We start from the raw sequence: 96,891 nt of genomic DNA on the forward strand, positions 1-96,891 counted from the left end.
TACCGCAGCGACGACGCGGGCGCGCACTGGACCGACATCGGCGAGGGACTGCCGTCGACGTTCGGTTTCGCGGTGGCCGCCCATCCGCACCGCGCCGACACCGCGTACGTCTTCCCGATCAACGCCGATGCCGACCGGGTGCCCGCCGACCACCGCTGCCGGGTCTTCCGCACGGCGGACGCGGGCAAGAGCTGGGAGCCGCTGTCGGCCGGACTGCCGGCGGAGGACCACTACGGCACGGTGCTCCGGGACGCCCTGTGGACGGACGACGCGGACCCGGCGGGCGTGTATTTCGGCAACCGCAACGGCGAGGTGTACGCCTCGGCGGACGACGGCGACAACTGGCAGCAGCTGGCCTCTCATCTGCCGGACGTGCTGTGCGTGCGGGCCGTGGCCGTCGGATGAGGTCAACTCCCGCAAGGAAAGGAGGTTCCGGTCATCCGGGCCGACGGTTCGGTCAACCTCGGTCGGACTGTGGCCACCGCTTGATCGTCACCCTGTGTACGGCAGTAGGGTGACGCCCGTGGCACCACGACCTTTGCATGAAATCGTCGAAGCGGGCTGGGCGAAGGCCCTGGAACCCGTCGCCGGACGGATCGCCGAGATGGGCGACTTCCTGCGCACGGAGATCTCCGCCGGACGCACCTACCTGCCGGCCGGAGCGAACGTTCTGCGGGCCTTCCAGCAGCCGTTCGACGACGTACGCGTCCTGATCGTCGGCCAGGACCCGTACCCGACACCGGGACACGCGGTGGGGCTGTCGTTCTCCGTCGCGCCCGAGGTCCGTCCGCTGCCGCCCAGTCTGATCAACATCTTCCGGGAGCTGAACACCGATCTGGGCCTGCCGCAGCCGTCCAACGGTGATCTGACGCCATGGACGCAGCAGGGTGTGCTGCTGCTCAACAGGGCACTCACCACGGCCCCGCGCAGCCCGGGGGCGCATCGCGGCAAGGGCTGGGAGGAGGTCACCGAGCAGGCCATCCGCGCGCTGGCCGGGCGCGGCAAGCCGCTGGTGTCCATCCTGTGGGGCCGCGACGCCCGTAATCTGCGGCCGCTCCTGGGCGCTCTGCCGTCGGTGGAGTCCTCGCATCCCTCGCCCATGTCGGCCGACCGCGGCTTCTTCGGCTCGCGCCCGTTCAGCCGGGCCAATGACTTCCTGATCCAGCAGGGGGGACAACCGGTGGACTGGCGCCTGCCGTGACCGCCGCCGCGGCGGACGGATCCGGCTTCCTGGCCGTCGACTCGGGGGGCTCCGGCCTCCGTGCCGTGGTCGGCGTCGCCGGCCGGGGGCCGTCGGCCCAGCGGGAGTCCGGGGAGCCGGTGTGCACCGGTGCGCGGGGGATCGATCCCGGCCATCTGCTGGAGCAGCTGCTGCCCATGGTCCGTGGCCTGGTCGCCGAGACCGGGGTGAGCGGGCTGGACACGGCTGTCGTGGGCGCCGCGGGGTTCGCCACCCTGGGCGAGGCATTGCGCGCCGAACTGCCGGGTGCGCTGGCCCGGGAGCTCGGCGTGCGGACCGTCGCGCTCGCCGCCGACGCCGTCACGGCCTATGTCGGCGCTCTGGGACCGCGCCCGGGTGCCGTGGTCGCCGGCGGTACGGGTCTGGTGGCGATCGGCACCGACCTGACGTGCTGGCGGCGGGCGGACGGCTGGGGGCATCTGCTGGGCGACTGCGGGAGCGGGGCCTGGATCGGGCGGGCCGGCCTGGAGGCGGCGCTGCGCGCCCACGACGGGCGGGACGGCGGCTCCGTACGGCTGCTGACCTGCGCCGAGGAGCAGTTCGGCCCCGTGACGGGCCTGCCGGGCCTGCTCTACCCGCGTTCCGACCGGCCCGCCGTCCTCGCCTCCTTCGCGCCCCGGGTGGCCGACTGTGCGGACGGGGACCCGGTCGCGGCCGGCATCCTGCGTGCGGCGGCCCGGCACATGGCCGAGTCCGCCGCCGCGGTGTGCCCTGCGGCGGGTGAGCCCCGCATCGCTCTCACCGGTGGCCTGTTCAAGATGGGTGACCCGCTGCTCGTACCCCTCGCGGAGGAGTTGGCGAGACGGCTGCCGCAGGCGCTGCGGGTCCCGGCCGAGGGGGACCCGTTGCACGGCGCCGTGCGGGTCGCGACCGACCTTGCGGCGGGTCGGCTCACTCTGCCGAGTGAAGAGACGATGTTGTACATCGTGACCGGAAAAGGTGATTGATCCGCTTGGTGGCGCAACTGTCCATCACGTGCCCCGATCACTTCTGATTCGCGCGTAACTCATCAGACAAAACCGGACGGATACCGCTCACCTGCACCCTCCCCGAACAGAGGAGCCCAGGAAGCCACTAACATGCGGCTCCATGAGCTCCCCCACTGGGCCCGTGTCCGGCCTGCCAGTACGAATGCCGCGACCCCGCCAGCCCGGACGGCACCGCCGCCCCGAACCGCTGGTGGCTCCCGAGGGCGCGCCCGCGCTCGTCCTCGCGGTGCCCGGTACGCCGAGCGCCGCCACGCGCAGCCTTGCCGAGGAGGTCGTGAGCATCGCCCGCTCCGAGCTGCCCGGTCTGGATGCCCGGATCGGCTACCTGGACGGGGACGATGCCGAGTTCCCCACCCTCCGGTCCGTCCTGACGCACGCCGCCGAGGAGCGCACCGCCCGCTACGAGCAGGCCGTCGCCGCCGGTGTCGAGGTCAAGGAGCCCGACGGCCCGGTCGCCGTCGTCGTCCCGCTGCTGGCCGGTCCGGACAGCGCGCTGCTGCGCCGGGTGCGCCAGGCCGTCATGGACAGCCGGATCGCCGCCGACCTGACCGATGTCCTCGGCCCGCACCCGCTGCTCGCCGAGGCGCTGCACGTGCGGCTGTCCGAGGCGGGCCTCGCCCGCGCCGACCGCGCCCGTCTGTTCACGGTGGCGACCGCCGCCGACGGCATCATCCTCGCGTCCGTGGGCGGCGACGAGGCCGTGCAGGCGGCCGGGATCACCGGCATGCTGCTCGCCGCGCGGCTCGCCGTGCCGGTGATGGCGGCGGCCCTGGACCAGGACGGTGCGATCACCTCCGTCGCCGAGCAGCTGCGGTCCTCGGGCTCGCAGCAGCTGGCGCTGGCGCCGTACCTGATCGGCCCCGAGATAGACCCGGGCCTGCTGGAGGCGGCCGCCGCCGAGGCCGGCTGCGCGACCGCCGAGGCGCTGGGCGCGTACCCGGCGATCGGCAAGCTCGCCCTGGCCAAGTACACGACGGCGCTGGGCATCGCCCCGCAGCAGCCGCAGGGCACTCCGGTCCGCTGACGCCGCACGGCACCTGTAGGACACAGGGCCCGCTCCCGGGACGGGGCGGGCCCTTCGTCTTGTGCGGCGAGGCGGGCGGGGCCGGCGAGGCCGGGCGGCGGGCTCAGCCGAAGACCACGCAGGAGGCCGCGGGTACCGCCACCGAGCCGTCGTAGCGCGGCATGCCGGTCAGCGGATCGATGGCGAACCAGGTCACCTCCCCGGAGCGCTCGTTGGCCGCGTAGAGGAAACCGCCGGACTGGGCGAGGGCACGGGGCCAGTGGCCGCCGCAGGGGACGGTGCCGGTCAGTCGCAGCCCCTCCCCGTCGACCGCGAACACGGACAGGACGTCCTCGCCGCGGGTCGCGGTCCACACGAAGCGTCCGTCGGGCGAGACGACGATGCCGGAGGGGTAGGCGTCGCCGGCCGGAGCTCCGGGCAGCACCGGGGTCTCGGTCAGCGGCTTCAGGGAGCCCTGTTCCGCGTCCCAGCGGCAGACGGTGACAGTCGGGGTGAGTTCGTTGACGACGTAGGCGTATCCGCCGCCGGGATGGAAGGCCAGGTGGCGGGGGCCGGAGCCGGGGCGCAGGGCGAACTCGCGGTGCACCGCCAGGGTGCCGCCGTGCAGGGTGCAGACCCGGACCGAGTCGGTGCCGAGGTCGACGCTGACCGCCCAGCGGCCGCTGGGGTCCGGCTGCACCTGGTGGGCGTGCGGCCCGCGCTGGCGTCGCTCGTGCGGACCCGAGCCGGTGTGCTGGAGCAGCCCGGAGGCGGCATGGGCGAGGGTGCCGTCGGGGCGGACGGGGACGGCGCTGATGCTGCCGGAACCGTAGTTGGCGGTCAGGACGTGGCCGTCGAAGCGGCTGAGGTGGGTGGGCCCGCTGCCGCCGACCGGGACCGGCGGCCCGGCGAGGCGTGGTTTGTCGTCGTGGACGTGGTAGGCGGCCACCGCTCCGTCGGCGGTCTCACTGACCGCGTACAGGGTGCGCCCGCCGGGCGCGAGCGCGAGGTACGACGGGTCGGGCACACCGTCGACGCTCTCCAGGAGGGCCAGGGCGCCGCTGTGCGGGTGGACCGCCGCGGTGACGACCCCGGGCCCGCCCGCCGCCGTGAACGACCCGATGAACGCCCTTTGCCGCCTGCCGCCGTCTGCCACCGCTGTCCCCTCTCGGTACGAGCCAGTACGAGCCGGTACGGGGCCGACGGTAGCAGTTTGCGGTCTAGACCAAGGCCTTCGGGTCGGCGCGTCTCAGGCGCCGACCAGGGGTGACCCCGCCGGGGTGCGCAGGGGCTCGGCGAGTTCGGCGAGGGCACGTTCCACACCGTGCAGGTGGGCGAGGGCGGGTTCCGCGGGCGGTTCGGCGGGGCAGGTGATGTGCTCCGAGCCCCTGGTGAGCGCCTCGACGGCCGCTTCGACGCGCCAGCAGGCGGCGGCCAGCCGGGCGTCGTGGGAGGCCTCCGGGTCGGCGGCGACGGCGACCAGGCCGCGGATCTCCCGGGCGCAGTCGTCCAGCAGGGTGAGGACCCGGCGGGCGCGGCGCTTGCGGCCGAGCATCGGGTTGAGCGGGTGCACGAGCGGCGCGACCGAGAGCCGTACCCGGCCGAGCAGCTGCTCCAGTTCGGCCACCCGTGGCGCGGGGTCCGCGGTGGGCGAGCCGGCGAGCCGGGCCGCGGCCTGCGCGGTGCACAGGTGCACGCAGCGCAGGGCGCGCTGGATCCAGGCGTCGGTGGTGAGGTGGGTGGTGACGGGCAGCACGAACAGCACGGCGAGCACGGCACCGAGGGCGCCGACGCCGGTCTCCGCGAGGCGCAGGACGAGCAGGCCGGGGCTCAGGACGCCGAGGAGGCCGTAGAGCAGTTCGGCGAGCAGCGTCACCCAGAGCATCATCCAGGTGTAGGACACGGCGGCCGAATAGAAGATGCCGAAGACGGCCACGGCGACGAGGACCGCGGTGGGGGCCGGGGCGCCGTGCACCGGGACGGCGATCAGCAGGCCGAGGCCGATGCCGATGACCGTGCCGAGCACCCGGCGGAAGCCCCGGACCAGCGTCTCGCCGCGCGAGGCGGTGTTCACGAAGATCCACCAGGTGGCACCGACGGCCCAGTACCAGCGCTGTCCGGACACCAGGTGGCCCACGATCAGCGCGAAGCCGGCGCCCGCGGTCGCCTGGACGGCCTGCCGGGTGGTCACCCGGGCCAGGCCGGTGCCGGCGGTCGGGGCGGGCGCGGCCACCGGGGGCAGACGGCGCTCGTAGCACCACAGCCCGAAGCGCACCGCCGCCGCGGCGAGGACGGACAGCAGGACGGCGGCGTACAGCTCCGGCAGCTGTCCCGCGGTGGCGTGCAGGAACTGGGCGATGAAGAAGGTCATGAAGGCGAACACGCCGAGGCTGTGCCCGCGCGGACCCCAGCGGCGCGCGTACACACCCGCGCCGACGACGGCGAGGAAGGCGAGGTCCCGCGCCACGGGGTGGTCGTGCAGCTCGGCCGCCGCGGCGAGCACCGGCAGGCCCACGACGGGCAGCAGCGCGGTGGTGACGGCCTGCCCGCGGACGGTGGCGTCGGCGACCGTGAACAGTGCGAGCAGCGCGGCGAGCCCGCCCGTGACGGCGCCCGCGAGGGAGTGTCCGGCCAGGCCGCAGACGACCACCGCCAGTCCGATGCCGAGCACGGCCCGCGCGGCGAAACGCAGCCGCAGCCGCCCCGGGTCCGGAGCCACGAACACCCTCTTCAGCACTGCTTTCCCGCCCCCTGTGGACACTGGCATGGAAAAGGCGCCGCGGGATCCGCAGCGCCATCGACGCCTCCATGACAGCATCAACAGGGTCACTGGCTCAAGTCTCTTCCGCATCACTGAACCATTGGCACAACCGAGGTCGGTCGAGGACGTCCGGCGACGGGCCAACGGACCAGACCGGACGGCTCACCCGCGCTGCTGTGAGCTGTGCCATTGGTACTGTCGTTGGTGATCATCGAAGGGACGAGGAGGCCGACACGCCATGGCCGTGGACGAGCTCGACACCCGCATCCTGCGACTGCTGCTGGAGCAGCCGCGTACCAGCGTGCGCGAGTACGCCCGCATCCTCGGCATCGCCCGCGGCACCCTGCAGGCCCGGCTGGACCGCCTGGAGCGGGAGGGCGTGATCACCGGCACGGGTCCCGCGCTGTCCCCCGCGGCGCTGGGCCACCCGGTGCTGGCCTTCGTGCACATCGAGGTCACCCAGGGCCACCTCGACGACGTCGGGGACGCGCTGGCCGCCGTACCGGAGATCGTCGAGGCCTTCTCGATCACGGGCGGCGGGGATCTGCTGACCCGGGTCGTGGCGCGGGACAACGCCCACCTCGAGGACGTGATCCAGAAGCTGATCAGCCTGCCCGGCGTGGTGCGCACCCGGACGGAAGTGGCGCTGCGCGAGCGCGTCGCACACCGGCTGCTGCCCCTGGTGGAGTCGGTCGGCCGGACGGCCGCGCGCACCTGACGCCAGGCATCCTGGACGCCATGAGCAGGTTCGGCCGACTCGGCACTGTCGCGGTCATCTTCGATCTCGACGGAACGCTGGTGGACAGCGAGCCCAACTACTACGAAGCGAGCCGGGAGACCCTCGCCGAGTACGGCGTACGCGGCTACACGTGGGCGGACCACGAGAGCTACGTCGGGGTCGGCACCCTGGAGACGGTGATCGTCTGGAAGCAGCGATACCGCCTCACCGCCCCGGTCGACGAACTGCTCGCCGCGACGAACCGCCGCTATCTGAAGCTCGCCCGCACCCGCACCCGCGTGTATCCGGAGATGCGCGCGTTCGTGGAGCTGCTGGCGGCCGAGGGCGTCCCGACGGCCGTGGCCTCGGGCTCCTCCCCCGAGGCCATCGAGGCGGTGCTGGCGGGCACGGGCCTGGACGCCCGGCTGCGCACAGTCGTCTCGGCCGACGAGGTGCCTCGCGGCAAGCCCGCGCCCGACATCTTCCTGGAGGCGGCGCGGCGCCTCGGGGCGGCCCCCGCGAACTGCGTGGCCCTGGAGGACGCGGCACCGGGCGCGGCGGCCGCGCACGCGGCGGGGATGCGCTGCATCGCGATCCCGTACGTGGCCGCACAGGCCGACGCCCCGGAGTTCGCCACCGCGGGGCTGCTCCTGCGGGGCGGCCAGGCGGAGTTCACGGCGCAGTCGGCATACGCGTGGCTCCTGGGCACGGGCGAGTCCTGACGGACAGCGTGCCGTAGGTCCGTGTACGGGGGGCGTCGAGTCCGTGAACGGGGGCGTCGCCCGGTCGGCGCAGTCCGAGTAGGAACTGTTCTTCGGATGTGTCACGGCCCTCTCGGCCAGCAGCCGCATCAGCCGCGCGGCCCGCGGGCGGCCCGCGGCGGCGTAGGGCGGTCGTGGCACGACGAGCGCGGGGCGGTGCCGGTTTCTACGGTGATCGCAGGAATCCACGACGCGGTGGACCGCTCCGGGCGGAGGCCCCATGACCACAGTGCAGGCCGGCTCCACGGAGCCGGTCACCGACGAGCGACGCTGGAAGGCGCTCGCGGTCTGTCTGACGGCGGGCTTCATGACCCTGCTCGACACGTCGATCGTGAACGTGGCGCTGCCCTCGATGGAGCAACGGCTGCACGCGGCGCAGGCCGACCTGTCGTGGGTGGTCTCCGGCTACGCCCTGAGCTACGGCCTGTTCCTCGTGCCCGCGGGCCGGCTGGGCGACCTGCGGGGCCGCAGGGAGACCTTCATCGTCGGGGTCGCCCTGTTCACGCTGGCCTCGGCGGCCTGCGGGCTGGCGCCGACCGCCGGGTGGCTGGTGCTGTTCCGGCTGCTCCAGGGGGTGGCGGGAGGCATGATCGCGCCCCAGGGGTCGGGGCTGATCCAGCAGATGTTCCAGGGCGCCGAGCGTGCCCGGGCGTTCGGCATGTTCGGCAGTGTCGTCGCCGTCTCCACCGCGGTCGGCCCGCTGGCGGGAGGGCTGCTGATCGAGGCGTCCGGCAGCTGGCGCTGGGTGTTCTTCGTCAATCTGCCGATCGGCGTGGCCGTGTTCGCCGCGGCGCTGCGCCTGCTGCCCGAGTCCCCTCCGAAGGGCTCTGGGGAGGGGTTCGACGTACCGGGCGTGCTGCTGCTCGGCGCCGGTGCGCTGGCGATGATGCTGCCCCTGGTGCAGGAGCAGGCGTGGCCCGGGCGGCGCAAGTGGGTGCTGGTCCCCGTGGCCATGGCGCTGCTGGTGGCGTTCTGGGTGTGGGAGCGGCGGCAGGGGCGGCTGGGGCGGGGGCCGCTGGTGGACCTGCGGCTGTTCAACCGGCGTTCGTTCACCTGCGGGTCGCTGCTGAGCCTGGTGTACTTCGCCGGCTTCACCTCGGTCTTCTTCGTGTACACGCTGTTCCTGCAGAACACCCTGGACTACAGCGCGCTGGCGGCCGGGCTGGCCGCGATGCCGTTCGCGGCCGGCTCGGCGGTCGCCGCGCTGGCCGGAGGACGGCTGGTCGTCCGGTACGGCCGCAGGCTGGTGGTCTGGGGGCTGTGCGCCGTGGTGCTCGGCCTGCTGGGGACCATGGCGGCCGTGTGGCTGGTGCCGGGTGTGGGCGTGGGATGGGCCGCGGCCCTGCCCCTGCTCGTCGCCGGGGTCGGCTCGGGCCTGACCACCTCCCCCAACACCGCCCTCACCCTCGCCCGCGTCCCGGTGCGCCGGGCCGGCGCGGCCGGAGGGGTGCTGCAGATGGGGCAGCGGGTCGGGTCGGCGGCCGGCATCGCCGCCGTGGGCGCTGTGTACTTCGCGCACCTCGCCAACCACGGCCGGGCTTCCGGAGCACTGCAGCTGGGCGTGCTGACGGCCCTCCTGTTCGTCCTGGCCGGCCTGGCCCTGGCCGTCGCCGACCTGGGCGACCGCGCCCCGCAGTCCTGACCGCGGCGTCTCCTGGGCAGAGCCGGAACCCCGGCCCTACGACCGTTTCCGGGGCCTGCCCCGCTTGGTGCCCTGCGAGCCGCCGGAGCGGCCTCGTGGGTTGCGTGCCGCCGACTTGCCCGCGGCGGGCTTCTTCTCGGGGCGCTTGCCCTTCTCCTGCGCCGGGGGCTGGGCGCGGCCGCGGGTGCTGTTGACCGTCCGCCCGCGGACGATGCCGATGAAGTCCTCGACCAGGTCGGTGGTGGCCTCCTCCGGCCAGGACAGCGCGATGCTCGACCGGGGGGCGTCCACGACCGTGCGGTAGGTGAGGTCCCTGCGGTGGTGCAGACGCGCCAGGGACTGGGGGACGACCAGAAGGCCCACGCCGGCCGCGACCAGCTCGATGGCGTCGGCCGTGGTGGCCGGGCGTTCGAAGGCGGGCTCCCCGGGCGGGCTGTCCCAGTCGAAGACGTCGTCGAGGGGGTGGAAGAGGACCTCGTCGGCGAGGTCGTCCAGGGTGACCTCCTCGGCCGCCGTGATCAGGTGGTCCTTGGGGACCACGACCACCGTCGCCTCGGTGTAGAGGGGGATCGCGCTGAAGAACGTACGGTCGACCGGCAGCCGTACGAACCCGGCGTCGGCCCCGCCGTCGCGCAGCACGTCGGACGCCTCGGCGGCCGTCACCTGGAGAAGGGTGAGGGGGATGTCGGGCAGGCGCTCGGTCCAGATCCGTACCCACTTGGCGGGCGTCACGCCGGGGACGTACGCGAGCCGGAACGACGGTGTTTCCTCCGAGCCTGTCACCAGGCCAGGTTACCGGCCGTGGTCGGACCTCCCGTACCCGGCCGATACCCTTGACCTCATGAGTTCGCAGCAGACCGGCCAGACGATGAAGCCCGCCACGGCGGCGAAGAAGCTGGGTGTGTACCTCCCCGCCACCCCCGCCGAGTTCCAGGAGGGTGTCGTCTCGCGCGCCGAGCTGAACGAGCTCCAGGCCGATCCGCCCCAGTGGCTGCGCGAACTGCGCGCCAACGGCCCCCACCCCCGCCCCGTGGTGGCGGCGAAGCTCGGGGTCTCCATCTCGGGCCTGGCGCGCGCCGGGGTCACCGAGGCCCTCACCACCGAGCAGATCGAGGCGCTGAAGCAGGAACGGCCCGAGTGGCTGGAGAAGGAGCGCGCCACCCAGGCCGAGGTCCGCAAGGAATCGGTGCGCGTCAAGAGCCTGAAGCGGGACAAGGAGCAGAGCGCCGAGCGGGACTGAGGCCCCGCCCGGGCGCGGCCCGCTCACCCGCCCGACGGCACCTTCAGCCGGTCCCAGCTGACCTTGCCGGGGATGCCGTCCGCGTCCTTGCCCTTGAAGCCCAGCTTGTGCTGCCAGGCGGCGTACGACTTGCGGTCGGCCTCGGTCCACTCGGGGCTCGGCCCGCTCTCGTAGTGGCCGCAGCCCTCGGCGACGAGTCGGCGGCCCATGGCCGTGATGACCGGCGACCTCTGCCCGATGTGGAAGAAGCCGCTGCCCGGAAACGGCGCGTGCGCCGGCTTCGGCGCGGGCTTCGGGTCGGTCGGGCCGCCCGGGTCCTTCCCGCCGCCCCTGCCGGCCAGCCGTTCGGCGATGCGCGCCCGCATGCTGTCCATCGTGAAGCCGCGCGGGTCCTGCTTGCCCGGCTGCCACTCCTTGTGCCCGATGACGGAGCGCTCGGACCAGCCGTAGTGGCGGCAGATGGCGGCCGAGACCTTCTCGATGGCCTCCTTCTGCGCCTCGGGCCAGGGGTCCCTGCCGTCGCCGAGGTTGATGCACTCGAAGCCGTAGAAGTGCCGGTTGCCGTCGACATCGGCCTCGTTGTCGTGGGGCAGTCTCGTCTCGTTGACGACGGCGCGCAGGACGTCGCTGTCGCCGAGGCCCGCGTGGTTGGCGCGGCCGTTGCCGACGAGGTGGACATGGCCCTGCTTGTCGATCACACCGTGGCACAGCGGGCCGGGCAGGCCGGAGTAGCCGTTGTAGCAGATACCGACGGAGGCGGACGTGCCGGAGGTGACGGTGTGGTGGATCATGACACCGTTCACCGGTCCCCAGGGGCCCTTGCTGTTGCGGTTGTGCTGACGCCAGTTGCGCACCTCGTGGACGGTGACGCCCTCGGCACGCAGGATCTCCACCAGCTTGGACGCGCTCATCGGCTGGGCCATCAGCGGTCTCCTTCCACGGCGGCCTCGGCCGCCGCTGTGGTCTGTGAGCGGCCGCCGGAGGGATCGGCCTCCGCGGCCTGTTCCTCGCTCGCGGCCTGTGCCTCGGCGGCGAGCGTCGCCTCGTCGGCCGCCGGAATGCCGACGGCGAGCGGTCCGAAGGCCAGGCGCAGGTCGACGGTGCCGCCCTCGCCCCTGACCAGGGCCAGCGGCGCGAAGTGCCGGGCGATCCCGGCGGGCGCCGTCAGCAGGGGGCGGCGGGCCGGGTCGGTGGGCCACTCGACGCTGCCGGTGGCGGTGCGGGCGGGGATCAACCAGTGGTCGCCGGTGCGGTAGCCGCCGCCCTTGGCGAAGTACACCTCGACACCGTCCTCCAGGGGCAGCCACTCCCCCTCGGTGACAGGCACCGCGCCGCCCTTCAGGGCAGCGGTACGGCCCTTGCGGCGCGGCCCCTCGCGGTGGTCCCAGCGGCGCAGGAACGGATGCAGATGCGGCAGCCGTCCCACGCCCGGGTCCGGCTCGCCGGAGAGGCGGACGCGCCGGCCCGGCAGGTCCAGTTCCTCGACCCGCAGCAGGGGCAGCGCTTCGAGGCGGGAGGCGTAGGCGGTGTCGGTGAACTCGACGAGGTCGCCGACGTCCAGGTCCAGCTTGTCGTCGAGGCCGAGGGTGGCCAACTGCACCCAGGTGCCGTCGAGTTCGTCGACCGGGAAGACCACCGAGCCGTTCTCCCGGGACCACTTGAAGGTGGCGTCCTTCGCCTCGCCGCCCGCGTGCACCTCCACCCGGTACAGCTGGTTCTCGGGTCCGCGGTAGCGGGCGTCGGGCCGGACCAGGCACGGGTCCTCGTCGGCGTGCTCGGGCCGCTCGCTGCGGGCGGCGAGCCGCGCCGAGGGGGCGGCCTGGCCCTGTGCCCAGCGGTCGAAGGCGGCGCGCACCACCTCCTTGGCCGGTTCGGCGTCCTCGATCTCCAGCTCGGCCAGGGACAGCGGCAGGACCTGCCAGACGACCTTGGCGCGGACGGCGGTGTCGGGCAGGGCGGCGCCGAGGGCGACCTCGCGCAGCGCCGGGTCCTCGGCCGCACAGACGGCGCGCTCCCACACCTTGAGGTAGACCAGGAACGGTGTCTGGGCGGGCGAGGGCAGCCGGTCGCCGGGCTTCTCGGGGTCGCGGAAGCCGTCGGGCTGGTTCCAGTAGTCCCAGTAGGTCGCCGCGGCCGGCTCCGGTTCCCCGGCGTCCTCGTCGGGCACGGGCGTGCCCGGTGCCGGGCGGTCCGCGTCGCACAGGATGCCGTCCACGTAGTAGCGGCCGCCGTGGATGTACAGGGTGTCGATGTCGTGCTTGCCGCCCACGTACTCGATGCGGAAGCCGGTCGCGTCGCGCGGTCCGCCGTACCGGCCGATCAGGTCCGCGGTGAGGGTGCGGGCCTGGTGGAGCTGGATCGCGGTCTGCTCGTTGAGGTCGGCGTCGAGCTGGACGCGGCCCTGCTGGGCGACGACCGCCGAGTAGTGCCGCTCCGGACGGAACGTGGCGCGGGAGAGGTCAGCGTGCATGGAAGGGGTCCCCCTGGTTCGGGATGTCTCGGATCAGGCGTAGGAGGTGCGGCTCGGCTCACGTCACGAAGAAGATCCCGGCGTCGGTGCCCGCGGGCGTGTACTCGGCGAGCCGGGCGCGCAGACCGTCCTCGCGCTGCGGCCGGTACAGGTCGTGGAAGGCGCCGAGCTCGGCGCCGTCGTCCGCGCCGCGCCGGATCTCCTCGGCGCACCGGTCCGCCAACTGCCCGTACCAGGGCGTCCCATAGCGTTCGGAGGCGAACAAGGGCCGTACCCGCGCGGCCTGTTCGGGCCCGGCGAGGTCCGGCTGGCAGCGGTAGCGGCGCGGGGTGCGCGAGCCGGGCGGGACGTACGAGTACCGCAGGCAGCCGATGCCGCGCCGGGCCACGTGCAGCCTGCCGGTGAGCACCGAGTTCTCGGCGATCCGTACGGCGTGCGTGTGGATCTCGCCGATCACGGTCGTCCGGTGCAGATGGAGCACGGCGTGGGCGTGGCGGCAGTCCGGGGCGGAGAGGGCCTCGCGGTCGTGGCCGGTGGCGTCCAGGACGCTGTCGCGCAGATGGATGTCGAGGGGGTCCTCCGAGACCTCGTCGCCGATGACCTCGATGGTGCCGAGGATGCTGTGCTCGATCTGGAGGCAGGCGGTGGTGCGTTCCAGGACGATGCTGGGCTCGTCGGGCGAGTGCGGTTCGCACTCGGGCTCCAGCGACCAGCCCGGCACCAGCGTGGAGTGCCGGACCACGACGGCGCCCATCGGACCGGTGACGTTGATGCCGCGTCCGGCGACCAGAAGCCCGTCGAGGACGAGGCGGGGCCGCTCGTGCGGGGCACAGTCGTCGGACACCGCACGGATGTTGAGGGCGTCGGGGCGGTTGCTGTACCAGTCGAGCAGCCGGATCACCGGCCGGGTGCCCTCGGCCGCCCGCAGTTCCAGCCGGTCGCCCGGATCGAGGTCGAAGTCCAGCTGCTCCTGGTAGGCGCCGCTGTGGGTGATCTCGATGATGCCGGTGCGGTCCGGGCTGCGCTCGTCCTGCCAGGCCCGGTAGGCGTCCATGATCCTGCGGTACGGCTGTTCCGGGCCGACGCGGTAGAAGTCGGCGTCGGGCCGGGGCTCGCGGTCCGCCCGCTCGTACTCGCCGCCGCCCAGGTCGGCGACGGACGCGTGGTGGTAGTCCACCCACACGCCCTGCCGGGGCGCCGACCGCGACCCGAACGCGATCCGGCCCAGCTCCGGGTCGACGGCGATCTGGCCGCGCTTGGGCCGGTAGCGCCAGTCGGAGAGGTCCGCGACCACGATGTCGGACGGCGGTACGGGCCGGTCCTCGCCGTCGCGCCGGATGACGAGGCTCTTGCCGGGGCCGTAGTAGTCGGCGAGCCGGTCGTGCAGCAGGCGGCGGGTGATGAACGCCGGGACGTTGTCGATGGCGGCGGCGGGGGTCCCCCCGCTCGAGCGAAGTCGAGAGTGGGGGAGGGCCGGCGAGGGTTCCGGGACCGGCTTGGTGACCAGGGGGGTGTCGTTGCCGAGGATGGAGAAGGTGTAGAGGTTGCGGGCGCGGTCGATGCAGTAGGCCGGGGACGAGGTGAGGGAGTGGGACTTCAGCCGCCAGACGAAGAGCCCGACCCCGGCGGGAGTCCAACCGCCCTGCCTCCGGGACGAGTCGGCACGGCGTACGTCGACGGTCCTGGCCGCCTCGTCGAACGGGCCGCCCGCGAGGGCCAGTCCCCCACCGTCCCGCAGGTCGAGGAGGCGGCCGCGGTCCCCTCGCCGGCCGGTGCCGTACAGCTTCACCGGCTGGGTGTGGGCCACGTGCCGGGACAGCTCGACCGCGCGGGCGGGCCACTCGGCCACCTGCTCGGCGAGTTCCTCCAGCAGATGCAGGGTGCCCTTGCGGCGGCGGTGGGCGACGGTGGCGGCCACGTCCGCGCGCGGGGCGATGGCCTCGGCCAGGGCGTCCCGACCGCCGCCGTGCAGACCGGTGCTGAGGACGCGTTCGTAGCCCGGCAGGGTGCGATAGCCGACGAGGTCGCCGAGGTACGGCAGCACCCAGGGGGCCGCGGTCTCCACGAACAGATCCTCGTAGCCCTGCTGGACACCGTCGCGGACCCGGTCGAGCTGCTCGGCGATCACGGCGAGCAGGGCGCGCAGCGGCTCGCCCTCCTCCGCGTCGCGCAGCCGGTACCAGCGGGGCAGCAGCTCGGCGAGCCCGTCGGGCTCCCGGGGCGTCACCGGGGCCGGCGTCTCCAACTGGACATCCGCCGAATGCGCGGCCATCACTTGACCTCCGTGAGAATCAGGGTGTCCGCGGCCCGTGCCGACAGCAGAGCGAGCTGGGCGGGGCGGATGCCGCGGAAGACGAACACCGTCCGGCCCTTCGCCAAGGGCCGGGTGTCGGTGATGTCGGGGTTGAGGCGCAGGAGTTCGGCGAGGGGGATGCCGTAGCGGGCGCAGACGGACGACAGGGTCTCGCCGTGCTCGTCGCGGACGGTGTGGGTCCGCTCCTCGTACGTCGCCGGGTGCGCCGGTACCGACGGCCCGGGTGTGCCGGGTCCGGCGAGCAGCGCGGTGAGCTCCTCCGGGCCGGCGGAGGCGGGGACTCCGGTGAAGACGTCGACGTCCACGTGGTCGACGCCGGGCACGGAGTGCGCCGTTGCCAGCAGCTCGGAGAGCCGGGCGGGCTGCCCCAGCTCCCGGCCCTCGTAGCCGAGTCGCCGCAACAGGGCCTGGCGCAGCCGCGGTTCGACGATCTCCCAGGAGTGGTCCGGGGCGACCTTCACCTTGGCGGCGACCAGCAGCAGAACGAGTTCGCGTACGTCCACGCGGACCGGGAGGTTCGGGTCTCCGTACTCCGTCAGCGCCCCGCGCAGGGCGCGCAGCACGTCGGAGTCGTCGGCGATCGGGACGTCGTCGGTGCCCGCGACCGTCACGTGCAGCACGCGCCGGCGTCCGTCGAACAGCTCGCGGGCCGCGGCCCGTCCGATGCCCGCCCGTGAGCGGGCGAAGTCCTCGTAGTCCACCGGGGAGACCAGCCGGTCCAGGGCGGAGACGGCGAGCGGGACGGTACGGCGGGTGAGGCCCGGCCCGTCCGCGTCCGCGCCGCCCGTGGCCGGACGGGGGTTGGTGACCGCGGTGACACCGAGCGGCCGGGTGAGGGGCTGGGTGATCCGGTCGGCCGGGACGTTGGCGGCCCGGCCGGTGCCGAAGCGGTAGCGGGCGCGGACGTTCTCGTGGCCGCTGGGCAGCCGGGCGCCGTGCACGCCGTCGCCGAAGGTCACGGTGGTCCGGCCGTCGGACGCGGTGCCCGTGATGTACACCCGCTCGGTCGGACCGCGCCCGGCGAGGCTGTCCGCCTCGTGCCACAACACCCCGTCGACGCGGACCTCCAGGACGGGGGTTGCGCCGAGCGAAGCGAGATGGGGGTCCCCCCGGCCGAAGGCTGGGGGAGGGTTGTCGGCGGCGAGCCAGGTCAGCGGGGACTGCCAGAGCGCGAAGGTCTGGTTGACGCGGTCGGAGTCCCCGCTGCCGATGGCCTCCTCGCGGCTCTCGCCGTGGGTGGCCTCGACGACGTTGCCGAGGATCCGGACACTCGCGCGGCGGTACCGGTGCACGAGGTCGGCGGTGAGGGTCAGCCGGGTGTGGACGTGGTCGCCGGGCAGCCGTGGATCGACGGCCGGGTCGGCGGCGGCGAGCGTGACCACCTCGGTGGCCGTGACACCGGTCGCGCCCGGGATGTCGGCACGCTCACCGCTCACGACGAGGGTGCGGCCGGGGCGCAACCCGTCGTACAGCTCGGCGAGTTCGATCTCGTTGCCGTGCACGTCCTCGCCGAGCGGCTCGTCGGCGGGGCGGAGCGGCTCGCCCGCCGCGTGCACCGTGGTGTCGCGGATGTGGGAGAGCAGGACGTCGAACTCGTCCAGCCAGGGGTCGGCGAGGGTGAGTTCGGTGCCGCGGCCGGTGATGCCGTAGTTGGAGTACGCCGCGGTGCGCGCCGCCACGACCTGGGTGGTGACGAAGGCCAGCTTGGCGTCGCCGGGTACGGCGGCTCCCTTGGCCGGGCGCTGGACGGCCACCCAGCTGCCGACCGTGATGCCGTCGTGCACGCTGTCCAGCTGGAGGACACGGCGGTTGACCGGCTCCGGCTTGCTCGCGATGACGATCTCGACGTTGGGCTCGGTGCTGCCCACGGTGTACCTGAGGGTCACCTCGTACGCGCCGTGGGTGACCTGCACGGGCACCCCGGGGCGCAGGGTGAACTCCTGCGGCGTGCCGTTGTGGATGCCCACGTGGACCGTGCCGTCGTCGTCCGGCCGGGACACGAACAGGATGCGTTCGGGCAGGCCGGAGTGAAGGCGGGCGGTGACGCCGGGCTCCTCGGCGACGGCCGGGCGGCGGTTGAGCCAGCTCAGCTCGCGGTCCTGGGCGGCGCGGGTCGACAGGTCGACCTGGCCGGGGCCGAGCGGGAAGGTGAGCTGCTGGGTGACGGGCAGGTTCTCCGCGCGCTGGTCGGAGCTGCTGCCCTCGACGTACTGGAACTCCGCCCGGACCGGCACCTTGCCCGCGGTGTCGTACACCACGCGCATGCTCGCCAGCACCGCGCCCGTCAGCGGCCAGTCGGCGGTGCGGATGACCCGGCCGTTCGCGTCCTGGACGGGCTTGAGCGGGGCGGTGGCACCGAACGGGGCCGCGGTGACGCGCATCGCGAGCAGCTCCCGCAGCAACTGCGGGGTGCCCGGGGCGGCGGCCGTGCGCCAGGCCGGGTAGAGGCTGCCGAGCCCCGGGTCGAGGGCGGCGAGGAGACGGGCGGTGTCGGTGCCGGGACGGTGGGGGCGGCCGCCTCCCCGGGGTGCGGGGGCGCCGGCGCGCAGGGCAGGAAGAATCCTGCTCAGGGTCTGGAGGGCGGCGTGGCGGGGGTCGCGGGCCGTTCCCTGCCGCGCGTCGGCGCCGCGCGCCCCGGACGAGGCGTCGGAAGCGGCGGCATCGGCGGGCTGCGCGGGCGCCAACTCCCCTGCCCGCTCGGCGAGTTCCGCCAGCACCGCCTCCAACTGCTCGAACCACGCCGCCACGTCCTCGTACGGCTCGGCGAGCACCTGGGCCTCGCCCAGGCGGGCGACGGGGTCCGCGAGGCGGCCCGCGAGGCCGCCCGGGGTCTTGACGCCGTCCAGGTCGGCCCGCAGGGGGGCGAGGACCTGGTCGTCGAAGTCCTCGATCAGCCGGCTGACCGGACGCGGGTTGGGGACCTCGGGGGTGGGGGGCTCGTCGCCCGGCTCGCCCGGGTCCACCGGTTCCGCGGTCCAGCGCCGTACCTCGTCGACCAGCTCCTTCAGCGTGGGCGGGGCCGACTTGGGCAGGGAGATCGCGGTGATCTCTTCCTCGCGGTCGATCCGGGCGTTCGCCACGGGCAGCAACTTGCGCTCCCCGCCCGCCTGTTCGCCGAAGACGAAGAGCAACTGGTCGCCGGTCTGCAGGGAGTTCGCCGTTCCCTCGACGAACAGCTGCGAGCGGCGGTCGAGGTCGTCGGGGGTGATCAGGGAGGGACGGCGGCGCCGCACCTTCAGCTCGTTCCAGTCCCAGCGGGCGGTGAGGTCCCGGCCGGTCTCGAAGGTCAGGGACTGCTCGTCGGCGGAGGCGGGCACGCTGTGGCTGCGCGCCCCGCGCGGGATCAGCACCGGCATGGCCTCGGCGCGCGGATCGCGTTCGAGGGTGTAGGCGAGATGGGTTCCGGCCGCCACGCCGGGGCGCGGGCGGTGGCCGACGAGCCGGCCGAGGAGCACCAGCGAGCGGTGCTCGTTGGCGGTGCGGAGGTAGGCCTCGTCGGCGATCCGCTCGGAGTGGAAGGTGAGCAGGTCCCCGAGGACGGCGGTGGCGTCGAGCAGGCCGATCGCCGGGTCGTCGGGGGTGCGCACGGTCAGCCCGTCGAGGGCCGGGTAGGCGGGTGAGGCGAGCCGGTCGAGGAGCGCGGCGAGGAAGGAGCCGTACTCGCCGACGCGGTAGTCGAGGGCGGTGCGGCCGGGCGGGTTGTGGAGCGGGGCGGGGGCGAGGCGTTCGTCGTGCCCGCCGCACGCGCCGCCGCAGGAGCACACGGCGGTCATCGGTCACCTCCCAGGGAAATCGCGAGCCGCCCGTTCTCCGGTCGGTCCGGGTCGTTGTCGCAGGTGGCGATCTCCAGCGGGCCGAGCCGCAGCACGCCGTCCTCCCTTTCTCCTCGGTCTTCGTCGAACAGCCGCCGCAGCCGCGTGACCTGGACGCTCTCCACACCGGGGACGGCCGCGGCGACGGCGACCAGGCGGCTGAGCCGGACCGGCTCGCCGAAGGTCAGCGCGTCCGGGTGGAAGAAGCCCAGGCGTCCGCCCGGCAGCCGACCGTTGCCGAGCACGCGGTACAGCTCGGCCAGGATCTGCCCGTGCTGGTGGCCGGGCCGGGCGCACACGGTCAGCGCGATGTCGAGCGGCACCAGCCGGGCGGGGCCGACCACCAGGTCGTGGCCGATGCGCCGGTACGACTCCAGGGCCTGGGCCACCGAGGCGAGCAGCCGCTCGGTCGGGGCGCCGGTGCCGAGCGCGTCCACGGCGATGTGCGCCTCCTGGACGCTGCCGGTCCAGCGGAGCTCCGCGGCGGCCCGCTGCACCCCGGGAAGGGCGGAGGCGAGGGCGGCGTAGTCCTCGGCGGTGACCGCGCGCAGCCGGGTGCGGCGCAGGTCGAGCGGGGCCGACTGGCGTACCTGGTCGACGGGTTCGGGCTCGGTGCCGCCGGTGGCGGGCAGCGGGTTGCGGACGGTGGCGGCGGGCGCTTCGCAGTCGCCCTCGACGACCAGATGGTTGATGGCCTCCGCGCCGACGTTGCCCGCGCTGCCGCCTCCGAGCCGGTAGCGCACGGACAGCCTGGCCCCGGGCGTCGGCCGCGCGCCGTGGCGTCCGTCGCCGAAGCGCAGGGCGAGGCGGCCGTCGTCCTCCGTCTCGCCGACGAAGTGCCGGTCGCGGGGCGCGCTGCCGAGCAGGTCGCGGCGCGGCTCCCAGAGGGCGCCGGTGTCGTGCAGCCGTACGGCGGGCAGGGCGCGGCGTGGATCCTGGGCGAGGGCGCCGGTCGCGGAGCCGCGCAGCACCCTCTCGTCGGGGTGGAGTCCGGCCGCGTACGCCGGGCCCCAACTGTGGGCGATCTCCCAGGCGATGTGCCCGTCGAGGACCGTGCCCGCGCGCGCCCGCGCGGCGAGGATCTCGACGCGGCGCAGCTTGGCGTCGAGCAACTGGTCGCTGCGGTGCAGGAGTTCACGCAGCGCGCGGACCGGATGGCGGCGGAGCTCCAGCCGCTCCAGCACCTTCAGGCCGTAGATCACCGCGAGTTCGTCGATCTCCTGCTCCCCGAGTCCGTCGCGGTCGCGGGCGCTGCGCCACAGTTCGACGAGCCGCTGCCGGACCCGGCCCGGGATGGCGGCGATCCGCTCCGCCTGCCCGGCGGCGACCGTGGCCGGGTCGGGGAACGGCACGGCCTGGGTGACGGGCGCGCGGCCGAGGACCGGGCGGAAGCGGGGTGCGATGCCCGGGTACACGGACTGCGCGAGCAGGGTCCGCAGCGCGGCGGCCTGCGCGTAGGCCGTACCGGGCACGACCCTTCCCCAGCCTCCGGCCGGGGGTGCCCCCATCTCGCTTCGCCCGTGCCGCTGCCCGGCCCGTTCCAGGCCGATTCCGGCGCGCATGGTGGCGCTCTCCCCCACGACCTCGAACAGCTCGTGGACGTCGTCGGGGGCCAGGGCCTCGCCGCGCTCCGCCCGGTCCGTGAGGGAGTGGATGAGCCGGGCGGGCGCGTTGCCCTCCGTACGGTCGGGGCAGCCGAAGTCCGGCGGGTCGCAGGGGGCCACGACGGCGGGTACCGGCGGCACGGTGACCGTCTCGTGGAGTCCGGAACGGCCGTGGTCCACGAGGACGGCGTTGCCGCGGGCCAGGGTCACGTCCTCGACGGGCAGGCAGTCGCGTCCGCCGCGGGTGGTGAGGCAGAGCGGGAAGCGCAGGGCGTCCTCGGCGGCCCAGGTGACCTCCAGGACGGGCTGGTCCTCGATGCGGTCCAGTCCGGGTGTGACGGAGGTCAGGCGCACGGCCTGGCGGTGGGTGGGGTCGGCGTCGCCGGGGGTGCCGGTGCGCGGGCCCTTCACCTCCTCCAGGACCAGGACGTCGCCCGGCTGGAGGTCCAGTCGGCGGTCCCGGCAGGTCTCCTGGTCCACCCACTCGTCGCGCAGGGTGGCCGCGGTGGCGCCCTGCGGCAGTGCGCACACCTCGCCGCCCCAGTTCCACAGCCGGATGGCGTTGTGCGCGACCCTGAGCTCCAGCGGGTCGGCGCTGACGACCGGTTCGAAGACCTCCACCGAGCCGCGTTCGTCCAGGTCGCCGAGGTCGTTCTCGTCGATGACGGTGCCGGGCTCGGGAAGGTCGTGCGGATCGAGGCGGCGCACGTCGACGGAGGCGAAGCGGAAGGTGCCGGGCGCCAGGGTGTGGTCGGCGGCGGTCTGCACGGTGACGTACGCGCGGGCGTTGCAGCCGTCGTGCATCGCGTAGTCGATGAGCCGGACGTGCCGGCGCACGGAGACCCGGCGGCGCGCGGTGTCGAGGTAGGCCTCGGTGGCGACCGCGTCCTGCTGGTAGCTGATCTGGTCGCCGGTGTGGGCGAGCAGCTCCACGAGGGTCACGCCCAGGTCGGCGGGGTTGCGCTCGACCCAGTCGGGGGTGGTGAGCGCGAGCCGGTCCAGCAGCAGCTTGCGGATGGTGTCGTAGTCGCGGGCCGTGTAGTCGACGACCGGGGTGGCCGGGAAGGCGGACTCCGGCTCGTGGTCGTCCGTGCAGTCGAAGGGGGTCGGGCAGTCGGGCCGGAAGGCGAACTCCGCGCTGTGGTAGCGCTGGTCGAAGCCGCGGAACGGCTCGGTGCCGGGCCGCCCGTACGGGTCGGGTTCCACCAGCGACAGCCGGTAGCGGGAGGTGTCGCCGGCCCGGTCGAGGGTGACGTAGAGCCGGTCGTCGAGCTCCGGGTCCTCCTCGCGCTCGACGCTGACGTCGACCGCGGTGATGCCGGTGATCCGGCGCCCGCCGTCGATGCGCACGTTCTCGGGCCCCAGGCCGTGCGGAGCCTTGCCCAGGAAGGTGACCGTGAGCAGCAGCCCGTCGTCGCTCACCTCGACGGCGTCGACGCCGTTGAGCTGGGCGGCGCGCACCTTGGCGCGCCGGGTGGTGACCGCGCTCATGCCGCCCTCCCCTCGAAGACGTCCTCGCGGACGGCGCCGGTGGCGCGTACGACGTAGGACAGATGCACGCGTACGACGTCGTCGCCGCCCTCGATGTCGAGGGCCACGACCTCGACGAGGTCGCCGAGCCAGCGCTGCAGCGAGGCCTGGACGGAGAGTTCGAGGGTGCTGATCAGCTCGGGGCTGTTGGGGGCGAAGACCAGGTCGAGCAGTCCGCAGCCGAAGTCGGGGCGCATCACGCGCTCGCCGGGGCTGGTGAACAGCAGTTGCTCGATCAGGTCGTGGACGTGCTCGGCGGGGCCGGCGTGCGCGGTGCGGCCCCGGCGGTCGGCGTGGAAGGGAAACGCGATGTCGGTACGCGGGCGGGTTCGTTGACTCATCGGCCTCATCGGACGGTGACCTTTCGCTGCGCGGCCTGGACGACGGGCGGCCCCTGCGGGACGAAGGCCGCGGTGAAGCACTGGGCCGCGGAGGTGTCGAGCAGCACGGCCGCGCCGTCGGCCGTGACGCCGACGTCGTCGGCGGTCCAGCGGACCGAGACGCACGGCGAGGGCACCCTGTCGACGATGTGCGGGCAGCCGGTGACGACATAGGCGTGGGCGGCCGTGGCGACGGCCGCGCCCGCGATGCGTGTGCCGCCGGTGGGTGTGGTGGCGGGCATGACGCGGCCGCCGTGCGGGCAGCCGATCACGGCGCCCGCGTCCAGCAGACTTCCGGACAACTTCTTCCCCCGTTGTCTATCGCTTGGAGTGCACGGTCAACTGGCCCTGGTTGATGGTCACTTCGCCGCCGCGCAGGATGACCTCGGCGCCCCCGCCGCTGGCGATGACCACGGCCTCTTTGGTGATACGGATGTAGGCGCCGCCCTGTGCCTGCAGGAGGATCCCCTGCTCGGCGCCGGCGGTGTCGCTCATGACGATCTTGTGGGCTTGCAGTGTCTGGACGACCACGGGCTTGCTCGGCGCGTGCGCCTGGAGCTCACGGCGCGCGTCGGGCGGCAGCTCGCCGGCGTCGCCGTACCAGCACCCGGTCCACACGGGGAAGCTGGGATCCCCCTGTTCGAACTCCACCCACACACCCGCACCGGGCGGCGGCACCACGAACTGGCCCGCCTCGGGCCCGGTGAACGGCAGGCAGGGCAGCGCCCAGGTGGACGCCTCGTCGCCGAGGACGTCCGGGACCTCGACGGTAATGCGGCCGATCCGCAGCGGGTCGTCATTGCTCACGACCCGGCCGCGGAACTTGCCGAGGTAGCGATTGCTGGGTGCCGCCATGCTGAACTGCTCCTGATGAGTGGGTCGTTGGTCGTCTTAGGGCCGGACGTAGTCGCTGCGCGCTTCCAGTCCCTCGCGCGAGAGGGTGAAGTTCTGCTGGAACGAGCCCGGGCGCAGGTTGTGGGTGACGGACTTGACGTAGTAGTCGCCGTCGTACGCCCGTCCGGCGCCGCGCACGCCGACGAGCCGGCGCGGCTGGAGGATGTAGCCGTGCCGGTTGACGTCGAGGGAGCCGGAGCCCGAGACGACGTCGGCGGAGACCGCGGCCCTGGCGAGGAGTTCGGCCTCGGCCTGCTCGCGCTGCTGTTTGGCGGTGCCGGACAGCGTCTTGCGCTTGAGGGCCGGGGTGGGCCGCCTGCCCAGGGGCGGCCGCAGGGGACTGATGGGCGGCTGCGGCAGCAGGGTGGCCTGCCGGGTCCCCGGGTCCTGCCAGCGCGCCTGCGGCTCCTCCCGCGCGGTGCCGTCGTAGGCGAACGTCAGCTGGTCCACGGTGGAGTTGGCGTCCATGTTGACGTTGAGGGCGTGCTGCCTGAGGCCCAGCCGGACTTCCGGTCCCCAACGAGCCGAGGACTGGCCGGGGTTGGGGCCCGGCTCCAGATAGAAGGTGTAGCCGTTGGCACGCGCCAGCTCGGTGACGTACTGCAGGTCGGTGCCGGTCTGGTAGTGGACACGCAGGTCCTGGTGCGGTGGCTGGGCCACCTTCTCGGTGTAGACGTCGGGACGGACGCCGTAGTCGGAGTAGCGGCGCAGGATGGCGAGGACGCGCTCGGAGGGCGGCAGATTGGGGTAGCGGGCGGTGCGCTCCTCCAGGTCCATCAGCAGCGTGAGGTCCTCGCCGGTGACGGTGAGTGTGGAGTGGCCGGGGCGGTTGCTGGCGCCGACCTCCTGACGCACGATCAGCCCGTCGAAGAGCACCTCGGGGGTGCCGCGAACGCTGACGGTGACGATGATGCGCGTCTTCGGGTCGAAGTACCCCTCGGGCAGCAACCGCTGGTTGACCATCCCGTTCTTGGTGAGGTCGAAGGCGAGCTGGAAGCCGCTGCGTTCACCGGCGGTGGCGGTGATCTGGGCGGACAGCAGCGCCTCGGCGACCTCGACGGGGACCGGTCGGGCCAGCGTCGGCCCCATGAGGAGCTGGATGTGAACGGGGCCCTGCCCCACGGGCTGTTCAGACACGCCGCTCTCCGCGCGGGAAGCCGCCGGCGAGCGGAATGCCGATGACGCGTCCGGCCTCCTCGGTCAACTCCCGTGGATCGAGGACAGGATTGGCGTCGGCGATCCGCCACCACTGCCCGGGGTCGCCGAGGAAGCGCTGCCCGAGCAGATCGGGCCGCTCCCCCGCCCCGACGACGTGCGGCTCGGTCTCCTCGTCGAGCGGAGGGAGCAACCGGCGCTTGGCGTACCGGACTTCGGTGCCGTCGGCCATTCGGTGCACGCCGATCTCGGCGTCGTGGTAACGGCTGGTGCGCGGATAGGGATGGGCGCCCGGTATCGCGTCCAGGGCGCTCTCGTACGGCTCGATGTCGGCCATGACTTCGGGTCAGCCCCTTCCGGTCACGAGATCGCTGCCCCCGAGCCCGAGGGCACCCAGGCTGCCGCCCCGCGCGGCGGCGGCGAGCCGCTCCTTCTGCGCGAGGTGGGCCATGTACAGGTCGGCACCGCGGTGCCCTGCGGGCAGGTCGCTGACGGTGAGGATCTTCATACCGATGCTGAGCGAGGCCCGTATCGGATTGAGGTTCACGTCGAAGGCGGACTCATTGATCGTCACCTCGGTCAGCCGCACGGGCATCACCCGCTTGCTCCCCCAGGTGAACAGCGTCAGCGGCATCTCGATCGGGCTGATCTCGATGGTCCCCTGCTGCGTCAGCTTGCTCGCGGCCCGCAGTTGCGCGGTGGTCGGCTGCACGAGCATTTCGAGGGTGGCGAGTTGCGGGTGGATTCCGTCGGGCGCGGCGATCTCCAGCTGATCGGTGGCGTCGATCTCGGCGGTGAACTTCCAGGTCTCCTGGGCGGGCCCTTTGAGACGCAGGGCCTCGTTCCGGTCCCCGCTACCGGTACCACCAGCACCACCGTCACCGCTGTCCCCGGCGGACTGGGGCGCGATGCTGCGCTCCAGGGTGTCGGGGTTGAACTGAAGGACGATGATCCGCTGGGGGGTGCCGGTGTCGGGGGCCACCACGACTATGCCGGAGCGGATGGGTTTGGGGATGTCGGCGTAGCGGGTCATGCCCTGTCTCCACCTTCTTTGCCCAGGCGCTCCGCAAGTCGCCTCGCGAAAGGCGTGTAGTCATGGTCAGGGAAGATTTCCGGGAACACCTGCAGCATGTTGTGGATGTTCTCTGCGGCACCCTGGAAGTCGATATCGTCGAACGCGACCTCTGTGAAGAGGTATTGCCATCCGTAGGCCCCTTTGGTGACGAGCAAGGCGTCCAGGTATTCCGGGTATCCGATGTCCATGCGGAAGATCCCCCGTGTGGCGTGGTAGTACCAGACCTCGGGAACCGTCACCCCCGGCGGGACACGCAAGGCGGCAAGGGTGCCACCACCCCCTCTGGGGTGTTCGTCGAAAGGTCGCAGTTCGGTGTAGAGCCGACTCTCCTGCTCGGACGGCTCGTCGACGGCAGGTTCCACGCCTGGCACAAGCATTGCCGCGGCAATGTGCCGCAGGGAAAATTCTCCGGTCAGGTACAGGCCGGGCCGTTCGACGGCCCAGTGACTGGACAGTCCTGCGAACCGTAGATAACTGCGACGCAGCGAGGAATCCAGGAGGACTCCCCTCTCCTCGGCGATCAGTTCGAAGGCCTCGTCGGCATCGCCGATGTACTCGTCGACGCGCCCCCTCTCTTCGAAAAGGACGTCCACACCAGGGGCGTCGTTCAGTTCATCGAGGAGGGCCAGGAAACGCCCCTCCTGGTCGGTCAGTTCGGGCACATGATTCTCCGGGGTCAGTTGTAGCGAAGTTCGTTCTGGCGGTTTTCCAGTTTTTGCAGGTCGTCTTTGAAGCTGGTGAGCTGACCCGCGGGTAGGGACCTCTTGTATTTCGTCATACTCAGTCCGAGGTCCACGAAGTCGCGATAGGGCGCCCGCAGAACGACTGCCTTCGCGAACACCGGAGTCACACCAAACTTTCGGACGATCCGCGCCGGACTTCGGCCGTTGATGTTGAATTTCGCATAGCGGCCCGGCTTCTCGATGTTGTCGCGCTCGTAGGACATCTTGGTCGGTTTTCTGACCCACGTCCTGTTCTTGACCTCGTAGCCACCCCACCTCATTCCGATGAACTTCGGGTAGGGGTAGTCCGGGTTGGCCCGGTCATCCGAATGGAACGCGACGTCGACCTTGTACCAGATCATGTCCTCGTTCTTGTCGACCACGACGGCGCGGTGAGCCGGAAGTTCCAGCCGGAACGCGAACTTGGTGTTCACTTCCGAACCGGGCGCCGGCACCAGGTTGGACCCCTTTGCGGGGCCCTCGAGCCGTTCGGTGAGGAGGTGCATTCGCACCCAGGTGTTGTCGGTGCTCGGCAGCGTGTCCCAGCCGAGAGGGTTGCCCGAACGAGCCTGGGTGGAGATCTCGCCTCGCTTGATGTTCTTGTTGATGCCTGTGACCTCGAAGCCACGACCCCGGATCCCATCCTGGAACTTCGGCATGATGGTCTCCAGCAACGGCGGCTTGTCGTCGGGGAACTCGCGCTGTTCCAGGAGGTACGCAAGCCGCTCCATCTGGGTGTGCAGCCGGTTGCGCACGGACATGACCCGCTGGTACTCAGCGCGCGTCACGGTCGGAGGGAGCAGCTTCTGTGTCTCGGTCACATGCAGCAAAGCGCCTTCCGCCTGGATCCGGATCGCTTCTTGGGTTCGGCCTCGCGGCGTGTCCTGGATCGGTTTGATGTCCTTCGCCCAGGCCGCCAGATAGGAGCGGATCGCAGCCGGATTGCTGCGCACCATCAGTTCGGCGCCACGCCCACGGCCTCGGTACAGCAGGGTGTGCAGTTCACCCTGCTGGTCGTGGAACCGGACCTTGGGCATCTCGTAGCCGCGTGTCTGGTCCTGCTGCTTGTCCCGGTTCCGCCGGTCCCGCTCGCGCTTCTGCCGCCCGAGCAGCCGGTCCTTCATCCGCTGCCACTTCTCCCGCAGCCGCTTCGCCAGGTTGCGGAGCCTGTTGCGCAGGTCTCGGGCCTTGCCGAGCAGGGCGCGGGAGGCGCGGCGGACCTTGGCGAGGGCCTTGCTGACGGCGTTTTTGACACGCTGGAGCGGGCGGCGGCGGTTCGGGGTCTTCGTGTGGTCCTTGTGGTCCCGGTCCTTGCCGGTGCGGTCGCGCTTGGGGTCGCGGTCCGGTTTGCGGAGGTCGGGGCGGTGCTTGTCGCCCGGCCGGCCGGTGTCGGGGTGCTTCCCGTCCGGGTGCTTGGTTCCGGGCCTGGACTTGTCCGGGGTCTTGTCGCCGGGTCGGCGGCCGTCGGGGCGGCGAGTGGAGGGGCGTTCGGGGCCGCGGTCCCCGGGGCGGGTGGGTGACGGTCGGGACGGGGACTTCGCGTCGTGGGCCGCATCCTTCACGCCCCGGTTGGCGGAGTTGACGTAGCGGCCGTCCCTGCGGCGGTCCTCGTCGTCCCGCTTCTCCTTGGGCTTCGAGGACGGCGGTTCGGGCTTCCGGCCGGGTGTGGGCGCAGGGTCGGGACGGTTCGGCTTGGGAGCGGCCGTCCGCGCGGCCGGGTCGTCCTTCCGGGGCTGCTGGGCGTCCTTCTTCGGGGCATGCTCGCCACCGGACCCCGACTTCCCGCCACCCCCGGGTCGGCCCTTGCCGAACAGCTTCCCGGCGCGCTCCCTGAGCGTGCGGGCCACCTTGCCGAGGTACTTGCCGATGCCGGCGACCAGCCACTGGTAGATCAGTTCCAGCAGGGCCACGACACCGGAGGCCACCGCCTTGGCGAACGGCAACGCGCCCTGGCCGCTCTTGACGGACTTCAGGAAGTTCATGAACAGGCCGAACGCCCGCAGGACCGAACTCAGCGCCTCGTACGCCGTCTTGAGCGCGTCGATGACGGCCATCACCCAGCCGGCACCAGGGATCAGCTTCGCGACCACCTTGGTCACGATCAGCTCGCCGATGATCATGGGGAGTTGGGGGACGACCTCGTCCCAGGCCATCTTGGCCATCTCCTCCTTGGAGACGCCCCCGCTGATCAGCCGGTTGAACATCTCCATCGGGATGCCGATGAGCTGCTGGATCTTCTGGTTGAACCACTCCCGGACGGCGGCCTTGATCTCCGTGAACAGGTGTTCCTTGGCGCCGACGACCGCGGCGTCCTTGGCCTTGCCCAGCCAGCCCCCCGGGTCGGACAGGATGTCCGTCGCGATGGCCGCCCATTCGCCCAGGCTGTTCAGGATCGCCGAGCCCAGCTCCATGGCCTTGACCGTGACCGTCTCCGCGAGGTTCACGGCGGCCAGCAGTCCCTGTTCCATGAGGTCGAGGCCGGCCAGCAGCATGCCGCCGAACGCGTCGATCAGGGTGCCGGCGATCTTCTTGAGCTTGTCCGCGGCCTCGTTGACCTTCCGGACGGCGGCGTCGCGCAGTCCGTTGATGGTCCGACGCCACTTGGCCTGCATCGCCGGATAGTCCTTGAGCAGGTCGTCACCGAGCCGGATCAGCTCGTCCGCGAAGGCGTTGATCTGGTCGATGACCCACTTGCGGGCGTCGTCGATGAACTTGAAGACCTGCTTCTTGAAGTCGTCGATGACGCCCTTGACGTAGTTGCGGGCCTTCTCGAAGACGTCCTTGATGGCCTGCTTGAGCTTCTTGAACTGGTCCTTGATCCAGTTCAGGCCCTTCTCGAACCAGTTCCCGGAGTCCTTCTTCCCGTCGTCCCGCTTCTGCTGAACGTCCTTCTCGGACCCCGTGCGCTGGTCGTCGATCTTCTTCTGGTCGTCCTTGGTCCGCTGATCGACGTCCTGATCGGTCTTGTCCTGCTTGTCCTTGATGTCCTTGCGGACCTTGGTGAACTTCTTGCTCTTCTTGCCGTCGACCTCGCTGAGCTTGTCGTCCTGCTCCTTGCGCCAGCTGTCCCGGGAGCCGGCGATGTCGGAACGGCCCTGGCCGCGGGCGTCCGCCTGGTCCTTGGCGTTGGCGTCCACCTCGCGCCGTACGTCCCGCTCGTACTGGCTGCGGTCCTGCCGGGCCTTGTCGTCCTTCTCCTTGCGCGCGGTGGTCATCTTCTGCCGCGCCTGCCCGAAGGCCTGCTTGATCTGGGGGCCCTGCTCGTGCTCGGCGACGGCCGAGACCGCCTCGGGGGGCAGGCCGGCGCCGGGACTGCCGGGCGGCCCGCCGTCGGCGCCGGGCTGCGCCTTGCCGCCGCCGAGTTTCGCGGTGAGGGTCTCCTTGGGCACGTCCGGGTAGATCTGGTCCTCGCCCATCGGGCGGGCCGCGTCGTCGCGGCCGGACTCGTGCAGTTCGGCGCTCTTGTCGTCGAGCAGCCGGCTCTGCTTGTCCGTGCGCTCCGGGTCGGAGTCGTCCTTCAGCGGCAGCTTGGGCGCGTCACCGACCTTGGCGCCCTGAAGTCCCTTGTCGGTGGTGGGCAGATCGTTGATCGAGTCGGTGAGCTTGTGGAGCGGCAGCAGATGGGACAGCAGCTTCCGTGCGAGCGCGCCGCCGATCGCGATGGTGATGTCCCACCAGCCCGGCTCCTTCATGTTCGCGCCGGGCAACTCGCCTTCGGGGGTCTTCTCCCCCTGGATCTGAGGGGTGTTGCCCTGCGCCGCCTGCGTCTCGCGGACCTGCTCCGAGGTGTAGGCGCCCGGCTCGCCGGGCTTCGGTCCGCCGTGCACGGTCGTGGGCGAGCCGACGGGCCGCGCCATGCTGGGCGGGGCGTCCTTCAGGGAGCCTCGCTCCTTGTCCACCGAACGGCCGACGGCCGTGTCGACGCCCTTGAGAGCGGTGAGCGCCAGGTGTGGCTGGAGGCTCTCGGCCACGGCGAGACCGGCCTCGGGGGTGGCGTTGCCGACATCGGCAGCGGCGGCCTGCTTCTTGGTCTTGTCGGCGGTGCCTCCCGCGCGACCGCCGCCCCCTCCGCCCGGAGCACGGCTCCCGCCGCTCCTTCCCCTGGGGGCCGCCGCCTTGGCGACGACGGGCGTGTCATCGTCCTGGCGTGCGGGCTCGTGCCGCGGCGGGACCTCGGTCCGCGGCGTCGCCGACTCCACCTCGACGGCCTGGTCACCGACACCGGTGTCGCCGCCGGCCGCCGGGCCGGGGGAGCTCGCGACGGCCGGAGCCGGTGAACTCGCCACTGCCTCCGGAGCCTTCTTCGGTGCGGGAGCCGTGGAACCACCGCTCGTGGTGCCGCCGCCTCCGGAGGGGCTGCCCGTCTCCTGGCCCCGGGCGTCCTCGTCCGCACGGGCCAGCTTCCCCGGTGCGCCCGCCGTACCCTCGGCGGTGCCGTCGGAACCGCCCCCGCCCGCCCGCTCGTTGGCACGGCGCGTCTCGGCCGCCAGGTCGCGGTCCTCCGCTCGGTCGGCCCGGTCGGCCCGGTCGGCCCGGTCGGCGCCGTCGTCGTCCGCGTCCGGGCCCGCGACGGGTTCCGGACGGTCGGCCGTCTCGCTCTCCGGGTCGGGGCCGACCTGCTGGTCGGCAGGCTCGTCCGCCGCCTCGGGCACGTCGTCGGCGGTGTCCTCCTGCGGGCCGTCCTCCTCCAGGGTGGAGGCGAGTTCCTCGGCCTCATCCGCGGTCACACGGGGCTCGGGCGGACGGCTGCGCGCGCCGTTCTCCGCGTCGGCGGCCGAAGTCCCGCCCGGGGCTGCCGCGTTGACCGTGCTGGTGTCGCCCGAGAGCGGCGCGGTGTCCTCCTCGGGTCGGGGACTGCGTTCCGGCTCCGCGTCGGCCTCGTCCTCGGACTCGTCGAGGAGGTTCTCCAGCTCGGCGAGGGCCTCTGCCGCACCGCTCTCGTCCAGGCCCAGCGGCTCGTCGTCGGGGTCCTGATCGGTGCCGGGCGCCGCCTCCTCCTCGGCCGGGGTACGGGTGTCGTCCCGTTCGGCCGCGCTCCTGTCCACCGGTTCCGGCCGTACCGCGCCGACCGGACGAGCCGGTGAATCCTTGGCGGCGGCGCGGGCGGGCGCCGCCGGGGTCTGCGACTCCCGCGACCCCGAACCGGCGTCCTTCCCGGGCGCGGCGGACCGTCCCCGGGCATCGCCGCCCCCGTCCTGTTGGGCGGCATCGGCCGAACCGTCCGCCACCTGAGGGGGCTTGGCCTCCTGGGAGTCCGTCGAGGAAGAGGCAGACGCTGCGGACGCGGCAAGGGACGCGCCCGGCTCCGGGACCGTCCCGGCATCGGGGCCGGCCGCGGGGGAGGCACCGGCGCTCCCGTCCTTCCTCGCCTGCTCGAAGGCCCCCGGGTCCTCGGCCTTGCGCCGCTGAGCCTCCGCGATCCGCTCGTCCTCCAGCTGCTCGGCGCTCTCCAGCCGCGCCTGCCATGCGGACTCGGCGCTCTCGCGGTCCTGCTCCAGCTCCTCGGCCGCGTCCGGCAAGGCGTGCGGAGCCGTGCCCGCCTCCAAGGGAAGCGGGCCCTCCTCGACCTCGTCGACCAGGTCGAGCAGCCGGTCGTGATCCGGGGTGGGCAGCCGGATCTCCAGTCGGTCGAGGACCAGGTCCTGCAGATCGGGAGACATCCGCCCCAGGTGCTGGCGTACCCGCCCGGAGGCGTCCTCGGGGTCGCCGCGCAGGGACCGCAGGACGTCGTTGGCCAGACGGTCCACCAGCGTTTCCGGGTCGACGCGCTCGGCACGCGTACGGTCCGCGTGGACGGTCGCGTAGCGCAGCCAGCCGGGGGTCGCCTGCCCCTGCTCCACCTGCGGTGCGGAATCGGCGGCCGGCGCGGGCTCGGGTCGTACGAGATCCTGCGCCGCCGACTCCGCCTCCCGCTCGATCGCCTGCTGCGGCATGCTCACCGCGCCCGGCTCCCGCCCCGCCCGCAACGCCCCCAGCCCATGCGGGTTCTGCACGGTGTGCAGCAGCTCATGGGCGAGCAGCCGGCGGCCCTCGTCGGTGCCGGGTTTGAAGGCGCCGTCGCGGAAGAGGATGTCCTGGCCGACGGCGACCGCGTCCGCCCCGAGCAGTTCCGCCAGCTGTGCGGCGTCGCGGCCGGTGTGCAGCCGTACGCGGCCGAGGTCGTGGCCGAGTTGTTCCTCCAGCTCGCGGCGGACGCCGGGGTCGAGCGGCTGGCCCGCGCCGCTGACGATGTTCTTCGGTTCGGGGGCGCGGGACTTGGCGGCCCGCTCCTTGCGCTTGCGACGGCGCTGTTCGGCGGCCTGCTCCGAACCGGCCTGCTGCGCCTGTGAGGTCACGGGGTCACCTCCCCGTGGCCGCTGAGTCCCTGGTGCACCGCGCGCGCCAGCTCCTGGCCGAGCCGTCGTGCGGACAGCCCGGCGGGCAGCGGGGGAAGACCGGTCAGCGCGTCGACGGTCACGGTGCCGTTCGCCGCCAGGGGGACGCCCTGTTCCCGGACCAGCCGGGCCAACTCGCCCTCGAAAGCGGCCGAGACCCGGTCCGGATCCACCCGGAAGCCGTCGAGGACGAGTTCGCCGATCTCCACGCGGATCGCCGAGGGCTGCCTGTTCACACCCATCCGCGCACCTCCGAGGGTGTCAGCGAGCGCTCCAGTTTGAGGTACTCGGTGCGGGCGGCCGCGAGCATGTGCCGCATCTGCAGCCGGTCGCCCTCCTCGGCCGCCAGGAACGCACCGGACAGGGCGATGTTACGGATCGAGCCGCCGGCCACGGCGAGCCGGGCGAGGAGGGCGTGGTCGATGTCCTTGACCGGGGCCTGTGGTGGCAGCACGCGGCGCCAGATCTCGGCGCGTTCGTGCTCGGCCGGGAAGGGGAAGTCGACGACGAAGCGGATGCGCCGCAGGAAGGCGGTGTCCAGGGCCTGCTTCATGTTGGTGGTGAGGATGGCGAGGCCCCGGTAGGCCTCCATGCGCATGAGCAGATAGCTGACTTCGAGGTTGGCGTACCGGTCGTGGCTGTCCTTGACCTCGCTGCGCTTGCCGAAGAGGGCGTCCGCCTCGTCGAACAGGAGCAGCGCACCGCCGCGTTCGGCGGCGTCGAAGACCCGCCGGAGGTTCTTCTCGGTCTCGCCGATGTACTTGCTGACGACCTGGGAGAGGTCGACGACGAACAGGTCGAGGCCCAGCTCGCGCGCCATGACCTCGGCGGCGAGCGTCTTGCCGGTGCCGGAGCCGCCCGCGAACAGGGCGGTGACGCCGAGGCCGCGGCGCAGGGTCGCGGCGAAGCCCCATTCCTGGTGGACGGTGGCGCGTTGCCGCACGTGGGCGACGATCTCCCGCAGTACGGCCGTCTGCCGCTCGTGCAGCACCAGATCGCCCCAGCCGGCCTGCGGCTCGATCCGGCGGCCCAACTCGTCCATGCCGATCCGGGCCTCGTCGAGACCGGAGCGCCAGGCAAGGGCGGCGGCGTCGAGTTCGTCCTCGTACGGCAGCCGGCGGCGCACGGTGGCCGCCACGGAACCGACGACGTGCGGCGGCAACTGGAACTGCGCCACCAGTGACCGCAGTTCGCTCTCCTCCAGGTCGGCGACCTCCTCGAACGCATCGGCCCACAGGGCGAGTTGCTCGTCGTCATCGAGCCGGGGCACGGCCACGCGGACGGCGTGCGGGCGCTCGGTGCGCAGCGGGTCCTCGCTCGACACGACGACCGGTACGGCGGCACCGGCCAGGAAGGCCTCGACGGCCGCCCGCTGATCGCGGTCCAGCTCGCCCACCTCTACGAGGAGCACGGCGGGCAGCAGGATCGCCTCCCGCTGCCACAGCCGGGCCAGCCGGTCGCGCTCGGCGGGATCGGTCGGGATGTCCTCGGCGTTCATCGCGTACAGCCCGAGCCCCGACCGGGCGGCCGCCGCGGCGGCGAGGTCGGCGCGGCTGCGCAGGTCGCCGCCGGTGACCTCGACGAGCAGGGGTGCGCCCGGAGCGCGGCCGCCCTCGGTCCAGCCCTCGGCGAGCCGGCTCGCGGCGAGGTCGTACGACGGTGGCAGTGCGTCCGGCACCGGGGTGCGGCGCACCTGCCCGTGCAGCCGGGCGTCCAGGTGGGGCGAGCCCAGCAGGAAGTGCAGGATGCGCTCGTCCAGCCGTAGCCGGGAGGTGGTCAGCCGTGTCTCGTCCTCCAGTTCGACGATCCGCCAGCGCCTGAGCGGCGCCACGGGTGTGAGCGCGCTCCAGTGCGGACCGTCAAGCGCGGCCAGGGCGAGCGAGAAGGTGGGGTGGGCCCGCCCCGGGTCACCGGCGGCCGCGGCGCACCGGGCACCGGCCGTGGGCTCCAACTCGTAGGCGGCGGTGAGCAGAACGAGGTCACGCTCGAAAGGGGTGAGCCCGAAACAGGTGACGAGGGCGTCGAGCAGGGCGGGGGCCGGGACGGCGGGCACGACGGCGTTCTGGCGCACACCACCGGCACGGCGCCGGACACCGGCGGGGGCACCGGATGCGTCGTCCGGTGCGTCCGCGTCGGATCCGCCGGTCGCTTCGGCCACGGAACCGGCACCCACGCCGGCCGCCGCGTCCGGTGCGGTGGTGGCGCGTGCCGCGTGGGTGTCGACGCATGCCAGGACGCGGCGGATCCCGGCGCTCAGCGCCGCGCTGCCGTCGCCCGTCTCCGCGGTGCTCGCCTCGTATGTCCCCATGTGCTCACCTGCCCCCGTCGGCCCCAACGTCGCCTCAGTTCTCCGTGTCCTCGTCGCCGCCCGTGCCCGCTGCGGAGCCCGGGTCCGTGGGCTCGGCGGGCGGCGCGCTCTCGGTCGTCCGCACCGTCTTCGCCGTCTTCGCGGACTTCACGGCCTTCGCGGTCTTCGCCTGCTTCGTCGCGGCCTTGACCGGCGGCACCGCCGCCTTGCGCGGACGCGCCGGCGCCTTGGCCGCGGACCTGGCCACGGCCTTCGCCGGTGCCTTCGCGGCCTTCCCCGCGTCGGTCGCCCCGGCGTCCGGCCCATCCGCGTCACCCGACCCGTCCGGCCCGTCCGAACCGCCGGAGGGCTCGTCGGTACGCGGCCCGGGCCCCGGAGGGACCGGCGCGCCCGGCGCACCGAACGGCAGCACCCGGACCTCGGACCGTTCCACCCGCTTCGCCGGGACGGGCGTCTCGCGGCCGTCGATGAAGACGAGGGAGGCCTGGTAGACCACCGACAGCGCGTAGGGGGTCTGGTAGAGCATCCCCCACAGCTTCGACGTCTCGTCGACGTCCATCACCATCGGCGTGAACCGCACCCGCTGCGCCGCCTCCGCGAGATTGCTGCCCGTCAAGTAGGGGCGCTCACCGGCGAGTTCGATGATGTCCCGGGGCAGGATCGGCGTCTCGTGCAGGGTGCGCACCACGGAGCCGATGAGCCGCTGCCCGACCAGCTCGGTCTCGTCGCCGTACGCGCTGATCACATAGTGCAGGTCGAGCGCGGCACTGGCCCGGCGCACCAGCGTGCCGTCGGACGCGCGCGTCGGCAGGTCGTTGTTGCGCTGCGAGGTGTTGGGCGTGACCTGGTACAGGAACACGGAGATGGTGGGGTCCGCCGGCGGTTCGGCGGGCGGCTTGCGCGGCTCCACCTTGACGCCCATGTCGATCTCCGGCCGCAGATGGGACTCGATCAGCAGGGCGAGGGCCTGGCTGACATGGGCGATGGCGAGTGCGTTGCTCATGACGTCAGTTCCTCGGTTCCTCTCGTGTTGCCGGTCCTGCCGTTGTCACTGCCGGTGCGGCTCACTCGCGCCCCCGGGACAAGTAGTCCGCCAGGCTCACGGCGGCCCCCGGCCGCTCGCCGCGCCGCGCCGGCTGCCGTGCCCCGGTGCCCGGCCGGCCGGCCGTCACCTCCAGGCGCCCGATCTGTACCTGCACCACCTGCTCGGGTGTCCGCGCCGGCCGTCGGGCGGCGGCCAGCCGGACGGCGTCGCGGGCCGCCGCCGTGTCCGCGGCGGTGGGGCGTGGTGCCGCGGACACGACGGTGGGGGGAGCGGCGTCCGTGCCCAGGGGGATGGGCGCGGACGCCGCGGGCCGGTCCACGCCCGGTTCCGGGCGGCCTCGCCCGGACGTGCGCGGCCCGGTCCGGGGCGTCGACAGCGGTCCCGGCGCCAGGGGCGCGACGGGACGCAGCAGCGGCGTCTGTGCCGCGAGGGGCGAGGCGGGGCGCGCCTGGGGCTCGGCGGGGGCGCGCTCTGTGTGTACGACGGTCCGCTCCCGTTCCGTGTGCCGCCGGACCTCGGCGGCTGCCGGGCGCGGCGCGTCCCGGTCCGGTACGGCAGTCGGCAGGGCGGACGGCCCAGTCACCGGGTCGGTGGCGTCGGGGTCCGCGGTCCGGGACCGTACCGCCTCCACCCGCTCGAACGGTCCGGGCAGCCGGGGTCGTACCCGGACCGTGTCCGGTCGTGGGGCGGCGTGCCGGGCGATCAGCCGGTCGAGGAAGTCGGGCTCCGCCGGCGGCGCCCCCGAGGAGGAGTCAGACATCCGCACACAGCTCCAGGTAGTAGCGGCGCCGCAGCGGGCTGAGCGCCAGGATCTCCGGCTCGCTCCAGCCGTAGGCGGTGGCGAGCAGGTGGACGTCGAGGAGCACGTCCCGTGCCCAGGCGTCCAGTTCGGTCCACAGGTAGGAGGCGATGTCGAGTTCGGCGCGGGTGGCCGCGCCGCACTCGGGGCAGCCGACGTTGAGCGTCACGTCGGCGCCCGGGTCGGCCGCCTCGACGGCATCGGCGATCCGCCGCTGCACCGGCGCCGGAAGGGCGTCGGCGGTCACGGCGCTCCCGTCGCGGACCGCCGAGACCAGACAGCGGGCGAGCAGCGCGGCGCGCGGGTCGGCGGCCCGGGCCGCCGCCGTCAGGTCGGCGGGGGCGGGGAGCCGGAACGCGAGGTCCCAGCCGTCCTCCGACAGCCGGACGACCGACTCCCCCGCCGCGACCAGTGACTTGGCGAACTCCCCGGCGTCCAGGTCGAACTCCATGTCCGCACCGCACGCGTGGCACTCCATCCGTACCTGCATGCGCTCGCCGAACAGCGCCCGGCGCAGTGCGAACAGGTCGGACTCGCGTTCGCCCACCGGCACCGTCGGCAGTGCGGCGGGGTCGAGGTCCGGACGCGCCGTGCCGTGCAGCAGCACTGCGCGTCCGGCGGGCGCCTCGGCGAGTCCCGCCTCCCAGGTGGCCAGCAGCCCGGCCGCCCCGGTGATCGCCATGTCTCCCCCCGATTTCCTCGACTACCGCCGCCTCACGCCGGGTTGAGGAAGGAGGGCTCCTCGGGCTCGGGCACCTCGTAGTCCCGCTCCCAGCCCTCGCACTCCAGCTTCAGCGACTGGATGGCCACCGCGTTGGCGTTGGCGTCCAGTTCGCCGAGCACCTGGTACTCGCTGGGCCAGGTCCGGTACAGCTTGTGCGAGACGGCGACCTGGCCCGCCTCGTTGAGGACCTGGATGACGATGTCCTTGCGGAAGTCGGCGAGGGACACCTCGGAGCCGAGTCCGGCGCCGACCTGCCACACCTTGTTGGCCCAGCGGTCGAACTCGGGGTCGTGGGTGACGCCGCGCTCCAGGGTGATGCCCTCGAACTCGGAGCGTCCCGGCGACTTGCGCGGGGAGGACGGGTCTCCGCCGTGGCGGTGCTTGACGACCTCGGTGGTCCGCTTCAGCGGACTGATCTTGCTGATGCCGGCGACCGTACGACCGTCCCACAGGACCAGGAACTTGAAGTTCTTGTAGGGGTCGAAACGATGGGCGTTGACGGTGAACTCTGCCATCGGATTCCTTCAGTTCTCCAAGATTCCCGGGGCCTACAGCTCGAACTGCGCGGAGGTCTGCTGGATTTTGACGATCACGAACTCCGCCGGGCGGACCGGTGCGATGCCGACGAGGACGTTGACGACGCCGTTTGCGACGTCCTCGTCGGTCGTCGTGTCGCTGTCGCACTTGACGAAGTAGGCCTCGCGCGGGGTGCCGCCCTTGAAGGCGCCCTGCCGGAACAGCGTGTGCAGGAACGAGGAGGCGCTGAGCCGGATCTGCTGCCACAGGTTCTCGTCGTTGGGCTCGAACACCACCCACTGCAGGCCGCGTTGCAGGCTCTCCTCGACGTGCAGCGCGAGACGGCGCACGGGGACGTACTTCCACTCGCTGTCGAGCGCGTCGGACCCCTCCAGGGTGCGGGCGCCCCACACCAGCGGGCCGGTCATCGGGAAGGTGCGCAGGCAGTTGACGCCGAGCGGGTTGAGCAGTCCGGTCTCGCGGTCGGTCAGGTTGACCGTGAGCGAGTGGACGCCGGCGAGCCGGGCCTCGGTGCCGGCCGGTGCCTTCCACACGCCGCGCTCGGAGTCGGTGCGCGCGATGACGCCCGCGACGGCTCCCGAGGGCGGGAAGGAGCGCAGCCGCCCGGTGAGCGGGTCGGTGAGCTGGAGGTGCGGGAAGTACAGGCCGGCGTGGTTGCCGCGTACGGCGTCGAAGGCGGCGATTCCGGCGCGTGCCGTGTCCACGCTGACCCAGGTGCCGGGGGCGTCGACGAGCAGGAAGATCCGCCGCTCCTGGCACAGCCGCTGGGCGGCGGACACGACCGTGATCGCGTCCTCGGTCTTCTCGTACGCCGCCAGCTCGGGCAGGACGAGGAGGTTGACGTCGGCGACCCCGCGCAGCGCCTGGATGCCGGTCTTGTCGGCCTCGGAGCCGATGAGGTCGCGCGGTCCGGGGGCCTCGCCGTCCTCGCCGCCCTCCAGCGGGAAGACGGGCGGGTTGACGGAGGCCTCCAGGCCGAGGTCGTTGGCGCACTCGCCGAGGAAGCGGACGACGTCCTCGGGGTCGGTGGAGCCCGCGACGACCTGGATGCGCCGGCCGAAGGCGGTGACCTCCGCACCGGCGAAGGCGTGCTTGCCCGGGGCGTCCGGCAGCGCGCGCAGCTTGCGCTCCAGGAGCAGGGCCAACTCGGCCACGGTGCACGGGGCTTCGCCGTCGCGGTCGGGGTCGTAGAGCGTGAACTCGCGCTCCACGTCACCGATCTTGACGGTCAGGTCGACGGTGAGGTCGGGCAGTTCGTGCCCGAACGGCTTGGAGACCGTGCCGGACGGGTCGGGGCGGCCCTCGCCGACGACCTCGACGCGGATCAGCCGGGAGCCGGCGTTGATCACGGTCTGCGCGTAGCGGCCGTTGGACGGGTCCATGGACAGGCCGGTGAAGCTCTCCCGGGCGTCTCCCCTGGCGTCGTACACCCGCAGGTTGAACGTGTCGTCGGGGCACGGTGTGTCGTGGTCGACGGCGACGCGCAGCCCGTTGCCCCAGACACCGGGCTCCTTGGCGTGCACCTCCAGGACCCTGCTCTCGCTGTGGCCCTCGGTGGACTCCAGGGTGACGCAGGCGGCCTTGCCGCTGCCGGCCTTGGTGACCCGGACGATGACGGCGACGGTGCCGCCGTTGCCGAAGAACTGGTGCACCGCGTAGCCGACGGCGCTGCGGGCGCTCAGTCCGCCGAAGCGGCGCTCGAACTCCGCGAAGCTGGTGACGCGTACCGGCTCGTTCAGCGGACCTCGCCGGGTGTGGCCCACAAAGGCCGTCACCGACGTGGTCAGGGTCGAGATCGTGCGGGTGCTGCTGGGAAGCTCTTCGACGTAGACGCCGGGATACGTCGGCTTGGCGGCGCTCACCGCGCTCATCGGCTTTCCCCCTCCTATCCTGTCTCGGGCACCGGACGAAGACACCAAGAGACAGTTGGTGGAGGAATGTGTTCCGGATTCGGCGCGGCAAACGGCCCCGCGCGCAGGGCGACGGCGGCCGAACGCACCGCATCAGTTTCCCCCGTCAGCACCCGGTCCGGTCGGTGGTCCGGGTCAAGCAACGTGCTTGTGACTCCTGATGCTCAAGTGCTCAATCCACCTTGATGTGCGTGGAGTTGACGGAACAAGGCACCTTCCGGCCACCCCGGGAAAAGGTTTCGTGAAGGTCAACTCCCGGTATTCACACGCCACACCCGCGCGCCCTCGACAGCCGGTCCACAGCTTCTGCACAGAGGCCGTCCGCGCAGGAAGGCGGTCGGATCCCGGCGCTCCCGGGAACCCCGGAGGACACCGTGCCGACGGTGGCGCGCGGGCCCGCACACCATCTCCAGGCCTTCTCCAGTCGTACACAATCCACGGTGGCCGATTCCGCCGGGGTCACCTCCACGGACCGTCGCCTCCACCGACCCGGGGCATTGTCAGTGGCCTCCCCTACAGTTCCCGTCACTTGATCACTGCGGTGCGGGGAGGCACGTATGGGGTGGGTTCCGGCGGGCGACTACGAGGTCGCCCTCGACGACGGAAAGGTGGTGTGCCGCAACGCCGCCGGACGACGGCTGAAGTCCGTTCCGGCCAAACTCGCGGACGATCCCACGGTGACCGGGCTGCGGCAGCTCGCCGAGTGGCTGGAGCGGCACGACCGCCAGTGCCTGGCCGATGTCGAGCGGTGGATGGTGCGCTCGCTCCCGGTGCCGCTCGCCGTCCTCGCCGGGGTCTGGCCGGACCCCGCCTGGCGGTCCGCCCTGCGCGACGTCGTCGTCACGGGCGCCGACGGAGAGGTCGCCGGGTTCCTGAGGGACGCCGACCCCGAGCGCGGGCTCGGTCTGGTCGACCTCGACGGCGACACCGTGCGCATCACCCCCGACCTCGTCCGCATCCCGCACCCGGTGCTCCTCGACGACCTGGAGGAGCTGCGGGAGTTCGCCGTCGAACTCGGCGTCGAGCAGCGCGCCCAGCAGCTCTTCCGCGAGGTGTGGCACCGCCCGGCCGCGCTCGACGCCGAGGGCACACAGGTCGAAAAGTACGCGGGCGGGGCGTTCAAGGAGCTGCGGTTCCTGCACGGCAGGGCGGCGCAGCTGGGCTACCGCGTGCGCGGGGGACACGCCGTCTGCTCCGTGCTGGAGGACGGCCGCGGCACCGAGGCCCGCGTGTGGATCGGCGACTACGACGGCTACGAGGAGACGGAGACCGGTCCCCTCATGTGGACGGACTCCGCGGGCCGGGCGCTGAAGCTCGGTCAGGTCGGGCCGGTGGCCTGGTCGGAGGGCATGCGCATGGCGGCGGCGCTGTACGCGGGGCGGGACATCGAGGACGAGGAGCGGGCGGCATGACGACCACGACGACATACGACGGGACCACCGTGGCCGCGCTGCTCGACGCCGGCGCCGTCCTGCCGCCGGGCAGCACCTCCCGGGAGGACGCGGACGTCCTCACCGTGCGCACCTACACCCACCCGGCCCTGGCGGAGCGGAGTGTGGTCCGGCTGGTGCCCGGCACCCTCGGCGAGGCCGAGGACCTGGCCCTGGAGTTCCTCGGACTGGCCCGGGAACCAAAGACCCCCGAGGTCGGCCAGGTGCGCCGGGAGGCCCTGGGCTTTCCCGCCTGGGCGCTGGTCAACGACCCGGCCAACGGGCACCACGCGCTGGCCCTGGTCAAGGACGTCGAGCGGCTCGCCCGGCAGGCCAAGTCCCGTCCGGGCAACGCCAAGGACGGCTTCGAGGAGCTCGGCACCCGGCTCGGCCGCACCGTGCCGCACTTCCTGCCCACCTTCTACGAGCAGGCGGCCCGGGTCTTCCTCCAGCACGAGCACACCACGTACGCCGCCGCCTTCTTCGGCAAGGCGCGCGAGGCCGAGCGGGTGCACGCCCTCACCGTGGACGAGGAGCGGCAGCGCGCCGTGTTCCTGGAGTTCGCGTTCGCGGGCGCGCTGACGGTCAAGGCGCTCAAGGAGTATGTGAAGGACCTCGCCCGCCGCCTCGACCCCGCGACCGCATGGGCGCAGTTCCGGCAGCTGACGGTGGAGCGCTGCGCGGCGGGCATGCCGCCGTACGCCTCGCTGCCGCAGGACGCCCGGGGCCTGATCAAGGCGGCCGGTCTGGACCGGGTCACCGAGGAGTGCGGCCTCGTCGCCGACCTGATCGCCTCCCCCGCCGCCGTCCGGGCGCCCGCCTCCTTCTGGACCGCCTACCGCTCCGTCCTGCCGGACCTCGCGGAACGCCGGCCGGCCGTCCGGGCCCGGCTGCTGGAGATCATGCCGGCCGGGCTGGGCCGCGAGGTCGCGGACGACGAGTTCTGGCTGGCCCTGCTCGCGGAGTGCGGGGCCGAGCGGCTGCTGACGGACGGGGACGAGGTCGACGCCGCGGACTGGCTGAGCCGTTGGGCTCTGCACCGCAAGCACGGCGGGGCGGTCTCCAAGCGTTCCCCGGCCACGCTCGCGCTGGTCGCACGGATGGCGCCCCGGCTGCGGGCCGACGGCCGGGCGGTCGACCTCTTCACCGGCCGCTGGCGCGACGGTGCCGAGCTGGACCTGCTGGACCTGTGCGCGGCGGAGGACGTTCCGCTCACCCTTCCCGACGCCGGCGTGGACGTGCACCTGGGCCTCGACGGCTGGCTGCGCGGCTCCCGGGACGAGCGGCGCGACCTGGTCGCCACCGCGGCGGATCCGCGGCTGCACGCCCTGCTGTTCCAGGCGGTGGGCACCCTGGGCGACCACCGTTCGGCCACCGACCTGCTGAAGGCCGCCGAGCACCCCGTGCTCCGCGACGTACTGCGCGAGTGGCTGGAGGCCTCGGCCAAGGAGTTCGCCGGCTCGGTGGGCCTGCCCGGCGCCCGCACGGCACTGGAGCGGCTGCGCCCGTTCCGCGGTGTGGCCGCCGAGGTCGGTCCGCTCGCCGTCGCCGCGGTCGCGGAGCACCGGGTCGCGCCGCTGCTCGGCCGCACCCTGCGCGCGGGCATCCTGGACGAGCTGGGCTGGCCCGCTCTGGAGGAGGCCCTGCGGCTGCTCGACACCAAGCCCGAAAACGGCGAGGACAACACGCTGACCGTCACCGAGGCCTGGCCCGCGCTGATCCTCGCGCGCCCGCACAAGGCGGTCGTCGTCGGCCCGGACAAGATCCTGCTCGAACACGACCTGCGTCTCCCCGCGGACCTGGACCGCTGGCAGCGCCCCCGCTTCCGCTACACCGACGGCGAACTGCTCGTGATGTGGCGGCAGGGCAGCAAGCAGTCCGCCTACTGGTCCGCCCGGCCGACCGAGGTGTTCACCCTCGGCGGCGAGCAGATCCCCACCTGGTGGTCCGGCAACGACACCGGCACCCCGTCGATCCCGCTGCCCGGCGGCGGCCGCGCCACCGGCGGCCGGACCCTGCACGCCGGCGACACCGTCCTGCCGCCCACCCGGTCCGTGATCGGCGACGGCACGACGTACTGGCGCCAGGGCCGACAGGGCCGGCAGACGGTGTGGCTGGAGTACGACCCCGGCACGGGCACGCACGGACGTGCCTCGCTCCCCGCCTTCCTGCGGGCCGGCATCCGCGAGGACGCGTCCCTGCAGCTCGGCGGCTGCGAGGTCCTGCCCCTGCAACCCGGCCTGGAGCACAGCCCCTTCGGCACCGACGGCACGGTCCTCGGCCGCTGGGTGCGCCAGGAGGGGACGGACGCCGAGGCATGCATGGTCGCCGGTACCCCGGACGGCCGGACCGTCACGCTGCCGGTGGAGCGGGGCCGGGTGCGCGGTGTTCCGCTGGGCGCGCTGCGGCTGCCCGGCGGGGCCGAGCCGGTCGTCGCGCGCGTCAACATGCGGGTCTCCCTGTTCGCGGCCGACGACACCTCCTCCACCGGAGAGCTCGGCCGTGTGACGCCGCACGAGCGGGGTGGGGAGTTCGCCGCCGGCACCCGGTTCGTGCCCCCCATCGCCTTCTGGCACGCCCTGCGCACCCGCGACGAGCGGGGGTCGGCGGTGCTGCGCGCCCTCACCGACGAACGGGCGGCCGAGGTGCTGCGGGTCACCGCCGCGGCCCTGGCCGAACGGCAGGAGCGGATCGCCCGGGCGGGCGGCTCCGGCGCGACGGCGGCCGGCACGGCGGCGTCCGGCACGGCGGCGTCCGGCGCAGCGGCGGCCGGACAGAACCTCCACGGACGGACGGCCGGACAGGCCTCCGACGCCAAGCCGGCCGTACCGCCCGCGGACGAGGTCGCTCTGCGCGCCGTGCGCGACGCCCTGCCGGAACTCACCGACATGCGGCTCCTCATGGGCGTCGCCGCCCTGGTCCGCTCGGCGCTGCGCATCGCCGAGTCCGCCACCGCCTTCGTGACCCCGCCCCAGCAGCGGCCGCTCCAGCCCGCCAACCGCACCGACGGCATGTTCGCCGACTACAAGCCCCGGCACGGCGAGGACCGGACGCTGCACGACGCCACCACGGGCATCGCCGAGCTGAACGGCTGGTGGGGCGGCGAACGCTGGAGCGTGCTCCAGCAGATCCGCGCGGTGAACCACGTGCTCTTTGGCAAGCCCGCCGACGGCAAGCCGCTGCCCGGAGAGCGACTCGCCGTCCTCACCGACGGCTGGCGCAGCGACGAGCACACCGTCCCCGGCATCGGCATGGTGTGGCCGTCCGTGCTGAGCACGCTGCGCCCGCTCGCCTACCGGGCCGCCTCGCCCGCCCTGACCGACGACCAACGCGAGCCGCTGCTCCTGCTGTTCGAGGCGATCGCCGAAGGGCCGCTGGCGACCCCCGCGGGAACGCTCCGCGAGATCGTGCTCAGCGAACCGCACGACAGGCAGCAGCGTGCCGGTCAGGTGCTGCGCCGTGCCGGCCGTACCGTCGTGCTCCTAGGCTGCCAGAGCATCGACGGCCAACGGGAACGCGTCAACTGGCTGGCCCTGGACCACGATCCGTCCGGCGCGTTCGGCGCGGTCGCCCACTTCACGCTGGAGACCGAGACCAGGCACACCTCGGCGATCACCGCCGAGCGGCTCGCCGATGTCACCCGGCTGCTCCGGGACAAGGGCGCGGCCCCCTGGCGGCCCGAGGCACCCGAGGCGCTCGCCGCGGCGACGGGCGGCGGGCTGGGCCCGGTCCAGGCCACCGTGCTGCTCGCCGGACAGCCGCACGCGCCCGGCGCCGAGGGCCTGGTCACCATGGGACTCAAGCCGCGGCAGAGGGACTTCGGCAACGGCATGCTGGGCTCGGTGGACCGGCACGACCGGGCGGCGCTGCTCGGGGCCCTGCTGCCCGAGGACCCCGCCGACCTGTGGACGGCCGGACCGGACACGGCGGCCGCGGGACGGGTGTGGACCGAGCGGCTCGGCTCGTTCGTCCGGCTGCCCGAGGAGGTCGCCGCCGGCCTCTCCGGAATGTCCGTCGGCTCCGCCGAGGCCCTGCTCAACCCCGCGCGCACTCCTTGGCTCAGCCGCACCACGGTCCAACGCCCCGACAAGGACGGCAACCTCGTCGCGGCGGACCCCGCGGCGCTTCCCGGGCGGTACGACCTCACCCGTGCCGTCGACGCCCTGGCCCAGCTCGCCTACACCCTGCCGTACGGGCATCCCCTGCGTGCCGCCCTGCCGGACGGCCTGGCCGCCCTGCGCCGCCGCGTCGCCGACCCGGAACTGCTCGTCGACCTCGACATCGAGTGGACGGAGAAGGGCGGGCCGACCGCCGTCGAACTCCGCAAGGCGTACGGCCTGCCCGCCACCGGAGGCGCCGACGCGTACGGTTTCACCCGGCTCGGCGAGGCACTCGTGCTGCGTCCCTGGTACGGCGACACCGAGACGGTCCTGGTCCGCCCGGCCGGGCTCACCGGCCCGGACGACGCGGTCCTCGGGCTCGTCGAGGGCCTGGTGGCCCCGGCGCGCCGGGGCGGTGTGCGGGCGCTGCGGACCATCCTCGGCGACGACCTCGCCCGGGCCCTCGCGGCGGGCACGGACAGCGAGGGGCCCACGGGCCACGCCCAGGACGCGAGCACGAGCGTGCCTGCTCTCGTCACCGAGGTCGCCGCGGCCCACGGCCTGGGCGAGGACGCGGCGGCGCTCTACCTCCAGTTGCTGGCGCTGCCCGATCCGACGGACCGCAACTGCGCCCGCTGGACCGGCTGGAAGCCCGCCCGTATGAAGAAGGCCCGCGCCGAACTGGCCGCGACCGGCCTGGTCGTCGAGGCCAAGCGGCCGCGCGCCGGGCGCACCCTGTTCCTGCCCTGCGGCTGGTACGACCTCAAGGCCCCCGCGGTGCCGGTGGAGACCTGGAAGGAGGGCCTCTACCCGGTCACCGGCCGCGCCGTGCCGCTCCTTGCGGTGCCCGAGCTGTTCGCCCGCGCCTGGGACCGCGTCAGGGCGGGAGACGCTCCGGCGTACGAGGAACTCACCACCCGGACCGGCCGGAAGGGACGCCGCCGGTGACCGCGCCCCTTCACCCGCCGACGGCCGCGCCTCCTCCGCTGTCGAGGACCGCGCCGCTTCCCCTGCCGACGACCACCACCCGTACCGCCCCGAAGGACCACCGCCCATGACCACCGCCCTCGCTCCCGACGCGACCCGTCAGATCGTCCCGCCCGAGGACCGCCACGCCGTCGAACTGGCCTTCCTCGCGGCGTACGACGACGGGCCGCGCCCGCCCGCCTGGCATCTCACCCCGCGCGCCGTCGTCACGTTCGTCATGGGCAGCGGCGGACAGGCGCTGAAGCTGCCGGACGACGCCGAGGTGCCCGCCGGGGTGCCGCGCCGGCTCGTGGTGGAGGGCAAGTTCGTCGGCGACCGGGCACTGGTCGAGCGGTGTGTCGTCACCCTCGCCGGTGAGCGCGGTCTGCTGCTCGTCGGCGAGCCCGGCACCGCCAAGTCGATGCTCTCCGAGCTGCTGTCCGCCGCCGTGTGCACCACCAGCGGGCTGGTGGTGCAAGGCACGGCAGGCACGACCGAGGACCAGCTCAAGTACGGTTGGAACTACGCCCTGTTGCTCGCCAAGGGACCCAGCCGGGAAGCTCTCGTGCCCTCCCCCGTCCTCACCGCCATGACCCGAGGCGGCATCGCCCGGGTCGAGGAGGTCACCCGCTGTCTGCCCGAGGTCCAGGACTCCCTGGTGTCGTTGCTCTCCGAGCGGCGCATCGCGGTCCCCGAACTGGCGGGCACGGACGACGCCCTGGCGCATGCCGCGCCCGGCTTCAATCTCATCGCCACCGCCAACCTTCGGGACAAGGGCGTGTCGGAGATGTCCGCCGCGCTCAAGCGCCGGTTCAACTTCGAGACCGTGGGCCCCATCCCGGACCTCGACGCCGAGACCGCGCTGGTGCGCAGCCAGGCCCGGGCGTCCGTCGAGCGGGCCGGGGCGCCGTTCCAGGTCGACGACGCCGTGCTGGAGGCCCTCGTGACCGCCTTCCGCGACCTGCGGGAGGGCCGGTCGACGGAGGGCTGGGAGGTGGAGCGGCCCTCCACGGTGATGAGCACGGCGGAGGCCGTCTCCGTCGCCGGCGCGCTGGGGCTGGCCGCGGCCTACTTCCCGGGGGACCGGGATGTGCTCGGGCTGCTGCCGGGGCATCTGCTCGGCGTCGTGCGCAAGGACGACCCGGCCGACGCGGCCCGGCTGCGCGGCTATTGGGACGGTCCGGTACGGCGCCGCGCCGAGCAGGGTTCCGCCACCTGGCGCACCCTGTGGGACCTGCGCACGGTCCTGGAGGGCTGACGGCCGTGCCCCTCTCCACCGCCTCCCCCCTCTCCACCGCCTCCCCCGTCTCTCCCGTCTCCCCCGACGAGGCCGTCGCGGCCCTCACCGACCCGGGGGCGCCCTATCTCATCGGCGTACGGCACCACGCGCCCTCGCTGGCCGCGGCGGTACCCGCGCTCCTCGACGCGGCCGAGCCCGACGTGCTGCTCGTCGAGCTCCCCGCCGAGATGCAGGAGTGGCTGCCCTGGCTGGCCCACGAGGAGACCAGGGCCCCGGTCGCCCTCGCGGCCGCTCCGGCGGGCGGGGGCGGTGGCCCGGCCTTCTACCCCTTCGCCGATTTCTCCCCCGAACTCACCGCGGTGCGCTGGGCCGCGCGGCAGGGCGTGCCGGTCGTCGCCTGCGACCTGCCGCTGGCCGACCGGGCGTGGGGGGAGGAACGCCCGGAGCGGGCACAGGCTCCCGGTGGCCCCCGCCTGACCACGGCCCTGCGCTCGCGTCTCACCGGTCGTCCCGGCGACGACCTGTGGGACCGGCTCGTCGAGGCCACGGCTCCGGGCTCGGCACCGGAAGCGCTGCGCCGGTCCGCCCTGTTGACGGGGTGGGCGCTGCGTGAGGACGCGGCCGCGTCGGGGGGTGTGCCGGAGCTGGACCTGCGGCGCGAGAGCTGGATGCGCTCCTGCCTGGCGACCGCCACCGCGAACGGCGAGCGCGCCGCGGTGCTCGTGGGCGCCTTCCACGCCCCGGCGTTGCTGTCCCCGGCAGGATCCGGCGGGCCCGAGCCAGCCTCGCCCTCCGTGAAGTCCGGATCCCCCACCCCCGACGACCGCCCCGTCTGGACGACCTCGCTCATCCCCTACACCTACGCGCTCCTGGACGAGCGCTCCGGCTATCCGGCCGGTATCCGCGATCCGGAGTGGCAGCATCTGGTGCTCGGCGCGGCGGGTGATCCGGACGCGCTGGAGGAGGCGCTGACCCGGGCGGCCGTACGGGTGTGTGCGGAACTCCGCGCTCTTGGCCACCCGTCGGGCCCCGCCGACGCGCGCGAGATCACCCGGCTGGCCGGAGACCTCGCCCGGCTGCGCGGACTGCCCGCGGCCGGCCGGGGCGAGCTGGTCGAGGCGGTGCAGACGGTGCTCGCGCAGGGCGAGCCGTACGGCCGGGGGCGGGCCGTCGCGCGGGCGATGGAGCGGGTGCTGGTCGGGTCGCGCGGCGGCCGCCCCGCCCCCGGAGCGCCCCGCAGCGGTCTCGCCCCCGCCGTCGAGGGCGAGTTGGCGGCGCTGGGACTGCCCGGCCCGGCGGACGGCGGCCCCGGTGCGGCCCGGGACCTGCGTCTGGATCCGCTCCGTTCCGACCTCGACCGCCGGCGTGAACTCCTGCTGCGCCGGCTGACGGTGTGCGGGGTGCCGTACGCCGAGTCCAAGGAGGTCGTCGGCGCGGGTGGGGCCGAGGCGCTCACCTCGCGCTGGGAGGTGCGCTGGACCCCCGCCACCGCGGCCATGCTGACCACGGCCGGGATCCGCGGTGTCACCCCGGTCCAGGCCGCCGAGGGCGTGCTGCGGGAGCGGCGGCGGGCGGAGCACGACGAGGGCGGGCCCACGGCCGCGCAGACCCTGGACGGTCTGGAGCGGGCGGCGGAGTGCGGTCTGCCGGGGCTGACGGACGAGCGGCTCACGGACACGGCCGACGTACTGCCGCACTCCGCCACCCTGCCCGAACTCCTCTCCGGGCTGGCCCTGTTGGACCGGCTGCGGGCCGGGCACATCGCCGGACTCGATGCCGACGAGGACCGTTCGGCCCGTGCGGCCGAAGTGGCCGAACTGCTCACGGTCGCCGCGGTGCGCCAGGTGGACGGCCTCACCGGTTCCGAGGACCCCGCCGACGCACACGCCCTGCTCGAACTCGCCCATCGCGCCGACCTCCTGGGCGGCATACGGCTCACCGACGCCCTCACCCGGCTGGCGGCCGAGGGTTCCCCGCTGATGCGCGGCGCCGCGGGAGCCGTACGCGTGCTCCTCGGACACGACGATCCCGGGGTCCTCGGCGATCGTGTCGCCTCCTGGGTGGACTCGGCCACCGACGCCGGGTCCCGGGCGGCGCTCACCGCCCGGCTCACGGGACTGCTGACCGCGGCGGGCCGGCTCCTGGAGTCCGCGGCCCCCGCGCTGGAGCCCCTGCTCGGCCGTGTCTCGGAGCTGCCCGACCGGGAGTTCCTCGACCGGCTCCCCGCGCTCCGGGGAGGCTTCGACACGCTCAGCCCGGCCGCCCGCGACCGCCTCCTCTCGGCCGTCGAGGAACGGCTCGGCACCAGTCATCTGGCCAACACCTCCGGTATCGACCCCGGCGCCCTCGCCACCTGGACGCGCGCGGACCTCGCGGCACGTGAGGCCCTGGCCGGACTCGGGCTCCTGCCCGCACCGCGGGACCGCGAACAGCCGGAGCCCGCCACCGAACCGGCAGCCACCCCCGAGGCGCCGGCCCAAGCCCTCGGCGAGGCACACCGGCTCGCCCCCGCCGACCGCTGGCGGCTGCTGCTCGGCCGTCGTACCGACCAACTGCCCCGGTCCGCCTCGGCGTTGGCCACGGCTCTGGACGAGCTGTACGGCAGCGGACGCGGTGAGGGCAGCAGGGGGAATCTCGGCGGCCGGGGCGGTGGCCGGGAGGCGCCGTACCCCGGGGTGCGCGAGTGGTCCGAGGAGCTGGCGGCCCTGTTCGGGCCGGGCATCCGGGAGGAGGTACTGGCGGCGGCCGCCGCGTCGGGCCGCCAGGACGTGCTCACCGAGCTGGATCCGGACAGCGTGCGGCCCTCGGTCGACCTGCTGCGCAGCGTGCTCCGGCACGCGGGAGGACTGCCCGAGGCCCGGCTGGCCGCGCTGCGTCCGCTCGTACGACGCCTGGTCGAGGCGCTGACCCGCGAACTGGCGACCCGGCTGCGCCCCGCGCTGCACGGCACGGCCCTGCCACGGCCCAGCCGGCGGCCGGGCGGCGGCCTCGACCTGCCCCGTACGCTGCGGGCCAACCTGGCGACCGCCCGGCGCGGCCCCGACGGCACGGTCCAGGTCGTCCCCGAGCGTCCCGTGTTCCGCACCCGCGCCCGGCGTGCCTCCGACTGGGGGCTCGTCCTGGTCACCGACGTGTCGGGGTCCATGGAGGCGTCCACGATCTGGGCGGCCCTCACGGCCTCGGTGCTGGCCGGGGTGCCGACCCTGTCCACGCACTTCCTGGCCTTCTCCACCAAGGTCATCGACCTCACCGACCACGTCGAGGACCCCCTGTCCCTGCTGCTGGAGGTCAGCGTGGGCGGCGGCACCCACATCGCGGCGGGGCTCCGGCACGCCCGCGAACTGGTGACGGTGCCGTCCCGCACGCTCGTCGTGGTCGTCAGCGACTTCGAGGAGGGCTATCCGCTCGGCGGGCTGCTCGCCGAGGTCCGCGCCCTCGTCGGCGCCGGCTGCCATGTCCTGGGCTGCGCGAGCCTCGACGACTCGGGCCGGCCCCGGTACTCCACGGGTGTCGCGGGTCAGCTCGTCGCCGCGGGGATGCCCGTCGCCGCCCTCGGCCCGCTCGAACTCGCCCGCTGGGTAGGGGAGCAGATCGCATGAACCAGGACCTTCCTCCGGTCGCCCCGTCCGTGACCGCCGAACTGGTCGCGGCGCTGTCGCCACGACTGCGCAAGCGACTGGACGCGGGCATCGCGAAGCTGGCGGACCGGCCGGTGGTGCGCGACGGCGACACCGTGCGCATCGCTGTCGACGACGACACCGACCTCGAACTCCACGCCCCCGGCGGCGCCGTGACCGACGTCGACGGCATCCGCTGCGGCTGTCTGCTGGCACCGGACTGCCTGCACCGGGCCGCCGCGGCGTCGGCGGCCCCGATCGCCGACGCGGAGCCGGCCAAGGAGGCAAAGGCCGATTCGAAGGCCAAGCCCCCGCCGGAGGCAAGGACTCCGTCCACGGCGGAGCCCGACGCGGCCACCGCCGACCAGCGTGCCGCCGCGCAGGCGCTGTACGACGCCGCGGCCGCGGTCCTCGACGCCGGCACCGACGGCGCCGGGGCGGTGCTCCAGGCCGAGTTGCTGCGCGCGGCGCACACCGCGCGGCTGGCGGGACTCCCCAGGGCGGCCGCCGCCGCGGTGTCCGTGGTCACCGCGGTACGCGCGGCCCGCTCGGCGGACCCCGCCTACCGCCTCGCCGACCTCGTCTCCGCCCTGCGCGAGGTCCTGGCCGTCGCCCACCGCGTCCCGTACGCCACCGGCCCGGAACTGACCGCCCTGCGCGGCACCGTACGCCGGCCGTACACCCCGGACGGCTCGCTGCGGCTGTACGGCCTGTTCTCCGAGCCCGTGCTCACGGCGAGCGGCTATGCGGGCGCGGTCACCTGGACCGCCGACGCCGAGGGCCGTCTCCACACGGTCTCCGACGTGGCCCCGGGCGGTCCCGGCCGGGCCGTGGGGGCGGCCGACCGTACCGTGCGCATCGGGGACACGGCCCTGACCCACCGTGAGTTGTCGCGCGCGGGCCTCGCGGTGTCCGGTGCGACCGTCTCGCCGACCGGGCGGCTGGGTGCGGGGGCGGGGGTACGGGCGGTTCGGGCGTCCGGTGCCGACTGGCAGGACGAACCGCTCGGCCGCCTCTGGGCCGTGCCGGTCGCCGATCAGGTCGCGCGTGCCCTGACCGGCGGCCACGATCTGCTGTTCCTGGAGGTCACGCTCACCGGGACGGTCCGTGAGGCGGCGGGCGACTGTCTGCTGGCCGACTGCGACGGGCTGACGCTCCGTCTGGTCGCCGCGCACGACGAGCCCGCGCTTCCCTACCGCGACAACCTCCGCCTGCTGGCCGCCGCCCGGGGCAGCCGGCTGCGCGTGGTCGCCCGCCTCAGCCCTGCCCCACACCCGCGGGCCCTGCTGCTGGCCGCCGACCACCCGAAGGAGCCGGGCACCCGTCTCGACCTGGGCCTGGACCGGCTCCAGCACGCGGACCTGCCCGTCGCGACGGCACCGGCCGCCGGGGCCGCGGTACCCACGCCCGACGAAGCGCCGCTGCACCTCCTGCGCCGCCGGGTGCAGCAGGCCGCGTCCGGCGGCCGGCAGGTGCTCGCGTTTCCCGGGAACGGCGCCGCGGACGCCGCACGTCTGCGCGGGCACGGCCTGGCGACCGCGGCCGATCTGCTGGACGAGCTGCACGCCGCCGCGCCGGCCCGTGCGCGTGACCCCTTCGGCCGGCTTCTCCCGGCCGACACGGGCCGCTTCGCCCGCGCCTGGCTCGCCGCCGCCGTCTACACCGACGAAGTGGACCGGGCGCTGTGTGCCGCGGCGTGGAACGCGGGCGGCCGCTCCCCCGGGCCGGGCGGCACCGCCCCTCATTCGAGGCATCCCGTGAGCCGCTCGTAGGCGTGATGAGCATCGCTGATCAGATGCTCGGCCTCGGCGCGGGTACCGCAGTCCGTGACCTTGCCGACGGCCCGGCGCTGCAGGCGTGCCAGTACGGCGGCCCAGGCGTCGCCCTCGGCGTGCCAGCGTGGCAGGTCGTGGGTGTCGACGAAGTCGATGAAGGAAGGGTCCTCGGCCACGCACAGCAGTACCGGGGCTGCACATTCGGTCTCGGCGCCGATACGGTGCAGGACGCCCAGCGGCCAAGCAGGCACCGTGGCGCCGGCCAGGGCCGGTTCGGGCATCACCACCAGGGCGTCCAGGGGCAGCCCACCGGCGTCGAGGGTGTCCGGGACACGTCCGTGTCCGACCGGCCAGCCCTGTGAGGTGAGGCGGCCGGAGGCGCCGTCGTCGGACTTGCGGATGGTGGACGAGACGGTGGCGTCGATGTCGACGGTGATCCGGGGCATGGCCCTGACCTCCTCAGACATGAGCGCGGTCAGCGGGTGGAGGCCATCGGCACCGCAGGGAAGCGGTTGCCGGCGGGCCCCATCGCCGGATACCAGCAGTCTCCTGCCGCACGGCCGGAGCGGCAACCAAAGGGCGGCTGGACCGGCCTTTGCGGCCGCCGCAACCGCCTCATCGAGATCGCGGCGACGGGCTCAGCGCCGGTCGACCCGGGTGACGGCCAGCAGCACCACAGCGGCCACCTGGATGGCGATGACCACCGTGATGAGCACGGGGACCGAGTAGCCGTACAGGCCGCCCGTCAGGGCACCGCCGGCCAGACTCGCCGCACCCACCACGCCCGCGAACAGGCCGTACGCGGTCGCCCGCCGTCCGCTGGGCACCAGGTCCGCGACCGTCGCCCGCAGGGTGGACTCCTGGATGCCCATGGCGGCGCCCCACACCAGTGACCCGGCCACCGCGATCGCGACCATGTCGGAGAACGCCAGCACCACGACGCCCGCGGTCAGTACCGGCAGAGCCACCAGGACACGCGGGCCGATCCGGTCGTAGGCCCAGCCGGTGGCCAGCGCCGCTACCGCGTCCACCGCCATCGTCGCGGCGTACAGCACCGGGACCCAGGCCGCGGTCAGCAGGTGGCGCTGGACCAGGTGGTAGGAGAGCACGCCGAAGGTGGCGAACCCGGTCGTGGTGGCCGCGGTGAACCCGGCGTAGGTCCAGAACGCCCTCGGTAGCCGCCCGGCTCGCCTCTGCGGCGTCTCGGGCGGGGGTGCCGCGGCGGTCACCCCGCGTTCGTAGGCTTCCGGGTCGGGCACCCGGGCCCGTAGCCGGAACAGCAGCAGGAGTACGACGATGCCAGGGACGGCGAGCACGCCGAGCGCGGGGCCGTAGTCGTTCCCGGTCAGCGCGAGCACGCCCGCCACCAGCAGCGGGCCGGCGATGGCGCCGATCTGGTCCAGCGCCTCGTGGACGGCGAAGCCCCGGCCCCGGCCGGTCGCGGCGGTGGCGTGTGACAGCAGGGTGTCCTTCGCGGGCGAGCGCACCGCCTTGCCGACGCGTTCGGCGATCACCAGCACGCACGCGGCCCACAGCACACCCGCCACGCCCAGCAGCGGCACCGTGACGACCGTCAGCGCGTACCCGGCGATCGCCAGGCCCCAGAACCGGCGGGTCCGATCCGCCATCGGCCCGGAGACCAGCCGCAGCCCCAGCGCCGCCGCCTCCCCGGCTCCGGTGACCGTCCCCACGACCAGGGAGGAGGCGCCCAGCGAGGCCAGCAGCGGGCCGGTGATGGAACGGGCGCCCTCGTAGACGACGTCCGCGAGCAGACTGACCGTGCCGAACCAGACCACGAACCGCCACGGCCCCATCCCCGCCGACGACCGCTCCGGCCGCCGCTCCCCGGACCCCGGCCGCGTCAGTCTTGTCACCGCTGCCTCCACGACACCGAGCGGCGCGTCACCGCCGCCGCGAGCCATACCGCCGCCGGCGCCGCGCACGGCGTCACGGCCAGATACACGAGCCCGGCCCGGGGACGACCACCGGCCACCAGCTTCTGAATGTCCACGGCATACGTGGAAAACGTCGTGAACCCGCCCAGCACCCCGGTCCCGAAGAACGGCCGGACGAGCCGGTGCGCCGCCCACACGTCCGTGATCAGCACCATGAACACGCCGATCACCGCGCAGCCCACGGCATTGACCCACAGCGTCGTCCACGGGAAAGAGCCCGCCGCACCGGGCCACACCAGCGAAGCGCCGTACCGCGACGCCCCGGCCGCCCCTCCGAGCGCCGCCACCGCCACCATCGGGCCCTGCGCCCGCCACGACTGCCGCCGCTGCGCGCGCACGTGCAGATCGACGTCGGGGTCCGTGGGCTCGTCCGTCACCCTGGAGTCGGGGGCAGTCATGTACGTACGTCTCCTACTTGTCGGTGCCCACGGACATGTGGGCACACTCGCGCCGCCCGAGGCGAATCCCTAGCCGAGAAAGCTCAACCGGACCTGGCGGTTGGGGTTGTCCCGGTTGGTGTCCACCAGGCACACCGACTGCCACGTCCCCAGGACCAGGCGCCCGCCCAGCACCGGCAGGGTGGCGTGCGGGGGGACGATCGCCGGCAGGACGTGGTCGCGGCCGTGGCCGGGGCTGCCGTGGCGGTGCTGCCAGCGGTCGTCGGCGGGCAGCAGGGTGTGCAGGGCGGCGAGGAGGTCGTCGTCGCTGCCGGCACCCGTCTCGATGACGGCGATACCGGCGGTCGCGTGCGGGACGAAGAGGTTCAGCAGACCGTCGCGGCCGCGGGCCGTCTCGCGCAGGAAGGCCTCGCAGTCGCCGGTGAGGTCGACGACCCGCTCCCGGGAACCGGTGGCGACGTTCAGCACTCGTGTCGTGAAGGCATCTGACATGCCACCATCCTGACCCGTCCGCGCAACCCCGTTGACCGCCGGGTCGCCGCGCGCGGTTTCGCGTCGGGAAGATCCTCGGCCGGCGCCCTGTTGGCAGAGGCGTGAACAACACGCGCGAGGTCGAGGTAGTCGTCATAGGCGCTGGACAGGCCGGTCTGTCCAGCGCCTATCACCTGCACCGCACCGGCTTCGAGCCGGACCGCGACTTCGTGGTGCTGGACCACGCCCCCGGTCCGGGCGGCGCCTGGCAGTTCCGCTGGCCGTCGCTGACGTACGGCAAGGTCCACGGGATGCACTCGCTGCCGGGCATGGAACTGACGGACGCCGATCCGTCGCGGCCGTCGGCCGAGGTCATCACCGAGTACTTCGACACCTACGAGCGCACCTTCGATCTGCGGGTACGGCGCCCGGTCGACGTACGGGCCGTGCGCGACGGGGAGGACGGCCGGCTGCTCGTGGAGACCTCGGACGGCACCTGGTCGACCCGGGCGCTGATCAACGCGACCGGCACCTGGGACCGGCCGTTCTGGCCGCGCTGTCTCGGCCAGGAGACGTTCCGCGGGCGGCAGTTGCACACCGCGCAGTACGCGGGGCCCGAGGAGTTCGCCGGGCAGCGGGTGGTCGTGGTCGGCGGGGGTGCGTCCGGCACCCAGCATCTCCTGGAGATCGCCCCGTACGCGGCCGCCACCACTTGGGTCACCCGGCGGCCGCCGGTCTTCCGCGAGGGGCCGTTCGACGAGAACGTGGGGCGGGCGGCCGTTGCGCTCGTGGAGGAGCGGGTGCGGCAGGGCCTCCCGCCCCGGAGTGTGGTCTCGGTCACGGGGCTGCCGCTCAACGACGCGATTCGGCAAGGGCTTCGGGACGGGGTCCTGGACCGGCTGCCGATGTTCGACCGGATCACAGCGGACGGGGTGGAATGGGAGGACGGCCGGCACGTGGACGCCGACGTGATCCTGTGGGCGACCGGCTTCCGGGCCGCTCTCGACCATCTGGTCCCGCTGCGGCTGCGCGAGCCGGGCGGCGGGATCCGCATGGAGGGGACCCGCACGGTCGCCGACCCGCGGGTCCATCTCGTCGGCTACGGCCCCTCGGCGAGCACCATCGGCGCCAACCGCGCGGGACGTGCGGCCGTACGGGACATCGGGCGGCTGCCGGCCGAGGAGCCTGTCGCCGCGTGATGTCCCGTCGGGTCGTCCACCGGGTCATTTCGGGGGCTGCGGGATCGGGGACTGCTGCGTCGGGCTCTGGTGCTGCTGCGGACTTCCGCTCCGCTGCGGGCTCTGGCTCTGCTGCGGGCTCTGGCTCCGCTGCGGGCTCTGGCTCTGCTGCGGCTCGCTGTTCTTCAGGTGTGCGTTGAACTCGGCCACATTGCGCTGGTGCTCCGCGTAGTCGGCGGTGAAGCGGGTGTCGCCGGGCTTGACCGTGACGAAGTACAGCCAGTTGCCCTGCGGCGGGTTGAGCGCGGCATGCATCGCCTGCTCACCGGGGTTGTCGATCGGCGTGGGCGGCAGGCCCCTGCGCTGGTAGGAGTTGTAGGGGCTCTCGATCCGGGTGTCGTCCGTACTCGTTCTGAGCGTGCTGCGGTTCAGCGCGTAGTTGAGGGTGGAGTCCATCTGCAGCGGCATGCCGCGCTCCATCCGGTTGAAGACGACCCGGGCCACCTTCCCCATGTCCTCCTTCGTGGCGGCCTCGGCCTGGACGATGCTCGCGATGGTGACCGCCTGGTAGAGGTTCATGGCGTTGCGCTGCGCACCGGCCGCGAGCGGCGCCCGGTTGAAGCGCTGGTTCGCCGTGTCGACCATGTACTGCAGCAGCGACTGCGGCGTGGCCTCCTCCCCGACCGGATACGTGGCCGGGAAGAGGTAGCCCTCCGGGTTGCCCTGGGCGTCGCTCGGCAGCTTCAGGCCGGCCTTGCCGATGGACTTGTGGGTGGTGCCCGCGGGCAGGGCGAGGACCTTGTCGACGGCGTCGTAGACCTGGCTCGCGCGCCAGCCCTCCGGGATCACCAGGGTCTTGGACGTGGCGTTCCCGCCGCCGGCCAAGTGCAGCAGCGGCACCGCCACGGCGGTGCCGGCCACGACGGCGCAGGTCACGAGGAGGACGAGCTTGCCCCGGCGCGTCAGTCGAATCGTGCTCCGTGGCGGAGTGTTCTTCTGCATGCGGGCACGTTAACCCGCATATCTCAGCAAACCCGGCATATCGTCAGCTTGTCGGTTCCAGTTGCGCGTCCCGTCGGACCAGCGCCGCATACCGGCCGTCCGCCTCCAACAGCTCCTCGTGCGTGCCGCGTTCCGCGACGCGCCCCGAGTCGAGGACCACGATCTGGTCGGCACCGCGAACGGTGGACAGCCGGTGCGCGATGGTGAGTGTCGTCCGGTTGGCCGACAGGGCGTCGATGGCCTCCTGGACGGCGTGCTCGGTGCGGGTGTCCAGGGCGCTGGTCGCCTCGTCGAGGATGAGGACCGGCGGGTCGCGCAGGATGGTGCGGGCGATGGCGAGGCGCTGCTTCTCGCCTCCCGAGAAGCGGTGGCCGCGTTCGCCGACGACCGTGTCGTAGCCGTCGGGCAGCGCGGCTATGTGGTCGTGGATCTGGGCCGCCTTCGCCGCCGCGTGCAGTTCCTCGTCGGTGGCGTCCGGCTTGGCGAAGCGGAGGTTGTCGGCGACCGAGGCGTGGAAGAGGTACGTCTCCTGCGAGACGACGCCGACCGCTCGGGCGAGGGTGTCGAAGTCGAGGTCGCGGACGTCGACGCCGTCCAGGGTGACGCGGCCGCCGGTGACGTCGTACAGCCGGGGCACGAGATAGCCGAGCGTGGACTTGCCCGCGCCGGTCGGGCCGACGACCGCGAGGCTGTTGCCCGCCGGGACGGTGATGTCGATGCCGTCGATGACCGGGCCGACCGCGTCCTTGCCGCTGTCGTACCGGAACTCGACGCCCTCGAAGCGGACCTCGCCCTTGATGTGGTCGAGGTGGACCGGCTCGTCCCGCTCGGTGATGTCGATCGGGAGGTCGAGGTACTCGAAGATGCGCTGGAAGAGCGCCAGCGAGGTCTGGATCTGGACGCCGGTCGACAGCAGGCTGACGGCGGGGCGGAACAGGCCCTGCTGGAGCGAGACGAAGGCGACGATGGTGCCGAGCGAGACCTGGGATCCGCCGGTCTGCAGGGCGACGCCCGCGGTCCAGTAGATGACGGCGGGCATGGCGGCCATGACGATCGTGATGACGGCCATCCGCCAGCGGCCGGCCATGTTCGACTTCACCTCGAGATCGACCAGTTGCTCGGACTCCTCCGCGAAGGACGCGGTGAGCGAGTCGGAGCGGCCCATGGTGCGGCCGAGCAGGATGCCACTGACCGACAGCGACTCCGTGACGGTGGCGGCCATCGCGGCCATCTGCTTCTGGCGCTGGGTGGTGATCTTCTTGCGCTCGTTGCCGACGCGGCGGCTGATCCACACGAACACCGGCAGCAGGAGCAGCGAGACGACGGTCAGCCGCCAGTCGAGGGCGATCATCGCGACGATCGTGGCGACCACGCTGGTGAGGTTGGAGACCAGGGAGGTGGCGGTCGAGGTGACGGTGGCCTGCATGCCGCCGATGTCGTTGGCTATCCGCGACTGCACCTCGCCGGTGCGGGTGCGGGTGAAGAAGGCGAGCGACATGCGCTGCAGGCGGCCGTAGACGGCGGTGCGCAGGTCGTGCATGACACGCTGGCCGACGGTCGTGGAGATCAGCGTCTGCAGCACACCGAAGACGCTGGTCAGGACGGCGCTCAGGATCATGCCCAGGGCGAGCAGGCTCAGCAGGCCGGTGCGGCCCTGCGGGATCGCGATGTCGAGGGTCGCCCTGAGGAGGAACGGTGTGGCCACCGAGACCAGCGACGAGGCGCCGACCAGCAGGCCGACGATCGCGAGCCGGCCGCGGTAGGGGCGGAAGAGCCTCAGGATGCGGCGCACCTGCCGGGGCTGGTCCCCGGCGGGGTCGGACGGTGTCCAGGAGGGTTCACGGTCGGGATGCATGGGCTCCTACGGAGGTGTGCGGGCGTCGGCGCGGACGGCGGCCGACGATGACTGACGGAGCATAGCTCATTGTTACCTATGCTCACAATGAACTAGGTCCTGATATTGTTCCCGCATGACCACCCCCGATCCCGAGGGCCAGCTCGCCGAGCAACTGCTGCGGCTCACCCGCCGGGTGCACCGGATCCAGAAGCGTTATCTGCAGCAGCGCGAGCTGGGCATCACCCCGGCGCAGTCCCGCCTGCTGCGCACCCTCGCGCACTACGGCTCGCCGCCGCGCATGGCCGACCTCGCCGAGCGCCTGGAGGTGGTGCCGAGGGCGGTGACGACGCTGGTCGACGGGCTCGAGGCGAGCGGCAGGGTGCGCCGGGTGCCCGATCCGACGAACCGCCGGGTCACCCGGATCGAGCTGACCGACGACGGACACAGGACGCTGGGTGAGCTGCGCCGTGCGCGCCGGTCGGCGGCGCAGGAGATCCTGGCCCCGCTGTCGGACGAGCAGCGTGTGCTGCTCAGCGGGCTGCTGGACACGCTGATCGACGGGGAGGCCGTGACGCGCTGCTGATCGGCGGACGTACAGATGTCCAGAAGGCCGCGGCTCCCGCTCCCTACCGGTGGAGTGGGAGCCGCGGCGCGTCCGGATACCGTCGGCCGGCCTCAGCAGCCGCTGTCGTCCCGCGTGAGCACCCCCTGGACGGTGGTCAGCGAGCGGTCGTAGCAGCCGTCCGAGCCGTACAGCCGGTAGCGCTCGCTCGTCGTGCCGACCGCATGGCGCTGGGCGCGGGGCACGTTCACGGTGTACGAGGCATCGCCGGTGTAGGTGTCGTCGAACCGCGACCACGCCAGGCGCCGGCCCTCCCGCGTCTCCACGACCGCCGCACGGTCGCCGAGCGTCAGGACGGTGCGCAGCCGGTCGTCCGCGCCGAGGGTCGTGGTGCCGTCCATCGTGTAGGTCCGGTGCGTGTGTGCCGTCCGCGCCGGTCCGCGTCCGTCGACCGTGACGGTCTCGTCGTCCGTCCAGGTGGCGGCCAGTCCGTCGGTCGTCTCACCGTCGGTCCAGCGGTGCGCGGATGTGTTCGCCAGCGTACGGCGGACGGTGGTCGTGACACGGCCGTGCGAGGTGTCGACGTATCCGGCGACGGTCAGCCGGTGACCGGCCTCGGTGTCGACGCGGTGCTCCGTGGAACCGGGCGTGTACGTCGAGGAGTCGGCGAGGTCGCCGGCCTTGTCCACGGTGAGCCTGCCGCTGACGTGCGCGCGATGCGGGTCCTGCCACACCAGCACGTTCACGGGGGCGCTCCAGCCGGTCTGCCCCTCAAGAACACCGACGACGGAGACGTCGACGCGGTGCGGGCGGCCGTCGTTGAGCAGCCCGGCGAAGGGGGTCAGGTCGTATTCGATCGGCTTGACGTCGAAGGCGCGCGGGCCCGGAATGACGTACCAGAGGAAGGGGTTGGACCAGCCGCCGGTCCATACGTGGGGGAACGGCGCGGCGATTCCGGCCAGTTGGCCGTCGACCTTGATCTGCACCTCGCGGTAGGGGCCGTGTTCGGCCTTGCAGGAGTACGGCGCCGGGTCGGCCACCGTGAGATACCAGAACTCCTCGCAGCCACCGCCGGATCCGGTGGCGTACACCTCGGCAACGATGCGCTCGCTGTTGCGCGGAGTGGTGACGGTCGTGCCGCCGGCCGTGTCGGTGAGGGTGAGGACGCGGTCGGGGGCGGTGGACCTGGCAGCGCCGCTGCCCTGATAGAAGGTCAGCGTGACCTTGACGTCGATGACGCCGGTGTAGGTGTCGTCGACGACGTTGCCGATGAGCATCTCGACGTCCTGCGGGCTGCGGAAGGTGTCGCTGTAGCGCGTGACGTCCTTCTCGACGGACCACTCGATGCCGTCCGGGGACGGCTCGGGTGTCGACGTACGCAGCACCTCCACGCCCCCGACGTGCAGATAGCCGAGCCGGTCGTACTGACGGCCCTTCACCTTGCCGTCGAGACGAAGGACGACCTTGCTCCAGCGGTCTCCACAGCCCTTCGGCGGTGTGTACGTGCCCTTGTACGGGGTGAAGTCACGGAACCGCGCCTCGGCGAGGGTCACCCGGCAGGACGTACCGCCCGGCTCGGCGACGGGCGGGGCGGCGCTGACCGGGTCGTGCCAGTCGGTACCGAACTCGGCGGGGGCGTCGGAGGACCGGGCGGTGACCGAAGGGGCGGGGGCGGCCTGCGTGGAGGCGGCCTGCGCGATAGCTGCCTGGACGGGGGCAGCCTGCGCGGGGGCGGGTCTCGCTCCGACGAGAGTGCCCGCCAGGAGGGTCGCTCCGGCGAGCATGGACATGACTATCCGGCTTCTCATGGCCGGTGTTCTACGGGGATCGAGGCGCCCGCCGCAATGAGGCCCCGCGCGATCAGGCCGCCAACTCGCCCCTGTCCCCCATCACCACCACGGGGTGCCGGTCCGGATCGAGCGTGCGCAGCAGGTACTCCATGTCGGACTTGGACATGCTGACGCATCCCGATGTACCGCTGCCGTGGTCCATGTGCAGCCAGATGCTGCCGCCCCGCTCCTCGCCCTCGGGGCGCCGCGGGTCGTTCGGCGGGGTTCCCTTGACCCGGTTGTAGTCGATGGCGATGACGTAGTCGAAGTCGTGCCAGTGCGACTCGGCCCACCAGCGCGGGGCGGCGAAGGACGGGTCCTGTGTGTACGGCAGCCCGGCACCGGGATCGTCGAGCACACCCCCCGCGTCGGTCAGCGTGAACACGCCGACCGGGCTGCGCCGGTCACCGGAGCGGTGATCGGTGGTCCAGCCTCTCTTGCCGTTGTGCCCCGCCCAGCTGCGGGTCCGCTGCCAGGCCGTGCCGTGCCTGGTGTACAGCACGACCGTGGACTGCGCCGAGTCCCTGCCCTCCCCGTAGACCGCCACCACCTGCCCGGACTCGGCCGGAATCCGCCGCTGCAGACGGTCACCGACGTTCGGAATACGGGTGGGGTCGTGACTTTCGGCGCGGGACGGCCCAGCGTGTCCGACGCCCTCCGGTTCACCCTCGTCGCGCACCGCCGTGCCGCACGCGGACAGAGCCGTCAGAAGGGTCCCGAGGGCCGCCACCACGACCACCACACGCCGCACACCGTCGATCCGCACCGGGCCATCCTGGCACTGCGCACCGGAACGGGGGTCCACGGGTACCCCCTTGGTGTGCAGCCGAGGGCGCCCGCGCCGCGATGAGTTCCGGCCGGGTCGCGAGTCTGTTCTGGTGACCGTAGGAGGACGGCGTACGACGCTGCCCGGCACGAGACACCACGGAGGACACGATGACGACCACGCCGAACGACCCGACCCCGGCGCCGCCCGGCCGCCCGCCCGTGGTCGACCTGGCCACCTGGCAGACCGCTCGTGACGAGCTGCTGGTCCGCGAGAAGGCCCACACCCGTGAGGGCGACGCCCTCGCCGCGGCCCGCCGCCGGCTGCCGATGGTGGAGTTCGACGGGACGGTCGAGGTCGTGGGACCCGACGGCCCGGTCCCGTTCCTGGACCTGTTCCAGGGCCGCGACGAGCTCGTGGTCTACAAGCACATGTGGTACGACGGCGCGCCGCACCAGGGGCAGTGCGAGGGCTGCACCACCACGGCCTGGCACCTGAAGGACGCGGTCTACCTCAACGCCCGCGGCGTCTCGTACGCCGTCCTGACCACGGGCCGGTGGGACGAGGTGGCCTCCTACGTCGAGTTCATGGGCTACACCCAGCCCTGGTACTCGGTGCGCGACGTGGAGGCGCCGGTCGGCGGCGACATGGGGTACATCACCTGCTTCCTTCGCGACGGCGACCGCGTGTTCCTCACCTACTCCACGACGGGCCGTGGCAACGAGCGGGTCAACGGGTCCCTCGGCCTGCTCGACATGACGCCCTACGGCCGGGGCGAGGCGTGGGAGGACAACCCCAAGGGCTGGCCCGAGGGCCTCGGCCCGTGCTGGTCCTGGCGCTCGGACGCGGACGGGAACGCCACCTGGGGCCCGACCAGCCGCCCCGTGCCGCAGTGGACCCGCCCCGGCGCGACCCCCGTGGAGACCCTCGGCCGACACGGCCACCACCACTGACACGGCCGGGGGCTCCGCATCGGGACGACGGCGGGGCCCGTGTGGATACTTCGTGGCTGATTCGTGGCGCCGGCAAGCGCGTCCCCTCACACCGGTGTTGACCTGGAAACCATCAGCAATCCCCAGTGACACTCCTGACGCTCGGGCCGCTGAAAGAAGTGACCCCGGGCGGGGTCACAGGCGCTTGCCACTCCGAGGGGAGGCGAGTGGGCGCCGACGTGCAGGGGCAGGCCCGTTTGCCTTCCGTGACGGGTCTGCCCCTGCACGCTTTTCTTCCGACGCCGGGGTGCACCCCTGACCTGGCTCGCCGCCGAGGTCCGCGGAAAACCGTTTGGAGACTGCCACCTGGCCGTAGCAGTGAAGACACGGCCGCGCCCGGCAGAACGGGCCAGGTCACAGGCGGACTGGCCGCCGTCCCGCACGCAGGATGTGAGATATGTGTGAGACGGCGGCCGTCCCGCCCGGCACCAAAAAGCCCCGCCGCGGGAGATTTTCCGGGACCTCTGCGCGGCGGGGCCGGTCGTTCGGGTCCCACCTTCGTAGCGGAACCGGCCATTCAGGACCGTGCGCGCGGCATATGCGCGTGCATCCCGGTCACACGGGGTGCGAAAGGCCCCGCCCATCCGCCACGGGGGAGGCGGACGGGCGGGGCCGGTCTCAGGCCGGTGCTGTCACTGCACCGGCACGCGCCGGTAGTTGACCCATGCTTCGGCGGTTTCCACCATCGCCTCCAGCCAGGGTGTGCCAGGCTTCCGCTCGGCGAAGAGACGGTACATGCGCAAGGTGGCGGCCGCGAACGCATCGATCGCCCTCGGGTCCGCTTTTACCCATGCCGTGCAGTTGGACGCCCACGACTCGGCGGCCCGGACACTGTGCCCGGCAGCAACCAGCTGCAGGACGAACAGGCACGGGTCGATGAATCCCGCGCCTCGCGTAGGCCACGCCCAGTCGACGGCCCAAAGCTCCTGCTCTGCGACGATCAGGTTGCTCGGGTTGATGTCGGTGTGCAGTAACGAGTCGCCGCGGAACAGCTCGGCTTCGGCCGCGTCGGCCGCGAACCGGTCCCACCGGGTCTCTGGCCAGTCCCGGGCTACCTGTGGGAGGTCCAGGGTTCCGATCCGGTCCAGCAGGCCGGCGATCGCGGGCAGGTCCGGCGAGCCCGGCTTGAAGTCGGACAGCCTCCCGGTGACCCTCTCGAAGCCGAGCACGACCCAGTCGTCGTCTTCCGCTGTCCACCGCAGCGATGGAGCGAGCGGGCGTACGAAGGGATTGATCTGTCGCTCGCGGGTGAGCGAGTCCCGGCGGCCGCCGGGACGATTGCGGACGGCCTTGACGAAGAACCCCCCCTTCTCGCCTTCGACCAGGGCTGTGAGATCCGAGCTGAACCCGCGCTCGGTGCGCTGAAGGCTGCTCAGCTCCCCCGTGTGCTGATGGATCAGGTCCTGAATCTCGGATGCGGGAAGGGTGGGGTTCATGCGTCCTTCAGTTCCTCGGGGTGCACTCACTGCCGGGTGTTCCCGGGGAGCACTCGTCGTCGGTGTCGGGCGTGCAGGCGGCGAGGCTTTCCGGGTTGCGACGGCTGCGGATGGAGGCGGTGGTCTGCGCCATGGCGGGACCGGTCAGGATCGGCGCCAGCGGAGCGTCCTTGACGTTACCCACGCTCAGCCATCCCGAGAAGACACACGGGGAGACATCGCCCGTGGGGCTGATCGCGGCCCGGTTCGTGCCGCATCGTCCGCACAGGTTGCCCATGTCCGGCATCACGCCCTGGCCGCCGCGCCCGAATGCCCGGACGTGATCCACGCGGACCCGCGTGACCCCCAGCGATTCGAGGTCCTGCCGCGCCTCACTGACGCGCTGCGCTTCGCTGCCCGCGATGATCCCGACGCGTAGCGGGATGCCGCGGCGTACGGCTTCGCCGATGTTCGTCCGGGTCCGGCCGTGGCTGGGACGCCCCGTGATCGCGTCGTGCTCCGCACTGCTGTCGGAGTAGTACGACGTCGCGAGGCGCAGACCCTGCCGCTCGAACAGCTGCCAGCATTCGGCCGAGACGTGCACCAGGTTGCTGTACACCTCGACGCCCAGGCCGCTGTTCAGGGCGTGGTCGACCAGTGCCGGGAAGTCGGGGTGCATGGTCGGCTCGCCACCGATGAACTGGACCTCGCGCACGCCGCAGGCTGCCGCCTGGTCGAGTAAGGAGAGCCAGTCCTCGCGGCTCATCGTGCCGTGGCCGCCCGCCGGTCCCGACTCGTTGTAGCACTGGATGCACTCGAGCTGACACTTGCGCGTCAGGTCCAGCCACAACAGCTCGGTCGCGGTGCACGTAGGTAGCTCTTGGGCGATCGTGGTCACTGGCGCCCTCTCCTTCTTTCTCGTCTCTTGCTGCCGGTCGCCGGCAGTTGGGTGAGCTCCGGATTCCCGCCCCGCCGAGGTCTTCCAGAACCTGCGACGGTGCAGGGGCTTTGTGCTGCGACCCTGACCCTGCGGTCGTCATGGGGCCCCGCATCACAGGGGGCAAGTAACTGCTCGTCAGCGGCTGCGGCGCGCGCGGTTGACGCACGCGTCATGAATGCGCCCGGATCTGGTGGCGCCGCCGGACGGGCTCAACTGGTCGTACTGCACAGTCTCATCGCCGTCTTGGACCGGCTTGTCGCAGACTAGGCACATCGTGATTCCCGACAGCGTCTCGACGTGGTCGCACAGGGCGAGCACCGAGCAGGCAAGCTTCGTCACGCGCCGCTGTTCGCCTTGCAGCCCGGGACGCTCCATCAGGCCGAGTCGGCGCTGCGCCTCGGCGACGCCGGCCATGGCGACCTTTGCAACCGTCTCCGTCGGCTGGCGCGCGGCGAGTTGCCCGATCCGGTCGATCAAGCCCCACAGGTTCTGGCTGAACTCGGCGCTCTTCTGCTTCAGGTCCTCGTTGCGCTGGAGCACATCCCGGGCGCGGATGAAGGCATGCGCCGTACCGCGCATCGTCACCGTGTCGAGCGGCGCCTTCTCTGCGTCAGGGCGGATGGCGGTCATCGCGTCGCGCCCGCCTTGGTGTGCTGCGGGCAGGCACAGGGCGGCAGTTGGGTGCCGAGTCCCTCGGGGGGCGGCACATAGTCGTGGGGCACGCTCATCGAGGCGTGCGGCGCCGTCACGATCCCGTCGCGGGTCACCGTGTAGACCTTGATCGTCATCTTGGCGCCCCGTTTGCCTCTCTGGGGCCTGGCGCTACTGTGCATCGGGTCGACGCTCCCTCGGTGGGCGTTGACATGCCCCCGGGTCGTGGACGCGGCCCGGGGCGCTCGTCTTGGTTGGTAGCTCTCACCCGCCGAGTCCCCGGTGGGCGCTGGTTTCCGTGTTCCTACGGTTCCAAGAGGGGCGCTCCGCGTCACGGGCAGCCGTGCCCAACTTTTTTGGACACCCCGATGCCGCGTGACCTGCGGCAACTTGATTTCTTGGACAACGGGTTGGTCGGTGTCCAACGCCGTTTCCGGGCTCTCGTCACTCAACTAGGCGATGCCGCCGCTAACTTGGGTCCACGACGCACCACAGGGAGCTTGCCGATGAGTGCCCCCATCAAGCCTGGTTCCAAGCAGGACCGGGACGCCCTGCGTCAGAGCATGACCGCCGCCGGTTGCACTACCGCGGACGTCTCGATCGAGATGCGCACCCGCTACCGGGTGAGGCCTCGCGAGGCATGGCGTCATGCCCTCGGCTGGACCCTCCAGGCGGCAGCCGACCGGATCACCCAGGCCAGCGCGCGCCACGCCGGGGAGGCCGTCGCCGCAGACGCCTCACTCGTCGGGAAATGGGAGAAGTGGCCCGGCCCCTCCGCGCGACGCCCCAGCATGCCCGTGCTGTTCGCCATGGCCGCCGCTTACGGGTGCCGGCCCGCCGATCTCCTGGACCTGGAGGACCGGCAGACCCTGCCGGACACCGACCTGCGCGCCCTCACCAGTGCGCAGTCGGGGACCACTCCTGCCGCCGCCCCGGCCTCCGCCGCTCCCCTCGCCCCGACCGGGCCCGATCTCGTGCGCCTGGCCGCCGACGAGTCAGCGACGTGGGCACAGTGGGCAGAAGCATCGAACGTCGGCGACATCGCCATCGAGCAGGTCATGGCCGAGACCCGTGCCCTGGCGGACGACTACCTCACCTCCGACCCGGTCCTGCTGTTCAACCGCACACGGCAGCTCCGCGACCGTACGTTCGCGCTGCTGGAAGGTCACCAGTACCCGCGCCAGTCCGCCGACCTGTACATGTCGGCCGGCTACCTGTGCGGCCTGCTCGCCTGGATGTCCTCGGACCTCGGCCAGCTCCGCGACGCGGACACGCAGGGACGCACTGCCTGGCTGTGCGCCGAGCTCGCCGGACACAACACGCTGCGCGCCTGGGTGCTGTCGACCCGGTCGAAGATCTGCTTCTGGGACGGCCGGTTGCGTGACGCGATCGCGTACGCGCGCCGTGGCTCCGCCTGCCAGCCGACCGGCACCGTGGGCGTCCTGCTGGCCTGCCAGGAGGCGGACGCCTGGAGCAGACTCGGAGCGCACGACGAAGCCATGACCGCGCTCGCCCGCGCCGAGGACGCCCGGGACTCGGTCGTCGACGTCGACGACATCGGCGGTCTCTTCTCCTGCCAGCCTGCACGGCAGGAGAATTACGCGGCCGCCGTGCATCTCCGCGTGGGCGAGCCTGCCCAGGCGCTACACAGCGCAGACAACGCCCTCGACCTGCTGGCCACACAGCCCGTCCGGGCGTACGGCACTGAGGCACAGATCCACATCAGCAAGGCGGCGGCGCATCTGACGACCGGGGAGGCCGAAGGAGCACTCGAAGCGCTCGCCCCGGTCCTCGCCCTGCCGCCAGACCACCGGCTCGCGCCGGTCACCCAGCGGCTGCACGAGCTGATCCCGGACCTCGGACACGGCCGGGCCGCGGGATCGGCAGGCGTAGGCCTGCGCGGCGCGATCGAGGACTTCTGCCTGGACTCGGCTCCTCGGCAGCTCGCACTCTCGCCAGGCAGAGGCGCCGCCTGATTGGATCTCGGGTCATGACATCTGACACCGAGACCATGCGGAATCACTGGTGGTGGCGGCCCGGCTGGAGCGTGGGCCGCCGCTTCTACACCTGGCACCTGACCTTCGAGCACCAGGACGACGTCCACCGTCTCGCCGCCAAGTATCGGGCGGCACTCGCCCCGCTCGGCGACTCTGTCACCCTCATCCCGGACCAGTGGCTACACCTCACCATGCAGGGCATCGGCTTCGTCGGCGAGGCCACGGAGAAGGACGTCGACGCCATCGTGGCGGCGGCCGAGCAGCAACTCGCCGCCGTGCCGGCCTTCGACGTCGAGATCGGCCCGGCTGTCATCGACCCCGAGGCGATCCTGCTGCACGTCCACCCGGATGAGCGCGTGCGCCGGGTGCGCAACAGCGTCCGGACGGCCATCGGCGACGTCCTCGACGAGGTGCCCGAGCGGGCCGACAGGTTCACCCCGCACGTCTCCGTCGCATACAGCGCCTCGGACGGCTCGGCCGCACCAGTGGCAGCGGCGCTCGCTGGCCTTGACCTCGCGCCCGCGCGGGCGCAGATCACCAGCGCTGAGCTGATCGTGCTGCACCGCGACCATCAGATGTACGAGTGGGAGACCTACGCGACGGTCTCACTGGGCTGACCTCAGGGCGCTGTCGTCAGGCGAGCCGGATGCCGCGCGGGCGGCCGGGCTCGCGGACGATGGCACCCTTCGCCACCAGCTCCCCGAGCTCATAGTGCACGGACGCCCGGCTACGCATCCCCACTTCCCTGGCCATCTCCGCAACGCTGGGGGGCTTCGCCCCGATTGACGATGCGCCGGCGTATGACGCCGAGGATCCGCTCCTGGGTGTCGGTGAGGTGGTCCACTCCGTGCATGCCCCCGATTGGAGCGCTTGTTCGATTCCTGAGGCAAGCGGGACCGAAAACATGACGAAGCCGCCCGCCCAACTCCCCCGTGGCGGACGGCCCGTGACTGAATGTCCAGAGATCAGAGTCGGCGGCGGCGACGTTGGTGTCCTCGGCCACGACACGACGCCGGCCAACCGGCGGCGGGATTCGAACCCGCGTCTCCCTCTTGACAGGAGAAGTAGCCGCAGTCTGCGCACCTGGACGCCCCCACCGTAGCCGCCAGGGTCGCACCCCGGCATGCGAATTAGCCCCGCCGTACGAGGCGGCGGGGCCGTGCGCGATCAGACTGCGCGAAGTCCGCGGGCCGCGCCGTATTCGGCGTGAAACTCGCGAACCCGCAGTCCTACAACCTTGGCCAGCTCGGCGTCTGAGTAACCGTGCTCGCTGCGGTGTAGGTCAAGCATGCCTGGGAGGATGCGGGGCTCTTCCTGTTCCGGTTCGGCTGGTTCGTTGCGGCGGTAGCCGAGCTGGGAGATTTGCACCTGGAGGCTCTTGAATTTGCGTTCGTCGATCTTCTCCAGCCGACGGGCGGTCTGGATGATCGCAGCCATTGATGCCTTCCAGTACTGCTTGAGTTGCACCGCGCGCTGGATGTTCAGGCCGGTCAGTTGCGGTCCGACTAGCCGTGCTGGCATGAGGAACTCCGACGCGAACCGGTCGGCCTCGCGCTCGCCGTCATCACTCGGGATCTGATGCATGATCAAATGTCCAAGCTCGTGAAGTACGGTGAATCGCTCCCGGGCCGGTGGCATCCCATTGTTCAAGATGATCACAGGGAGGCCGTTGGGCGGGCGGACACTGAGACCGGAGATCTTCGGGGATTCCAGGTCCCGCCGGACCACCACAATGCCGGCCCGTTCGACAGTGCGGATGACGTCGTGCACCGGACCGTCCGGAAGCATCCAACTGGCGCGCACCTTGACGGCCACATCCTCCGGCTCGTGCTCCTCGATATCTAGCACCGGCAAGCGGAAGGGAGGGTCGATCTCCACGCTTGCTTCCAGCCGACGCAGCTGCATCAGCAGGAGGTTCACTTCAGCCTCGATGCGCTGCAACGCCGTCTTGCCCAGCCCGGACTGCTTGCGGTGATAGAAGCCGGACGGCCCCAGGCCCACCGGCTCATCGGGCCAGTCGAACAATTCCGGGGGGTAGCCCAGTACGTCTGCGATCGTGGCCAGCCGTTCAGGCGACAGGGGCCCGACGCGGTTCTCCGCCTTTGACAGCGCTGCTTGGGAGATGCCTGCCAGGCTGGCCAGTTTGGACTGGGACAGTCCGCGTGACTCCCGCGCTAGTTGGAGCAGGCGCGGGTTCATGGTTGTTACCTCTCGTCCGAAGCGGTCTGGCCTGTGTCGTCTGCGTCCGACTTGGGCCGGAGGATGGTATCCCGTTGATCTTGGGCGTTCCCGAGCGGGATGGGAATTGGCGTGACCGGCGCAGCCTGATCGATCCCCAGGTCCAGGTCAAGAACCCAGAGCTGATCTCTGTCCAAGGTGCAGGTGATGGCTGCAAGGCGCAGGTCAAGACCCGATTCGTCTGGCAAGTAGCCAGCCACGAGGTGCGTCAACTCGTCCATGCCGGGGAGCACCTGGTGGGCGTACTCGATGCTCTGCTGGGTCGGTATGCCGCTGGTGCGGAGGCTGCCGTCGCGGAACTTCTTGAACCGCATCACGATCTTGTCGGCGAAGGTGAGGAGGAGGAAGCCCCTGCTGTCGCTGACCGTTACATCCGTACTTGTGTCGAAGGTGTTCAGCGCTTCGTAACGGATGAAGTCGTACACGAGACTGGCACGGGACCGGTTACTGATGACGATGCCCAGCTCGGCGTCGAGAGCGAGCAGCGCGCGCCAGCGCTTCCAGCCTCGGTCGATACATAAACCGATGCTGTTGAGGTGCGGGGACAGGATCTGGGTGGCGTCTTCCGCCGAGATCGGTTGCGTCACACGGGCATCCTGCCGACTTAATGATCCCCTGTCAATTATTCCGCGGACTATTCCTCTTGCAGTTCAGTGGGACCCGATGGCCGCGCACAGAGCGGCCCCCGCCGCCATAAGGCGGCGGGGGCTCGGCGTCTGTTCTCAGCGGGTGAAGAGCGCGACGACGGCCACGACCACGGCGGCGAGGGCGGTCAGCGCGCTGACCACCGGCAGCGGGAAGCGCCGGTTCTTGAGCGCCTCGACCTCCGTCCGCAGGGCCTCGATCTCCTTCTCCGTGTCCTCGCGCAGCTGCCGCAGGTCGGCGTCCGAACGGTTCGAGCGGTCGACGAGCAGGGCCAGGCTGCCCTTGACCTCGGCCATGCCCGTGCCGAGCTCGCCGCGCAGCTGCGCCAGTTCCACGGCGACGACGGCCGACGAGTCCGGCAGCGAAGCGGTCACACCTGGCCCTTCGGCTGCCGGTTCGGCACGGCCCACGTGAGGCCGGACGCGCCGAGCACGGCGAGCACCGCGGTGACGCCCTCGGATCCTGTCACGGTGCCGTCGTTCATCGCCGTCGCCAGCGACGCGGCGCCAGCCGCCAGCCCGGCGACGACCGCCTTCAAGAAGCGGGAGATCTTCACGGTTCAGCCCTCCTGGGTGGTGACGGACAGGTGGACGATGACCTCGTTGGTGAGGGCCTGGCGAACAGCGGCCGCCAGCGCCTCGGGGGTGACCTTCGCGGCGAGGTCCGTCGCCAGCTGGACGGCCTTGGCCGCGTCCGCGCGGGCCTCGCGGACCGTGGCGGTGGTCGCCTGGACGTGGCTCTGGAACGTCCAGAACTTGTTCGTGGCGTAGTCGGGGGCGCCGGCCGGGGCCGCGAGGACGTTGTCGGTCTTGAAGAGCTTGGCGAAGACGGCGTCGGCGACCTTGGGGACCAGGGCGTCGGTGATCTTCTTGACGTCGGCGTCGGTGAGGGGCATGTCGTCCTTCTCTCCCGCCGCCCAGGCACGCAGCTGGTCGGCGGACAGGTAGCAGAGGTTCAGGTCGATGCGGGGGCTGCTGCCCGCAGGGTCCGAAGTGAACTGCCAGATCAGCGGCTGCCGTCCGGACGGAGACGGGCGCAGGCGGGCCTCCGCCTCCGCGTAGGTGTCGACGCTCGTGCCCTGATAGGCCGGGTACCACAGCGGCACCCCGGCCGCCAGGTGGCCCTTGGCGATGTCGTCGGCGGAGGTGTAGACGCCGACACGCTGCCGCGGGAACGCCGCCTGCACCCGAACGATCCACGCCTTGGCCCACTCCAGGATCTGCGCGTCCGTACGGCCCGCGTAATTACGGCCGTCCGAGTATCGCTCCAGGTCGAGCCAGTGCACGAAGTCGCGGGCGCTCGCGTACGGCTTGACCGCGCCGATGTAGTTGTCCGCCTCGGCGACCGGGTCCTGGTTGGGCCACGCGAAGTGGTAGGCGCCCGGCACGAGTCCGGCCTTGATGATCGCGCCGATGTGGGCGTCGAACCGCGAGTCGCGGGAACGCTGCCCCTCCGAAGCCTTGGACCACGCGAAGACGACGCCCGCGCGCTGGTGGGCGGCCCAGTCCTGCGGGGCCTGGAAGCTGGAGACGTCGACGCCCCGGCAGGTGGCCATCACGCACGCTCCCCGGACTGGTCGCCTGCCGCCGCCGGGCTCATAAAGAACGGCAGCACGTAGAAGCGGCCCGGGTAACCGACCTTGATACGCCTGGAGTTGTAGAGGTCGACGAATTCGCGGCACTGGGCTTCGGAGAGATGCTGGAAGTAGAACTTCGCCTCCGTGCTGCCGCCCTCGGTCGGGGCTACCTGTGAGTCGTACACGGCCTCCAGCCCCGCCCTGTATTGGTCGGCTGTCTCCCCCCTTCCCTCGGCAGGTGCCTGGATCTCTTCAGCGGTGAAGCCGTCCAGCCAGCGGGCCTTGCGCTGGGCCTTCTCTTCGTCGGTGAGGGGGCGGGACAGGTACGCCTTGTAGGTCTTGTCGGTCGGGCCGACGATCCAGCCTTCCCGTAGCAGCTCCATGAAGCGGTCCGGGTGCAGGGAACCGCAGAACGAGCAGGAGGCGCCGACCGCGTCCTGGCCCACGAGCCCGTGTCGCGTCGTCCAGGCGTCCTGCCCTTCCTCGCGCGGCCAGGGGCCGAGATCACTCATGCGGCGCGGGCACGTCTGGACTTGGCGGCGCCTCAGTAGCCTCAGCATGGTCAGCCTCCGATCAGGTGGTGGGCGAGCCAGGCGCAGAACGTGGCGACGGCGGCGATACCGATCGGCTGCCATGGCCGTGCGGGACTGATCCCGGCCGCTCGCCGCAGCAGCAGCAGCAGCAGCAGCTCGGACGCGGTGTCGCCTTGGTGCCGGTTGCGGATGGCGAGCGTCTCCAGGACGGCGAAGCTCCCGGCGGGGATGGCCCACAGCCACAGGGGGAAGTCCATGACGTGCTCCTTCACGGCGCCGAGACGGTGATCGCGGTCAGGTGGTACTCACCGCACAGCGACGGGCAGTTCGTCGCGTACGTCAGGGCGAGCCGGCCGGTGCCGGCGCCTTGCTCGGGGTGGGCCTCGACGGTGTACGTCCAGCGGCCGCTGTCCTGCGGGGTGGTGGTCACGGTGCGGCGGGATCCCCACGGCCCGTACGGGGTGGCCGAGTCATACGCGAGGATCTCTTCTGACCACATGTCGAGCCGTTTGGAGTACAGCCGGTATCCGCCCGCGGCCTTCCGCACGACGGAGACGACCGTGCCCAGTTCCATGGACGTGCCCATGCGGGTGCCGAGGTAGCGCCAGCACGAGACGCAAGAGACGGACCCCGAAGGCACGCGGGCCACCTCCACGGCCTTCCCCAGCTGCCCGGTGACGGCGTACGAGCCGTAGGCGTAGGTGTAGCCGTCCCGGGCCGCGTGCAGCTGGGACCACATCGCCCCGGAGGTGCGGCGCGGCAGCGACACCCTGCCCAGGTAGGCGAGGTCGGGCAGCCGGTAGGTGAGGACGTCGGTGCGCTCGTAGCGCATGTCCCACGCCCCGCACGGCTCCGCGCAGGTGAAGTCCATGGCCAGTACCCGCAGCCGGGTGCCCTCACGTACGGCCTCGCCGGGCCAGTACCAGTGCCCGGCCGCCGACGCCTTCGCGAACGTGCCGGAGCGGGGCCGCACCACGCTGTCGCTGCCCTGGACGACGGCGCTGTTGCGGCGGAACGTCCCGGCCGGGGTGAAGGTGTCGCCGAACAGCCACAGAGTGCGGCCGTCCCCGAGCGCCACCGACGAGCCGGTATCCGCGTGGTACGAGGCGAAGAACGCGTTCAGGCCGGCGGTGTCGCCGCGGGCCGGGGTGGCCGTCGCCAGGAAGCCGACGAGGGCGAAGACGAGCGCAACAAGGGCAGCCCAGATCCGGGCCATGGGTCCTCCAGGAACAGGGCGGGCGCGCTCAGCGGGGCGCGATGAAGGAGGCGATGCGGTCGGCGACGTAGGCGCAACCCTTGTTGGACAAGTGCGCGGTGTCCGCGTACAGGCCGTGGTTCGGCGTGTCGGCCTGGTTGGGGAGGCGGGGGCCGAGGGTGAGGTCGAGGACGGTGACGAGGGGGTCTCCGGCCGCGACGGTGTGGGCGGCGTTGACGTAGTCCGACCAGGGGAAGGTGAAGGTGCCGCCGCGGGCCGCGTGCATCGCCAGCAGGATGGGCGGGAACGGGAACGGCGCGAGGGCCGCGCCGCGCAGGCTGCCGATCAGGCTGACCAAGTTCGACTGGAACGCGGACGGCGCCGAGTTGAGGAACTGGTCGTTCGCCCCGAGCATGATGACGATCAGGTGCGGGTTCAGGGCCGAGATCGCCGACGGCCAGGTGTCCGCCGCGGTAATCGCCGAGATCCAGAAGCTGGTGTCCCAGCCGAAGTGCCCGGCGTCGTGGACGGTGATCCCGGCGTTCTCGTCGCCGTCGTACTCGACGACCCCGGACACGAACGCCTGGAACCCGGCACTGTTGGCCTCGATGTCCAGGCTGTGTGCCCCGGACGCACCGAGGGTGACGCGGGTGAGCATGCCGTCCTGCTGCACGCCGCCGGTCGCCGCGGTCGTCCACGCGCCCGCGTCCACCCGCCACTGGAAGTTGCCCCCGGCTGCGAGCCGGGTCCACATGATGTCGGCGGCGGTGCCCTGGAGCGCCGCGTACGCGATGCGGTCCGCCGGGGCGGTCGCATCCAACTGGCAGGTGAGCCGCTTGGGGCCCCAGTCGTCGTTCTGCGTGGGCCCGCCGGCGACGACAGCGGGCCAGGTGAACGAGGTCTCGCCGGTGGACAGGGCGCCGATGTAGCCGCGTCCGCCCTTGGGGTTGCCGTCCGTGGGGAAGCGGGAGCGCAGCAGCTGCCGCAGCCGGGCGGGCCAGGAGTTCGCGAAGGCGGTGGCGCCCTGCCCCTCGGTGATGCTGTCGCCGATGCACACGATGTTGCACCGCTGGAAGTGCCGGTTGGCCAGGCCCGCGTGGAAGCCCTGGAGCGCCTTCGACGTGCCGTCGGGGCGCCACTTGCCCTGGGTGAGGTCGTAGGTGAGCAGGCCACCGCCCTTGACGTCGGTGGCGGGCTGGGCGACCGAGGTGTCCGTCAGGTCGGCGAGCTTGCTGTTGTGGCCGTTCGGGGAGGCCGCGTGTGCGTTGAACGAGTTGGTCAGGGTCGTGACGTCGGCGCCGGTGTCGACCGCGACCATCAGGGAGCGGTAGCCGCCCCCGGCATCGGCCCACATGGAGGTGATCCCGTCGGGGCCCTGGAAGCGCGGGATGGTGCCCTTAGGCAGACCAGTCGCGCCGGTCGCGGACACCACCTGCGTGATCGGCGCGCCGGTGGAGTCGAGCAGGTCCGTGTGCTGGATGCCCGCGGTGGGCTGGTCGTAGAACTTGATCGTGACGCCGCCGGCGAGGGTGGCGGCGTCCGCCGCACCGACAGTGAACGTCCAGTCAGCCGGGGACTGCCCGAAGAAGTGGCGGGCCATCAGGCAGGCTCCATCATCAGGCGCCCGTAGCGCAGGTAGGTGACGTTGGCGTCCGCATTGGCGGACGACGCGAAGTAGATCGGGGTAAGGGTCACGGAGGCGCCCGGGGTGAGGCCGGTGAACAGGACGCGGCGGGAGGCGGCGGTGCGTCCGGCGATGGCGGAGACGCCACGCGGGTCCGTCACGGTGGAGTCGGTGCCGGTGGCGAAGCCGCCGCCTGAGGCCCGGTAGCTCATCCAGATCACCGACGCGTTGCTGTTGGTGTTCTGGACCCAGCCGCCGATGGTCACGAAGCAGCGCCCGGACTGCGGCACCGTGAAGGTGAGGGCGGGCCACTTCGCGCCGGGGAAGTCGCGCCAGGTGCTGTCGCCGGTGATGTCGGCGCTGCCGCCGAGGAACACCGACTGCACGGACTGCTGCGGGGCGGCCGGGTCGGAGATGTTCTTCCAGATCGAGCCGGTCCACACGTACTTGGCCCCGGCCTCGGTGATGACGTCGCCGACGTCGGGCACCCCGGGCCGTGTCGTGGACGTCGTCCAGGCCCCGTCCGGCCGTACGTACCAGGCGCGCGGGGTGACATTGCCCGCGGTGATGACGCCGGCCGCGTTCGGCACGGTCACCTCGGCGAGCGGGATCTCGAAGATGCCGGTCTCCCCGGTGTCCCGCTGGAGGGCGGGCGGGCCCGAGCCGGGGGTGCCCGCCTTGACGTACGAGGTGACCGCCCACGTCGACCGGCTGAGGCCGAGCACCACCATGTCCACGCGGGTCTGCCCGGAGCTGTTGGCGCCGATCGTCTTGGTGACCTGGGTGGTGCCGGACGTCCAGCCGTGGCCGCGCAGCTGCGCATAGCGGCTCGCGCGCAGGAACACGGACATGGCCGTGCCATCGGCGAACACCAGCGGCAGATCACTGGGCGTGCCGAGCAGCCCGTCGACGTACTGCGGTGCCGCCAGCTTCTCGTACTGGAGGTCGTTGAGCACGCGGGCGGCTGCCGGATCGGGCCAGGAGGACTCGGCCATGTCACCTCACTTCGCTTCCAGTCGGCCGAGACGCCGGCCGAGTTCGCGGATCAGGCGGACCATCTGCGGGTCGGACGTGGCCTCCGGGGAGCCCACCAGCGAGGTGACGTACTCGCCGCCACGAGGGCTCGCCTGGAGGTGGATGGAGCGCACCACGTCGGCGACCTCCAGGCCGGTCGGCAGCTCGATGGTGACCTTGTCGCCGAGATCGAAGTCCCGGCCCGCCTTGAGGTCGTCGGTGTCGACCGTGACGGTGGCCAGCTCGACCGGGCTGGAGCCCTCGGCGAGTTCGACGTTCCCGGCCGAGGTGAGCTCGCCGTTGGTGTCGTTGTCCGGCGAGGCGTCGACGTACTTCTCGACCCGGTACCAGGTCGACGCCGCGGTGGCGTTGGCGACCTCGACGAACGCCTGCGAGGGGGAGGCGCTCTCGTTGCCCGCGACCAGGGCGTGCGTCACCGTCGGCGCGGACTGCTTGTAGGCGATGGAGCGCAGGTTGCCCAGGCCGGTGGAGAACCGTGCGGTCTTGGTCTTGTCCGCGGGCGCGTAGCAGCCGAACTTGATCTGGTTGGTGGCGGTGTCCTGCCGGGTGCGGAAACCGATCTTCCCGCCGTCGATGGCGACGCGGCGGCAGCAGTCGAGGAGGGCCTCGAACCGGGTGCTGACCGACGTGGTGGTGCCGACTCCGGCCACGGCGTCCAGGACCAGGGACGGGATCTGCCGGGCGGCGAGCGCGCCGGGCCCGCAGTTCTCGTTGACCAGCGTCCGGATGATCGTCTCGCTGTTGGTGGTGAAGATCTGCCGCTGGGATGCGGTGGGCTGGGCGGTCCAGGCGTTCGCGGGCAGTGGCCAGGTGACGTATCCGGCGATGTAGGCGAGGTCGTCGGAGAAGTTGACGGTGACCTGGCCGGGGTCGGGCTCGCTCGACGCGCCGATGGACCAGGCCCAGTCCTGCGGGATCTCCATCGGGCCCGCGCACCAGATCGCCCCGTCCCGTACGACGAGCAGCCGGTTGCCGGGCTGCAACAGGCTCATGATTTCGGGCCGGGCGGGAAGCTCGACCGAGCCGGAGGCGGGCTCGTTGAACCGCTTCGTGCAGTCGAGACTGGTCCACCCGTCGATGGGGTCGCCCTGGATCTGGAGGTTCCGGTTGGTGACCAGCAGCTGGATGGCCAACGTCCCTCCTGCGATAGGTACTTACGGGATCACCTGATGCGCTAGGGCGCGCCGACTGAGAAACTCAAGCCGTGACTCAAGGCGGTGGAACCCCTCCGATCAGGCGCACTGACGAACAGAGGTCACGTCTGCGCGCAGAGACTGAACGACTGCTGAGGGAGGCAGAACGGCGCATGCAAGGCGCCGATCGACGCGTCCACTTTTGGAGCATCCTCGACGTTGCGCTCGGGTTCCCGGCTGCGGTGCTCGCGGGAGTCTCAGGAGCTGCGGGCCTGGCATCAGCGGACGCGCGTGTTCCGGCGGCCCTGCTGGCCTTGGCTGCCGCGGGGCTCTCGGCAGGGGCCGGTTTCCTGCGCAGCGATGTGCGGCGCATTGCGAACCGTCAAAGCCGACGGGCATGGGCAGAGGTTGAGGCCCAGGCCCGACTGCTCCTTGCACAAGAGCCACACCTGGAGCTTGAAGGCCTTCAGGAGAGGCTGGAGGCCCTCTTCGCGAGGCGAACTGCTGCCATGACGGCGTATGGCCGAACTGCTCCCGAGTGAATCCGCAAATCGCGAGCTGAGGCGGGATCAGGCCGTCTCATAGCGGGGGTTGAAGGCGACGTCGACAGCGCTGCCGGTGGCCGATCCGGACACGCTGAAGGTGACGGGGTTGACGCCCGGGGGGAGTCCCCACAGGCGGGCGCCCGGCCAGTTGAGGGCGCCGACCCAGTTGGCGGTGCCGCCCTGCACCGTGGTGTTCACGGTGACGGTGCCGCCGGTCAGCCCGGTCGGCGTGACCGTCACCTGGGAGACGTTGACACCCAGGAACTTGCCCGCGAAGGTCAGGGTGATCGTGCCGGGCAGCGGGCCGCCGGTGACGAAGATGTTGCCGACGCCGATGTTCGGCAGCGCCTCCAGCGCCGCCTGCACCGTGGCCGCGGTCGCGTTGAACGCGATGGAGGCGGTGGTCTGCCCGTCGAAGGTGATGGTGATCGTGCCCGCGGTCGCCGCACCGAGGTTGATCGTCTGCTGTTCGGCCGTGTACTTGGTGACCTTCGGCGGGTCGGTGGCGACGATCACCTTGTCCTTCGCGGCGAGCGTGCCCCCGACGGAGGCCGGGGTGATGAGGAAGGACTCGCCGGTGCCGCTGTGGGTGACGGTGACCGCCGTCCCAGGGCCGGTGATCGTCCACGTGGGCCAGGCGGTCACCTCGCCCGGGTTGGTCAGCGAGGTCGCGCCGAGGACCTGCGACGAGGAGATGGACGGGTACGGGCTGAGGAAGTCGACGGTGCCGCCGGCGTCGATGCCGCGGTGCTCGCCGATCGCCACCGAGTCGTACCAGAACGGGTCCTCGCAGTACAGGGACAGAATCGCCGCGTCGGAGACGATGCCCGTGCCCTGCTTGCCCTGCCCGTCGAAGCCCTCGGAGTAGTAGACCTTGATGCGGCGGCGGGTGCCGTCCGGCCGGGCGATCTCCAGGATGCCCGGGATGCGCGTGCCGTCCTGGCGCAGCCGCACGGTGCCGGTGAACGCGGACGCCAGCTGCCGCCACCGGGTCACGAACTCCATGTGCGTGGCGCCGAACACGTGCAGCGGCCAGACGATGGTGCGGGAGACGGGCTGGACGTGCCGGAGCCGGGAGCCGCCGCGCGGATGGTCGTCCTTCGTCAGCTCGCGCGGCGCCGCCCCCAGACCGGACACGCCCTCCGCCAGTGTGAAGAACCCGTTGTCGTCAGCGGTGTCGGTGAGCGGCCAGGTGACCCCGTCGGCGTCGATGAACACTGCGGTGGCGAACCCGACCTGCGGCAGCAGGACCGGTATGACGACCTCTGCGGGCCCGGCGAGGATCGGCATCTACCGCGGCCTCCCCACCCGGGCGTCGGCGTCCTTGCGCCGCTGCAGCGTGTCGAGGTCTCGCACCGTCATGTCCAGGGTGCGCGGGTAGAAGTTGTACGTGTCCCCGCCGCCGTCGCCCCCGCGCGCAGCCGCGAACAGCGCCGACCACTGCCGGTCCGTGAGCACCGCCTCGGGCCTGCGGGTGCCGTTGTAGGCCAGCGACAGGCCCGGCGGCAGCGCGCCCCCGCCGTCGTACCAGTGCGGCCGCCTGCGCAGCCACGTCGCGTACGCGTTCGCCGGGGTGCCGTACCGGCCCCGGATGTAGCTCGCCATCCACCGGATCTGTGTGGCCGGGTTGGTGCGCCAGTCGGCCCCGGCACTGGCCATCTTCCCCGGGGGCAGGGAATTGCCCGTGAGGAAGACCTCGTTTCCCTGCCGTGCGGTCCAAGTGCTTAGGTCGGTGGTGACACACCACACTTCCTGGACGCCGAGCGACTCATCCGTCCAGCAGCTCTTGCCTCCGACCGTCGCACGAGGCTCGCCTGTGCGTGGCGACGTGAGAGTGATGGTCCACACCGGCACGGCGCCGTGCCAGCCTCCGGTGCGCTTGCTGACGTACACGCTGGGGCGGCGGCCGGACAGGTAGACGGCCAGCACGATGGCTTCCGCAAGCGGCCCCGCTTTCTGGCTGATCTGCGTAATGGACGCACGATTGCCACGCTGCGACACGTGTCCTTCAGCCTGGATGATGGCCGCCAGCCAAGCCTCGCGCTGCTCGGTCGACATCGCGAGCACCTGCTGGAAGCAGTCCGTCTTCGGGTTGCCAGCTCGTTCCGTCAGGTCCCGGGCATACGGTGCCGACAACCGCCATTCCCGGTCGCGACGTAGCTCGCCGTCGACCTGCCGTTCGCGGGTACGTGAGATTCGGCCGTGGCCGTCGATGGCCGCTTCAATGGCGGCCCAATTCTCCTTCTTGGTCTGGCCTATGTAGTACGTCATCGGTCGGGAACCGGACTTGTAGCCCTTCTCTGCATTCCTCCCGCGCACAGGGCGGTGCTCTACCCGCCACCCATCTCCTGCGATCCACGCAAGCAGCGCCGCTTCCTCAAGGGTGATGTCGAGCCTGGATTCAGTCGCGGCTGGCCGGGCTAGAACGATCTGCTGTCTGCGCTGAAGCGCCTGCTGTTCGACGAAGTACTCGTCCGTCGCGTCTGGATCGCGTCGCTTCCCACGTGCATGGTGGCCGTGCAGGTAGAGGTTGGGCATGCCTCGCTTGATGCCTTTCTCAGGCACCGGGTTCTTGGCGAGCGTGGTTGTCCCGCCGCAACCACACAGGCACTTGCCGTAGGGGATGGTCCCTGGCTCAGGCGGCAGGTCGCACAGCGGCTCGGTGCGCTCTACGAGCCAGCGGTGATTGGGCGTTGAGACCGCAGACCACTGGGAGGTACCGAAGCGGCGCAACTCCCCCACACCGTGGTGAACGGCGGTGATGCGAGTCCACTCGCTCTCACGGGTTTGCGAGTTGTAGCCGATGGTCTCATCGCCGACGCGCACTTCATCGTGGCGGAGCCATCCCCGACGTGTGAGGATCATTGTGTCTTTATCCATACACTGAGGGATACCGTACGCCCCTGACACTGGGTTCCGCGCGTTCCACCGCCACCCGGACTCGCCCATACCGAGCGACCGCCAGGCCGGCCACTGCACCATGCTCCAGCCGTAGATGCGGGCCCGCAGCAAGTTCTGCGCGTACGCCATGGCGGCCGCCGCGCTCGCCCCGACCTTCGCGCCCAGCCCGGTGAACGACGGGCCTGCGGAGATCATCGACATGTAGCGGTTGAAGATGGCTCGGGCGCTGGCGCTTGTCAGGTCGAGCAGCATGCGGTTAGCCGTGCCGGAGATAGCCTTCGATGATGGCCGGTGCGGGTGCACCGACACGGCGCCGCCCGAGGCGTAGCCGCGGAATGCTCCCGTCCGGGCCTCGGCGCGCATCCGTTCCATGGCGCCGTGCCCGCCGACGGCCTGTACTTCGCGGGCCGTCCACATGTGCTCGCCGTCCGACGCCCAGATGGGCACGGAGTCCGAGGTTCCCGTGCCGGGCCCTTTGACCCTGCCGCCGGTGGCCATGCGCCCAGCGCTGAACGCGCTGATCGACTTCCCTTTGAAGTTGACGAAGGTGTTGACTTCCTTGTTGTTGATCCCGCCGAGCGCCTTGTTGACGTCGTCGCGGAAGGTGTCGAACGCCTTCTTGGCCTGCTTCAGTTTCCCGCCCACGCCGGGCACCCAGCCGAACAGCTTGGCCGCACCGCCGATGATCGACCCGAAGGCGTCCAGGACCCGCAGCGCCAGCCAGCGGATCGCGCCCACCACGATGTCCCGCGCACCCTTGGCCGCGTTCGGCAGGGTGGTCCCGAAGAACAGCAAGATCGGGTCAATGGCGTTCCGCTTGATCACGCCCCACGCCTGGCCGAAGAAATCCCGGACCGTGGACCAGTGCTTGATGATCCATACGACGGCCAGGCCGATCGGCCCGGTCAGCGCGCCCAGCAGATAGGGCCAGTTGGCCTTGACCCAGTTCAGCACCGCGCGGAAGGCGCCCGGGATGGTGTCCGTGAAGAAGCGGACGAACGGCCCGGAGAACCAGGAGCCGATCGCCTTGCCCACCGCGAGGACGCCATTGAACGCGCCCTGCACGATCGCCCGGAACGTCTCCGACTTCTTGTACGCGATGACCAGGGCCGCGACCAGCGCGACGATCGCCACGATGACCAGGATGATCGGGTTGGCGGCCATCACCGCGTTGACGACCGCCTGCGCCGCGGCGAAAGCCAGGGAGATCCCCCGGGCGACGCGCATGGCGACGGTCACCGCGCCGATGGCGAGCGCCTGAGCACCGGCCGCGATCGCCGACGTCGACATGGCCAGGGCCAGCCCGCCCACGGCGATCGCGATGGGGATCAGCCAGGTGCCCATGTCCCGCAGCCAGTTCACGACCCCGCGGCCCGCCTTGAAGAGCCCGCCCAGAGCGGGCACGAGAACGGCTGCCATCACCGACGCGACCGTGCTGATCGGGGGCAGCAGGTAGGTGTTGAAGAACTGCCCGGCCTGCGTGATGATCGGCAGGACCTTCCCGCCGAGGAAGTCGACGAACCCCTGCTTCAGGGCGCGGGTGAACTTCTGGATCTCGTACGACGGCCCGGAGCGCAGCGTGTCGCCCATGCGCTTCGTGGACCCTGCGAAGTCGCCGAGCTTCTTCGCCGCGGACGACGGGTCCATGGCGAACAGCGCGGCTCCAAGGTCCTCGGCCTGGGTGCCGAACAGGGCAACGGCGGCCTGGGACTGCTTGACCGGGTCCTTGATGTTCCGCAGCCGGTCGAGGGTGGTGTCGAGGGCCGCGGTGGCGTTCTTGCCGCCCTTACCGAACTTGGCAGCCATGTCGTCGGCGTTGAGGCCGAGCAGCTTGAAGCCGTCCGACGTAGTCTTCGACCCGTCCACGGCACGGATCGAAAATTCCTTGATCGCGTCGGCGGCGATGTCGGCGTCTCGCGCGCCCGCCCCGATCGCCTGGTTGAGGAGCCCAACCGAGGTGGCACCGTCCAGCCCGGCCTTGCGGAACTGGGTGCCGTACTCGTTGATCGTGTCGAGGAAGTCCCCGGCCTTGTCCGTGCCGCCCTGGAAGCCCTTGGTGATCAGGTCGAACGCCTCGGTGGAGTTCTTGGCCAGGCCGGTACGGATCGCCTGTGCGGCGACGTTCGCCACGGCGGGCATGTCCTGGCCGAAGACGTTCGCGACGTCGGTGGCCTTGGTGGCGATCGACGTCAGCTGCTTGTTCGTGGTGCCGGGCGGGGCGAGACCGGCCTGCACAGTGGCCTTGATGGCGTCCGCGGCCCCCTGGAAGGAATCCGAGACGCCCGTGCTGTAGAGCTTGCCCGCCACCTTGCCCTGCGCGGCGGCCACCTTGTTCGAGGTGCCCAGCTGCGCCTGGAGCGTCGACGTGATGTTGGCCTGGTCGATCGCCTCGCCGATGCCCTTGACGAGGATCGCCCCGGCGGCGATGCCTGCCGCAGCCGCCCCGGCCTTCAGCTTGCTCTTCAGACCCTCGCCCGCAGCGGCGCCCGCGCGATCGCCAGCGTCCCCGGCGGGGCCGACCAGCTGGCGGCGTAGCTCGTCGGAGATCCCCCGGACTGAGGGGATGACCTGGAGGACCGCGTATCCGGCGCTGGGGTTGGCCATCGCGCACCTCCTGTCCGGGTGTCAAGGGGCGCGGGTGGTGCGGCGGATCAGGAGGCAGCGGGCTCGGCGGTCTCCTCGGACTGGCCGTCGAGCGGGTTGCCGTCCTCGTCGATGCGGCAGTGCTCGCGATAGGCGTCGAACAGCCTGCGCAGCTTGTACTGCGGCATACGGATCTTCCGGAAGTCCCCCCACTGCTCGCCGAGCGCGGCCCGGAACGCGCCCACCATCGCGGCCACGTCACCCGCGTCGGCCAGCTCCAGCACGTCCCACACGTCCAGCTCGGCGAGGTGCATGAACGTCCACCGCCTGCCGCCCCAGTGGACCCGGAACGGCGGGTGGTCCTGCTCAGGCTGGACAGCGTCCAGGTTGAAGTCGAAGGGCTGGCTGTCGGCTGGTTTCGCCGCAGCGCGCTTGCGGGGCTGGCTGGCGGGCATGGGCGGGCTCCTTCGGTGCGGGGATCAGTCGCGCGGGTTGTATTCGAGGCCGGCGGACTCGGCGGCGCGGCGCATGAGGCCGCGCTCGGCGTCCCACTGGCGGGCGCGCGGGTGGCGGACGACGACGGCGGCGGCCTGCCGGTCGGTGGTGTAGGGCCGGAACTCGACGGGCGCGTTCTCGGGCAGGCTCGCGCGCACATTGGCGGCGACCTGGACGGCCTTGCCGTTGATCAGGTCCCGGAACTCACCGGACTTCAGCACCTCGGCGATGCCCGCGGTGTCGAGCCGGAATTCGATGAGCGCCATAGCTACTCCTCACGTCGGCGGGGCACATCGGCCATGGAGCGGGTGTCGGCGACCGTGTCGGCCATGGTCGGCCGGCCGGTGTCGGCGGCCTCTTTGAGCCGCGCGAGGATGAGGGCGTGCCGCATCTTGCGCCGCTTGAGCCTGGCCCGGTCGCGGGCGGTCTGGGGGCGGCGCTGCGCGCGGGGCGGCTTCTGCTTCTTCTTGGCGTAGCCATTGACGACCGCGGTGAAGACTTCGCCGAGCCGGTCGACGACGAGGTCCAGGCGCTCGACCACCGGCGAGTATTCGATCAGCGACGGGTGGGTGTCGCCCTCTGGCTCGGGCAGCTGCTCGGCGAGCTCGTCGTCATCGGCCATGGCAGCCACGAAGTGAGAGGTGCGCGGCAAGTGGTCGATCAGATTGAGGAGGAACCGCCAGCGGCGCGTGCGCCACAGGGCGGCCAAGTCCCAACCGAACGCGGCGAGATCGGCTTCGATCGGCCCGCCGTACCTGCGGATCAGGTAGACGAGCCGTCGGCTTCCCCCGGACTGCCCAGCCCGTAGTGGGCGCGCCAGGCTTCCATCAGCTTCTCGAACTTCCAGCCGGGCAGGGACAGCTTGCGGAACTCGGGGAACTGCTCACCCAGGAGCAGGCGCAGGTCGGTCTCGGCCGACACGGTGCCGAGCTGGTCGAGCTGCTTCCAGTCGAGGTCCTGCGGGTCGGCCAGCTTCCAGGGACGGCCGCCGAGCTTGACGGTGAACGGGCCGGGGGTGCCCTCGCGTTCGAGGGTGTCGAGGTCGAGCATGGGCGGGCTCCTTGGGCGGGCTACTCCTTGGGGCGCGGCGTGCGGGGCTTGGGCGGCTTCTCCTTGTTCGCCTCCCGCTCCGGGTCGCCGTCCTTGGCCTTGGGCCTGGGCGCGAACCTGGCCTCCCGCACCTCCTGCTCGGCCAGCTGCTGGCGTTCGTAGGCAGTCGCGCGCTCCAGGTGCTCGCGGGCGGCCTCGTCGTCGGCGCCGGCGAGGGTCTCCAGCTCGGGGCGGGGCCGCCATCCGGCCGCCTGGAGCCGGTACATGGTGGCCGGGTCCTCGACCAGCTGCACGGCGCCGCCCGGCGCGACGTACTCGACAGGCTCCATGACCCTCCTCCTTCGCAAGCCACGTGCTCGATTTGCGAGTTAACGACCGAGACGGACAATATGACCGTCATGATTTCTTGGAGTGAGACCCTCTCCGATCTCCTGAGCGCCGACAGCCTGGCGACCCTTCTGGCCACAGGCATCGCCGCCGGGGTCGGCACCTGGGGCGGTGCAGTGGTGACGCTCAAGCGGCAGAGCAAGATCGCTGAGGAGGACCGGAAAGTCCAGCAGAGGTTTGCGGCCGAGCAACGGGACCTCGACCAGCGTGAGCAGCGTGCAGCGATCGCCCGCAATGCTGCCGCCGAGTTGCTGGAGCCAGTCGCTGCTCTGCGCATGGTCGTTCCGCAGCTGCCGATGCTGCGAGAAGCCGGGTCGCTGGGCGAACAGACGGCAACCCCCATGGGGAAGCGGAGGGCAGTGGTCAGGGAGGTCCTGGACGACTACAAGCGCGCCATGTGGACCTCGCTGATGCGCCTGGGCGATCAGGAGTTGGCGGGCCGGTACCGAGCCCTGGGGACGCTGGCCTCCGACCTTGCCTACGGCGGCATCGAGACCGACAGCCCGATGATGAACAGGGCGTTCGGTGACATCGAGAACTACATCAAGTACCTGCTGATCTCTCTGGCGTACTTCATGGACGACAAGCCTCTGCCAGATCACGTTCCCGCGCCCTACCTGAAGCGCACGGACGGGGCCAACTGGTGTCCTCCGGGTCCGCTGCCCGACGACTGGGACCAGGTCTGACCGAAACGATGGGACCGCGACGGCCGCCGCCCGCCCAAGGGGCAGCCGCCGCGGCGATCAGAAGCCCATCGCGGTCAGCAGCGCCGACCAGCCCGGGCCGCCGAAATAGAAGCGCTCCGAGTAGCCGAGCGTCGAGTCCAGGTAGGCGGTCAGGGTCACCGGCCAGCCGATCGGGTTGTCGCTGTTGGTGAACGCCTGGTCGCCCTTGTCCGTGACCGACGCGCGGGGCAGGAAGCGGGCAATGTAGATCTCGCCCGCGTCGTCGAGGTCGATGCCGATCGTGAGGACCCGGTAGAAGCGCAGCGGCGGCCGGTCCGGCTTGGTCACCGCGACCTCGCCGGAGGTGGCGTCCGGGATGACCGCGGTCATGTCGACGCCGGTGTAGAGGCCGATGGTCTGCTTGTTGGTCTCCTGCACCTGCACTTCGAGGGTGGTGACGTCGGCGACGATGTCCCGGCGGGTAGGCTCGACCGCTCCCCAGGAGGTGACCTCGCTGGTGTCGACGTTGGACGAGAACTGGGGGCCGTCGTCCGACATCCAGCCGAGGTCGTTGTACCCGGCGGGCAGGGCGAGCAGCGCCTTGTCCGTGCCGGTCAGGGCACTGATGGCGGACGAGGTGGTGGGCGCGATGAACGTCGAGCCCTCCAGCGCCTTCCTGATCAGGCGGTTCTGGTGCTTCCGGAGCGTGCTCCAGGCGGGCATGCCCGACTCCTCTCCTGCGGGACTCCATACGGGGCAGAGCCCCGCAGCTGGCGGGGCACAGGGGCGGGCGGGCTACGCGCTACGGCGCGTGTGGCACTCGTACGTGGCGACTATGTGCCGGGTGTGCGGGTCGGCGTCGGTGACCTCGTTGGGGCCCATCTCGGTGCGCGCCCGGTCCATCAGGCCGACACCCGGCACCAGCAGCGGGCCGGAGATGAGGCGTTGCTGTACGGCGAGCGCGATCCGCATCGCCTCGGCATAGGTTGTGGCCGCCACCTCGACGTCGACACGCGGCTTGTCGGTGCGCAGGTCGTCGCCGCCGCCGAGGCGCCGCACGCGGACGAACGGCAGCTGCCCGGCCAGCTCGGCGGCCGGCGGGAAGGTCTGTCCGCAGCTACCGAACTCGCCCAGACCGGCCACCAAGAGCGCTTCGATGTTGGGGTAGGGCTGCAAGTCGGCCACCGGCTGACCCCCTCCGCTCAGCCGGTCACCCGGCGCAGCCTGACCTCGATGTGGTGCGGCCGGCCGCGCTCGTCGTCGATCGGCGGCGGGTCGCCGTCGACGTCGTACACGGCGCCCCGCCACCGCACCTGATCCGTGGCCCGCACGTCGGTGCCCGGGGGCACGAACCAGTCCCACAGGCTGACGACTTGGTCACCGCCGTCGAGGGTCTCGATGCTGGACGCGGGCTGCATGCTGGTGCCGGTGACCTCGAACTCGTCGGGGTCGCCGGCCAGCGGGTCACCGAACCCATCTGTGCCGCGCCCGCGCAGGATCGTTGCCGTGTGCCGGCCCAGCCGCCCCATCAGAACCCCTCCGGCAGCCGGTAGAAGTCCAGGCGCGGATCGTCACCCACCCCGGCAGCGGCGGCCCGTACGTCGGCGTAGGCGACCGCCACCCGGCCGACGGTCCTGCTCTTCAGCAGCCCGCCCGGGTTGCCGGCCAGCCGTCCCGCGGTCTCCAGCGTGACCGTCCTGAAGACGCCCGGCACCGCACCGTCCGGGTAGCCGTGCGTGTGCGTGATCACGACCCCCTGCCGCTTGCCCGTCCAGGCGATGGGCTCGCCGCCGGACATGCGGGTGAGCTTGCCCCGCTCGTACCAGAGGTAGTCGGCCGGGTAGGCGAGCGTCTTGCCGTCCTCCACGACGGAGGCCACGGCGGTCAGGTGCAGGGTCGGCAGGAGCAGGTCCGCGGTGCCGGGGCCGTCCACCGTCTCGACCACGGCCGCCTGCTGGGTGACGGACCAGCCGAGCGCGTCGCGGATCTCGTCCGACACCGCGGTCAGAACCAGCTCCGCGGTCGCCAGGTTCAGGCCGTCGTCCTCCAGGAAGGCGGCCAGGTCCCCGGAGGTCGCGAACGCTGCCACCACTCACCTCAGACCAGTTCGCCGGGGGTGATGGAGAAGGTGAACGACGGCGTGGTGCCGCCGATCGTCCAGGCGAACCGCACGTAGCGGTCGAGGCCGGAGAAGGGCTTCCGCTCGGAGCTGACGCCGGTCTTCTGCCCGAAGGTGCCCGCCGTGTACCAGATGACACCGTCCCGGCTGGTCTCCACGCGCACATCCAGCGTCGGGCCGGTCCCGGATGCCGCGGTCACGTCCAGCAGCACGTTCCGCAGCGTGTGCCGGGCACCGGCCTCCGTGGAGGTGCCGGAGTTGCCGTTCGCAGTGCGCGCCGCCGACGCTACCGCCGGGACGGTGTTCTCGGTGTGCACCCAGGTGCCGTCGGACTTCAGGTATCCCATCGGGCATCCTCCGTCAGTTCAGTTCGCCGCTGATGTTGAAGGTGAACGACGGTGTGGTCCCGGTCGGCGCAGGCCACTGCGCACGTATGTACCGGTCGAGGCCCGCGAATGCCTTCGCTTCGGACGACACGCCGGTCTTCGCGGCGAAGCTGCCGACCGTCACCCAGGTGGCGTTGTCCGCCGAGGTCTGGACGTTGACCGTCAGCGACGGTGTGGTTCCGGTGGCGGCCGTGACGTTGAGGGTGAGCCTGGCCGTGGCGCGCCCGCCTACTTCGGCCGAGCCGGTGTTCCCGGCACCGGTCACGCCGGTCTGCACGGCACCGACGGCGCCGATGGGGTCGCCGTGCACCCACGTGCCGTCCGACTTCACATATCCCATGATCAGTCCTTAGAGGATGTAGAGGACGAGCTCGACCGCGTTGGTGCCGTCCCGGTCGACGAAGATTCCCGTCGAGAACTCGACGGCGGGTAGCCGTTCGGATGCGGTGCCGTTGGCGGGGACCCCGATGATCGCCTTCACCGGATCCGTGGCCGTGGTGCCGTCCCGGAGCCGGACAACCGACGCTGCTGCCCCGGTGGCCGCGAGACCCACCAGTGTGCACGGACCCACGACCCCCTGGACGTCCGTCGCGGCCGACGCGATGGGCACAGCGCGGGACATGATCAGCCGCTCTCTTCAGCGCCCGCGCCGGGGCCGGCTGCCGGCTCGGGCTTGGACGGTGCAGCCTTCTTGGCGGTCTTGTTCGCGGGTGCCTGGGTCGCCTTCGTGCGGCGGGCCGTGCCCGGCTTGCCCTCGGGCCCGGACGGCGTCACCTCGGCGGACTGGGCGCGCGGCGGCTTGACCGCTTCGGCGTACTCCAGCCGGATGTAGTCCTTGGCCTGGGCGTCGGGCAGTTCGTACTCCTGGCCCGTCTCCATCAGGCCGACGTTGGCGAGCATGCGCACACGCATCGTGGGTGTCCTCTCTGGCGAGGGGGCGGGCCCGTACCCGCCCCCTGCCGCGGGTCGGTCAGAGCTTGTACCAGGCCATGGCGTTGGGCCGGATCACGCCGCCGCCGACGCGCATCGTGAACAGCAGGCCGACCTTGCCCTGCGCGGCGTACAGCTCGTCGAGACGCTGCACGGTCAGCCGCCGCCGGTCCGCGATCATGTATCCGGCGCGGACGTCGCCGAAGAACACCGACTTGTCCGTGCCCGCGCCCGCGTCTGCCGTGGTGGTGATGGCGGGCAGGCCGTCGAGCCGGTACCAGGGGTAGCCCATCAGCATCGCCGGTTCGGTCTCCGAGACCCGCGGCTGCCACAGGTAGTTGCCGTTCGCGTCCTTCAGCAGGGCGATCTTCAGCTCGGCGCTCTTGTGGCCGAGCCAGGCCGCGTTGCGGTCGGCCCACGACGGGAGCTGGAAGATGACCGACTTCAGTTCGTCGCCGGTGACGGTCTGCCCGGCCGCCGCCGCGACGCCCTGGGTGATGGCGGTGGACACGGCGAGGCCCTGCGGCTGCGTGGTGCCGTTGCCCGCGGCGAACGCGTCGTCCTCCTGCTCGGCGAACTTCAGCGACAGGGCGTCGGAGATCGTGGCCGACAGGTCCTCGTCGGAGTCCTCCAGCTCGTCCCGGCCGAGCTTGATCAGCGCGTTGAGGTCGAACACCTCGATGGCGTCCAATCCCGGAGCGCCGCCCAGACCGTCGCTGGGCACGGTGCCGGTCTCCATCTTCCCCCAGCCCGCCGCGGCGATGGTGACCGAGCCGACGTCCACCTTGTTGCGGGACGTGGGCCGGACGGTCGCCAGGTTCCGCATCACGGCCCGGCGCGGGATGTCCTTGACGATGGTGCCCGCGAAGTCGTGCGGGATGAGCACCATGCCGCTGGCGTCCTCAACGAGGTCCGCCTTGACCTCGGGGGCCATGTTGTGGCCCTTGCGGACGAACTCGAAGAACGCCCGGTTGGCCTTCTGCTGACGCTCCTTGTCGGAGGTGTAGACGCCGCCGATCTCGGCGACCGGCTTGCCGCCGGCTTCCGACGCGCCGCCCATGTCGTGCTTGAGGACCGGGGCCTTCAGGAAGTCGTCCAGGCCGTCGAGGCGCTGCTCGCGCTCGAACTGCGCCTTGCACTCGGACGCCTCGTTAAGGAGGAGGTCCATCTTGTGCTTGACCTCGGCGGGCATCTTCCCCTTTTCGGGGAATTCGTCGTTGAGTGCGCGAGCCGCCTCGACGCACTGCGCGGCCCGCACAAGGAGCGGGTGTGCACCCATGCTTGTCTCCTGGCATGCGAAAGCCCCGCACGGTGGCGGGGCTGATCTGTCGGTGGATGACCGGAGGCCAGGCACGGTTGCTCGTCGCAGGCTGTGCGGATCTCCGGGAACCGACTGCTTGTCGCGTCGTCGGCGGGGCGCTGGCTCGTCGCGTGCGCCAGAGTGGGGCGGGCTCGGGCTAGGCGCGCAGCTTGCTGATCTCGTCGGTCAGCTCGGCTTCGCGGGTGCGGATCCTCGCCCGCTCGTTGCTCAGCTCGGCCTCGCGAGTGCGGACCTTGAGCCATTCGTCGATGCCGTCCAGGCGGGCTTCCACGCCCGCGTAGGCGACGGGGTCGAGGACTGCGTCCGGGTCGTCGCCTCGCAAGACGGCGTCCGCCCGGTACATCTTCAGTTTCACAGCTTCGGGGTCGGTGTCGGCTTTGGCCGCCCCGTCACCGTCCCCGGCCGGGGCGTCGTCCGTCCCGCCGTCCCGAGCTGGGGCAGTCTCTTCCTCGCCGGTGAGGTAGGCGGCGAGCGCGGCCTTGATGGCGTGCTCGTCGCCGCCGTTGGCGACGGCTCCGGCGATGACGGTGTCGATGGTGGAACGGACGGCGGCCTTGACCGTGGTCACGAGGGCCTGGGTGTTGGCGGGGAAGACGACGACGGAGCCCTCCCACAGCTTGACCTCCTTCAGCACGCGCACGCGCATGCCGTCGTCCTCTTCGCGGAAGCCCCACTCCATCGGCTCGTAGCCGATGCTCATGGCCTTGAGGTGGCCGTCGAGGAGCTTCTGCCGGATGGCCTGCGAGTCCGGGTCGGACGCGAACTTCGCCTTGATCTTCAGGCCGTGGGAGTCCTCGGACGCTTGCACGATGGTGCCAAGCACGTCCCGCACGCTGGCGTTGTGGTCGGCCAGCAGCGGCACGCCTTCCTTGTTGACCCGGTTGACGGTCTTGGCGAAGGCGCCCGGCTCGATGACGTCGCCCTGGAGGTCGGTGTTGCCGAAGGTCGACAGGTAGCCCTCCAGGCTGCCCGCATCTCCGTCGTCGGCCGCCTTCCACTCGGCGGGCACGATGAGCCTCTGGATGGACATGGTCACCTCTCTGCCCGTGCAGTCAGGACGTGGGCCGGTCGACGGTCATGGAGCAGTTGCAGTTGGAGCGCTCTTTGTCGTCGAGGAGCGAGTCGCCCGGCCAGCGGGCGCCGTTGGAGAACAGCTCGCCCATGGGGCGGCTCTGGCCGTCCATGCGGGCGTGGGACTGACGCGGATTGCGGCCGGTCTTCCAGGTCTTGACCAGGTCGATGCCCACCTGGTGGGCGGCCTCCCGGGTGCCGAAGCCGGTCGCCGCGGTCACCTCGGTACGGGCGATCTGCGGCGCCCGGCCCGTCTCGAATCCGGCGAACAGCTGGCGGACGTCGTCCGGACCGGAGCCGTGGGTGAGCAGGTCGCGCAGGTGCTGCCGGGTGCGGCCGTTCACGGAAGCGGCCACGGCCGAGGCATGTGCCAGCAGCCAGGCGTGCGTGCGCGCCTCGTCGTATTCGGCGGGGTCCTCGTCCAGCCCGGCCAGGACCGACGCGGCAGCCACAGCCGACACCCGAAGCACGATCTTGAACAGGTCCGGGGTGAGGATTTTGTTCCAGTGGGCCAGGCTGAAGACGTCCGCGATCCCCTTGCGGGACTTCGGCTCCGGCCACTTCGCGGTGACCGCCGCGCCCTGGGTGCGGAAGAACTCTGCAAGCTGCTTCTCGGCGTCCGTCAGGTGAGAGGCCGGAACCTTCGCCCGGACCGCGGCCACCGCTCACCGCCGGGCGGTCAGCGCGTGCCGGATCATGAACCGGGCCAGCTCCTCGTCGGAAAGGCTCGCTGTCTCGCCCGGCTCGCCGCCCGCCGCCGCGTCGCCCGTCTGGTCGGCCGGTTGGCCGCCGGCGGGCAGTTGGGGGGCGCCGCCGGTAGGAGTGCCGTCGGCGAGGGTGGGGATGACCCCGGCCGGCCGCAGGTACACATCCCCGCCCGGCACCTGAGGCAGGCCGACCACCTGGTTGAAGGTGTTGACGGTGATCGCACCGGCGCGCAGCGCGTTCAGTGCCCGCTCCCAGATGGCCTGCTCGGACTCCTTGAGCGCGAGGACGCCGGAGTTGTCGAACTTGACCACGACCCGGCGCGGCAGCACGAACTGGGAGTCATTCACCTCCGGCAGCAGGCGCCGCACGATGACGTCTCCGATGCGCCGCTGCAGTGGAAGGATCGTCTCCTCCCAGAACGAACGGCGCGCCTCCGCCGCGTTGGAGAACGTCGACCGGTCGAGGCCGACCTTCGCGCCGACCAGGATCGGCGGCACCCCGAACGCCATGCAGATCCGCGACTCGGAGATCGTGCGCAGGTCCGGGAACTCCAGCGCCTGGAGGTCGAGGCCGAGGACCTTGACGTCCATGCCGGTCTGGAGCACGGCGGGTTCGCCGCGCCGTGTGCCGCCGAACTTCTCTTTCCACTTGGTGGCGAGCCGGTCGCTGATGTCCTGGTCGACCTTGCGCTGGGTGGTGATGACCACGCCCGGGACGGCCCGGTTCTGGAGCAGCGCCTTGACGAAGTCGGTGGCCTCGTTGTCGAGCGCCACCGCCCGCAGCGCCGGGCGCAGCGGCGGCTGCCCCACCAGCGGGTCCACCGGGTTGGGGTACTTGAAGGCGAGCACGTCGGTGCCGAGGTCGACGATGCTGCCGCCCAGGACGTAGCCGTAGCGGGTGCGGCCGTCCCGCTGCCGGATCAGCCGCACCAGGTCCGGGCGCAGCGGCCACAGCTGGACAGGCCTGCCCGCCCGGTCGCGGACGATCTCCCAGAAGGCGATCCCCGCCAGGTCCATGTGGACGACCGTGAGCTCCAGCAGTTCGAACTCGGTCAGCAGCGGGTTCGGGTTGGCGATCAGCTCCCGTAGCGGATGGTTCTCGCGCGGCTCGCCGAGCCCGTCCGGCCCGAACACCCGCAGCGGCGCCTCCGGCAGCGAGGTCGCCTTCATCATGATGCAGGCGTAGACGAGCTCGTTGCGGCCGAACGCCTGGCTGGCGAAGGACATGAACGACGGCTCGGGATAGACCGGGTTGTTCAGCCCGAGGTCGAGGCCGGGCCCGAACGCATCGCCTCCCACCAGCTTCTGCGCGGGCGGGCCGCTCAGCCAGCCCACGTCACGCGTTCCAGCCGGTGAGGATCCCCAGACCGATGAGCAGGCCGCCCGCCGTTGCTACCGCGGCGCCGGCGCCGACCGTGAGCAGCACGCCGGCCGGGACTCCGGCGATGCCCGCCGCCATGGACGCGACCGCCGTCGTCTGGCGCGGCTTCTGCGCCGCCTGTACGGCGCTGCCGCGCAGCCGCTTGGCTATCTCGCGGGCCCGCGTAACAGCGGCGTCGAGGGGCGGCTGTGCGGCCTCCGAGCGTGCGCGTGGCCCGCTGCCCCACAGCAGGACTCCGAGCGCGAACAGCGCCCAGCCAGGCCCGGCCAGGACGCCGACTCCGGCGGCAAGGCAGGCGACGGCAGCCAATCGCTGGACGAGCATGCGGGCCTCCAGAGTCGAGCGAAGGAGAGGGAACAAGCCGGTCTGTGGCCTGCCATAATCGGGCGACGTGCTCCAGGGGGGTGGGACATGGCTCTGTTCAGACGCCGTACGAACGACGGACCGGACTGGATCACGGATCTGCCCGGCAAGAGCAGGTCGACGAGGAAGTTCTTCCAAGCCCTTGTTCAGGAGTACCTGTACGGGATCCAGAGGTTGCAGGGCTCCAGTGTTGCCACGCCATCCACCGGGTCATGGAGTCAGGTGGAACGCCTGGCGATTGAACACAACGGCTGCTTGAACCGAGTTGGGCGCAAGATCCGCGGCGTCAACGTCCTTGACCCAGAGATCATGGATGCGATCCGCATCGCCATGGATCAGTTCGCGGCGTACTACGGCGTCCGAGGCAGCCTGATCCGGGTCTGGGCGTTTACGAAGCCGTTCAATGAACGCTTCGCATCCGGCTGGCAGCCTTCCGAGCTGTTCCGCTTCGCCTGGTGGGAAGAGCGCCCCATCGCCTTCGCTTGCATCCTGCACCCCATCCAGGAAGGCGAGCCGCTGATCGATGGGTTGCTGGTCTTTGATCACGTCAAGTACGAGTTCACGCCTGATGCAAAAGCGGAGCCGCAGGTGGTGTGGGGCAGACGGCAGGTCCGTGAGGCAGAAGAGCCGAAGCTTGGCGCCACCGTGCTCCACCTGAACCGATCTACTGGCTATTCGCATGCAGACATCGCCAGCTCAGTGATCGTGCCTTGGGGAACCCCGGCGGGGCCGCTCTTCACGGCCCACAGCAATCCCGGGCCTCGTGGGAGGCAGCGCCGCAACTGAGTGCGTTGTGGCAAACCGGATCTTGTTCGGGCGGCAGCGGGTGATCGTCTGGACGGAGGTGCGGGCGCGGTCGCGGGCATGAGAGAACGGGCCC

Annotated in this window: 87 protein-coding genes (1 of these 87 only partly in view); 20 read left to right on the plus strand and 67 right to left on the minus strand. The window is 72.0% G+C overall.

Features of this window, described 5'->3' with window-relative positions; genetic code table 11:
* The 4 genes from ACFY1J_RS23670 to ACFY1J_RS23685 all read left to right on the plus strand — a co-directional run.
* Positions 1-405, plus strand: the final stretch of a protein-coding gene (locus tag ACFY1J_RS23670; RefSeq protein WP_390731815.1) for a WD40/YVTN/BNR-like repeat-containing protein. Its footprint begins 681 nt before the window's first position; only the last 405 of its 1,086 coding nucleotides appear in the window; its start codon lies off the left edge, out of view; it ends in the stop codon at positions 403-405.
* A gap of 118 nt (positions 406-523) precedes the next feature.
* Positions 524-1,201: a uracil-DNA glycosylase gene (locus ACFY1J_RS23675; protein WP_390710534.1), complete on the plus strand. Its 678-nt coding sequence runs from the start codon at positions 524-526 to the stop codon at positions 1,199-1,201.
* Entirely contained in the window at positions 1,198-2,187 is a 990-nt protein-coding gene (locus ACFY1J_RS23680) for an N-acetylglucosamine kinase (protein ID WP_390731816.1), read from the plus strand. The genes ACFY1J_RS23675 and ACFY1J_RS23680 overlap by 4 nt, the downstream gene beginning before the upstream one ends.
* A 142-nt stretch (positions 2,188-2,329) precedes the next feature.
* Positions 2,330-3,253: a sirohydrochlorin chelatase gene (locus tag ACFY1J_RS23685; RefSeq protein WP_390710532.1), complete on the plus strand. Its 924-nt coding sequence runs from the start codon at positions 2,330-2,332 to the stop codon at positions 3,251-3,253.
* A gap of 103 nt (positions 3,254-3,356) precedes the next feature.
* On the opposite strand, the gene ACFY1J_RS23690 is transcribed toward ACFY1J_RS23685, so the two are convergent.
* A complete protein-coding gene (locus ACFY1J_RS23690; protein ID WP_390710531.1) occupies positions 3,357-4,388 on the minus strand; it encodes a lactonase family protein in 1,032 nt (343 codons plus the stop codon).
* A gap of 93 nt (positions 4,389-4,481) precedes the next feature.
* Positions 4,482-5,969: an FUSC family protein gene (locus ACFY1J_RS23695; protein ID WP_390731817.1), complete on the minus strand. Its 1,488-nt coding sequence runs from the start codon at positions 5,967-5,969 to the stop codon at positions 4,482-4,484.
* A gap of 262 nt (positions 5,970-6,231) precedes the next feature.
* Here ACFY1J_RS23695 and ACFY1J_RS23700 point away from each other — a divergent pair, with 262 nt between their 5' ends.
* The 3 genes from ACFY1J_RS23700 to ACFY1J_RS23710 all read left to right on the plus strand — a co-directional run bounded on the left by ACFY1J_RS23700 (position 6,232) and on the right by ACFY1J_RS23710 (position 9,114).
* Positions 6,232-6,711, plus strand: coding sequence for an Lrp/AsnC family transcriptional regulator (locus ACFY1J_RS23700; RefSeq protein ID WP_390710529.1), 480 nt, complete (start codon positions 6,232-6,234; stop codon positions 6,709-6,711).
* Between the two features lie 20 nt (positions 6,712-6,731).
* Entirely contained in the window at positions 6,732-7,433 is a 702-nt protein-coding gene (locus tag ACFY1J_RS23705) for an HAD family hydrolase (RefSeq protein ID WP_390731818.1), read from the plus strand.
* Positions 7,434-7,692: 259 nt separating this feature from the next.
* Complete coding sequence (locus ACFY1J_RS23710; protein WP_390710527.1) at positions 7,693-9,114, plus strand: MFS transporter; 1,422 nt, start codon at positions 7,693-7,695, stop codon at positions 9,112-9,114.
* A 36-nt stretch (positions 9,115-9,150) separates the two neighbouring features.
* Here ACFY1J_RS23710 and ACFY1J_RS23715 read toward each other — a convergent pair whose 3' ends face one another.
* Positions 9,151-9,897, minus strand: coding sequence for a LysR family substrate-binding domain-containing protein (locus tag ACFY1J_RS23715; RefSeq protein ID WP_390710526.1), 747 nt, complete (start codon positions 9,895-9,897; stop codon positions 9,151-9,153).
* 58 nt (positions 9,898-9,955) lie between these two features.
* On the opposite strand from ACFY1J_RS23715, the gene ACFY1J_RS23720 reads away from it, so the two are divergent.
* Positions 9,956-10,354, plus strand: a complete 399-nt coding sequence (locus ACFY1J_RS23720) for a DUF5997 family protein (RefSeq protein ID WP_390710525.1) — start codon at positions 9,956-9,958, stop codon at positions 10,352-10,354.
* A gap of 23 nt (positions 10,355-10,377) precedes the next feature.
* On the opposite strand, the gene ACFY1J_RS23725 is transcribed toward ACFY1J_RS23720, so the two are convergent.
* The 20 genes from ACFY1J_RS23725 to ACFY1J_RS23820 form a co-directional block, all read right to left on the minus strand.
* Positions 10,378-11,277 (minus strand): peptidoglycan-binding protein, encoded by a 900-nt coding sequence (locus ACFY1J_RS23725; protein WP_390710524.1) that lies wholly within the window; start codon positions 11,275-11,277, stop codon positions 10,378-10,380.
* Positions 11,277-12,824, minus strand: coding sequence for a DUF6519 domain-containing protein (locus ACFY1J_RS23730; RefSeq protein ID WP_390710523.1), 1,548 nt, complete (start codon positions 12,822-12,824; stop codon positions 11,277-11,279). Before ACFY1J_RS23730 ends, ACFY1J_RS23725 begins: the two co-directional genes overlap by 1 nt.
* A 58-nt stretch (positions 12,825-12,882) precedes the next feature.
* On the minus strand, positions 12,883-15,096 hold the full coding sequence (locus tag ACFY1J_RS23735) for a hypothetical protein (RefSeq protein ID WP_390731819.1): 2,214 nt from the start codon (positions 15,094-15,096) through the stop codon (positions 12,883-12,885).
* Positions 15,096-18,911, minus strand: a complete 3,816-nt coding sequence (locus tag ACFY1J_RS23740; RefSeq protein ID WP_390731820.1) for a putative baseplate assembly protein — start codon at positions 18,909-18,911, stop codon at positions 15,096-15,098. Before ACFY1J_RS23740 ends, ACFY1J_RS23735 begins: the two co-directional genes overlap by 1 nt.
* Entirely contained in the window at positions 18,908-22,045 is a 3,138-nt protein-coding gene (locus ACFY1J_RS23745; protein ID WP_390731821.1) for a putative baseplate assembly protein, read from the minus strand. The genes ACFY1J_RS23740 and ACFY1J_RS23745 overlap by 4 nt, the downstream gene beginning before the upstream one ends.
* Entirely contained in the window at positions 22,042-22,425 is a 384-nt protein-coding gene (locus ACFY1J_RS23750; protein ID WP_390710519.1) for a GPW/gp25 family protein, read from the minus strand. The genes ACFY1J_RS23745 and ACFY1J_RS23750 overlap by 4 nt, the downstream gene beginning before the upstream one ends.
* Positions 22,426-22,430: 5 nt before the next feature.
* A complete protein-coding gene (locus ACFY1J_RS23755; RefSeq protein WP_390710518.1) occupies positions 22,431-22,766 on the minus strand; it encodes a hypothetical protein in 336 nt (111 codons plus the stop codon).
* A 16-nt stretch (positions 22,767-22,782) separates the two neighbouring features.
* On the minus strand, positions 22,783-23,319 hold the full coding sequence (locus ACFY1J_RS23760; RefSeq protein WP_390710517.1) for a phage baseplate assembly protein V: 537 nt from the start codon (positions 23,317-23,319) through the stop codon (positions 22,783-22,785).
* Positions 23,320-23,355: 36 nt separating this feature from the next.
* Positions 23,356-24,495 (minus strand): hypothetical protein, encoded by a 1,140-nt coding sequence (locus ACFY1J_RS23765; RefSeq protein WP_390710516.1) that lies wholly within the window; start codon positions 24,493-24,495, stop codon positions 23,356-23,358.
* A complete protein-coding gene (locus tag ACFY1J_RS23770) occupies positions 24,488-24,850 on the minus strand; it encodes a hypothetical protein (protein WP_390731822.1) in 363 nt (120 codons plus the stop codon). The genes ACFY1J_RS23765 and ACFY1J_RS23770 overlap by 8 nt, the downstream gene beginning before the upstream one ends.
* Before the next feature lie 9 nt (positions 24,851-24,859).
* Complete coding sequence (locus ACFY1J_RS23775) at positions 24,860-25,546, minus strand: hypothetical protein (RefSeq protein WP_390731823.1); 687 nt, start codon at positions 25,544-25,546, stop codon at positions 24,860-24,862.
* On the minus strand, positions 25,543-26,250 hold the full coding sequence (locus tag ACFY1J_RS23780; protein ID WP_390710513.1) for a hypothetical protein: 708 nt from the start codon (positions 26,248-26,250) through the stop codon (positions 25,543-25,545). The genes ACFY1J_RS23775 and ACFY1J_RS23780 overlap by 4 nt, the downstream gene beginning before the upstream one ends.
* A gap of 14 nt (positions 26,251-26,264) precedes the next feature.
* A complete protein-coding gene (locus tag ACFY1J_RS23785; protein WP_390710512.1) occupies positions 26,265-32,645 on the minus strand; it encodes a DUF4157 domain-containing protein in 6,381 nt (2,126 codons plus the stop codon).
* Positions 32,642-32,926: a hypothetical protein gene (locus tag ACFY1J_RS23790; protein ID WP_390710511.1), complete on the minus strand. Its 285-nt coding sequence runs from the start codon at positions 32,924-32,926 to the stop codon at positions 32,642-32,644. Before ACFY1J_RS23790 ends, ACFY1J_RS23785 begins: the two co-directional genes overlap by 4 nt.
* Positions 32,917-34,992, minus strand: coding sequence for an ATP-binding protein (locus ACFY1J_RS23795; RefSeq protein ID WP_390710510.1), 2,076 nt, complete (start codon positions 34,990-34,992; stop codon positions 32,917-32,919). Before ACFY1J_RS23795 ends, ACFY1J_RS23790 begins: the two co-directional genes overlap by 10 nt.
* A 34-nt stretch (positions 34,993-35,026) precedes the next feature.
* The gene (locus tag ACFY1J_RS23800) at positions 35,027-35,995 is read right to left on the minus strand and encodes a Pvc16 family protein (RefSeq protein WP_390731824.1); all 969 of its coding nucleotides are present in this window, start codon (positions 35,993-35,995) and stop codon (positions 35,027-35,029) included.
* Between the two features lie 61 nt (positions 35,996-36,056).
* Positions 36,057-36,797, minus strand: coding sequence for a hypothetical protein (locus ACFY1J_RS23805; protein ID WP_390710508.1), 741 nt, complete (start codon positions 36,795-36,797; stop codon positions 36,057-36,059).
* Positions 36,790-37,518, minus strand: coding sequence for a hypothetical protein (locus ACFY1J_RS23810; protein ID WP_390710507.1), 729 nt, complete (start codon positions 37,516-37,518; stop codon positions 36,790-36,792). The genes ACFY1J_RS23805 and ACFY1J_RS23810 overlap by 8 nt, the downstream gene beginning before the upstream one ends.
* A gap of 32 nt (positions 37,519-37,550) precedes the next feature.
* A complete protein-coding gene (locus tag ACFY1J_RS23815) occupies positions 37,551-38,075 on the minus strand; it encodes a phage tail protein (protein WP_004003113.1) in 525 nt (174 codons plus the stop codon).
* 33 nt (positions 38,076-38,108) lie between these two features.
* Positions 38,109-39,968 carry a phage tail sheath family protein gene (locus ACFY1J_RS23820; RefSeq protein WP_390710506.1) on the minus strand — a complete coding sequence of 620 codons (1,860 nt, stop codon included), beginning with the start codon at positions 39,966-39,968 and terminating at the stop codon, positions 38,109-38,111.
* A 596-nt stretch (positions 39,969-40,564) separates the two neighbouring features.
* Between ACFY1J_RS23820 and ACFY1J_RS23825 the strand changes: the two genes are divergently transcribed.
* The 5 genes from ACFY1J_RS23825 (at position 40,565) to ACFY1J_RS23845 (ending at position 53,132) form a co-directional block, all read left to right on the plus strand.
* Positions 40,565-41,419 carry a DUF4132 domain-containing protein gene (locus ACFY1J_RS23825; RefSeq protein WP_390710505.1) on the plus strand — a complete coding sequence of 285 codons (855 nt, stop codon included), beginning with the start codon at positions 40,565-40,567 and terminating at the stop codon, positions 41,417-41,419.
* A complete protein-coding gene (locus ACFY1J_RS23830) occupies positions 41,416-46,485 on the plus strand; it encodes a hypothetical protein (protein ID WP_390731825.1) in 5,070 nt (1,689 codons plus the stop codon). Before ACFY1J_RS23825 ends, ACFY1J_RS23830 begins: the two co-directional genes overlap by 4 nt.
* A 106-nt stretch (positions 46,486-46,591) precedes the next feature.
* Entirely contained in the window at positions 46,592-47,761 is a 1,170-nt protein-coding gene (locus ACFY1J_RS23835) for an AAA family ATPase (protein ID WP_390710503.1), read from the plus strand.
* A gap of 5 nt (positions 47,762-47,766) precedes the next feature.
* Positions 47,767-51,342: a DUF5682 family protein gene (locus ACFY1J_RS23840; RefSeq protein WP_390731826.1), complete on the plus strand. Its 3,576-nt coding sequence runs from the start codon at positions 47,767-47,769 to the stop codon at positions 51,340-51,342.
* Positions 51,339-53,132: a hypothetical protein gene (locus ACFY1J_RS23845; RefSeq protein WP_390710501.1), complete on the plus strand. Its 1,794-nt coding sequence runs from the start codon at positions 51,339-51,341 to the stop codon at positions 53,130-53,132. Before ACFY1J_RS23840 ends, ACFY1J_RS23845 begins: the two co-directional genes overlap by 4 nt.
* Here ACFY1J_RS23845 and ACFY1J_RS23850 read toward each other — a convergent pair.
* The 4 genes from ACFY1J_RS23850 to ACFY1J_RS23865 all read right to left on the minus strand — a co-directional run bounded on the left by ACFY1J_RS23850 (position 53,102) and on the right by ACFY1J_RS23865 (position 55,980).
* The gene (locus ACFY1J_RS23850) at positions 53,102-53,581 is read right to left on the minus strand and encodes an inorganic diphosphatase (RefSeq protein ID WP_390710500.1); all 480 of its coding nucleotides are present in this window, start codon (positions 53,579-53,581) and stop codon (positions 53,102-53,104) included. The two genes, ACFY1J_RS23845 and ACFY1J_RS23850, sit on opposite strands and share 31 nt — an antisense overlap.
* A 192-nt stretch (positions 53,582-53,773) precedes the next feature.
* Complete coding sequence (locus ACFY1J_RS23855) at positions 53,774-55,009, minus strand: MFS transporter (RefSeq protein ID WP_390710499.1); 1,236 nt, start codon at positions 55,007-55,009, stop codon at positions 53,774-53,776.
* Complete coding sequence (locus ACFY1J_RS23860; RefSeq protein ID WP_390710498.1) at positions 55,006-55,488, minus strand: fluoride efflux transporter FluC; 483 nt, start codon at positions 55,486-55,488, stop codon at positions 55,006-55,008. Before ACFY1J_RS23860 ends, ACFY1J_RS23855 begins: the two co-directional genes overlap by 4 nt.
* 69 nt (positions 55,489-55,557) lie before the next feature.
* Positions 55,558-55,980 carry a YjbQ family protein gene (locus ACFY1J_RS23865; RefSeq protein ID WP_390710497.1) on the minus strand — a complete coding sequence of 141 codons (423 nt, stop codon included), beginning with the start codon at positions 55,978-55,980 and terminating at the stop codon, positions 55,558-55,560.
* A 101-nt stretch (positions 55,981-56,081) separates the two neighbouring features.
* Between ACFY1J_RS23865 and ACFY1J_RS23870 the strand changes: the two genes are divergently transcribed.
* Positions 56,082-57,158: an NAD(P)-binding domain-containing protein gene (locus tag ACFY1J_RS23870; protein ID WP_390731827.1), complete on the plus strand. Its 1,077-nt coding sequence runs from the start codon at positions 56,082-56,084 to the stop codon at positions 57,156-57,158.
* 24 nt (positions 57,159-57,182) lie between these two features.
* Here ACFY1J_RS23870 and mltG read toward each other — a convergent pair whose 3' ends face one another.
* Together mltG and ACFY1J_RS23880 are read right to left on the minus strand one after the other, a co-directional pair.
* Positions 57,183-58,139 (minus strand): endolytic transglycosylase MltG, encoded by a 957-nt coding sequence (gene mltG, locus ACFY1J_RS23875; RefSeq protein WP_390710495.1) that lies wholly within the window; start codon positions 58,137-58,139, stop codon positions 57,183-57,185.
* 43 nt (positions 58,140-58,182) lie between these two features.
* On the minus strand, positions 58,183-59,994 hold the full coding sequence (locus ACFY1J_RS23880; RefSeq protein WP_390710494.1) for an ABC transporter ATP-binding protein: 1,812 nt from the start codon (positions 59,992-59,994) through the stop codon (positions 58,183-58,185).
* A 115-nt stretch (positions 59,995-60,109) separates the two neighbouring features.
* Here ACFY1J_RS23880 and ACFY1J_RS23885 point away from each other — a divergent pair, with 115 nt between their 5' ends.
* Complete coding sequence (locus ACFY1J_RS23885; protein WP_390710493.1) at positions 60,110-60,559, plus strand: MarR family winged helix-turn-helix transcriptional regulator; 450 nt, start codon at positions 60,110-60,112, stop codon at positions 60,557-60,559.
* 92 nt (positions 60,560-60,651) lie between these two features.
* Here the strand turns inward: ACFY1J_RS23885 and ACFY1J_RS23890 are convergent, their stop codons facing one another.
* Together ACFY1J_RS23890 and ACFY1J_RS23895 are read right to left on the minus strand one after the other, a co-directional pair.
* Complete coding sequence (locus tag ACFY1J_RS23890) at positions 60,652-62,346, minus strand: peptide-N4-asparagine amidase (RefSeq protein ID WP_390731828.1); 1,695 nt, start codon at positions 62,344-62,346, stop codon at positions 60,652-60,654.
* Between the two features lie 52 nt (positions 62,347-62,398).
* Positions 62,399-63,172: a L,D-transpeptidase family protein gene (locus tag ACFY1J_RS23895; protein ID WP_390731829.1), complete on the minus strand. Its 774-nt coding sequence runs from the start codon at positions 63,170-63,172 to the stop codon at positions 62,399-62,401.
* A gap of 131 nt (positions 63,173-63,303) precedes the next feature.
* On the opposite strand from ACFY1J_RS23895, the gene ACFY1J_RS23900 reads away from it, so the two are divergent.
* Positions 63,304-64,086: a DUF899 family protein gene (locus ACFY1J_RS23900; RefSeq protein WP_390710490.1), complete on the plus strand. Its 783-nt coding sequence runs from the start codon at positions 63,304-63,306 to the stop codon at positions 64,084-64,086.
* Between the two features lie 671 nt (positions 64,087-64,757).
* Here ACFY1J_RS23900 and ACFY1J_RS23905 read toward each other — a convergent pair.
* From ACFY1J_RS23905 to ACFY1J_RS23920, 4 genes are all read right to left on the minus strand, one after another.
* Entirely contained in the window at positions 64,758-65,561 is an 804-nt protein-coding gene (locus ACFY1J_RS23905; protein WP_390731830.1) for a hypothetical protein, read from the minus strand.
* Between the two features lie 7 nt (positions 65,562-65,568).
* Complete coding sequence (locus tag ACFY1J_RS23910; protein WP_390731831.1) at positions 65,569-66,438, minus strand: radical SAM protein; 870 nt, start codon at positions 66,436-66,438, stop codon at positions 65,569-65,571.
* Between the two features lie 177 nt (positions 66,439-66,615).
* Positions 66,616-67,110 carry a DUF6415 family natural product biosynthesis protein gene (locus ACFY1J_RS23915; RefSeq protein ID WP_390731832.1) on the minus strand — a complete coding sequence of 165 codons (495 nt, stop codon included), beginning with the start codon at positions 67,108-67,110 and terminating at the stop codon, positions 66,616-66,618.
* On the minus strand, positions 67,107-67,268 hold the full coding sequence (locus tag ACFY1J_RS23920; RefSeq protein ID WP_390731833.1) for a hypothetical protein: 162 nt from the start codon (positions 67,266-67,268) through the stop codon (positions 67,107-67,109). Before ACFY1J_RS23920 ends, ACFY1J_RS23915 begins: the two co-directional genes overlap by 4 nt.
* Positions 67,269-67,637: 369 nt before the next feature.
* Between ACFY1J_RS23920 and ACFY1J_RS23925 the strand changes: the two genes are divergently transcribed.
* Together ACFY1J_RS23925 and ACFY1J_RS23930 are read left to right on the plus strand one after the other, a co-directional pair.
* Complete coding sequence (locus ACFY1J_RS23925; RefSeq protein WP_390731834.1) at positions 67,638-69,107, plus strand: XRE family transcriptional regulator; 1,470 nt, start codon at positions 67,638-67,640, stop codon at positions 69,105-69,107.
* A 14-nt stretch (positions 69,108-69,121) separates the two neighbouring features.
* Positions 69,122-69,745 carry a 2'-5' RNA ligase family protein gene (locus ACFY1J_RS23930; protein ID WP_390731835.1) on the plus strand — a complete coding sequence of 208 codons (624 nt, stop codon included), beginning with the start codon at positions 69,122-69,124 and terminating at the stop codon, positions 69,743-69,745.
* Between the two features lie 16 nt (positions 69,746-69,761).
* On the opposite strand, the gene ACFY1J_RS23935 is transcribed toward ACFY1J_RS23930, so the two are convergent.
* From ACFY1J_RS23935 to ACFY1J_RS24025, 19 genes are all read right to left on the minus strand, one after another.
* On the minus strand, positions 69,762-69,863 hold the full coding sequence (locus ACFY1J_RS23935) for a hypothetical protein (RefSeq protein ID WP_390731836.1): 102 nt from the start codon (positions 69,861-69,863) through the stop codon (positions 69,762-69,764).
* 432 nt (positions 69,864-70,295) lie between these two features.
* Positions 70,296-71,327: a helix-turn-helix domain-containing protein gene (locus ACFY1J_RS23940; RefSeq protein ID WP_390731837.1), complete on the minus strand. Its 1,032-nt coding sequence runs from the start codon at positions 71,325-71,327 to the stop codon at positions 70,296-70,298.
* 5 nt (positions 71,328-71,332) lie between these two features.
* Positions 71,333-71,953, minus strand: a complete 621-nt coding sequence (locus ACFY1J_RS23945; protein WP_390731838.1) for a hypothetical protein — start codon at positions 71,951-71,953, stop codon at positions 71,333-71,335.
* Between the two features lie 135 nt (positions 71,954-72,088).
* Positions 72,089-72,385, minus strand: coding sequence for a hypothetical protein (locus ACFY1J_RS23950; RefSeq protein WP_390731839.1), 297 nt, complete (start codon positions 72,383-72,385; stop codon positions 72,089-72,091).
* Entirely contained in the window at positions 72,382-72,567 is a 186-nt protein-coding gene (locus ACFY1J_RS23955; RefSeq protein WP_390731840.1) for a hypothetical protein, read from the minus strand. The genes ACFY1J_RS23950 and ACFY1J_RS23955 overlap by 4 nt, the downstream gene beginning before the upstream one ends.
* A gap of 3 nt (positions 72,568-72,570) precedes the next feature.
* Entirely contained in the window at positions 72,571-73,566 is a 996-nt protein-coding gene (locus ACFY1J_RS23960) for a glycoside hydrolase family 25 protein (RefSeq protein ID WP_390731841.1), read from the minus strand.
* The gene (locus tag ACFY1J_RS23965) at positions 73,566-74,099 is read right to left on the minus strand and encodes a hypothetical protein (RefSeq protein WP_390731842.1); all 534 of its coding nucleotides are present in this window, start codon (positions 74,097-74,099) and stop codon (positions 73,566-73,568) included. Before ACFY1J_RS23965 ends, ACFY1J_RS23960 begins: the two co-directional genes overlap by 1 nt.
* A 50-nt stretch (positions 74,100-74,149) precedes the next feature.
* Positions 74,150-74,377, minus strand: a complete 228-nt coding sequence (locus tag ACFY1J_RS23970) for a hypothetical protein (protein ID WP_390731843.1) — start codon at positions 74,375-74,377, stop codon at positions 74,150-74,152.
* Between the two features lie 11 nt (positions 74,378-74,388).
* Positions 74,389-75,336 carry a hypothetical protein gene (locus tag ACFY1J_RS23975; protein WP_390731844.1) on the minus strand — a complete coding sequence of 316 codons (948 nt, stop codon included), beginning with the start codon at positions 75,334-75,336 and terminating at the stop codon, positions 74,389-74,391.
* A 28-nt stretch (positions 75,337-75,364) separates the two neighbouring features.
* On the minus strand, positions 75,365-76,915 hold the full coding sequence (locus tag ACFY1J_RS23980; RefSeq protein ID WP_390731845.1) for a GDSL-type esterase/lipase family protein: 1,551 nt from the start codon (positions 76,913-76,915) through the stop codon (positions 75,365-75,367).
* Positions 76,915-77,934, minus strand: coding sequence for a hypothetical protein (locus ACFY1J_RS23985; protein WP_390731846.1), 1,020 nt, complete (start codon positions 77,932-77,934; stop codon positions 76,915-76,917). The genes ACFY1J_RS23980 and ACFY1J_RS23985 overlap by 1 nt, the downstream gene beginning before the upstream one ends.
* 6 nt (positions 77,935-77,940) lie before the next feature.
* The gene (locus ACFY1J_RS23990) at positions 77,941-79,107 is read right to left on the minus strand and encodes a siphovirus ReqiPepy6 Gp37-like family protein (RefSeq protein WP_390731847.1); all 1,167 of its coding nucleotides are present in this window, start codon (positions 79,105-79,107) and stop codon (positions 77,941-77,943) included.
* 569 nt (positions 79,108-79,676) lie between these two features.
* A complete protein-coding gene (locus ACFY1J_RS23995; RefSeq protein WP_390731848.1) occupies positions 79,677-80,942 on the minus strand; it encodes a phage tail protein in 1,266 nt (421 codons plus the stop codon).
* Positions 80,943-85,157: a phage tail tape measure protein gene (locus tag ACFY1J_RS24000; RefSeq protein ID WP_390731849.1), complete on the minus strand. Its 4,215-nt coding sequence runs from the start codon at positions 85,155-85,157 to the stop codon at positions 80,943-80,945.
* A 47-nt stretch (positions 85,158-85,204) separates the two neighbouring features.
* Entirely contained in the window at positions 85,205-85,591 is a 387-nt protein-coding gene (locus ACFY1J_RS24005) for a hypothetical protein (RefSeq protein WP_390731850.1), read from the minus strand.
* Positions 85,592-85,615: 24 nt separating this feature from the next.
* Positions 85,616-85,897, minus strand: coding sequence for a hypothetical protein (locus tag ACFY1J_RS24010; RefSeq protein WP_390731851.1), 282 nt, complete (start codon positions 85,895-85,897; stop codon positions 85,616-85,618).
* Positions 85,898-85,899: 2 nt separating this feature from the next.
* Positions 85,900-86,340: a hypothetical protein gene (locus ACFY1J_RS24015; protein WP_390731852.1), complete on the minus strand. Its 441-nt coding sequence runs from the start codon at positions 86,338-86,340 to the stop codon at positions 85,900-85,902.
* A gap of 53 nt (positions 86,341-86,393) precedes the next feature.
* A complete protein-coding gene (locus ACFY1J_RS24020) occupies positions 86,394-86,681 on the minus strand; it encodes a hypothetical protein (RefSeq protein ID WP_390731853.1) in 288 nt (95 codons plus the stop codon).
* A 20-nt stretch (positions 86,682-86,701) separates the two neighbouring features.
* Positions 86,702-87,010, minus strand: a complete 309-nt coding sequence (locus ACFY1J_RS24025) for a hypothetical protein (protein ID WP_390731854.1) — start codon at positions 87,008-87,010, stop codon at positions 86,702-86,704.
* A 60-nt stretch (positions 87,011-87,070) separates the two neighbouring features.
* Between ACFY1J_RS24025 and ACFY1J_RS24030 the strand changes: the two genes are divergently transcribed.
* Positions 87,071-87,754, plus strand: coding sequence for a hypothetical protein (locus ACFY1J_RS24030; protein WP_390731855.1), 684 nt, complete (start codon positions 87,071-87,073; stop codon positions 87,752-87,754).
* A 57-nt stretch (positions 87,755-87,811) separates the two neighbouring features.
* On the opposite strand, the gene ACFY1J_RS24035 is transcribed toward ACFY1J_RS24030, so the two are convergent.
* The 13 genes from ACFY1J_RS24035 to ACFY1J_RS24095 all read right to left on the minus strand — a co-directional run bounded on the left by ACFY1J_RS24035 (position 87,812) and on the right by ACFY1J_RS24095 (position 95,972).
* Positions 87,812-88,456 (minus strand): phage tail protein, encoded by a 645-nt coding sequence (locus ACFY1J_RS24035; protein WP_390731856.1) that lies wholly within the window; start codon positions 88,454-88,456, stop codon positions 87,812-87,814.
* Positions 88,457-88,528: 72 nt separating this feature from the next.
* Positions 88,529-88,918, minus strand: coding sequence for a hypothetical protein (locus ACFY1J_RS24040; RefSeq protein ID WP_390731857.1), 390 nt, complete (start codon positions 88,916-88,918; stop codon positions 88,529-88,531).
* Between the two features lie 17 nt (positions 88,919-88,935).
* Positions 88,936-89,262 (minus strand): hypothetical protein, encoded by a 327-nt coding sequence (locus tag ACFY1J_RS24045; protein ID WP_390731858.1) that lies wholly within the window; start codon positions 89,260-89,262, stop codon positions 88,936-88,938.
* Positions 89,262-89,822: a hypothetical protein gene (locus ACFY1J_RS24050; RefSeq protein ID WP_390731859.1), complete on the minus strand. Its 561-nt coding sequence runs from the start codon at positions 89,820-89,822 to the stop codon at positions 89,262-89,264. Before ACFY1J_RS24050 ends, ACFY1J_RS24045 begins: the two co-directional genes overlap by 1 nt.
* An 8-nt stretch (positions 89,823-89,830) precedes the next feature.
* Entirely contained in the window at positions 89,831-90,199 is a 369-nt protein-coding gene (locus ACFY1J_RS24055) for a hypothetical protein (protein ID WP_390731860.1), read from the minus strand.
* A gap of 13 nt (positions 90,200-90,212) precedes the next feature.
* On the minus strand, positions 90,213-90,578 hold the full coding sequence (locus tag ACFY1J_RS24060; protein WP_390731861.1) for a hypothetical protein: 366 nt from the start codon (positions 90,576-90,578) through the stop codon (positions 90,213-90,215).
* 9 nt (positions 90,579-90,587) lie between these two features.
* The gene (locus ACFY1J_RS24065; RefSeq protein WP_390731862.1) at positions 90,588-90,860 is read right to left on the minus strand and encodes a hypothetical protein; all 273 of its coding nucleotides are present in this window, start codon (positions 90,858-90,860) and stop codon (positions 90,588-90,590) included.
* Between the two features lie 2 nt (positions 90,861-90,862).
* Positions 90,863-91,150, minus strand: a complete 288-nt coding sequence (locus tag ACFY1J_RS24070; RefSeq protein WP_390731863.1) for a hypothetical protein — start codon at positions 91,148-91,150, stop codon at positions 90,863-90,865.
* A gap of 58 nt (positions 91,151-91,208) precedes the next feature.
* On the minus strand, positions 91,209-92,447 hold the full coding sequence (locus tag ACFY1J_RS24075) for a phage major capsid protein (RefSeq protein ID WP_390731864.1): 1,239 nt from the start codon (positions 92,445-92,447) through the stop codon (positions 91,209-91,211).
* A 178-nt stretch (positions 92,448-92,625) separates the two neighbouring features.
* Positions 92,626-93,519, minus strand: a complete 894-nt coding sequence (locus ACFY1J_RS24080) for an HK97 family phage prohead protease (RefSeq protein WP_390731865.1) — start codon at positions 93,517-93,519, stop codon at positions 92,626-92,628.
* Between the two features lie 22 nt (positions 93,520-93,541).
* On the minus strand, positions 93,542-94,222 hold the full coding sequence (locus tag ACFY1J_RS24085; protein ID WP_390731866.1) for a hypothetical protein: 681 nt from the start codon (positions 94,220-94,222) through the stop codon (positions 93,542-93,544).
* A 3-nt stretch (positions 94,223-94,225) separates the two neighbouring features.
* Positions 94,226-95,602 (minus strand): phage portal protein, encoded by a 1,377-nt coding sequence (locus ACFY1J_RS24090; RefSeq protein WP_390731867.1) that lies wholly within the window; start codon positions 95,600-95,602, stop codon positions 94,226-94,228.
* A gap of 1 nt (position 95,603) precedes the next feature.
* A complete protein-coding gene (locus ACFY1J_RS24095; RefSeq protein WP_390731868.1) occupies positions 95,604-95,972 on the minus strand; it encodes a hypothetical protein in 369 nt (122 codons plus the stop codon).
* A gap of 87 nt (positions 95,973-96,059) precedes the next feature.
* On the opposite strand from ACFY1J_RS24095, the gene ACFY1J_RS24100 reads away from it, so the two are divergent.
* Positions 96,060-96,797 carry a hypothetical protein gene (locus ACFY1J_RS24100; RefSeq protein WP_390731869.1) on the plus strand — a complete coding sequence of 246 codons (738 nt, stop codon included), beginning with the start codon at positions 96,060-96,062 and terminating at the stop codon, positions 96,795-96,797.
* Positions 96,798-96,891 lie beyond the last annotated feature (94 nt).

Source organism: Streptomyces sp. NPDC001406 (assembly GCF_042895285.1).
Classification (GTDB): Bacteria; Actinomycetota; Actinomycetes; order Streptomycetales; family Streptomycetaceae; genus Streptomyces.

Excerpts from the sequence above, each read along its gene's own strand:
- ACFY1J_RS23700 (WP_390710529.1), top strand. The coding sequence starts at position 6,232 with ATGGCCGTGGACGAGCTCGACACCCGCATCCTGCGACTGCTGCTGGAG.
- ACFY1J_RS23935 (WP_390731836.1), bottom strand. The coding sequence starts at position 69,863 with ATGCGTAGCCGGGCGTCCGTGCACTATGAGCTCGGGGAGCTGGTGGCG.
- ACFY1J_RS23795 (WP_390710510.1), bottom strand. The coding sequence starts at position 34,992 with ATGGGGACATACGAGGCGAGCACCGCGGAGACGGGCGACGGCAGCGCG.
- ACFY1J_RS24070 (WP_390731863.1), bottom strand. The coding sequence starts at position 91,150 with ATGCGTGTGCGCATGCTCGCCAACGTCGGCCTGATGGAGACGGGCCAG.
- ACFY1J_RS24010 (WP_390731851.1), bottom strand. The coding sequence starts at position 85,897 with ATGGCGCTCATCGAATTCCGGCTCGACACCGCGGGCATCGCCGAGGTG.
- ACFY1J_RS23770 (WP_390731822.1), bottom strand. The coding sequence starts at position 24,850 with ATGGCCGACATCGAGCCGTACGAGAGCGCCCTGGACGCGATACCGGGC.
- ACFY1J_RS23900 (WP_390710490.1), top strand. The coding sequence starts at position 63,304 with ATGACGACCACGCCGAACGACCCGACCCCGGCGCCGCCCGGCCGCCCG.
- ACFY1J_RS23735 (WP_390731819.1), bottom strand. The coding sequence starts at position 15,096 with ATGGCCGCGCATTCGGCGGATGTCCAGTTGGAGACGCCGGCCCCGGTG.
- ACFY1J_RS24080 (WP_390731865.1), bottom strand. The coding sequence starts at position 93,519 with ATGTCCATCCAGAGGCTCATCGTGCCCGCCGAGTGGAAGGCGGCCGAC.
- ACFY1J_RS23820 (WP_390710506.1), bottom strand. The coding sequence starts at position 39,968 with ATGAGCGCGGTGAGCGCCGCCAAGCCGACGTATCCCGGCGTCTACGTC.
- ACFY1J_RS24030 (WP_390731855.1), top strand. The coding sequence starts at position 87,071 with ATGACCGTCATGATTTCTTGGAGTGAGACCCTCTCCGATCTCCTGAGC.
- ACFY1J_RS23925 (WP_390731834.1), top strand. The coding sequence starts at position 67,638 with ATGAGTGCCCCCATCAAGCCTGGTTCCAAGCAGGACCGGGACGCCCTG.
- ACFY1J_RS23985 (WP_390731846.1), bottom strand. The coding sequence starts at position 77,934 with ATGGCCGAGTCCTCCTGGCCCGATCCGGCAGCCGCCCGCGTGCTCAAC.
- ACFY1J_RS24020 (WP_390731853.1), bottom strand. The coding sequence starts at position 86,681 with ATGCTCGACCTCGACACCCTCGAACGCGAGGGCACCCCCGGCCCGTTC.
- ACFY1J_RS23940 (WP_390731837.1), bottom strand. The coding sequence starts at position 71,327 with ATGAACCCGCGCCTGCTCCAACTAGCGCGGGAGTCACGCGGACTGTCC.
- ACFY1J_RS23705 (WP_390731818.1), top strand. The coding sequence starts at position 6,732 with ATGAGCAGGTTCGGCCGACTCGGCACTGTCGCGGTCATCTTCGATCTC.
- ACFY1J_RS24035 (WP_390731856.1), bottom strand. The coding sequence starts at position 88,456 with ATGCCCGCCTGGAGCACGCTCCGGAAGCACCAGAACCGCCTGATCAGG.
- ACFY1J_RS23845 (WP_390710501.1), top strand. The coding sequence starts at position 51,339 with ATGAACCAGGACCTTCCTCCGGTCGCCCCGTCCGTGACCGCCGAACTG.
- ACFY1J_RS24100 (WP_390731869.1), top strand. The coding sequence starts at position 96,060 with ATGGCTCTGTTCAGACGCCGTACGAACGACGGACCGGACTGGATCACG.
- ACFY1J_RS23830 (WP_390731825.1), top strand. The coding sequence starts at position 41,416 with ATGACGACCACGACGACATACGACGGGACCACCGTGGCCGCGCTGCTC.
- ACFY1J_RS23960 (WP_390731841.1), bottom strand. The coding sequence starts at position 73,566 with ATGGCCACCTGCCGGGGCGTCGACGTCTCCAGCTTCCAGGCCCCGCAG.
- ACFY1J_RS23920 (WP_390731833.1), bottom strand. The coding sequence starts at position 67,268 with ATGACGATCAAGGTCTACACGGTGACCCGCGACGGGATCGTGACGGCG.
- ACFY1J_RS23790 (WP_390710511.1), bottom strand. The coding sequence starts at position 32,926 with ATGGGTGTGAACAGGCAGCCCTCGGCGATCCGCGTGGAGATCGGCGAA.
- ACFY1J_RS23865 (WP_390710497.1), bottom strand. The coding sequence starts at position 55,980 with ATGTCAGATGCCTTCACGACACGAGTGCTGAACGTCGCCACCGGTTCC.
- ACFY1J_RS23800 (WP_390731824.1), bottom strand. The coding sequence starts at position 35,995 with ATGAGCAACGCACTCGCCATCGCCCATGTCAGCCAGGCCCTCGCCCTG.
- ACFY1J_RS23880 (WP_390710494.1), bottom strand. The coding sequence starts at position 59,994 with ATGCATCCCGACCGTGAACCCTCCTGGACACCGTCCGACCCCGCCGGG.
- ACFY1J_RS23835 (WP_390710503.1), top strand. The coding sequence starts at position 46,592 with ATGACCACCGCCCTCGCTCCCGACGCGACCCGTCAGATCGTCCCGCCC.
- ACFY1J_RS23730 (WP_390710523.1), bottom strand. The coding sequence starts at position 12,824 with ATGCACGCTGACCTCTCCCGCGCCACGTTCCGTCCGGAGCGGCACTAC.
- ACFY1J_RS24060 (WP_390731861.1), bottom strand. The coding sequence starts at position 90,578 with ATGGGATATGTGAAGTCGGACGGCACGTGGGTGCACGGCGACCCCATC.
- ACFY1J_RS23850 (WP_390710500.1), bottom strand. The coding sequence starts at position 53,581 with ATGCCCCGGATCACCGTCGACATCGACGCCACCGTCTCGTCCACCATC.
- ACFY1J_RS23995 (WP_390731848.1), bottom strand. The coding sequence starts at position 80,942 with ATGCCGATCCTCGCCGGGCCCGCAGAGGTCGTCATACCGGTCCTGCTG.
- ACFY1J_RS24055 (WP_390731860.1), bottom strand. The coding sequence starts at position 90,199 with ATGGGATACCTGAAGTCCGACGGCACCTGGGTGCACACCGAGAACACC.
- ACFY1J_RS23805 (WP_390710508.1), bottom strand. The coding sequence starts at position 36,797 with ATGTCTGACTCCTCCTCGGGGGCGCCGCCGGCGGAGCCCGACTTCCTC.
- ACFY1J_RS23970 (WP_390731843.1), bottom strand. The coding sequence starts at position 74,377 with ATGGACTTCCCCCTGTGGCTGTGGGCCATCCCCGCCGGGAGCTTCGCC.
- ACFY1J_RS23905 (WP_390731830.1), bottom strand. The coding sequence starts at position 65,561 with ATGAACCCCACCCTTCCCGCATCCGAGATTCAGGACCTGATCCATCAG.
- ACFY1J_RS24005 (WP_390731850.1), bottom strand. The coding sequence starts at position 85,591 with ATGCCCGCCAGCCAGCCCCGCAAGCGCGCTGCGGCGAAACCAGCCGAC.
- ACFY1J_RS23965 (WP_390731842.1), bottom strand. The coding sequence starts at position 74,099 with ATGAGTGATCTCGGCCCCTGGCCGCGCGAGGAAGGGCAGGACGCCTGG.
- ACFY1J_RS23930 (WP_390731835.1), top strand. The coding sequence starts at position 69,122 with ATGACATCTGACACCGAGACCATGCGGAATCACTGGTGGTGGCGGCCC.
- ACFY1J_RS23890 (WP_390731828.1), bottom strand. The coding sequence starts at position 62,346 with ATGAGAAGCCGGATAGTCATGTCCATGCTCGCCGGAGCGACCCTCCTG.
- ACFY1J_RS24095 (WP_390731868.1), bottom strand. The coding sequence starts at position 95,972 with ATGCTCGTCCAGCGATTGGCTGCCGTCGCCTGCCTTGCCGCCGGAGTC.
- ACFY1J_RS23725 (WP_390710524.1), bottom strand. The coding sequence starts at position 11,277 with ATGGCCCAGCCGATGAGCGCGTCCAAGCTGGTGGAGATCCTGCGTGCC.
- ACFY1J_RS24045 (WP_390731858.1), bottom strand. The coding sequence starts at position 89,262 with ATGGGGCGGCTGGGCCGGCACACGGCAACGATCCTGCGCGGGCGCGGC.
- ACFY1J_RS23815 (WP_004003113.1), bottom strand. The coding sequence starts at position 38,075 with ATGGCAGAGTTCACCGTCAACGCCCATCGTTTCGACCCCTACAAGAAC.
- ACFY1J_RS23740 (WP_390731820.1), bottom strand. The coding sequence starts at position 18,911 with ATGACCGCCGTGTGCTCCTGCGGCGGCGCGTGCGGCGGGCACGACGAA.
- ACFY1J_RS23760 (WP_390710517.1), bottom strand. The coding sequence starts at position 23,319 with ATGGCGGCACCCAGCAATCGCTACCTCGGCAAGTTCCGCGGCCGGGTC.
- ACFY1J_RS23685 (WP_390710532.1), top strand. The coding sequence starts at position 2,330 with ATGAGCTCCCCCACTGGGCCCGTGTCCGGCCTGCCAGTACGAATGCCG.
- ACFY1J_RS24000 (WP_390731849.1), bottom strand. The coding sequence starts at position 85,157 with ATGGCCAACCCCAGCGCCGGATACGCGGTCCTCCAGGTCATCCCCTCA.
- ACFY1J_RS23975 (WP_390731844.1), bottom strand. The coding sequence starts at position 75,336 with ATGGCCCGGATCTGGGCTGCCCTTGTTGCGCTCGTCTTCGCCCTCGTC.
- ACFY1J_RS23745 (WP_390731821.1), bottom strand. The coding sequence starts at position 22,045 with ATGAGCGCGGTCACCACCCGGCGCGCCAAGGTGCGCGCCGCCCAGCTC.
- ACFY1J_RS24025 (WP_390731854.1), bottom strand. The coding sequence starts at position 87,010 with ATGGAGCCTGTCGAGTACGTCGCGCCGGGCGGCGCCGTGCAGCTGGTC.
- ACFY1J_RS23980 (WP_390731845.1), bottom strand. The coding sequence starts at position 76,915 with ATGGCCCGCCACTTCTTCGGGCAGTCCCCGGCTGACTGGACGTTCACT.
- ACFY1J_RS23915 (WP_390731832.1), bottom strand. The coding sequence starts at position 67,110 with ATGACCGCCATCCGCCCTGACGCAGAGAAGGCGCCGCTCGACACGGTG.
- ACFY1J_RS24065 (WP_390731862.1), bottom strand. The coding sequence starts at position 90,860 with ATGTCCCGCGCTGTGCCCATCGCGTCGGCCGCGACGGACGTCCAGGGG.
- ACFY1J_RS23750 (WP_390710519.1), bottom strand. The coding sequence starts at position 22,425 with ATGAGTCAACGAACCCGCCCGCGTACCGACATCGCGTTTCCCTTCCAC.
- ACFY1J_RS23885 (WP_390710493.1), top strand. The coding sequence starts at position 60,110 with ATGACCACCCCCGATCCCGAGGGCCAGCTCGCCGAGCAACTGCTGCGG.
- ACFY1J_RS23775 (WP_390731823.1), bottom strand. The coding sequence starts at position 25,546 with ATGACCCGCTACGCCGACATCCCCAAACCCATCCGCTCCGGCATAGTC.
- ACFY1J_RS23825 (WP_390710505.1), top strand. The coding sequence starts at position 40,565 with ATGGGGTGGGTTCCGGCGGGCGACTACGAGGTCGCCCTCGACGACGGA.
- ACFY1J_RS23710 (WP_390710527.1), top strand. The coding sequence starts at position 7,693 with ATGACCACAGTGCAGGCCGGCTCCACGGAGCCGGTCACCGACGAGCGA.
- ACFY1J_RS23810 (WP_390710507.1), bottom strand. The coding sequence starts at position 37,518 with ATGGCGATCACCGGGGCGGCCGGGCTGCTGGCCACCTGGGAGGCGGGA.
- ACFY1J_RS23860 (WP_390710498.1), bottom strand. The coding sequence starts at position 55,488 with ATGACTGCCCCCGACTCCAGGGTGACGGACGAGCCCACGGACCCCGAC.
- mltG (WP_390710495.1), bottom strand. The coding sequence starts at position 58,139 with ATGCAGAAGAACACTCCGCCACGGAGCACGATTCGACTGACGCGCCGG.
- ACFY1J_RS23720 (WP_390710525.1), top strand. The coding sequence starts at position 9,956 with ATGAGTTCGCAGCAGACCGGCCAGACGATGAAGCCCGCCACGGCGGCG.
- ACFY1J_RS24075 (WP_390731864.1), bottom strand. The coding sequence starts at position 92,447 with ATGGGTGCACACCCGCTCCTTGTGCGGGCCGCGCAGTGCGTCGAGGCG.